This window comes from Agrobacterium sp. 22-223-1, from assembly GCF_053522385.1.
The window spans coordinates 401,081-484,525 of record NZ_JBNWCN010000003.1 but is presented as its reverse complement, the minus strand read 5'-3'; the positions used below and the strand labels follow the sequence as shown (position 1 = coordinate 484,525).

The window sequence follows — 83,445 nt, the reverse complement described above, 5'->3', positions numbered from 1 at the left end:
GATCTACACGCTGGTCATCCTGTCCGTCTGGCAGTTCGGTTCGCCGATGATCATCTTCCTCGCGGGTCTGAGACAAATCCCGCAGGACATGTATGAGGCCGCCGAAATCGACGGCGCGAGCAAGGTGCGGCAGTTCTTCCGCATTACCCTGCCGCTTTTGACGCCGGTGATCTTCTTCAACGCGGTGATCCAGACGATCGACGCCTTCAAGGCCTTCACCCCCGCCTTCATCATCTCCGAAGGCACCGGCGGGCCGATCAACTCGACGCTGTTCTACACGCTCTACCTCTACCAGGAGGCCTTCGGTTTCTTCCGCATGGGTTATGCCTCGGCGCTTGCCTGGATTTTGGTGATCATCATCTCGCTGTTCACGGCCTTCTCGTTCCTCAGCGCGAAATACTGGGTGCACTACGATGACTGATGCTGTTACCGCCCCCCGGCCGGGCCAGGGCCTGCAACGTTCGCCGCTGAAATCGGTGATGCTCCACACGGCGCTGATCATCGCGTCCTTCGCGATGCTCTATCCGATCCTGTGGATGATCTCGGGTTCCTTCCGGCCGCAGGACGAGCTGTTCGGCTCTTCCTCGCTCATCCCCTCGGCGGTGGATGTCGGCGGATATATTCGCGGCTGGACCGGGCTGCAGGTGAGCTTCGGACAGTTCTTCTGGAACTCCTTCTTCATCTCGGTGCTGGCCACCATAGGAAACGTGGTCGGTTGCTCGCTCGCCGCCTTCGCTTTTGCCCGGCTTCGCTTCGGGGGGCGCAATTTCTGGTTCGCACTGATGCTTGGCACCCTGATGCTGCCCTATCACGTCGTGCTCATCCCGCAATATATCTTGTTTCTGGAAATGGGCTGGGTGAACACCTCGCTGCCGCTGATCGTGCCGAAATACCTCGCAACGGACGCCTTCTTCATCTTCCTGATGGTGCAGTTCTTCCGCGGCATCCCGCGCGAGCTGGACGAGGCGGCTGTGATGGATGGCTGCTCGCCCTTCCGCATCTACTGGAAGATCATGCTGCCTTTGTCGCTGCCGGTGCTGGCGACGGCTGCCATCTTTTCCTTCATCTGGACATGGGACGATTTCTTCGGGCCGCTGATCTATCTGAACGACATCAACACCTACACCGTGCAGCTTGGCCTCAGATCCTTCGTGGATTCCACCGGCAGCTCGGACTGGACGTCGCTTTTCGCCATGTCCAACCTGTCGCTGGTGCCGGTCTTCCTGTTCTTCCTGTTTTTCCAACGGCTGCTGATCGAAGGCATCGCCACCACCGGAATGAAACGCTGAACGGAACCCGGATCGGGAACGCATTTTAAGACAATCAACACTGTCGCTGCCGCCCTGCATGCGGCGCGACAGTCGGGAGAAACAGCATGGCAAGCAGCATTACGCTCGAAAAAATCGTCAAGCGGTTCGGCGCCTTTCCGGTCGTTCACGGCATCGATCTCAAGATCGAGCCGGGCGAGTTCACCGTTTTCGTCGGCCCTTCGGGCTGTGGCAAATCCACGCTTCTGCGCATGATTGCAGGGCTTGAGGAAATCTCCGAAGGCGATCTTCGTATCGATGGCGAAAGGGTCAATGAAACCGCCGCCTCCAAGCGCGGCATCGCCATGGTCTTCCAATCCTATGCGCTTTATCCGCATATGAGCGTCTACAAGAACCTCGCCTTCGGTCTGGAGACGGCAGGCTACAAGAAACCGGAAGTTCAGGCGCGGGTGCAGAAAGCCGCCGATATCCTGCAGATCGGCCCGCTTTTGCAACGCAAGCCGAAGGCGCTTTCGGGCGGCCAGCGCCAGCGTGTCGCCATCGGCCGCGCCATCGTGCGCGAACCGAAAATCTTCCTGTTCGACGAGCCTTTGTCCAACCTCGATGCGGAACTGCGCGTGCAGATGCGCGTCGAAATCGCCAAGCTGCACCAGACGCTCGGCAGCACCATGATCTATGTGACGCACGACCAGGTGGAAGCCATGACCATGGCCGACAAGATCGTCGTTCTGCGCGACGGCCGCATCATGCAGGTCGGCCGCCCACTCGATCTTTACAATAATCCCGCCAACCAGTTCGTCGCCGGTTTCATCGGCTCGCCGAAGATGAATTTCCTCTCCGCCAAGGTGGCTTCAGGCGACAGTTCCAACCGCACCATCGAGGTAGCCGGTCAGCGCATCGTGCTGGAAAAACCGGTCGCCGCGCAACAGGGCGAACCGCTCACCTTCGGCGTGCGCCCGGAACATGTGAACCCGCAGGCGCAATCGGCCTCGCTGGGTGAGGCCTCCATCCAGCTCGTCGAACATCTCGGCGGCTCAACGGTGGTCTACACCGCGACCCCCGACGGCCAGCCCGCCACCGTGCTGCTGGACGGCCAGCGCCATATCCGCATCGGCGAGACCATTCCCTTTGCGTTCGATCTTTCGAAGACGCATCTGTTCGGGGCGGATGGGCGGCGGATATGACACTTGTATTTAGCGTCTAACGTAGATGACAAGAGAAAAGCCCCCTTCAGTCATATTGGCTTTGCAGGCCTTTTCGAGCGATTGCGTGCTTACGCGATGAAGAGGTTCTTTCGCGACCAAAGACTTCGGTAAGCTGCATCTCGAGCCGAGGGCACAGTGCGTCGATGATGATCGTGAAGAACAAAGGTGGACGCACGTGGCAAGGTCCGATTGCGTAACGAGGAAAATCTGTCCAGTGTGAAAGTTAAGACTGGAGAGACGAATGCTGAGATTATGGCAGCGCATCACATATTATCGTCATCGTAGTGAGCTTTGGGCGCTTAACAAGGCGCAGCAGATGCCGCTCGTGGCAGGCTTTCCAATCTCGTTGGTGGTCTCATTTTGGTGGTTTGTTATGGCAACGCCAGTGATGCTGCCGCATATAATATTGCAGGCTTACTCCAAGAGTGCTGCGACAATTTTCTTGTTGATCACTGGTCTTCCTCTACTTCTAGCGATCGTTTTAGCGATGCCTTGGTTTTTCAGCTGGCAAGGAATTGCGGCAGGTCTGATGTCGGGTCGATCTGAGGCAGCGAGGAAAAAGGAACAAGTCTTAATGTATGCAATTGACGCCTATAGGGCGAAGTGAGTTTAACGTCTGCGTGCCTGCTGGTTCTCGGCGATTTGGCAAAGATGGTAGGCGTCAATTTCGAGATTCTGGCCATCCCATTTAACGCTCGCACCATAATCTGCAATTGTCGCGGTTTTCCAGATGTCCTCCGATAGTAGTGGAGCCAGTAATCCTCCACCGGTGGCGATCCACCCTGTCAGATCAGCAGACGACTGGCCGCCGTCTGCCCATTCAACCGTGAGCAAGCCATGAGGTTTCGCTGTAATGCTTTTGACCCGTGGTATAATAACCTTCTCCCATTAACCGGTAAGAGTAGACATTGATCGGTCGAGATTATGACTTATCAAAAATTTCTCCAAGTATCACCGCATCTTCCGCGAACTGCCCGACATCGTCGCCTTTGACGAATTCGAGCATCGCGAAAGCCGGTTTTTTCCAGTCGCCTTCCGGCAATGCATCCACGCACGCCCGCCAATAATCCGCGCGTTCGTGAAGCGGCAGGCGGCTTGCGTCGGCGAGCCAGGCGAAGACATGCAGGTGGCAGATGCGTGGGCCGAGTGCGGATATTTCCGCGAGTGCGTCCTCCAGCGGCAGGCCGGGAGCGGGCTGCCAGTAGAAAAAGAGGTTGGGCATCGGCAAATCCTGCATGAGTTGCAGGGCCGAGGGCAGGGTGTCCGTCAGTGAGTTGGGGTGATATTCGAGGCCGATTGTCATGCCATGGTCGTGCGCCCGGCGGGCGATTGTCGCCAGCGCTTCCGTTGCCGCGCGGCGTTCGCCGGGGGAGTAATCGGCAGATGGGCGTTTGCGGCTGCCGGGCCAGATGCGGATATGGCCGGCGCCGAGCGCTTTTGCTGTTTCCAGCACGGCGGTCACATCTTCCGGCGCAAAATCCGGTGCAAAGATGTAGGAGCCGTAAGAGGAGACGGAGAGGCCGGCTTGCGCCGTCCGCGCCGCCACATCCCTTGCATTTTCGAGATCGCCGGGCGGTACATGGATATCCGCCCCCCATTCGATGGACCTGATGCCGTTTGCGGCGGCAAGCTCGATGACGGCCTGTGGCGACAGGGAGCGGAAGGTGACGGAGCAGAGGCCCGGCTCGAAAAATCTCATGCGATCAGTTCCAGATGTTCCGGCCGCACCTGCTGTTGCAGGGGTGCCGCGCGGCAGAAGCGTTCGATTTCGGCAATCGCCATGTCGCCGAGCCTTGCGCGTTCAAGCCCGGTGGCGCCGGCGATATGCGGCGTCAGGAACACGTTCGGCAGGTTGTAAAAGGGTGAATCCGGCGGCGGCACTTCCGGGTCGGTGACGTCGATGACGGCTTCGATGCGTCCGGTTTTCAGCTCGGCCAGCAGCGCGTTTTCATCCACCAGCGCGCCGCGTGCCGTATTGATCAGCGTCGCGCCGTCCTTCATGCGGGCAAGTGCTGCTGCGCCGATCATATGCTGCGTCTGCGGCAGGGAGGGTGCATGCAGGGAAATAACATCGCTCACCGCCATCAGCTCCTCGAGCGAGACGAGACGTACACCGAGCTTTTCCGCCTCCGCAGCACTGAGAAGCGGATCGAAAAGGATGAGGTTGAGATCGAAGGGCTGCAACAGATTGATGACGCGGCGTCCGATGCGCGATGCGCCGACGATGCCGACCGTCAGGCCGAGATTGCCGATGGCCTGCGCCTGCAATCGCTCGACAGGGGCGCGGTCGCGATGCTCCAGATAAAGGCGTCGGAAACCGAAGGTGCGCTTACCGGCCAGCAGGATCATGGCCAGCGAAAATTCGGCGACCGGCTGTGCATTCGCCTCCGCGGCGCTGCACACGGTAACGCCACGATCGAACACCGCTTGCGACAGGAAATATTTGACCGTGCCGGCGGCATGGGAAATCAGCCTGAGGCGCGGCATCAGCGCTAGTTCCCGCGCGCCGATATCCGGACAGCCCCAGCCGGTCAGAAGAATATCCGTCCGCGCCAGCTGCTCTTTCACTGCGGGATCGTGGAAATCGCAGATCCGCCCCGTGTCGAGAATATCGACACTCTGCGACAGCCTTTCGAGCGCCTGCGGTGTCAGCACATGCTGGGTTCGCTCCGGGTCCATGGCAAGGCTGAGACGCGGAAGCGGGCTCGTCATTGCGGCTCTCCCGTTGCCGCCATGCTGCTGACCGGAACGCCCCGTTCCGCAAACAGGCGGTCGAGCCCCTCCATATCCGGAAGTGCGGGAACTGTCGCCAACGCTGTTTCGCTTTCTGGCCCGGTCACCCCGACAAAGACCGCGCAGGCAAGCAGGGTTTCGCCCGCCGGAATCTCGCCCCGCAGTTGCGGCACCGTGGTCTTGGCGTTGATGAGATTGGTGTTGGGCAGAGCCTTCAGTGCCACGCCGTGGCGGATTATGCTGGAGCCGAGATCGACAATGGCGGATATGTCTGCGCCGCAATCGGCGGTCGCCCGGTTGGTCTCTTCGCGCACGGCATCGCGGTCGCCATCGTTGCGATTGATCGCGAAGCCGCCTTCGGTCACCGAAAGGGGGCGGGCGGAGGTGATCCGGTGCAGCCTGATATGCCAGCCGCCAGCCGCAACCAGCGTCGTTTCAACCGCCACATCCGGGAACGGCTTCCATGTCGCCCGCAGGCTTTCCCCGGCCAGCAGAACCTTCTCGTTGGTCTCGCGCACGCGGTAATGCAGGCCGTCTTCGGAGAAGGCCAGCATGTTGTCGAAACCGTTGGTCCTGAAACCGCGTTCGTCCACTTCGACGCCGAAACCGTAACGGGAGGAATAGGCGAATTTGGCATATTTCTCCGGCCCGCCGCGCATGGAGAGGTTTTCCTGGCCGCTGGAAAGCGCCGTGACGTTGCCCTTCGTTTGCATCATAACCATGCCGGGATGAATGAGCGGCTTTGGTTTTGCGGATGTTTCGGGCTGCTTTTCCTCTGCCTGCCAGAAGGGGTGGCTTTCCGGCAGGGCGAGCGGCAGGAAGGCTTTAAAGGCCCAATAGGGCGAGCCCGCCGAATTATAGCTTTCCGACATGATGAGCTGCGGATAGGCGTAGCCGATGGAAAGCACGCCGTCGCGGTCGGCAATCGGCTTTTTCGCCCACCAGCGCAGATGTTGCAGATAAAGCCCCTTGATCTCGCCCCAGGGCAACGCCTCCTCATCGGCAAAAGCGAGACCCGCCCAGAAGCCGCCGCAGGCGAAGCGGTAGGTCATGGAGCGGCCGAAGGCGAGCGTGCCGCCATCCTCATCGAACCAGCTGGCGAAATCGCCGGCGAAGAGGCGCGCTCGCTCCCGGTAGCGTGCGGCGTAGGCATCGTCAGGCTTGCTGAGTTTCGCGTAGATCAGGCCGTAAAAATGCATGGCGAAGGCGATGTAATGGTCGATGCGGCGGTAATTGCCATCGCGATACCAGCCGTCGGCGATATAGAATTCGTCCAGTTCCTTCTGGAATGTCTGGGTCAGGCTGCGGTCGAAATCGATGCCGAGATGATCCAGCGCCATATCGACCATCACCCGGAAGAACTTCCAGTTATTATCGGCGTAATTGCGCTCGCGCGCCGTCAGCAGATAACGGCGCACATTGTCTTTCTGTGCGTCGGATAGCGGTTCCCACAGGTGCTGCGGCGCAAGCCGCAGCGCGAATCCGAGGGCTGCAAGCTCTACCAGCCGCTGATCCCTTTGGCGCACGTCGCCCCAATATTCGGGATGGGAAGGATCGGTGCCGTTGGCTATTCCCCGTGCCAGAAGCGGCCAGTGGTCGAAATGATCGCCGCTCAGCGCAAGCGGTGCGATGCCCCAGAGCGGCCGGGCGAAACCTTCCAGATCGGCCGCCGCCCGGTCGAAATGCGCGGCGGTGCCGCTCAGCGTCACTCTTGCGCCGCCCGGTGAAAAATAGGGAAGAAGCGGCGTAAAACTCTCATCCAGCGCCCACCGGACATCGGCGCGGCTTTTGAGCGGATTGCCATGCAGTGGATTGAATCTGGCCATGGTGGGCTTACTCATGGTGTCATGCATCGCGTGCCGCCTTTCCCGTCTTTTTCGCCTCGCCGGCCGTCTGTCCTTCCACCAGCTGCACGCCAAGCTGCACCTGGCGGGCATTGGCGGAGGGTTCCGTCAGCCGGCGTCGCAGCAGCTCCACCGCCTCGCGGGCGATTTCGCGACGGTCGACGCGGATCGTGCTGAGACGGGGCGTGGAGAGTTCGGCAAAGGGCAGATCGTCGAAGCCGATAATGGAAAGATCGTCCGGCACGGCGAGGCCAAGCTCCTGCGCCGCCCCCAGCGCCCCGAGCGCAATCGCGTCATTCATGCAGAAAATGCCGGTGAGTTCAGGGTTTTTGGCCAATAGCTGGCGAACCGCATCGCCCGCCTGCCCGAAGCCGCTATCCGCCGTCGAAAGCAGGAACTCCTCATAGGTCGTTCCCTCTTCCTCGAGGATCGTGTGGCGGAAGCCGCGCATACGCTCCCTGATGGTGTGGCGATGATGCGGGCCGATATAGGCGACCTTGCGGTGACCGAGTTCCAGCAGCCGCCGCGCCGCCAGCGCACCGCCGTAAAAATTGGAGGGCGAGACGCAATCCAGCATCATCGAAGGATCGGCGCTGTTGACCAGAACCGGTTGCAGCACACCCTGCGTGATGCGGTGGATGATTTCGTCCTCGGGATCGAGGCCGATGGCGAGAAGGCCGTCCACCTCGCAGACCCGCTGGGTCAGCGCATCATCCACCTGTTTCTGGTGCAAAAGCCGGATATCGAGTTCGAAACCGTCCGTCTGGGCAAGGCTGCGCAGCATGTCGAAAATATCGTGATAAAAAGCGCCGATATCGCCGGTCGCCCTTTCGGCGGACATGAGTGCGAGGATTTTCTTACCCTCCAGCGGCACGCCGCCGGTCTGGTTTGCGACCGGTCGCAACGGATAGCCAAGCTCCGCCGCCACCCCCAGAACCTTGGTCTGGATCGACGCGCTGATACCTTTCTCTCCCGCAAGAACGCGCGAGACGGTGCTGATGGAAACGCCGGCGCGCTGGGCGATATCCGACTGGCGCGGGCGGCTGATGTCGGGCGTATCGTTCATATCGTCTCCTGCGCTTGCAAAAAAATCTAATATGATGCAAATATTGCAAACAAAGAAAATTTGCAAGAATTTAAGTAGTCAGTGAAAAATTTGCAAAACGCGGGAGGAGCAGATGCAAACTATCGACAGACGTGGATTTTTGGTGACGGCGGCGCTGGCCGGTCTCGGCGTGGCGGCGGGTGGTTTTCGCGCGGCCGCGGCTGAGACCCGGCTTCGCTGCGTATGGTGGGGATCGGCCGACCGCAGCAAGCGCACCAACGACGTGATCGCCCTTTACCAGAAGGCTAACCCGCAAACGGAGATCAGCGGCGAAATGATCGCCGGTTCCGATTACTGGACCAAGCTTGCGACATCGATGGCGGGGCGCAACGTCGCCGATATCTTCCAGCTCGAACCTTCCACCATTGCCGATTATTCCGGCCGTGGCGCCTGCATGGAGCTGGACCAGTTCGTCGGCAAGTCGCTCGATCTTTCCACCTTCGGCAAAAGCGAGGTCGATCTCTGCCGCATCGACGGCAAGCTTTACGGCGTCGGCCTTGGGCTGAATTCCTTCTGCATGATGTATGACGCCGATACGCTGAAGGAAGCCGGCGTTTCCGTGCCGCAGGAGCAGATCACCTGGAAGGCGCTCTCGGAACTGGCGCGCGATTTCAAGAAGAACGGTCCGGCAAAACGGAACTATTGGGCGGTGCCCTATGGCGCGCGTTATCATTATGTTTTCGATGTCTGGCTGCGCCAGCGCGGCAAGCTGCTGTTTCAGGACGGTACCATCGGCTTCAACAAGGAAGATGCGAAGGAATGGTTCGCCTATTGGGAGGACCTGCGCGAGAACAAGCTCTGCGTTTCCGCCGATATCCAGACGCGTGACGACAACACTATCGAATCCAACGCCCTGACGCTCGGCAATTCGGCTATCGGTTTTGCTTATTCCAACCAGCTTGTCGGTTATCAGAAACTCAACAAGCAAACGCTGTCCATCGGCATGCTGCCGGGCGAGGGGCCGGGCAAGCCGACCGGGCATTATTACCGGCCGGGCCTCATCTGGTCCATTTCGTCCACCTCGACCAATGCGGAAGCGGCGGCGAGATTCATCAATTTCTTCGTCAACGATCTGGAAGCCGGCAAGGTGCTCGGCGTCGAGCGTGGCGTACCGCCGGCCAAGGTCGTGCGCGAGGCCCTGTTGCCGAGCCTCAACGAGACCGAGCGCAAGACGGTGGATTATATCGAAAGCCTGTCGGGCAAGCTCGATACCTATCCGGAACCCGCGCCGATCGGCGCCAATGAGTTCGACCGTGGCGTGATGCGCCCCATTGCCGATTCGCTCGCCTTCGGCCGCGCCAGCGTGGATGAAGCGGCGCAAAACCTCGTCGACACCGGCACGCGGACCCTGCGCAAGCGCGGCTGACGACGAAACGGGCACCGCCACGCGGTATCGAGACCGTGTGGCGGTGCTCTTTTTTGTGAAGTGCCAGGGGTGAATGGCGCTTCACGCCTTTCAAAAGCGTCCGCATGAGAAACAGCACTGGACAAGTGCATGGCATTTAAGCCAGAAATTCTGATCTGGATCGATAAATCTGAAGATTAGAATATGGCGCCCAATTTCCTCCTCGTTGATGCTGAAAAAGAATTTGATGTCCTGAAAGCGGCGGCGTCGCTGATCCGCGTGCAGATATTGAAGTTGCTGCATGAGGCGAGCGGCCTCAACGTCAACGAAATTGCGCAGAGACTGGAGCTTCCCCAGTCCACCGTTTCCGCCGGCGTGGCCGTTCTTGAGGAAGCGGGGCTGCTGCGAACCGAAACGCGCAAGGCGCGCAAGGGCAACCAGAAAATCTGTTTCGCCACCTGTGACGAACTCATTGTTTCTTTCCGGAAACCCGAGGCGCCGGTCGCATCAAATTACATCGCGGTCGCTATGCCGCTCGGTCTTTACACCCAAAGTTCGGTAACCGCGCCCTGCGGCATCTGCTCGCCGGAGGGCATCATCGGCCTTCTCGATGTGCCCGATACATTCATGGATCCGGACCGTATGAAGGCGGCGCTGCTGTGGTTGACCTCCGGCTTCGTGGAATATCAATTTCCCAATAATGCCAAGATTCAGGGGCGAGAAGTCGAGGAAATCGAGTTTTCGATGGAGGTCAGCTCCGAAGTGCCGGGAACGCACAGCAACTGGCCGTCCGATATTACTCTATCCGTCAACGGCAGGGAAATCGGGGTCTGGACCTCACCCGGCGACTTCGGCGACAAGCGCGGTGCGTTTACGCCGGACTGGTGGAAGCTCTCCGGTTCCCAATATGGCATGCTCAAGACCTGGCGCATCACCGCGCAGGGAACCTATGTCGACGGAACCCGGATTTCGGATGTGACGCTGGCGGATATCGATCTGACCAGCCACCGCTCCATCCGCTTGCGCATCGAGGTCAAGGCCGATGCAAAACATCCGGGCGGGCTGAATATCTTTGGCCGCGGCTTCGGGAATTACGATCAGGACATCGTTCTGCGCCTGCGCACCGCAGGCTGATCCAGCCAATTTTCAAAAGTATGATTTTCGCGGTTGACAGGCGCGGATTCCCTCGGCAACTATATTATTAAATATGGTTTATATCATATTTTTAGATATAAATGCGCAGGGGAGGAGAGCCTTATGAAAGCGCGGGTTTCAGTCCACCGGGACTTCCGGATTGGGCGTATCGACGATCGTCTTTATTCCGCCTTCATCGAACATATGGGGCGTGCCATCTATGGCGGCATCTATGAGCCCGGCCATCCGCAGGCGGACGCGAACGGCTTCCGCAGGGACGTTCTGAAATTCGTGCAGGACCTGAAAATTCCGGCCATCCGTTATCCCGGCGGCAACTTCGTTTCCGCCTATCGCTGGGAAGACGGCATCGGGCCGCGCGACCAGCGCCCCATCCGTCTCGATCTCGCATGGCGCTCCAAGGAAACCAACCAGATCGGTATCAACGAATTCGCCGACTGGGCGCAGATGGCCGGCATCGAGATGATGCTCGCCGTCAATCTCGGTTCCCGTGGTCTGGATGACGCCCGCAATTTCCTCGAATATGTGAATTTTCCGGGCGGCACCACGCTCAGCGATATGCGCCGCAGCCACGGCGCGGAAAAACCCCACGGCGTGAAAATGTGGTGCCTCGGCAACGAAATGGACGGTCCCTGGCAGATCGGTCACAAGACGGCGGTGGAATATGGCCGTCTGGCCAATGAAACCGCCAAGGCCTTCAAGGGTTTCGATCCGACGATTGAAGCGATTGTCTGCGGCAGCTCCAATGACGGCATGCCGACCTATCCCGAATGGGAGCGCGAGGTGCTGGAGGAGTGCTATGAGAATGTCGACCACATCTCGCTGCACAAATATTTCGGCAATAACAGCCGCGACACGCTGAATTATTTCGGCAAGATCGAGGAAACCGGGCGCTATATCCAGACGATTGCCGGGGTCATCGATTACGTGAAGGCCAAGAAGCGCGCCAAAAACGAGGTCTCCATCTGCTTCGACGAATGGAACGTCTGGTATCATATCCGCGAAGAAGACGGCAAACGCATCAAGAGCTGGGACTGGCCGGAAGCGCCCGCACTTCTGGAAGAGACATACAACTTCGAAGATGCGCTTTTTGTCGCCGGTCTGCTCAATGAGTTCATCCGCCGTTCGGACCGCGTGCGCATTGCCTGCATCGCCCAGCTCGTCAATGTCATCGCCCCCATCCGGGCGGAAAAGAACGGGCCGGCCTGGCGGCAGACGATCTATTATCCCTATCAGTTCGCCTCGCTTTATGGCCGCGGCGTCGCGCTGAACGTCGCCGTCGATTGCCCGACTTACGATTGCAACGCGGCCGACGACGTCAAATATCTCGATGTTGCCGGTGTTTATGACGAGGCGGAAGGCGTCGTGACACTGTTCGTGCTCAACCGCCATCTGACAGAAGCGGCGGAGATCGATGTCAGCCTCACCGGCTATTCATCCGCCACTCTCAGCCTGCATCTTGCCATGGCGGGATATGATCTGCGCCTCGGCAACGGCCCGGATCAACCGGATCGCGTCGTGCCGGTGCCGGGCAGCGGCGTCGCCGTGGAGGACGGGGCGCTGAAGGGTTCGGTGCCTGCGCTGTCCTACCATGTGCTGCGGCTGAAGGTTCAGTGAGGCGGCCATGGGTGTCCGTCTCAATAATGTCGCCAAGTCCTTTGGATCTTTCGCGGCGATCCGGGATGTTTCGATGGAAATTCCAGCCGGCAGCTTTGCGGTCTTCGTGGGGCCTTCCGGCTGCGGAAAATCCACCCTGTTGCGCATGATCGCCGGCCTTGAGGAAACCAGCGGCGGGCGCATCGCCATCGATGAGCGTGATGTCACCGCGGTCGAACCGGCGGATCGCGGCGTTGCGATGGTGTTCCAGAACTATGCGCTCTATCCGCATCTGACGGTGTTCGAGAACATGGCGTTCAGCCTGCGTCTTGCCCGCCGGCCGAAGGCGGAGGTGACGGAGAGGGTGGGCGAGGCCGCGCGCATCCTCCAGCTTGAGGAGCATCTGCACAAACGGCCCTCGCAGCTTTCCGGCGGCCAGAGGCAACGCGTGGCCATCGGCCGCGCCATCGTGCGGCAGCCGAAAGTATTCCTGTTCGATGAGCCGCTGTCCAATCTGGACGCCGAACTGCGTGTGCAGATGCGGCTGGAACTGACCCGGCTTCATCGCAAGCTGGGCGCGACGATGATCTATGTCACGCATGACCAGGTGGAAGCCATGACGCTTGCGGACAGGATTTTCGTGCTGAAGGGCGGCATCGTGCAGCAGGCGGGGGCGCCGCTCACCCTTTACGACGATCCGGACAACCGCTTCGTGGCCGGTTTTATCGGATCGCCCGCGATGAATTTCCTGCGGGCCGATATCGTCTCCCAGGCGGATGGCATCGTGACGCTCGCGCCCGAGGGCGGGGCAGGGCATCTCAGGGCCCGGCTTGCCCAGTCCGTTTCCCCCGGCCAGCGGGTCGAGATCGGAATTCGGCCGGAGCATCTGACGATTACGGAAGAGGGCGCCCTGCCGGTCGTCGTCGAGGTCGCGGAGGAGCTTGGCGATCTTTCCTACCTCTATACCCGCACCGGATCCGGGAAGGAAATCATCGTGCAGCGGCAAGGCACGCGGGAAAGGCTGGATGGCCGGTCGGTATCGCTTACCGCCTCGCCCGACCATGTCCTTGTCTTCGACGATGACGGCAGACGGTTGCGATAGGCGCGAGGAGGCGTCTTTCGAAACAGCAAACCATCCCTCAACGGGATGTTCGATCAAACGGGAGGAGTGAACGATGCGACTGATCAAGACATTGCTTGTTGGTGCGGCTCTGGGTCTCAGCGCCCTGCCGGCTCTCGCGAAGCAGGATATCGTCTGGTGGGACTTTCTGTCGGGCGGTGACGGCGTGCGCATGAAGGCGTTGATCGATGCCTTCAACAAGGAACACCCCGACATCCAGATCAAGGGAACGACGCTCGAATGGGGCGTGCCCTTTTATACCAAGGTGCGCACGGCCTCCGCGGTGGGTGAGGGGCCGGATATCATGACCTATCACCTGTCACGCGCGCCGCTTGGCCTTGAAGAAAAAGTGCTGAGCGAAATCACCGAAAAGGATCTCGAGGATGCGGGGCTGAAGACCGGAGACTTCTTCAGCGCACCCGTGGATGCGGCCACCCAGAGCGGCAAACTTTACGCCGTGCCGTTCGATATCCATGCGCTTGTCCTTTATTACAACGCCGATCTTCTCAAAGGCTCGCTCTATCTCGATGCCGAGGGCAAGCTGACCGGCATCGAGACGATCGAGGATTTCGAGAAGGCGCTGGCCTGGGCGAAGGACAATGGCGTCCAGACGCCGATTACCTATCAATCGGGTGGCGAAGGCGGGGTGTGGCGCGTCTTTTATACGCTGCTGTCGCAACAGGGCGGCGAACTCGTCACTGAAAAAGAGGTTCTGGCCGGCGACAATGCCGAAAAGGCGGCAAAGGCCATCGAAACCCTGTCCAGATGGCGGGAAAACGGCTGGGCCCCCGAACAGGCGGAATATGAAGCCTCGGTGGCGCTCTTCTCCGCCGGTAAATCCGCGTTCCAGCTGAACGGCGTCTGGGAAGTTCCGACCTACAAGGATCTGGAAAAGAACGGCAAGCTCGGCTTCAAATGGAGTGCGGTGGAAGTGCCGCCCCTGATGGGCAAGCGCGCCACCTGGGCGGATTCCCATGCTTTCGCCATTCCGAATGAAGGTGACAAAACGGTCTCCGGCGAAAAACGCGCTGCGGTGATGAAGGTGATCGGCTGGATGGAGAAACACGCCATCAGCTGGGCCGATGCCGGGCATATTCCGGCTTACAAGTCCATCACCGAAAGCAGCGAATACAAAGCGATGCAGCCGAATGCCACCTATGCCTCCCTGGCGGAAGCGGCGGTGTTCGATCCGAAGACCACCATTACCGGGGTCGCTTCGCCCGCCTATGATGCGGCGCTCAACGTCATTGCCCCCGCCATTCAGGGCTTCATGAGCAGCACCGACGCCGTGGAGCAGATCAAGGATGAGCTGCAGGGCAAGCTCAGGTAATCGGCAGCCTGCCCTCCGGTTGAGGCCGGAGGGCAGAGTGCAATGCGCAAGCTCGCGGAGACATTCCATGGCTATGATTGAAAACCGGCGCAAGAAATCGCTGATCGCGCTGTCGATGGTGACGCCGTTCGTTCTGGTCTTCACCACCTTCTTTCTTTATCCGCTGATAGAGATGGTGCGCATCAGCTTCACCGATGCGCCGCTGATCGGTGAGGGAAACTGGGTCGGCCTGGAGAATTACGCGAAGCTGCTGAGCGACCGCCTGTTCGTCACCTCGCTCAAGAACAACGGCTATTTCGTGCTTCTGACCGTTGTGCCCACGACCGTCATCGCCCTGATGATCGCGCTCGCCGTCAGCCGCCTCTCGGGCGTGAAGCAGACGATTGCCATGAGCCTGTTTTTCCTGCCCTATGTGCTTCCGGTTTCGGTCGTCACGGAAATCTGGGCGTGGATGCTCGATCTGCAGTTCGGCATTCTCCAGCCGGTCATATCGCTGTTGGCGGGCAAACCCGTCGCCGTTTTCAAGAACCCCTACTGGGTCATGCCGATGGTCGCCGTCGTCACCATCTGGTGGACGAACGGCTTCAATGTGCTGCTCTTCATCGCCGGATTGCGGAATATACCGGCCGAGCTTTATGAGGCGGCGTCTCTGGATGGCGCGACGACCTGGCAGCGCTTCCGCCGCGTCACCTGGCCGCTTCTGTGGCCGGTCACGGCGCTGGTGCTGACGCTGCAACTGATCCTGCAACTGAAGATATTCGACCAGATCTATCTCTTAAGCGGCGGCGGGCCGTTCAATTCCAGCTTCGTGCTGCTCCTCAAGGTCTATCGCGAGGCCTTCCAGATGAACAATGGCGGTTATGCGTCTGCCGTCGCGACGGTGCTTTTCCTGCTGATCGTCATCGTTTCCGTTTTCCAGTTCCAGCTGCTGCGCATCCGGAGGAATTCATGAGCCCGATGAGAAAATTCGAGAACCTCGTTCTGACGCTGCTGACTTTTTCGGCGGCCCTCGTCTGGATTTTTCCGCTCTACTGGAGCTTCGTCACCTCGCTTCGCGCCGATGAGAACGTTGCCGGCAATATGTCGCTTTTGCCGGACGAGTTTCGCCTCGGCGCTTATTTCAATGCAATATTCAATACCCGGCTGATGACCTGGTATGTGAACTCCATCGGCACGGCGGTCATCGTCACGATCTCGGTGCTGTTCATTTCCATGCTCTGCGCCTATGCGCTGTCGCAGATACGCTTTCCGGGCAGGCGGCTGCTTTATGGCATCGTGCTGGCAAGCTTCATGGTGCCGGCGCAAACGCTGGTCGTCACCCAGTTCATCCTGATGAAGAACCTCAACCTTATCAACACCTGGGCGGGCATCATCCTGCCGCAGTTGATCACGCCCATCGTCATCATCGTCTACAAGCAGTTTTTCGACAGCGTGCCGAAAGAGATGCGCGAAGCCGTGGTGCTGGATGGCGGCGGCGAATACACGATCCTGTTCCGGGTCTATCTGCCGCTCAACTGGGGCATCACGACCGCCATGGCGATCGTGACCTTCATTACGGTATGGAACGCCTTCTTCTGGCCCTTCCTCGTGGTCACCTCCGAAAACATGATGACGATCCCGGTCGGTATCACCCAGGTCAACGATGCTTTCGGCGTCGCCTATGCGCGGCTGATGGCCGTCGCCATGCTGGCGGCCCTGCCGGTCATCATCGCCTATGTCATCTTCCAGCGGCGCGTGACGGAGGCGATCATGATTTCGTCGGGTGTGAAGGGGTGAGATGTTCCTCAGATGACGTGGGCATTGTGCAGGGCGGTCAGCACCTCGTTCTTGAGGTTTGCGAGCTGCGGAGACCGCCGGTCGCGCGGGCGCGGTACGTCCACCTCTATCCGCTGCTGGATACGGCCGTCATGGGCGCCCATCATGTAAATCCGGTCGCCGAGATAGAGCGCTTCGTCGATATCGTGGGTGACGAGCAGGAAGGAGATGCCGCGCTGTTCGACGAGCTTCAGCACCAGATCCTGCAATTTCATCCGTGTGAAAGCATCGACCGCGCTGAAGGGTTCATCGAGCAGCAGAATGCGCGGCTCGGTATAGAGCGCCCTTGCGATTGCCACACGTTGCGCCATGCCGCCCGAAAGGGCCTTCGGCAGCGCCCCGCCATGGCCGCTCAAACCGACATCGTCGATCAACCTTTCCACGCGCCCGACATCATATTTCCTCCCCGCCGCATAACCGATGTTTTCGGCAACCGTCAGCCAGGGCATCAGGCGGGGTTCCTGAAAGACGAATGCGATGGGCGGTGAGTTGGATGCCTGCTCCTCGTCCTGCTGAACCCTGACTGCGCCTGAAAAACGCCGGTCGAGGCCGGCGGCGATGCGCAGCAATGTGCTCTTGCCGCAGCCGCTGGGGCCGAGAAGAACCGCCGCCTCGCCATCGCCCAGCGTCAGCTGGATATCCTGAAGGATCACCGTGTCGCCGAAAGCCTTTTCGTGCACATCGACATTCAGCAAACTCATCGCAGGCGTCCTCCCTGCTGAAGCGGATAGGTGTCGCGCCAGCGCAGGCATCGGTCTTCGACGATCTTGAAGAGGCTGTCGGAAATCTTGCCCAGCACCGCAAGGCAGATGATGGCGATCATGACGAGATCGGGCCGGGAAAGCTCCCGCCCGTCGGAGAGCATGTAGCCGATACCTTCCGAGGCGGCCAAAAGCTCGGCCGCAACGACGCTCAGCCAGGCGAGCGACAGCCCGTAACGCAGGCCCGTGAAGAGATGCGGCAGCGAGGCGGGAATGAAAATCCGCCACACCAGCACGGGCAGCGGCTGGCGATACATCTCGCCCACCTCCACCAGCTTGCGGTCGACATTCCTGATGCCGGAAAAGAGGTTGAGATAGACCGGGAAAAATGCGCTTTTGGCGATAAGCACGATTTTCGAGGTTTCGCCGATGCCGAACCAGATCATTAGCAGCGGCACCCATGCAAGGCTCGGAACCGCCCGCAGCGCCTGAAACGTCGGCTCGAGATAACGTTCGGCCGCAATCACCAGACCGACGAGCGAACCGACGACGATGGCGAGCAGGGAGCCGATGACGAAGCCGACGAAGACGCGCGCGGTACTGGCCGCAACATTCGCCCACAGGGGACCTTCCGCAAGCCGCAGGAACGTATCGTAAAGTTCGGAAGGCGGCGGCAGCACATAGGGGCTGACCCAGCCGAGGCGAACGAAAAGCTCAAGCAGCAGCAGCGACCCGACGGGCACGATTGCGCCACGCAGGTCGAAACGGCCAAGGAAATTCCCCACCCTTTGCACAAGCGGCAATCGGGAAGGGAATTGTCCCGCAGTCTGTTTCACGCGCTGGAATTCGCGCGGATGGGAATTCATGCGCCAAGCGCCTTTTTCGCCGGTGCCGGATCGCTCAGCGAGGACAGGACATTGTCGACATTGACGCCGGGGCGCAGGACGTCGTCACCCAGAAGCGGCGTGACGATACGGATCGAGTTCAGCAATTCCTCGCCCGGAACGGGATTATTCCAGTCGCGCTTCTCGATTGTCAGCCTGGTGATCTTGGGATCGTTGCCGGTGACCTGCGTGACGAAATCGATGAATTCGCTTTTGTTTTCACGAATCCACTTCTGCGTCTGCACCCAGACGCCGAGAAGTCTGTCGACCGCTTTCGGGTATTTGGCCAGAAACTCCTCGGAGACGCTGAAGACGCTGCCGTCGCGCCAGCTGCGCTCGTCGAAAATCGCCCGGTCGCCGGCAAGCTCGGCCTGGGATGTGTGCGGATCGATGCCGACCCAGGCATCCACCTGACCCTGCTGAAGCGCGTTGAACCCTTCCGGATGTTGCAAGTTCACGACCTTCAGGTCGTCGATGGACAGCTTGTTCTGGTCAAGCGCGCGGACGAGGGTGAAATAGGGCGCGGTGCCCTTGGTGACCGCAATGGTCTTACCCTTGAGATCGGCGACGGTTTTGATGGGTGAATCCGGGCGCACCTGAATGATGGACGAACCGCCCCAGCTCGCGACATAGATCACCTTCAGCGGCACGCCGTTGGCGCGGGCGAGAAAGGCGGAAAGGGCGGCCGAGCCGGCAAAATCCGTCGAGCCGACCTTCAGGAATTCGAGCGAATTGTTGCTGCCGCGGGATTGCACCCAGGTGATCTTCGTGCCGACATCCTTGAAAGCCTCCTCGAGCCACCCCTTGTTCTTTATCAGCAGCGTATGGGAGGAGTAAAATCCCCAGTCCAGCTTCAGTTCGGCAGGAAATTCCGGGGAACTCTGGGCCAGCGCCTTGCCCGTGGCAAGCGGTGCGGCAAGAGCGCCGGCAATGCCGAATTTGAGGATCTGGCGGCGGGAATGTTCAGCCTTCATATTAATTCACCTAATTTATGTATTTTGTGTATTTAAAGGGTATGGGCGGGTGTTTTCGAGGTCAATCCGCCCTTCTGGAACCTCATGCCAAACTTTGCGAGCCGCGTGGAAAATCTCCCTACCGGGAGCGCGATCGGCGCGACGGCGCTTTATTCAGGTGAAAAAACGATTGGCCGGTCGGTGCAGGCCGAGATGGTCGCGCAATGTCGGCCCCTCATAGTCCTTGCGGAACAGCCCGCGTCTTTGCAGTTCCGGCACCACCTGCGTCGTGAAGTCGTCGAGGCCGGCAGGCAGGAAAGGGAAGGTGACATTGAAACCGTCCGAACCCTCCTCATGGAGCCATTGTTCCATCTCGTCGGCGATGGTCTTTGGCGTGCCGACGAAGGCAAGACCCGCATAACCGCCCAGCCGCTGGGCAAGCTGGCGCACCGTCAGGCCCTCGCTTCGGGCAAGCTCGATCACCCTTTCACGGCTGGATTTGCTGGCGTTCGTTTCCGGAATATCAGGCAGGGGGCCATCCGGATCAAAGCCGGAAACATCGTGGCCGAGCGCAATCGAGAGCGAGGCGATTGCGCTGTCATAATGGACGAGACTGTCGAGCCTGGCGCGTTTGGCCTTGGCCTCTTCGACGCTGTTGCCGACGAGAACGAAAGCGCCCGGCAGGATGACAATTCCCTCGCGCGAACGGCCAGCGGCGACAGTCCTGTCCTTGACGTCCTTATAAAAAGCCTTTCCCGCCGCAAGCGTGGGTGTTGCGGCAAAAACCACCTCTGCCGTCTCGGCGGCAAGCTGGCGTCCCGGTTCGGAAGCTCCGGCCTGCACGATGACGGGCCAACCCTGCACCGGGCGCGCGATATTGAGCGGCCCGCGCACGGAAAATTCAGGTCCCTTGTGGTCCAACACATGCATCTTTTCGGGATCGAAGAAGAGCCCGCTGTCGACATCCCGGATAAAGGCGTCGTCGGAAAAGGAATCCCAGAGCCCGGTGACGACATCGTAAAATTCCCGCGCGCGGCCATAGCGTTCGGCATGATCAGGCTGTTCCTCGCGGCCGAAGTTCCGGGCCGCGTCGGGGTTTGACGTGGTGACGATGTTCCAGCCGGCGCGACCGTTGCTGAGGTGATCGAGCGAGGCGAAACGCCGGGCGACGTGATAGGGCTCATCGAAGGTGGTGGAGGCGGTGGCGACCAGCCCGATGCGGGAGGTGACGGCGGCGAGCGCCGAAAGCAGGGTGAAGGGCTCGAAGGAGGTGACGGTGTGGCTGCGGCGCAGCGCCTCCGTGGGCATGTTCAGCACCGCCAGATGATCCGCCATGAAGAATGCATCGAACTTCGCGGCTTCGAGCTGTTGTGCGAAGCGCGCCAGATGGGCGAAATTGAAATTCGCATCCGGAAAGGCGCCCGGATAACGCCATGCACCCGTGTGGAGACTGACGGGCCGCATGAAGGCGCCGAGATGCAGTTTGCGATCATTTGCCATTGGGCTTCACTTTCGTCGATGTTTTGGCTTGCGCGGCGCGTTGCGGAGGGCTGCAGCCGCAGGCAGGTCTTTGCTCGTCGCGACGATATCCCCGCCGGGGGATTGGCGCGGCAAAGACTATTCCGATTATGATTTCCGAACCGAAAGATTTTTGCTGAAATTCTGCATTTGGCGATGATCCGGTCACCCGCGCCGGTCTCGTTTCCATCCCGTCGAGCGCAAGAATCGGCGGGCCGAGCTTCACTCCTTGCCGCTTGCGCGAAAATTTGCCGAAAACTGCGAATGATTAGAAGATTTTTGCTTTCCGGATTTCCGCTTCTGTGTTTCTTATAATGCTTAAATAGAATTTTTAACGCTCATTAATTCAGAAATAACATGATGGAAGATCGCAAAACCGACGCAGTGTCTGTGAATGCGGGCGGCTTGCCGGCGCTGGAGGCGAGGCTTGCGCAGGAACTCGCCCTGCTTGAGCGACCGGCAAAGCCGTGGGTGCCGCGCACCTCTCTCAACGGTTCCGAGGTGCTGGATGTCGCCGTCATCGGCGCCGGGCTCTGCGGGCTGACCGCGCTTGCGGCCCTTTCATTTGCCGGTATCGACAATATCCGCGCTTTCGACAGGGCGCCCAGCGGGCGGGAAGGCCCATGGGTGACCAGTGCGCGCATGGAGACATTGCGCACCCGCAAGGAGCTGGCCGGGCCGGCGCTCGGCGTACCCTCCCTGACATTCCGCGCATGGTTCGAGGCGCAGTTCGGCGCGCGCGCCTATGAGGAGATGGTGCTCATACCGCGTGAAGCCTGGATGGCTTACATGGTCTGGTATCGCAATGTGCTGACGCTGCCGGTGAGCAACGAAACCGAACTTGCCGGTCTCGTTCTGTGCGAGGATGGCCTGCTCGCTCTCGATTTTCTGGGGCCGGAAGGTCCAGCCAAGGTTCTGGCGCGCCGGGTGATCCTGGCGACGGGGCTCGATGGCCTCGGTGCGCCGCGCATGCCGGATGTGGCGAAAACGGTTCCCGCCCGCTTCGTGCGCCATAGCGGCGATGTATTCGATATGGGCGCTTGGCGTGGCAAACGTGTCGCGGTGGTCGGCGCCGGTGCTTCGGCGATGGACAATGCAGCCGCAGCACTGGAGGCGGGGGCGGCCCGCGTCGATCTTTTCATTCGCAGGACCGATATCCCCCGGGTCGAAAAATTCGGCGGTATCGCCAGCCTCGGCATGACCCATGGTTATATCGGCCTGCCCGATGCCGACCGCTGGGCCTTCATGGTCGAGGCGGAGCGCACACAGATTCCGCCGCCGCGCCACAGCGTCCTCAGGGTCTCGCGCCATGACAATGCGTTCTTCCATCTGGGCAGTCCCGTTCTCAGCCTGACGGAAGCGGGAGATGCGGTGGAAATCGAGACTCCGAAGGGGCGCTATTCGGCCGATCTCATCATTTTCGCCACTGGCTTCGATGTCGATTTCGCCCGGCGGCCGGAATTTACCGCCTTGAGCGGCCGCGTCCTGCTCTGGCGCGACGCCTATCAGCCGCCGGCCGGTGAGGAGAATGACGCGCTGGGGTCCTATCCCTATCTCGGGCCGGCTTTCGAGTTTCTGCCGAAACCGGGTCTGCCGGCCGCCGAGGCGGAGGCGATTTCCCGCATCCATTGCTTCGCCTATCCGGCTGTTCCCTCCCACGGGAAAATCACCAGCGGCATTCCGGCCGTCAGCCCGGGCGCTGAGCGTCTGGCGCAGGGCATCGCCAGGTCTTTCTTCGTCGAAGACCGCGCCCGTCATTTCGAGACTTTCATGAACCACGACGCCGCTGAAATCACCGGCGAGGAATGGCGCGATGCGGACGCGCAGGACAGGATCAAGGAGCATGCCAATGGCTGAAGCGGCGCTGAAACTGGAGATATTTTACGGCATTTCTTCGCCATGGGCCTATTTCGGCGCGCCACGGGCCGTGGAAGTCGCCCGCACACATGGCGCCGCAATCGTGTTGCGGCCCATCCGCATCATCGAGGCCAATGGCGGCATTCCGCTGCGCAGCCGCCCGGATGCCCGGCAAAGCTATCATGCCGTGGAACTGGACCGGTGGCGGCGTTATCTCGATATGCCGCTCAACCTGACGCCGAAGTTTTACCCCTGCGCCACCATCGAAAGGGCCGCACAGCTCGTCATCGCCGCGCAGAAGGCCGGGCTCGATGCGATCAGCCTGTCCTTCGCCATCCAGCGCGCCTTGTGGAGCGAAGAGCGCGACATTGCCGACCTCGACACACTGCGCACCATCGCACAGGCGGTCCTCGGCTCGGAAGGTGCTGCCCTCGTGCGCGATCCGCAGCCGGAAGACATCGTGGCGGAATGGCAGGGAAATCTGGCAGAGGCCGAACGTCTCGGGATTTTCGGCACGCCGACCTATGTGGTGAATGGCGAACTTTTCTGGGGGCAGGACCGTCTGGAATTCGTCAGCCGCGCCCTTGGGGCGCTCAAAGAGCAGCTTTCACAATCCGCAGTGAGGACATCCGCATGACCGATGCCGCAAAACTCCATAATGACGCCATCGTCATCGACGGTCTGCAAACCTGCCAGTGGAGCAGGTCGATATTCGAGGACATGCGCGCCGGCGGCCTCACCGCCGTCAATGTCTCCAGCGTGATCTGGGAAAACTTCCGCGAGGGCATCGGTTATGTCAGCGAATGGAAGCGTTTCCTGCGGGAAAACGACGACCTGATCCGTCCGGTGCGGACGGTCGCCGATATTCATGCGGCCAAGGCCGAGAACAGAACCGGCATCATCATCGGCTGGCAGAACACCTCGCCGCTCGAGGACAAGCTGGATTACGTCGAAATCTTCAAGGATCTCGGCGTCGGCATCATGCAGCTGACCTACAATACCCAGAACTATTCCGGCGCCGGATATCTCGAAGAAAACGACAGCGGCCTGACCGGCTTCGGCCGCGAGGTGCTGGCGGAGATGAACCGCGTCGGCGTGCTCTGCGATTTGAGCCATGTCGGCGACAGAACGACGGCCGATGTCATCGCCCGCTCGCAAGCGCCGGTCTGTATCTCGCATGTGCTGCCGCGGGCGCTGCGCGATGTGAAGCGCAACAAGCCGGATGAACTCTTCAAGGCCTGCGCGGAGAAGGGCGGCATCGTCGGCATCAGCCTTTTCGCGCCGGGACTTGCCGCTGGAAACGACGCCACGGTCGAGGATTATCTCGACGCCATGGCCTATGTCATCGATCTCGTCGGCGAGGATCATGTCGGCATCGGCACGGATTTTTCGCAGGAGCGACCGCGTCCCGGCCCCTGGCAGCTCTGGGCCAACCGCGACAAGGGCACGGCCCGCACGCTGACGGAATTCGCGACGGTCAAGATTTCCAAGCCGAAGGGCATCGAGCGCATCGGCGAGGTGCCCAATATCACCGCCCGCATGCTGGCGCGCGGCTGGAGCGAAACGCTCGTTCTCAAACTTCTCGGCCAGAACTGGCTGCGTGTGCTGGATGCCGCCTGGCGGCCCGTAAACTGACAATATCGAAAACAAACGGAGGCAACTGAAATGAAAAATGCTCATCAGCGCCGCAGGGCCGCTCTCGTCGTCGGCATCGTTGCCGCCGGAATCGCATCGCTCTCGGGCACCGTCTTCGCACAGGATGCGACGAAGGGCACCGTCAACATCGTCGGCTTCTCCGGCGTTTTTGCGGATAACTACCAGAAATTCATCATCGACGCCTTCAAGGCCAAACATCCGGGCATCGAGGTGAATTATCAGCAGAGCAAAAATTCGGCCGAAACGCTGGCGCTTCTCACCCTTCAGCGCGCCGAGCCGAAGGTCGATGTCGCCCTGATCGACGTTTCGGTGGCGATCAAGGCGAACAAGGAGGAGCTGTTCACCAAGCTTGATGCCGCAAAGGTGCCGAACCTTGCCGAACAGCCGGAATGGGCGCGCATCGATGGCGACCGCGCCGTTGCCTTCTCGCAGGACAATCTCGCCATTCTCTACAATACCGACGCGGTGAAGGAGCCGCCGACAAGCTGGGCCGATCTCGCCGATCCGAAATACAAGGGAAAGATCGCCGCCAAGCTTTCCGATACGCGCGGCGTCATTCTCCTGCCGATCCTCACCAAGCTGAAGGGCGGCGACTACAAGACCTCCATCGATCCGGCCATCGATTTCCTGAAGGAGGTCGCGCCGAGCGTCTCGACCTTCGAACCTGCGCCGGATTGCTATGCGGTGGTGCAGAGCGGCGAAGTCGATCTCTCCATCTGCTGGAACGGACGCGCGCAATATCTGCACGACACGCAGGGCGGCAAGATCGGGATCGCCCTGCCGAAGGAAGGCTCCATCGGCCAGACGAACACGATCGGTCTGGTCGAAGGCTCCGCCAATAGGCAAGCCGCCGAACTCTTCGTCAATTATGCGCTGAGCGCCGAGGCGCAGGCGACCTTCGCCGAAAAGAGCTTCTACGGTCCGGTCAACAGCAAGGTTGCGCTCAGCGAACCGGTCGCCGCCCGCATCTATGGCAGCAAGGAAGCCCAGGCCGCGCAGTCTTCCCTCGACTGGAACTTCGTGGCGGACAAATATTCGGCGTGGATACAGCGGATCAACCGCGAGGTCATCGCGGCGAATTGAGACAGGAAGCAGAGGACGCCATGGCCGATCATCATGTCGAGATCGACAATCTCGTGAAGACCTATCCGGGCGCCCTCAAGCCCTCCGTGGATCACGTCAGCCTTTCCCTGCCGCGCGGGGAAATGCTGGCGCTGCTGGGGCCTTCCGGCTGCGGCAAGACGACGATCCTGCGCATGATCGCCGGCCTCATTCCGGTAACCTCGGGCGAAATCCGGCTGGACGGTCGCGATATTTCCGCAACCCCGGTCCACAGGCGCAATATGGGCATGGTCTTTCAGGCCTATGCCCTGTTTCCGCATATGAATGTTGCCGAAAACATCGCCTTCGGGCTGGAAATGCGCGGCATCGCAAAGTCGGAGCGCAAGGAGCGGGTGGCGAAGGCGCTCGATCTGGTCAAGCTTTCCGGTTTCGGCGAAAGGCGCGTCTCCCAGCTTTCCGGCGGCCAGCAGCAGCGGGCGGCGATTGCCCGCTCTCTCGTCATCGAACCCGCTCTGCTGTTGTTCGATGAGCCGCTTTCCAATCTCGATGCCAAGCTGCGCGACGAGATGCGCGATGAAATCCGCGATATCCAGAACCGCACCGGCGTCACCAGCATTTTCGTCACCCACGATCAGGATGAGGCCCTTTCGATGGCCGACCGGCTCGCGGTCATGTCCGAAGGCCGGCTGGAGCAGATCGGCACGCCGCGCGAAATTTTCGACCGGCCGAAAACCGATTTCGTCGCTTCCTTCATCGGCGCCGGCTCGTTCCTTACGGGCACCGTGGTTGCGCCGGGCCGGGCTGAGATTCCCGGTCTCGGCTTCCTGCATTTCTCGGGCGCTGTCCCGGTCGGCCAGAAAGCGCGGTTTCTGGTCCGCCCGCATCGCTTTCTGCTTGGCGATGGCGTCAATGCTTTCTCCGGCATTGTCGAGCACGTCACCTATCGCGGGCAGATGCTGACGCTCGGCGTGCGTGCGGGCGATCATCGCCTGCAGGCCGATCTGCCCACCCATGCCGCCGCTCTGCCGGCAAAGGGCGAGCGCGTGACGCTGTCGGTTGCGCCGGAGGATGTGACGCTGATCGGGGAGGCGGCCTGATGGCGGCGGCAAGCCATGCTTCCGGCGGCGGCACGTCGCATCGCGGCGTTTTGCTTCTCCTGCTTCTGCCGGGCCTCGTCGCACTGCTGACGACGTTTCTGTTGCCGCTCATCTGGCTGGTGCGCGCCTCCTTCGCCTCCTCGTCCATGGCGGCCCTTCGCGGCGGCGACTGGACGCTCGAATCCTACAGAACCGTGCTGTTCGACCCGTTTTACTGGAAGATCGCCTGGAACACGCTTTATCTCGGGGTGAATGTCGCCATTTTCGCGGTCGTTCTTTCCTATCCCATCGCGCTTTTCCTCGCCCGCACCCAAAGCCGCTGGCGCGGCGTGCTGACAGCGCTTGCCGTCGCGCCGCTTCTCACCTCCTCGGTGGTGCGTACCTATGGCTGGATGGTCATTCTGGGGGATCGGGGCGTCATCAATACGGCGCTGCAATCTTCCGGGCTGACGGATGGTGTCATACGGCTCACCAATAATTATTTCGGCGCAACCGTCGCGCTGATCGAAATCCTGATGCCCTATGCGATCCTGGCGATGCTGAGCGGTTTCGGCCGGCTGAACACGCAGCTGGAGGAAGCCGCCGCGATGCTCGGCGCGAACCGCCTGCGGGTCTTCACCCGCATCGTGCTGCCGCTTTCGCTGCCCGGCGTTCTCACCGCAGCGCTTCTCGTCTTCGTGCTGGCGATTTCCTCCTTCGTCACGCCGCGCCTGATGGGCGGCGGACGTGTCTTCGTCATCGGCACGGAGGTTTATAACGAAGCGACTGTGACGCTGAACTGGCCGCTGGCGGCTGCCCTTTCGGTGCTGCTGCTCGTGCTGTTCGGCAGCGTGATCGTGATTTACCAGCGCGCCATGCGCGCGCTTGAGACGTGAGGCCGGCCATGGATGCGAAATTCGGACGCCTCGCCCACGCGCTTCTGCTGACACTGCTTTACCTGTTTCTTCTGGCGCCGATCATCGTCGTCCTGATTATTTCCTTCGATACGCGGCAATATCTGGCTTTTCCGCCGGAAAGCCTGTCCTTCGGCTCCTATGCCAAGGTTTTCGCCAATGCCAAATTCATCGGCGCCTTCTGGCGCAGCCTCGGTATCGGTCTGCTTGTCGGTTTCGTCTCGATCTTCGCGGGGCTGCTTCTGTCGCTGGCGCTCTCACGGCACGAATTCCGCGGCAAAGGGGCGATCAACTTCCTCATCCTCGCACCCTTCCTCGTGCCGCATATCGTGCTCGCCGTCGGCGTGATGCTGGTGCTCGGGCCGCTTGGCCTGCTGGATAGTTATACCGGCATTTTCCTCGCGCATCTCGGCATCACCACGCCCTATACGGTGCGCACCATCACCATGAGCCTGATGGCGGTGGATCGCCGTGTCGAGGAGGCGGCGCGCGTTCATGGCGCCTCGCCGGCCATGGTGCTGTGGCGCATCACGCTGCCGTTGGTCCGGCCCGGTCTCATCGCCGGTGCCGTCATCGCCTTCCTGATTTCTTTCGATGAGGCGACGATCTCGCTCTTCATCGTCTCGGTCAAATCCTCGACGCTGCCGACGGAAATCTATCATTATCTGGAATATTCCACCGATCCGCAGATTGCTGCTCTCTCCGTTATCCTCATCCTGATTTCGGTCATCGTCGTGGTGGCGGTCGAGCGGTTGATCGGGCTGCGCAAGGTGCTGTGACATGACGATGGTGAAAGCGGCAGCCGGTACATTGCAGGGCAGGCTGGAAAACGGAATTCACGCCTTTCTCGGTGTGCCCTATGCCGCGCCCGTCACGCCCGAACGCCGCTTCGAAGCGCCGCAGCCCGTGTCGCCATGGCAGGGCGCGCGGGACGCCACCCGGCTTGGCCCCGTCTGCCCGCAAATTCCCACTTACGGTCCGGTGGGCACCGCCGCGACCTCGAAACTGGCCTTCGGCGAGGATTTCCTCACCGTCAATATCCGCACGCCCGATCCGGCGGGCAGGGCGCCCGTGCTGTTCTGGATCCATGGCGGCGGCTACGCGGTCGGTTCCGCCAATGAACCGGTGCTGCAGAGCGGCGCTTTCGCGGCCAGCGGCATCGTTGAGGTCACGGTCAATTACCGCCTGGGTGCGCTCGGTTTCCTCCATCTTGAAGGCAGGCCCGACAATCGCGGTCTGCTCGATCTTGTCGCCGCACTGGAATGGGTGCGCGACAATATTGCCGCCTTCGGTGGCGACCCGGACCGGGTGACGCTGGCCGGGCGCTCGGCGGGCGGCTTTGCCGTCGCGGCGCTGATGGCCATGCCGGGCGCGCAGGGGCTTTTCCACCGGGCCATGCCGCAGAGCGGCGCAAGCACGGGCGTCGCCTCGATGGACGATGCCGCGAAACTGACGCGCCGGTTTCTGGCGGCCGCAAATGCGGATGAGGCTTCGCTTGCAGCTCTGCCCATGCACCGGCTGCTCGAAATTCAGCGCGATCTCTGCAACCAGTCCTATGAGCAGCATGATTTCGCCCGCGACGGCGCAGCCTCGATGCTCGGCGTGCCCTTCGTCCCGGTCATCGATGGGGTAAGCCTGCCGGAACATCCGGAAACTGCCGCCCGCGAAGGCCACATCACCGCCGTGCCGATGATGATCGGCTGCACGACGGGAGAATATGTGACCCATGCGACGGCGCAGCCGAAAATGGATTTCGCGCTTTGTGCGGAATTGCTGCATGAGCGGGTTCTGCCGCGTGGTCTCACCGGCTCCCTTATTGTCGAGCGTTATCGCAGGGCGCTGCCGAGCCACAGCCCGCGTGGCATCTGGCGCGCGGTTGCCGGCGATCTCGTCTTCCAGCTTCCGGCGATGCGTTTCGCCGGGCTGCATGCCCGTTTCAATCCGGTCTATAAATATCTCTACGGCCCGCTGGAGGCCGATGAGCTGGGCGCGCCGCACGGGGCGGAGGTCGGCTCGGTCTGGTATCGCGATGGTTCGAATGGCCGCGAACTGCCCGAGCGCCAGCGGGTGGCGGATGCGGGCTTTGCAAGAGCGATCCACGATCTGTGGGCCTCCTTCATAAAGGACGAACGGCCCCGTGCCCCGAATGGTGAGTGGCCGCTATATCGTGCCGAAAAACCAATGGTTCTGCGGGCGGGTCCGGCCGGGTTTGGCGCTACTCCCGATCCTTTCGACGGGCGCGAGGCGCTTTGGCTGCCGGCTGGCCATGAGGATTGCGGGCCGGTATAGCGCTTGGTGACGATGAGGCAGAAACACAGGTCTTGAAGACAGGCCTTGGGGCGGAGTGGAAAATGGCGTCTGACTATCTCGATACGCGGCAGCTCGAGGCTTTCGTGGCCGTGGTGTCTATCGGCAGCATCACCGGCGCAGCCAGGGCGCTGGGCAAGTCTCAACCCGTCGTGACACGTCTCATTCAGGACCTTGAGGGCGAAATCGGCTTTGCACTGTTGCATCGCAACGGCCCCCGCATCACGCCAACCGAAAAGGGCGTGGCCTTTTTTGCGCAGGCGGAATTGTTCCTTGGCGGTCTCAGAACGATCAGCGAAAGCGCAAGGCGCATCCACGCCGCGCGCCGCACCGCCATCGAGGTCGCCTCCATTCCGGCGATTGCCGCAAGCCTCCTGCCACGGGCGCTCGCCGCCCTGCCGGCCGACCGGTTTCCCGATCATGTGCATCTCCAGAGCATTTCTTCGGAAAATGTCGTGCAGGCGGTGATGGCAGGCACGGCGGATCTCGGCGCCGTCAGCCTTCCGCTCGACAATCCCGGTGTCGACATTCACTGGCTGGGGGAGGTGCCGTGCGTGGCCGTGGTGGCGGAAGATCATCCGCTCGCCCGGAAAGCGGTCATCTCCGCCGAAGACCTTGCCGGAAACCGGCTCATCGCTTCGGCAAACCCCTTCCGTCTGCGCATGCGGATCAACGATGTGCTTTCCAGCCTCGGCGTCGACCTTTCCTCCGTGATCGACAGCAATGCGACCTATGTTTCGCTTTCGCTGGCGCGCATGGGTCTCGGTGTCGCAATCGTCGAATCGATTACCCTCTGGGGCCTGCCGGTGGAGGGTGTCCGCGTCATACCGCTCTCGTTCCACATCCCGTTCCAGTGGGGCCTCGTGACGGCGGCCGGCCGGCCGGTCATCTTCGAGGTGGAGCAGCTTGTGGCCATGGCAAGACGGCTGGTGTCAGATATTCCCCAGGCGCTTGTTTACGATAAAATATCGCAAATTCAAAATTTTGATTGAATTTCCTGATGTAGTTTGTGCGTTCCGCCAGCCGCCAGCCGCCAGCCGCCAGCCGCCAGCCGCCAGCCGCCAGCCGCCAGCCGCCAGCCGCCAGCCGCCTATAGTATAGTGTTCCCAAATCCGGCCGGACTCGGCCCGGCCCAATCCGATCAGGTGCGGCCGACTATATCCGAGACTCCAGCGGACGCGCTTTGCGCGGCCGCTGGAGCATTTTTGAGTAAAAAGCGAAATCGCTTTCACGTTCGGACAATGCGTTAAAACAGAAGGTCAGTGCACTCCCCCGCGAACCCCCGTTCACGGGAAATGTTCTAGACCGCCAGCAGCTTCTCGTTGCCGATGCGGGTGGTTTCGACGGCGCCCTCGGTTTCGATCCGTTTTCCGGTGGCCGGATCGAAGAAATGAAGGTGGGCGGCGGGGAGATCGAGGTGGATGCGCTGGCCGGGTTTTACCGAAAGGTCCTCACCGATGGCGGCGGAGAAGGTCTCGCCGGCGATATCGGCATGGACGATGCGGCCCGAGCCCAGTTCTTCGACGAAATCCACGACTGCCGGCACGCCGGCGCCATCCGTGCTGACCACGCACTGTTCCGGGCGGATGCCGACGGTCACGTCGCGGCCGCGCAGTTCCAGCGCGGTTTCGGGGAAGAGCTTTACGGGCGTGCCATGCAGCATCACGGCGGGGGATTCCACCTCTACCCTCGTGTTGAACAGGTTCATGGCAGGCGAGCCGATGAAGGAGGCCACGAAGGTGCTGGCCGGGCGGTGATAGATATCCAGCGGATGGCCGACCTGCTCGACATTACCCTTGTTCATCACCACCAGCCGGTCGGCCAGCGTCATGGCCTCCACCTGATCGTGGGTGACGAAGATGGAGGTGGCGGAGAGGCGCTGGTGCAGTTTGCGGATTTCGGCGCGCATGGTCACACGCAGCTTGGCGTCGAGGTTGGAGAGCGGCTCGTCGAACAGAAACACCGCAGGTTCGCGGATGATGGCGCGGGCCATGGCGACGCGCTGGCGCTGGCCGCCGGAAAGGGCCGCGGGCTTGCGCTCCAGATAATCGGAAAGGCCGACGATCTTTGCGGTCTCCTCGATGCGGCGCTGGCGTTCGGCTTTGGGAACGCCGGCGACCTTCAGCGCATAGCCGATATTGCCGGCCACTGACATATGCGGGTAAAGCGCGTAGTTCTGGAACACCATGGCGCAGCCGCGTTCGCGCGGTTCCAGCGTGTTGACCACTCGCCCGCCAATGGCGATCTCGCCGGAGGTGATGTCCTCCAGACCGGCGATCATGCGCAGAAGCGTGGATTTGCCGCAGCCCGACGGGCCGAGGATGACGACGAATTCGCCGGAGTCGAAAGTGAGGTCCACGCCGTGCAGGGTGGGCGTCTTGCCATAGGATTTGCGGACCTGACGGATATCGATCTGAGCCATGATGGGAAAACCTTGTTGTTGAAAGCCGCGCTGTTACTTGTCGGACGAGACGAGGCCGCGGACGAACCAGCGTTGCAGGAAGGCCACGACGAGAAGCGGCGGCAGGATGATGATGAGGGAACCGGCCAGCGTGACGTTCCAGTCCGGCGTGCCGTCATCGGCGGGCAGAAGCGCGCGCAGCGACATCATCACCGTCTTGTAGGACGGGTCGGTGACCATCAGCAGCGGCCACAGATACTGGTTCCAGGCATAAACGAACATGATGGTGGTGAGCGCCAGCATGTTGGTGCGCGACAGCGGCAGCAGCATGTCCACGAAGAAACGCGCCGCACCCGAACCGTCCATGCGCGCGGCCTCCGCCAGCTCGTCCGGGATCGTCATGAAGAACTGCCGGTAGAGAAAGGTGCCGGTGGCGGTGGCGATCAGCGGCAGGGTAAGGCCGGCATAGGAGTTCAGCAGGTTCCATTCCAAGGTGACCTCGATGCCGAACAGGCCGAGGACGGAGCGGAACGGCTGGAAAAGATCGGCGGCGACGGAATAGGTCGGCACCACGCGCACTTCGAGCGGCAGCATCAGGGTGATGAACACCGTCCAGAAGAACAGGTGTCTGAGCGGCGAGCGGAAGAACACGATGGCGAAGGCGGTGAAGGCCGAGAGGGCCACTTTGCCGATGGTCACCAGCGTCGCCATGATCATGCTGTTGAGGAGGGCGTTGCCGAGATTGGCGCGTTGCCAGGCCGCTTGCGCATTGGTGAAGAATTCGCCCTGCGGCATGAAGTTGAAGGGAACGCTGTTGACCTGCTGGACCGACTGGCTGGCGCCGGAAATGACGACGATGAAGGGGCCGATGAGCAGGAAGAAGCCGGCCACCATGATCGCATAGGTCAGGGCGTCGGCATAGGGTGTGCGCTGGATCATCGCCGCCTCACTTGTAATGGACTTGCCGCTCGACGAAGCGGAACTGGATGAAGGTGAAGACCATGATGAGGCCGATGAGGACGAGGCTCTGCGCCGAGGCGCCGGAATAATTCAGCCCCTCGAAGGCCTCGCTGACGATGCGGTAGACCATCACTTCGGTGGCGTGGTTCGGGCCGCCCTCGGTGGTGGAGGCGACGATGCCGAACGTATCGGCGCCGACGAAACCCTCGGTCATCATGATGACGGTGAGGAAGAACAGGGTCGGTGCCAGCAGCGGCACCTGAATGTCGATGGCGCGGCGAATGGGCCCGGAACCGTCCATGGCGGCGGCCTCCGTCAGCGAACGCGGCACGGATTGCAGGCCGGCGAACAGGAAGATGAAGGTGTAACCCGCCCATTTCCAGATGAAGATGACGATGACGAGGATGAGCGCGTGCTCGCCGTATTTGGCCGGGTTCCAGATATCGGGCCACCAGGAATTCAGCGATGCGGCGATGCCGCGTTCCGGCGACAGGATGAAGCGGAAGGCCATGCCGGCGGCGGGACCGGCAATCGCATAGGGCAGGATATAAAGCACCCGGAAAAAGCCGGAGCCGGGAAGCTGGCGATCGACCGCAAGGGCGAGCACGAGGCCGATGAGGATCGCGAAAAACGGACCGGCGACCGCAAAGATCAGGCTGGTGAGGATCGACTGCCAATAAAGCGGATCGCCGAAGGTTTCGATGAAATTGGCTAAACCGACGAATTCCGCCTGGCCGCCGAAGGGCGGCTCCAGCGTGAATGCCCAGTTCAGCACCGCCGCGACCGGCCAATAGAAGAACAGAAGGATAAGCAGAAACTGCGGCAGGGCGAAGAGCACAGGCAGCCATGTGCTTTTGAAGACGGTACGCTTTTCCATTGGAGTCCGGCAGGGTTCGAGATTTCGGCGGGCCTGCCCGAACGACTGTCCGGACAGGCCTTTGACGGCGATGAAAGAACGCTTAGTTCAGCTTGGCGCCTTCATAGGTCTTTTCGAAGCGGCGCAGGCCGGTGTTGGCGCGCTCGACGGCCTTGTCGAGTTCGGCCTGGACGTCGGCGTTCTGCATGAAGATGGCTTCGAGCGAGGTCGAGAGTTCCTTGCGGATCTGCGTGAAGTTGCCGAGGCGGATGCCGCGGGTATATTCGGAAGGCGGCGTAAACGTCAGGCTTTCGATGGCCTTTTCACGGCCCTTATAGGGGGCCTTGTCGTAAAAGCCCTTGGCCTTCATGGCGTCGTAGCCGGTCTTGGTGACCGGGATGTAGCCGGTGACGGTGGACCACCACTCAACCATGTCAGGCTGGGCGATGAAGTTCAGGAACGCGGCAGCGCCCTTGTATTCGGCTTCCGGACGACCGGCCATGACCCACAGCGAAGCGCCGCCGACGAGCGAGTTCTGGCGTGCGGTGCCCTTCCAGACCGGCAGCATGGCGACGTCCCACTTGACACCTTCCGGCATGCCCTTGCCGACCGAGCCGTGGCTGGCGATCGAGCCGGTGAAAATCTGGCAGGTCTGCGAGGTGAAGGCGGGCAGGAGATCCATGCCGAGCTGCTTGGTCTTGACGACGAACAGCTTCTCGTCCTGCATCTTCTTGAAGAATTTCACGTGATCGACGAATTTCGTCTTGTTGACCGTGAGTTCGGCGTCGAGGCCCTGATAGCCGTTGCCCTTGGTGGCGATGGGCTGGTTATGGATGGCCGAGAACTGCTCCATGAACATCCAGGTGTCGAAGTTGAACGCCATCGGGCATTCGAAACCGGCGGCCTTGAGCTTCCTTGCGGCTTCCTCGACCTGTTCCCAGGTGTCCGGCTTGAAGGTGATGCCGGCCTTCTCGAACGCGCTGACATTGTAATACATGACGGCGGTGGAGGAATTGTAGGGGAAGGAGTTCAGCTCGCCGGCGGCCGTGGCGTAGTAATTGGCGATGCCGGGGAAATAATTGTTCCAGTCGATCTTGTAGCCATTGTCGGCCATCAGCTTCTTGGCGGGAACGAAAGCCTTGGACAGCATCATGTCCAGCGTGCCGGCGTCATAAATCTGGGTGATGGCGGGCTGCTTCTTGGCGCGATAGGCGGCAATGGTGTTCTGCAGGGTGGATTCGTAATCGTTTTGCGAGGTGCAGACGATTTCGAATTCGGCCTGGGATTCGTTGAACTTCTTGCAGGTGTCCTGCACGCGGTCGCCGAGATCGCCGGAAAGGCCGTGCCATAATTCGAACTTGGTCTTTTCTGCCTGGGCGGCCGTGGCGCCGAAGGCGGCGGCGATGGCGACGCCGGCCACGAAGGAAGTCAGAGCGGAAGATTTCATGAGTTGAGCCCCGTTGCTGGAATGATGGCCTGCTCGGCAAGGACTCCAAGTCCCCGGCACGAAGCCACGGAGGCTCTGCTAACAGCCGTCTTTGACGGATGGCTTACAGTTTGTTGAACGTTTTATGATGACTGGCCGCGCAGCCCATTCTGCGCGGCGAAAAAAGTGCGATAAATACGGAAAATCGGAATTTAGAATTATTTATCAGTATCTTCCTGTTTTTGGCCCGCCTCGCTACCTGCTGCTGAACAGCTTTCGCCAGTCAACCGCGACGTGCAGCCTCGATGGCGGCGACATCGATTTTCTTCATGTCCATCATCGCGTCGAAGGCGCGTTTGGCCTCCGCGCCGCCGGCGGCCATGGCGTCCATCAGCACGCGCGGCGTGATCTGCCAGGAAACGCCCCACTTGTCCTTGCACCAGCCGCAGGCGCTTTCCTCACCGCCATTGCCGACGATGGCGTTCCAGTAACGGTCGGTTTCTTCCTGATCTTCGGTCGATATCTGGAACGAGAAAGCCTCGCTCTGCTTGAAGACCGGCCCGCCATTGAGGCCGATGCAGGAAACGCCCGCCACGGTGAACTGCACCGTCAGCACGTCTCCCTTCTTGCCGGAGGGATAGTCGCTCGGCGCATGGTGAACGCCGGTTACCGCGCTATCCGGAAAGGTTTCGGCATAAAATCTGGCCGCGGCCTCGGCATCCTTGTCGTACCAGATACAGATCGTGTTCTTTTCCATTTGTGTGTTCCTCCCAAATTGAAATCGTCATCGAGCCGGCGCGGAAATTCGCCGGCCATTGCCGGTTCCCCATTCGGTATAGAATGCGACCATGCGCCGAACGTTCCCAAAAAAACGGCGGCGAGAAAAACCGGCAGGCAACACACTGTCACGGTATCTGCAACTTCAGATGACGAACATCAACTTTATCCTTAAATATTATTTAATAATGTAATCATAATATTCACGAATGATTTTGAATAGGAATCATCCCTTTCCATCGGAGAAACGCGCGTGAGTATTCTTGATCGTGGTGCCAATGCTTTTGCGGTTCTCGCCGCGCTTTCCAAATCCCAGGCCATAATCGAATTCGATCTTTCGGGAAAAATTCTCAACGCCAACGAGAATTTCTGCCGGGCGCTCGGTTATGAGCTTTCGGAAATCGTCGGCAGGCACCACAGCATGTTCGTGGAACCTGCGGTCGTGTCCTCGCAGGATTACAAGGCCTTCTGGTCCAAGCTTTCGGCCGGCCAGTTCGATCAGCGGCAATATAAGCGTATCGGCAAGGGCGGCCGGGAAGTCTGGATCGAGGCGTCGTACAATCCGGTGTTTCGTCGCGGCAAGCCGGTGAAGGTGGTCAAGATCGCCACCGATATTACCGACCGCAAGCTGAAGGCGGCGGAAGATGCGGGCAAGATCGACGCCCTGTCACGAGCGCAGGCCATCATCGAATTCTCCCCGAACGGCGAGGTTTTGACCGCAAACGAGAATTTTCTCGCCGCTCTCGGTTATTCGCTGGCGGAAGTGCAGGGCAGGCACCATTCCATGTTCTGCGAACCGGCTTATACGCAGTCGCCGCAATATAAGCAGTTCTGGGAAAGGCTGGCCGGCGGCGATCTCGTGGCGGATGAGTTCATGCGGCTCGGCAAGGGCGGCCGCAAGGTCTTCATTCAGGCGTCCTATAACCCGATCTTCGATCTTAACGGCAAGGTGTTCAAGGTCGTCAAATTCGCGACCGACGTGACCGGCCGCGTCGAAAACGTCGAAAAGCTGGCGCAGTGCCTCACCGATCTGGCCGAGGGCGATCTTGCCCAGAGCATCGACAAACCCTTCATCCCTTCGCTTGAAAGATTGCGCACGGATTTCAACGCGGCTTCGGAAAAGCTGAAAAGGGCCATGACGCTGGTGTCTGAAAATGCCGGCGCCATTTCGTCCGGTTCCAACGAGATCAGGTCCGCTGCCGACGATCTCGCCAGACGCACGGAGCAGCAGGCCGCCTCCATCGAGGAGACGGCAGCCGCGCTCGAAGAAATCACCACCGCCGTCAACGATTCGAGCCGCCGCGCCGAAGAGGCCGGCAAGATCGTCGCCCGCGCCCGTGACCATGCGGAACATTCTGGCCAGGTGGTGCGCGATGCGATCGGCGCCATGGACCAGATCGAAAAATCATCGCGGGAGATTTCCAACATTATCGGCGTGATCGACGAAATCGCCTTCCAGACCAATCTTCTGGCACTGAATGCAGGCGTGGAAGCCGCCCGCGCGGGTGAGGCGGGCAAGGGTTTTGCCGTGGTTGCGCAGGAGGTTCGCGAACTTGCGCAGCGTTCCGCAACGGCCGCCAAGGAAATCAAGAGCCTGATCAATGCATCCGGCGCGCAGGTGGAAAACGGCGTCGGCCTCGTCACCAGGGCGGGTTCGGCCCTGCAGGAAATCGCCGAGCAGGTGCGGGATATCAACACCAATGTCGTTGCGATTGTCGATGCCGCGCGCGAACAGTCCACGGCGCTTGCGGAAATCAATCAGGCGGTCAACACCGTCGATCAGGGCACCCAGCAGAACGCCGCCATGGTCGAGGAGCAGACCGCCGCAAGCCACAGCCTTGCGCGGGAAGCGGCGGCCCTGTTCGAGCTTCTCGGGCAATTCCGGTTCGAGGACGCTCCGCGCTCCTCCGCCTCTGCGCGCAGCGGCTTCGAGCAGCAATCCGCGCCGGTGAGTTCGCATCGCAGCGCATCCCGCCCGCTTGCGGCGCGCGGTTCCGCTGCTGTTGCCGTCAAGCATGAGGAGTGGCAGGACTTCTAGAGTGAGGCCTCAGTTGCTTTGAAGCCGGTGGTGAGCCCATATTCTCTCATCATCGGCACTGTGCCACTGTCGTCCGGTTTAAATTTCTCGAAGAAGGCAGCGTCGTCAGATGGGAAGGCAAGTCTAGCCAGTCACGCCGACGTCATCCTCGGGCCTGTCCCGAGGATCTGCAACGTATTGATTTTATTCGACGTGATTAGATCCTCGGCACAGGGCCGAGGATGACGCCGAGAGAATGTTGGTCCTCACGACTGACTTGAAAGGGGCTGCGGGCCGTCCGGAAATTAAACCGGACAGCAGTGGCACAGGGCGGAGGATGACGTCGAGAGAATGTTGACCCTCCATTACTGACCTGAAAGGGACTGCCCGCCGTCCTCGCCCCATCCGATGGTGCCAGTCCATTCGATGTTCGATACGTGATGACAAGCCGGAAAGCTGGGCATATCTTCCGGATTGGCCGATAATCGGCAGATCGCGTCTGGAGTTTTCGGGGACTTTCGCTTGGCAGGGATATCGACAAGCCGCATGGCTCTTGCCCTGTGTCTGCTGACCGCAGCCTTCGGCGCGGCGCAAGCCGAAGAGCCCGCCGGGGAAAAAGCCGCCTGCGCCTATACCCATGATGTCGCGCCGGACCTGTGCATCAATGCCGGCAGTTACAATAACGATCTTTGCCATGCCATCGAGGTGCTCGCCGCCCGCCATGCCGTTCCGCCGGATTATTTCGCCCGGCTGATCTGGCGGGAAAGCCTGTTCCGGCCCAATGCGGTCAGTCCGAAGGGGGCGGAGGGCATTGCCCAGTTCATGCCGGGAACGGCGCGGTTGCGCGGTCTCGAAGACAGTTTCAACATCATCGCCGCGCTTGAGGCGTCTTCCCGTTATCTCTCCGAATTGAACGTGCAGTTCGGCAATTTCGGCCTTGCCGCCGCAGCTTACAATGCGGGGGAGGCGGGCTTGCGGAACTTCATCGCCAACGGTCGCCTGCCCACCGAAACCCGCGATTATGTGTTCGCGATCACCGGTTATCCGGTGGAGATATGGAAGGACAATCCGCCGGAAAAGGCGGCACCGGCGCTGGATGACAACCGCTCCTTTCTCGATGCCTGCGTGCGTCTCGCCGACACCCGCACCATGAACGATCCCGTTCTCATTGCATCGGCCGACTGGGCGCCCTGGGGCGTGCAGCTTGCCGCGCATTATAATCCGGCCGTGGCGAACCGGCTTTTCACCCGGGCGATCCTGCAGCTTTCGGAGCCGCTGAATGCCGAGCGGGCTTTGATCGTGCGGCAGCGGGGCGGGAATTTCGGTTCGCGGCCGCGTTATGCCGCCCGTATCGGCCGGGAAACCAGAGCCGAAGCCAATGCACTTTGTGGGGATATCCGACGGGCGGGCGTTCCCTGCACCGTGTTCCGCAACAGGTAAAAGCGGCGCGCGCCGGACCGGTAAATCGTCTTCCCGCGACAGGGCTGATCATAAGAAGTTGATCGGCTTTGCGGCCGCTCCATCTTTCCGTGCAAAATAATCGTGCCTAGATTTGCCCCCGGACGCTGGCCGACAACTGGGGCCAGCGACGTTTTATAGGGAATGATCTGGAAATGAGATGGCTTGAAAGAGGATGTCTGGCGGCCGTGCTGGTCGTCGTTGCGGCGTGCACCAGCGCCGGCGAGACGGAGATTTCCCGCACTGTCGCAGGTTTCGTGGGCCAACCGCGCGAGGCCGCAATCGCCCGACTCGGCCGCCCGAACAAGGTCATCATCGAAAACGGCGAAACCGAATCCTACTGGCTGAAAGTCGATAGGGAGACCTATGCCGGTCTCAGCAACAGGCGCGAAGTCAAGACCGTCGACGGGCAGGCGCAGGTCTCGGAAACCGAGGGCATGAAGATCAAGGAACATCGCCGCGACTGCATCATAAAGATAACCGCGGATGCCGCCTCCATCGTCAGGACGAGCGAGATCATTGGCAATCCGGCCAATTGCGAAAACCTTCTCGACAGGCAGGCCTCCTGAGGACCTGCTGTCGCGGCCGCTCCGCTTGCCGAAGCCTCAAAGCTCCATCTTGATGGTCAGCATATATTCGGTGCCCTTCGCCCGGTCACGCGTGCGGGAGACTTCAAGCGTGACCTTATCCAGCTTGTGCCCAAGGGTTTCCTTGATGGTTCCTCCCGGCGTATCCTCGCGCCGGAACGAGGTGTCGCCGTAACCGACGCCGATTTTGCGGGTAATGGCGCTTTCCGTGTAGGTTCTTCCGAACATGGCGGAAGCCTGGCCGCTGCGCACCGTCGTTTCGAAGCCGCGGGATTCGAGGTCGCGATAGGCCGAGGCGGCAATCGAATTGTCCGAACTGCTATAGCTGCCTCCGGCGCTTATTCTGGCGAGCCGATGGCCGTCATGTTCCAGGGAAAAATTGCCGTCGGCCGAAGGTCCGAAACGACCGCCGTTCATGGCGTCCTTATAGGTGAAGCGGAAGCGGCCGCTGCGTGCGTCCACCTGATAATTATAGGAAGCGTCGCCGCTGCGGATCTGAATGCCCGGCGCCGGTTCGCTGCCGAGGATCGGCGAAACCTTGTCCGCGAACTGGAACAGGGGTTTGGTGACCTCTTCGAATTCCGACTTCGACAATGCCAGCGGCTTGCCATCCGGGTCGAACTTCCCAACCGCGAGGCACGGGCGCTGGTTGATGATGCTCTTCAGGGCAAAGACCGTGCAATTGTCGCTGGTCGTGCCGGCAATCGCGGCGTGGACGGAATTGCGCAGGGTGTAACTGCCACAGCAGGAGAAGGCCTCATTGTCGAGGCTCGCATCGCGCGTATAGCCCGTAAAGACAATGCCGCTTGCCCCGTTGGTAAGGCCTGCATTGGCGAAATGCGGCCCGCTTTGCAGCGGAAACAGCTTCAGCCGGCTCTGGTCAGCGAGCGTTTTCGGGTTGGAAGGCGATGGAAGCGGCATTCTTCTTCTCTCCTGAAACACGGGAACGGTGCGCTTTTTTTACCATCGTAAATTGAAGCCGCAACCCTTAACTGTACCCCGTGAGATATGCCGTTTCTGTGGATGAGAGCGACCGCTGTTGTTACTGTGAGCCTGTGCGCATATGTTGGAATACTCAATCTTGATTTCCGGGCAAGGCGGACAGGCGCATAATGACCTCCCAGTTGGATTTTTTCGCACCCGCGGCAGCGCGGCTTCCGCAGGCTGAAAGAGGGCGAAAAGCCGGTGGTCGCGAAACGGCCCAAAAGACCGGTACGGACGATGAGGCCCTTGCTGCACATCTTGAATCCACCGGTAATTATCGTGTCCTGCGCCGGCTGCAGCCGCGCGCGGTCGTCGATCGGCCGAGGCCGGAATTCGCCCGTCAGGGCGTGATCCTCGATACGGAAACGACGGGTCTCGACCATCGCACCGACGAGATCATCGAAATCGGCGTCATCGCCTTCACATTCGACGATAACGGCACACTCGGCGATGTCACCGGCATCTATGGCGGGTTGCGACAGCCGGGTATCGCCATTCCCGAAGAAATCACCCGCCTGACCGGTATTACCGACGAGATGGTCGCGGGACAGTCGATAGACATGGACCGGCTGACCTCCCTCATTGCCCATGCCGATCTGATCATCGCCCACAATGCCGGTTTCGACCGCCCCTTTTGCGAGGCCTTCTCGCCGATCTTCCGCGACAAGGCATGGGCCTGCTCCGTTTCGGAAATAGACTGGCGCGCGCGTGGTTTCGAGGGCAACAAGCTCGGTTATCTGATCGGGCAATCCGGCTATTTCCACGATGGCCATCGCGCCGTGGACGATTGTTTCGCCCTGTTGGAAGTGCTGGAGCAGACGCGCCCCGGCCAGAGCAGCACGCCCTTTGCCGAACTCCATGAGGCGAGCCGGCGCTCAAGGGTGCGCCTCTACGCGGAAAACAGCCCGTTCGACATGAAGGATCATCTGAAAAAGCGGGGTTATCGCTGGTCGGACGGTTCCGATGGCCGGCCGAAATCCTGGTGGGTAGAACTGCCGGAGGAAAAGCTCGAAGAGGAACTGCATTTCCTGCGGACCGAAATCTACCGCTGGGACGCCGATCCGACGGTCAAATATCTCACCGCTTTCGACCGGTTCAAGGCCGGGTGAAGCGCGGGGCATTTCGGGCTTTCAGATTGCATACAATTTCTGCAATGAATCGAAAACAATCGCTGTAAAATTGGGCAGGTCTGCGCAAGGCTTTACGAAGCGCAGAAAAATATCATTTTACATCAATGGCTAAGCCGATTGGCACGCCTCCTGCATGACAAGGACGTCGCAGGAGAGTGTTTATGAGCAAAGCCGCAGCAATCGACATCGCGTCCGTATCCAAGATTTACGGCAACACCACCGCCGTGCATGCGATAAGCCTCAAGATTCCGGCCGGGAGCTATTGCTGCCTGCTCGGCCCGTCGGGCTGCGGCAAGACCTCGACATTGCGGATGATTGCCGGCCACGAAAGCATCTCCAGCGGCGACGTCCGGCTAGGCAATACAGTCGTCACCGATCTGCCGCCCGCCCGGCGCGGTACGGCGATGATGTTCCAGTCCTATGCGCTGTTTCCGCACCTCGATCTCGTCGACAATGTCGCCTTCAGCCTCAAGATGAAGGGCATGGACAAGGAAACTCGCCGGGCGAAGGCGCTCGAAATGCTGCGGCTGATGCAGCTCGAACCCTATGCCAGCCGCCGTCCGGCCCAGCTTTCCGGCGGGCAGCAGCAGCGCGTGGCGCTGGCGCGTGCGCTGATTACCGATCCCGAGGCGCTGCTGCTGGACGAGCCGCTTTCGGCGCTCGATCCGTTTCTCAAGATCCGCATGCGCGCCGAGCTGAAGAAGCTGCAGACCTCGCTCGGCATCACCTTCGTCCACGTCACCCACAGCCAGGAAGAGGCCATGGCGCTGGCCGATATCATCGTCGTCATGAATGACGGCCGCATCGAACAGGCGGCCACGCCGCGCGAGGTGTTCGAGCGTCCCGCCACCGCCTTCGTTGCCCGCTTCATGGGTGACCACAATGTCATTCCCGGGCGTTTCCGGGAAAAAACGGACGATCTCGTCACGCTCGAAGTGGCGGGCGGCGGTATTTTCACCGCAAGCGGCGTCGCCCCGGATGACGGCGCGGTCGATATCGCCGTGCGCACCGACCGCGTCCGCGTCGGGGAGGCGCAGCAGCCGGGCCTCGGTTTCACCGGCATCGTCTCGAATGTCGAATATCGCGGCGCAAGTGTGAAGATCGCCGTAACCGGCGCGGGCATCGAGGATTTCAACGTCATCCTCAGCGATGCCGCCTTCTTCGAAAACCCGGTCAGGACCGGAGACGCCATACCGCTTTCATGGAATGCGGCCGATGCCATCGTGCTCGGCCGGGTAGAGAAGTGACCCCAAAAATAACCAGAGGAGAACTTTGAAATGACAGATACCACCAACAGCAAAAAGGGCCTGTCCCGCCGCGGCCTCCTGAAGGCGGGCGCTGCCGCCACGGGCGCGGCAATCGGCTCCGGCCTCATCACCGGCTTCCCGACCATCTGGGCGCAGAACCCGATCACCATTCGCCAGTTCGGCACCGGTGTGTCGAACCTCAACGCCATTGCCGAAAAGTGCAAGGCCGATCTCGGCATCACGCTCGAAATGACGGCGACGGATTCGGATGCCGCCGCTCAGCGCGCCGTCACCCAGCCGAATTCTTACGACATCGCCGATATCGAATACTGGATCCTGAAGAAGGTCTATCCGGCCGGCGTCATCCAGCCGATGGAAATCAAGAAGCTGAAATATTACGACAAGATCGTGCCGCTGTTCAAAAACGGCAAGCTGAAGCCGGACAGCGTCGTGGCGCAGGGCACGGCCCCGCACACCGTCGGTTTCGTCGAAAAGCCCGGCGACAAGACATTTGCGAAGGGCGAGACCGATTATTTCACCATGGTCCCGACCATCTATAATGCCGATACGCTCGGCATCCGCCCCGATCTCGTCGGCCGCGATATCTCCAGCTGGGCCGATATCATGGACCCGAAGTTCAAGGGCAAGACCTCCATTCTCAACATCCCCTCCATCGGCATCATGGATGCGGCGATGATCATGGAAGCCATGGGCAACATCAAATATGCCGACAAGGGCAACATGACCAAGGAGGAGATCGACAAGACCATCGACTTCCTCATCAAGGCGAAGAAGGACGGCCAGTTCCGCGCCTTCTGGAAGAGCTTCGACGAAAGCGTCAACCTCATGGCGTCGGGAGAAGTCATCATCCAGTCCATGTGGTCGCCCGCCGTCGCCGCGGTCCGTTCCAAGGGCATCGCCTGCAAATACCAGCCGCTGAAGGAAGGTTATCGCTCCTGGGGCGGCGGTCTTGGCCTTGCCAAGCACCTCTCGGGCGCGAAACTCGATGCGGCCTATGAATATATCAACTGGTACACCTCCGGCTGGGTCGGCGCTTACCTCAACCGTCAGGGTTATTATTCCGCCGCCATGGAAACGGCCAAGGAGCACATGACCGCCGACGAGTGGGGCTACTGGGTCGAAGGCAAGCCGGCGCAGGGCGATATTATCGCGCCCGACGGCAAGGTCATGGAAAAGGCCGGCGCGGTGCGCGATGGCGGCTCCTTCGAGGAGCGCATGGGCAAGGTCGCATGCTGGAACTCCGTCATGGACGAGGACCGCTACATGGTTCGTCGCTGGAACGAATTCATCGCGGCCTGATGTTTTTGAAGGACGAAGCCGGCGGTGAAGGCCGCCGGTTTTGAGAACGACAGAGCGTTCAAACCTCTCCGCCGTCATCCTCGGGCTTGTCCCGAGGATCCATGGTCACGCCGGGTTGTGGATCCTCGGGTCAAGCCCGAGGATGACGGGAGGGTGGAGGGAGCCTCGTAAATAGTCTTATCGGCGGCCAATGCCGGTGCATCTCTAAATCCAGCGAAAGGCTCCACCATGGTGACGGTCAGACTCATCGGCGTCAGCGACAAAAAGGACAGGCCGCCCCGCAGCTTCGCGCTGCCGCAAAAGCTCGTATCCTATGTGCAGGCCGCTCCGCTTTTGCTGATCCTCGGCTTTTTCCTGGCTCTGCCGATCCTCATGATCGCCGTCGTCAGCTTCTGGGACTATGACTTCGCCCAGATGTATCCCGATTTCGTGACCTTCAACTATCTGGAAACGCTCGGCTCGTGGGTCACCTGGCAGACCTATCTCAACACGCTGAAATATGCCGCCGTCGTCTGGGCCATCACGCTGTTCTGCGGTTTCTGGGTCGCCTATTTCCTCGCTTTTCACATTCGTACCACCACCATGCAGATGGTGCTCTTCCTCATCTGCACCGTGCCGTTCCTGACATCGAACATCATCCGCATGATCTCTTGGATACCCGTTCTCGGGCGCAACGGGCTGGTCAACAGCACGCTGGTTAGCGCCGGCATCGTGCCCGCGCCGATTGAGTGGCTGCTTTATTCGGATTTCGCCGTGGTGCTGGCCATGGTGCATCTTTATACGCTGTTCATGGTCACGCCGATCTTCAATACGCTGATGCGCATCGACAAATCGCTGATCGAGGCGGCGCGTGACGCCGGTGCAACGGGCTGGCAGACACTCTGGAACGTCATCATTCCCCTTGCCAAACCCGGCATGGCCATCGGCAGCATCTTTGTCGTGACGCTGGTGATGGCGGATTTTTCGACGGTTCAGGTCATGTCCGGCGGGCAAAGCGCTTCCGTGGCGTTGATGATGAAGAACCAGATGTCGCTGCTGCAATATCCGGCGGCCGCCGCAAACGCCGTCATTCTGCTCATTCTCGTTCTGCTGATGGTCGCGGGCATCCTGCGCATCGTTGATATCCGCAAGGAGCTCTAATCCCATGCATCAGGAAAAACGCGGCCGCGAATTCTACATCCTCGCCTTCTTTTTCGCCCTCTTCGTGCTGTTCCTTTACGGCCCGCTGTCGGCCATCCTCATCCTCGCTTTTCAGGGACCGAATGGCGGCCTGACTTTTCCGCTGAATGGCGTTTCGCTGCACTGGTTCGGTAATCTTTTCGAACAGCAGGCGGTGGGCGATTTCGGCGGCTCCTTCCGCCGTTCCCTCGGTCTCGGGCTGATGGTCATGGCCGTTACCGTGCTGGTCTCGCTGCTGGCGGGCCTTGCCTTCCGGCGCAAATTCATCGGTGCCACGCCGTTGTTCTATCTTTCGGTCGCGAGCCTCGTGGTGCCGTCGATCATCATTTCGCTCGGCATCGGCGTTCTGTTCCAGCAGCTCGGGCTGGAGCCGTCATGGTATACGTCCGCCTTCGGCGCGCATCTCACCTGGACGCTGCCCTTCGGCGTGCTTATCATGCTGGCCGTCTTCAACCGGTTTTCGCCGTCCTATGAGGAAGCCGCCCGGGATCTCGGTGCATCCTCCTGGCAGACCTTCGCCCATGTGGTGCTGCCAATGATCGCGCCCAGCCTGATCGGCGTCGGCCTCTTCGGCTTCACGCTTTCTTATGACGAGTTCGCCCGCACATTGATGACGTCAGGCACCTACAACACGCTGCCGCTGGAAATCTACGGCATGACCACCAATGTCACGACGCCGGTGCTTTATGCGCTCGGTGCTGTTACAACCCTGTTTTCCTTCCTGGTGATTGCGGCCACGCTCGGCCTGATCGTCACGCTCAATCGCCGCCATTCACGCGGATAAAGAAACGTAAAATGCGCATTCTCGTCATCAATCCCAACACCACGCAATCCATGACCGCGACCATCGCCGACGCCGCGACGCGGATAGCCGGCCGCGATACGGACATACTGGCCGTTACCTCGTCCATGGGGCCTGTCTCCATCGAAGGTTATTACGACGAGGTTTTCGCCGTGCCCGGCCTGCTGCTGGAGCTGGCAAAGGCGCCGGCGCTTGGAGCCGACGCGGCGGTCATCGCCTGTTTCGACGATACCGGGCTCGATGCGGCCCGGGCTCTCGCCGATATTCCCGTTATCGGCATCTGCGAGGCGGCGGTTTCCGCCACCGCCTTCATCGCCCAGAAATTCACCATCGTCACGACGATGGAACGCTCGCGGCTGCCGCTGGAACACCTTGTCCACCGTTATGGCATGTCCGCCCGCTGCAATGTGCGCGCCGCCGATATTCCGGTCCTGTCGCTGGAAGACCCCGCCTCGAACGCTCGTGAAAGGCTGCGCGAGGAAATCTCGCTGGCCCTGAAAGAGGACAGGGCGGAGGCGATCGTGCTCGGTTGCGCCGGCATGGCGGACCTTGCCGCCGAACTGCGCCATGAATTCGGCGTCCCGGTTGTCGATGGTGTCGCGGCGGCCGTCAAGCAGGCGGAATCGCTGGTGTCCATGGGGTTGTCCACTGCCAAGCGCGGCGCCTATGCCACGCCGCTCGCCAAGCCCTATCGAGGCTTGCTGGAGCCATTCCGGCCGGACAGGCTCTCCGGGGCATCGGCAGACGGCGGAGACGTTCTCATCGTCTCCGCCCATAAAACGACGAAGGCGAGCTGATAGGCCAGATCGCGCTGGACGTTTTGCAATGCCAGATCGCTCAGAACTATTCTGGGTCCGTTTCTTTGCAAGATGTTCAACCGCTCGGCCCTGGCGAGTATGGCCGTGACATGAGCGCGGCTGACCCCATAGGCGCGCGCCGTCGCCTTGCGGGAGAACACGCAACCCGTCCCATCGCACGCATCTGTCTTCGCGGCAGACAGTAGATCCAACAGGATCAGGAAACCCGGCGCATGCCCAAGGAACATCCGCATTTCCTCTGAGAGAAAAGGCAAATCCAGCGCGTGCCGCAGAAGCCAGCTCACACCGTCGATAAGCACGCCCGTTCCGATGGCTTCTTCCGCCGGCGTCTCCGTTGCCGGGAGGGTTTGCCACGGCGAGGCCGCGACGCGATAGGTGCTGGCAAGCGTCTCGATTGCCGAAATAATCCAGCCGTTTAGCGACCATGGCCGCTCGCGGTTATCGTCGCCGGGCGAGTGACGCTGCGCGGTATTTTCCAGTTCCAGCCAGTCGATCAGTGCGCGTGTCCTGCGGCTGGATGCCCAGCCGGGCGGAACGACGACTGCCTGAACCGCCGCCAGCGTAAATTGCCCGCCATGGACCGATGCGATGCCCACGGTGCACATGACGGTGGCGAATGCGCCGAAGTCTCCGAGCGCGCGAACGAGGCGCTGCTCCTGTTTGAAGGCGGTCGATATGTGGGTGCAAAGATAGGCGGCAGCATCACCAAAGGCATCGTCATTCAGGATTCGGTTCGCAAGTAGGCCCAGCCTCTCTCGAAGCATGTCCGGCCGAGGCCGGGCGAAGTCCCTTTTCGGGTGCGTCTTTGAAGCTGGGGCGCCTGCTTTTCCGGATACCTTTCTCCCGTGGTTTTTTGCTCTTCGCTACTTTATGGCGAATTCGAAAACGTGAGTTCTGTTCGCTGGCGACGGCCGCGCAGGGCAGTCGTGACAGCCGAAAGGTTCCGCTCCGGAAGATGCGTGCATTTTGTTGCACTCCCCCGAGGCCCTGTTGAGCGGTATTAAAAAATACTCTCATAAATTGAATGTTAAGGGACGCGTAAAAATGTGTTCCCTTTTGAGACGGTTTGCGGGAGTAACGCTGACAATAGCATTATATGCTGTTTTTATTGCATAATTTAATGAAGTGTCGGATGTGGAATCTTTCGTCCATTTGCCCTGAATGCAATCTTTGATGGTTGCTTTTTAGGTCTTGACGACGTTGCAGACGATGCGTCCGAAACCACCCGATATCCGAATGTTACTGCCATGTCTCTGGCACGGTCGGCAGCGATGCCGGGCGGCGCATGGAGCCCGTCATGCCTTTTATTCATCCCCAATTCTCCAGAGGAGGTTGAAATGATGCAACTTAAACATGTTGTTCTTGCCGGCCTTGCGGCCTTCGCAATGCAATTCGATATCCCGTCCATGGGCCAGCCGGCCCTTGCGAACGCTGCAACCCTCACCGCCGAGCAGACGGCGGCTTTCCAGTCGAAACTGGAGCAGGCGGAAGCGAGCCGCGAGCTGCTCGGCCGCCGATCCGTGTGCCTGATGGAACATCTGACGGCGCAACAGCAGCTCAGCGCCGACCGCGAGAAGGCGCTGGGGCAGGCCATGTACCTGCAGATCGAGCTGGAGCGGCAGGTGGTGCAGTCCGAAACCAGCGTGAAGGGCTATGAGGAGCTGGTTCAGTCCGAGAGCGAGAACGTCAGGGCGCGTCAGGCCACTTTCGAAAAAGCCCGGAGGGAAATGGACGAGCAGGCCAAGCGAGTAAAAATATGCAGCGGCGTCCTCTTCTTCCTGCCGGGAATTTGCCAGGCCGGTGACGCCGCGGTCAAAGCGCTGGGCTGGATGAATGATGCGGAGCGGGAATACCGCACCGCGCAGCCGCGTCTGGACAATGCCCGTGCGGCTCTTGAAGGCGTTCGCAACCAGCTCGAAAACAATCGCCGCCAGCTTGCGGCGGCACAGCAGAGCCACGCGGAAAACCAGAAGGCGGTGAAAACTCTGGAGGAGCAGATCACCAGGCTCAAGGCGGCGATCTCCACCATCAACGTCAAGGTCCAGGACTTCAACATTCAGGTCGGCAACTTCACCGGCGCTCTGAAGGAAGCGAGCGAGGTCAATCCTGACGACGCGAAAATACGTCAGGTTACGCGGCTGTCCGCCGAGATCGACGGCCTGACCAAAGACGTGCCGCAGTTCATTTCCTCCACCGAGGCCGGACTGCCGGAGGACGCGAAGAAACAATGCGGATCGTGAACGATCAACCCCATGACTCTCCGTAACCACCCATCAACAGGAGCATGAAAATGAACAATGTCGTGACTTTCGAAAGCCGGACCGCCCAGATCAACAGCGCAATCGATGCCGGCGTCGATGCGATCGTTTCGCAACCGAATTTCAGCCTTCCCAAGTCGGATACGGCGCTTGTCCGGTCTTATGTCGATAAGATCCAGGGAACCTATGATGTCGAGCGCGCCAAGCGCGACACCGACAACGCGATCGATCTGCTTTACATCGCCTATAACACCACGCCGCAGGAAAACGGCGATATTCGCGTCCGCATCAGCGCTATCATGAACAGGCTGATCACGTCCCAGCAGAAAAGCGAAATAGTCATGAAGAACGCGATGGAGGCGGCCACCCGCATCGGCCTGTCCATCGCCGATCTTTTCCCGGACTGGCTCGATGTCAGGGAAGAAAACGATCAGGCCGAAATCAAGGCATTTGTCTCCAACGATCTGATAAAGCTCGCAACGAATATCCGGGATAGGGCTCTCAGCGTTCGAGACGAGCTTCTTGCCCTCGCTGCAACCTATGACGCCATCATCAGGGACACGGCGCAAACCACGGATATGAGCGAAACGGCCTTGAGCAAACGCCTCGCCGATAAAGCCGTGATGGAACGGGAAATCCGGGAGGCGGACGCACGGCGGGAACAGCTTGAGTCGCTTGTCAACGATCTCAAGGAACAGGTTGCGGCATTCGAAAAGAAGGCCCGGGAATATGAGCAGCGGGCCAATACGGCCGAGCAGCGTGCTTTTGTCATGTCGATCGTCCGCGTCGGCGCGCAGATGATTTCAAGCGCAATTCCCGCCATCGCCATGGTGGCGGGCGGTCCTGCCTCCATGCTGGCCTCGTCGGTTGGCGGCGCGCTTTCGGGACAGTCCAAGGCCGGGCAGGATGCAGACGGGCAGGGGCAGGGCGGCGGCTCCCGCACCCCGTCAGGCGGCGGAAGCAAGGCCGATGCGGCCGCCAAGCAGAGCGAGCTTTCCGAAAAGAAAGCCGAGCTTCGCAAGAGCGAGGAAAAACGCGACGCTCTGAAGGGGGATGTCAAGTCGCTCGAGGACGCCAAGGCGAAGCTTGCGCAGGACGCGGAGAGCGCGGACCCCAAATCGAGCAAGGCCATCGAGCTTGCCGAACTCGACAAGCGTCTGGCTGCACGTGCCGCGGAACTCAAGGCGCAGGAAGAAAAGATCGCCGCTCAGCAAACGGTTATTTCCAGCCTGCAGGCTTCGCTCGATGCTTTGGACAAGGGGCTGGGCAAGCTCTCCGAAGAGCAGCAGCAACAGGCGGCCAGCCTGCGCGAAATCCAGATGCAGATGATCGACAAGGCGGAGGCCTATGAGAAGGAACGCCGAACCCAGGCGGCCGAGCTCATCAGGATCAACGCCCTGCTGAAGGGGAAGCAGGCCGAGGATGACAAGATCAAGCTTGCGGTGCAATCGCTCAACGTCAGCATTTCGGCGCTGAAACGCATGAAGGAAATCGTTGAAGAAATCGCCTTCTTCTTCAAGGGCTTCGCCGATTTCATGCAGGCGGTTGCAGATGATGCCCAGCATCAGATCACCGGCATTGAAAATGTCGCCGGGCAGGAGACGCTGCGAAAGAACCGCTTCGCGCAGCTCATCCGCTCCGTCGACGAGTTCTTCGTCAGGCAAACCGCCCAGTGGCACGCGGTGGTGATCGTCTCCGACCGCTTCAACCGCAGCTTTGCCGAAGGATGGTCGAAGCTCAACAAGTTGCAGGGCGGATATATCGACAGTGCCAATCTGCCGGCCTATCTGGCGGGTGTCGCGGAGAAGCTCTCGGCCATCGTCGCCGAACGCGAGGCCGCCGCGGACGCAAAAATCGCGTCGTTGCAGGCCTATCGTCAGGATCTGAGCAAAACTGCCTGATCCCCTGAGAGCCTGCCGCTCCTGTTCCGGCCCGACAGGAAGCGTCTCCATGATCCCGGCCGAACACGTCCCCTCGGGCATGGGATCATGGGCAATGTCCTGCCGGCGCAGATGCCGGCAGGACGGCCAACACCACCCAGACCTCAACACCCAGCAGATGTAATCAACGACGGGCACCCGGCTGTAACCCGTACCCCGTCATTTTCAACAAGGAGAAGACCATGCCAACAGTCAACAACTCTCCCGCCCTGGTGCCCCAGCTAACCCCCGCCTGGTGCTTTGCCGCCGTCGAACAGATGGTGCGGGCCTATTACGGACTTCCCGCGGCGACGCAATACGTCATTGCAAGGCGCAACACGGCAGCACTCGCCACCGTCGATCCCGAGGTTCGCGAGCGTTGGGAACTGGCGGAGGTTCTGGATCAAACCGGCGGCATCAATGAACAGGCCGGCGCCAATCAGAACAGCAATATCGTCCAGCTGGTTTCCAGCCAGTGGAACGCCTTCGATCACGAAACGACCGGCGGCCACTTCGTCAATGGCCTGACGGCCGATATCGTCAGACACGAGATCGATAACAACCGCGTCTTCGTAATCGGAACGGAGTACCACTATTACCTCGTCTATGGCTACACCGTGAATGGCAAGGATCTGGAACTTCATATCCTCGATCCATGGCCAGCCGGGCAGGGCGGTGCCAGAACGCGGCTCGGCCTGCAGGCGTTTTTGGCCATGCCGGCCCGCGTCGCCATCACCTTTGGCTAAGCCGCTAAGCCGAACACCGGCCGCATTTCCATCGATTGCCGGATTTATCCGGCGCCCAATCAACCACAGATCCCACCATGCTATCCTGCACGCCAACGTCCGGGAACAGGTGGTCCATGTCCAAAAGGAGATACACATGCCACTTCTTGGCAATTTCGTCGTCAAGCATATCCGGCCCTTCGGTGAAGCAGGCTATAATGCTTTCGGCAATGATCAAACCATCGAGTTCCTCTCAAGTCTCGGGCTCAGCGGCGGGGATATCGCCAGTATCTTCGCCGCCTGGCGTCTTGCGGCCCTGGCCGATCCCATGGGGCAGAGCAGCCTTCTCGTTGCCGCCGCGAATGGGCTGGCGCAGGCGCGATGGGAATATCTCTATGAGACCCAGATGAGCACTGTCCTGTTCCTCGACGATGTCCAGCTTGAATCCCTCAGCAACCTCGCGCCGGGCGCCAACCAAAACTTCTCATGGCGATCCCCAACCCCCATCGCCGCCGCGGTGACCATCCACAACGGCAGCAACCGGCATCACATCATCTGGGATGCGACGGGCTTTTCCGGCGGCACCGATGAAAATGGCTGGATTTCGCACTTCACCGCATTGTTGCCCACCGAGAGATAGGTCCTTCGCCGGATAATCGCCAAACGACGCCGGAACCTTATCGCAACGTTCCGGCGTCGATGCCGCCAGCCCCTTCATATCCCTGTCATAATGGTGTCTGATACCGAAACCGTTTTGAGGCTGATATGTGTTGACGACGAGCCGTTGCACGCAGGGAGTTCTTTGGTGAAATCGTCAACGCGAAGCATGGAGACCGAAGTGCACGGCCAGAGACACGGCACACCCGGTGAGGTTTTTGCGGCCTTCCTGAAGCTCGGCGTCACCTCCTTCGGCGGCCCCATCGCCCATCTCGGTTATTTTCGCGATGAGCTGGTCGTGCGGCGCAAATGGATCGACGAAGCCGGTTATGCCGATCTCGTGGCGCTGTGCCAGTTTCTTCCCGGCCCGGCCTCCAGCCAGGTGGGGTTTGCGCTTGGGCTGCTGCGGGCAGGCCCGCTCGGTGCGCTGGCGGCCTGGACGGCTTTTACCCTGCCATCCGCCATTCTCCTCTTTTTCTTCGCCATGGTCGCCGCCTCCATCGAAGGGCCGGTCGGCACCGGCCTCCTGCATGGGCTGAAAATCGTCGCCGTCGCCGTCGTGGCGCAGGCGGTCTGGGGCATGGCAAAGAGCCTTGCGCCGGATCGTGAGCGGGCCAGCATCGCGCTTGCCGGCATCATCTGCGTCGTGTTTGTCGCCGGCGCCTTCGGACAGATCCTGGCGCTTGCCGTCGGCGCGCTCGCGGGGCTTGTCTTCTGTCGCGCGGATGCCGCGCGGCAGGCCACCCATCTCGCCTTCCGGGTGCCGAAAAGCGCCGGATACATTGCGCTCGCTACCTTTGCCCTGCTTCTTGGCCTCCTGCCGCTGCTTGCGGCGGTCGCGGCGTCACAGGGCCTTTCCTTGTTCGATGCCTTTTATCGTGCGGGCGCGCTCGTCTTCGGCGGCGGCCATGTGGTGTTGCCGCTGCTGCAATCGGAAGTCGTCGCCACGGGCTGGGTTACGGAAGATGCCTTCATCGCCGGTTATGGCGCAACCCAGGCCGTGCCCGGCCCGCTTTTCACCTTTGCCGCCTATCTCGGTGCGGTGGTGGGGCCACAGCCCAACGGCGTTACAGGCGCGGCGATCGCCCTTGTCGCGATCTTCCTGCCCGGCATGTTGCTGCTCGTCGGCGCACTGCCCTTCTGGGAAGGGTTCCGCAAGCACCTTGTGGCGCAGGCCGCCATGCGCGGTGCAAATGCCGCCGTCGTCGGCATTCTGGGCGCCGCACTTTATGATCCGGTCTGGACAAGCGCCATCTTCACCCCGAAGGATTTCACGCTGGCGCTCACCGGCTTCATCCTGTTGACGATCTGGAAAACCCCGCCATGGGCCGTTGTGGTCCTCTGCGCGGCCGGCGGCGTTCTGCTCGCCCTGGCATAAGCCTTATCCCGCAGCGCCGATGCTCTCGAACATCCAGCCGGAAAAGGCCTGCATGGCGGGTGTCGGCGGTTTCGATTGCAGCCGGGTCAGCCAATAGCTCCCGAGCGAAATGGTAACCGGAAAAGGCTGGATGATCGCGCCGGAGGCCAGATGCCGCGAAAACATCGATGGCGGCGCCAGCGCCACGCCCAGCCCCTGCAGGGCCGCCTCCATCATGCCCAGAGACGTATCGAAAACAATGCCGGCATTCACCTGCGCCGCAGGCGTCACCCCTGCCGCCGCAAACCAGTTGCTCCATTCATCGGCCCTGTAGCTGCGCAGCAGCGTCGCTTCCATCAGATCAGCGGGCGTTTTCAGCGTCTCCGCCAGCTTCGGCGTGCAGAGCGGGGAGAGCGGCGCCTCGAATAACCGAAAGGCATCTGTGCCATGCCAGGAGCCCTGGCCGAAACGAATGGCAAAATCCAGCCCTTCAGCCGCCATATCCACCCGGTTATTGTTGGTGGAAACCCTGACATCGATGAAGGGATGCTGCTTCTGAAACGCCTTCAGCCGGGGCAGCAGCCAGCCCACGGCAAAGGTTCCCACAACACCCAGAAACAGCAATTCGCGCACCTGCCCGGCCTCGATCCGGTCGAGCGTCGTCGCCATCTGGTCGAAGGAGCTGGTTACCGTCGGCAGCAGGGCCTCGCCTTCGGCGGTAATCTTCAGCCCGCGCGGAAGCCGCTGGAAAAGCGAAACGCCAAGCCGCTTTTCCAGCCCTTTCACCTGCTGGCTCACAGCCGCCTGCGTCACACACAATTCGATGGCCGCGCGGGTGAAGCTCAGGTGCCGCGCCGATGCTTCAAAAGCCCGTAAGCCGTTCAGGGGAAGAAATTGCCGAACCATTCAAGACCTAGATTTTCTTGTGTCTCCTCCGAGATATCATGATTTGTTCGTGCAATGTAGGCCGGTTAAACGTCTTTCGCTGGGAACGGCCCACGGGCTGAAAATCCACCCAAGGTTTTGGAGAACGCGAAAGATGAAACTTAATCGCAGACATATCGCACTGGCCACTTTGCTTTCGACGGGCCTGTTTTCGCAGGCGCTCGCCGCCGATGATGCGAAGCTGAAAGCGATAACGGATGCCGCGATCAAACCGGTCATGGAGAAAAACGGCATTCCGGGTCTTGCCGTTGGTATCAGTGTCGACGGTGAAAGCCACGTCTTCACCTATGGCGTCATGTCCAAAAGCTCGGGCCAGCCGGTGACGGCGCAGACGCTTTTCGAACTCGGCTCTATCTCCAAGACTTTCACGGTCACCCTCAGCACCTATGCCGAAATGAATGGCCAGCTTTCGCTCTCCGGCAAAGTTGAAGATTATCTTCCCTCCATGAAGGGCAAGCCCTTCGGTGATGTCACACTGATGCAACTCGGTACCCACACCGCCGGCGGCTTTCCGTTGCAGGTGCCGGATAACGTCAAGACGGAACAGCAGTTGCTGGCCTATCTCAAGGCCTGGAAACCCTCATACAAGTCCGGAACACACAGAACTTATGCCAATCCCAGCATCGGCATGCTCGGATACATCACCGCAAAGGCCATGGGCCAAAGCTTCGATGACGCCATGAAAGATACTCTGTTCCCTGCGCTGGGCTTGAAGAACACCTTCACCGTGGTACCTGAGGCAAAGATGGCCGATTACGCGCAGGGCTATAAGCGAACCGGCGAACCCGCCCGCATGACACCGGCCGTTCTCTCCTCGGAAGCCTACGGCGTCAGATCGACAGCGGAGGACATGATCCGTTTCGTCAATGCGAATATGGGACTGGAAAAGCTGGACGGAAAAATCCAGCAGGCGCTCACCAACACCCATACGGGATATTTCAGCGTCGGCGCCATGACGCAGGACATGGTCTGGGAGCAATATGCCCATCCCGCACCGCTGAAGACATTGAGAGAGTTGAACTCCGGCGCCCTGCTCAAGACTGTTCCGGTATCTGAAATCTCACCACCCATGAAGCCGGGGCAGGATGTCTTCATCAACAAGACCGGCTCCACCAATGGTTTCGGCGCTTATGCGGCGTTCATACCCAAGCAGAAATTGGGCATCGTCATTCTGGCCAATAAAAACTATCCCAATGAGGAGCGGGTTTCTGCGGCATATGAGATTTTGGAGGCGTTGGGCGAAGGAATGAGGTGATGCTAAATGAGTATGTTGTTTTTTAGATTTTATGGTTGTGTTTTTTAAATATGACACGGATAGGTTGGCGCAAGCCTCATCTGCCAGATTTGGGTCGTAGATGTAGGAGAATTGCCATGACCACTATTGGATCGACAGCATATTATAGCTCCACTGGTCGCTACGGTGGGACTGAAAAGACGGATAACAGCACCGCCAGCACATATACGGCGTCACAGCAAGAAAGTGGAAGAAAGTCGGTGGCCGGGGGAGACAATTCTTCTGGCGTTTCGACGGTCACTCTTAAGCTCCAGGGAAAACTGGTCAGCTTGTACATGTTCGATTTATCGAATGCTAAGCCGATAGATATCGCTGCTCTGCCGCAGGATCAATACAATGAATTTATGCAAGCAAAAGAACAGCTTATCGAGACTAGTATGAGCAGTTTGGAAAGCGAGTATAGCACCCATGAAGCTCCTGATCTTTCCAACTATGCCGGCCTTAAACCCTATGCGAACGTGGTTATCGGTGGGAGTGTAGTTGCGACCATCGATAATCAAGGCGTCGTGACAAGCGACGACGCTTTAGGTAACCGGCTCCGTAACCTGTTGTCGGGTCTGGATGGCGTATCTGGGCCTGATTTTGCCCAAAAAATTGCGGAGCGGATCGCCAATCTCGTTGGGGGGCGAGTACAGAAAGCCCGCACAGCCCTGACACAAAGGGAGTTTAATTCGCTGCCGCCAATACCAGAAACCAAGGTGACGATTGATCATGTGGCTATGAAGGCTGACCTGCGTTATGCGGAAATCCAAGGCTGGAAGCAAGATTATGCGCGGTATGAGGACGGTCGCGTTAAGTATTTAAGGCAGATAATACAATAGATTTTACAGTTTCGATTGAGCGAAGATAAAAATACATTTGGAGTTATTTCGATGTCTACGATTGGATCAACAGAAGATTATACCTCCGGTCTTCGTTACAACGGAACGGAAAAAGCAACCGCCAAGGGTCGTGAGGCTCACGCTTCCTCTGCGGTATGGCAGGATAAAAAAAGCCAGATTGGCTCTGATAACCCTGATACCATCATTGACAGCAGGCCTTCAGCCGCGACACTCAATTTTCAGAAAAAGCTCTCAGCCCTAAGCCCTACTGCGGTTTCCTCCGTCTTGAAAGGGACGCCTGTTTGGGAAATGTCCGAAGACTTCTTTCAGAGAATCGTCAGCAGTCGTGAGATGCTGTTGGAAGCGGATTATACACGCTTTCCAGAAGCGCCTGATCTCTCGGATTATGGTGGGATCAAGCCCTATGCGACCGTAGTTGTCGGCGGTCAAATTGTGGCGACAATCGACAATCAGGGAGGCGTCTCCAGTGATGATGCTCTTGGCCGCAGGCTGCACGGCATCCTTGCTGGCGAGGTGGATGGAACGAATGGCCCCAACTTGGCACACGCTCGTGCTGATCAGATTGCAGAACTTTTGGGAGGCCGTGTCGTCAAATCCGAGACGGCGCTGACACAGGCAGAATTTTCTGCATTGCCCAAGATTGAACAGCCGAAGCCTTGGATTGACTACGATGCCATGCGCGCTGATCCTAAATATGGTCTTATTCAGGAAATGAAGCATAGGCGTGCAGAATATCTGGCCTCTCAGTAATCCGACGATACCTACAGTGGTCGAGAGCTGTTTGGTGAGGGGACCGCAGGTCCCCTCGATTGTCGCGGCGTAGCTTTGGTTAAGCTGCCAAAAGGCCCGTCAGATCGTACGACGGTCCGGCACCGTTTGCTGTAACGATATACTCCACGACGAAATGGCCGCCGAGGAAGAAATCCTCGATAATAGCGGCACTATTGAGCGTAGAATCGGCAGAATCGGCAATAGAATAGAACCATAGATCATCTCCGTTTTGCTGAAACGCCAGATCGTTAGCAGCATAGCTGACGACGAGAACATCTTGGGTATCATACGTTGCGTCAGTCCGCGCTGTGCCGCCGTTTGTAACGCCATCGTTAATGGTATCAAATCCTTGGCCGTTAAACCGATATTCATCGTTACCGGCATTGCCCCAGAGCCGATCGTTTCCAGTTTCACCGAGCATGATGTCGTTGCCTGCGTCACCAAAAAATTGATCGTCTCCTGATCCGCCCAGCATGACGTCGTTCCCGTTTCCGCCTACGAGGACGTCATTGTCTGCTCCGCCCTCCAACCGGTCGTTGCCGTCTCCTCCGTCCAACCAATCATCGCCGGCCTCACCGTAGAGATTGTCGTTGTCTGCTCCACCAGAGAGGCGATCGTTGCCATAGCCACCGTAGAGATAGTCGGTTCCAGCACCGCCCTCCAGATTGTCATTGCCGTTATAGCCACGGAGAAGGTCGTTGCCGGCGCCGCCGTCGATCCAGTCATTGTGTGCCGTACCGTAGACCGTATCGTTGCCGCCGAGCGCATAGACACTCCACCAAGCCTGATGTTCTGGCCAGTCGGCGGGAGGAGTTGACGGTTCATTTCTTAGATCGATAAGTTCTGCTACATTGGTTCCGTTGCGTGTAGGCATGTTACACTCCTTGGGTTGCCGGCGAACCATTTCGCCGGTTTCGGACGGGCGCGGCAGCTCTGCTTTCCAGGCCATAGTCTGCTGCGTCCGTATCTGCCTCGCGACAAACCCGTCGCGAATGTCGTTGTCATTCTTCCCGAAACGCACGCTGCATATGATCGCGCATGGGCTTGGTGAAGTATGAAATGACCTTGCGGTCTCCCGTTCGTATGAAGACATCGACAGGCATGCCGGGAACCAACTCGATGCCTTCGTTTCGCCGGATATCGCTGTCGCGTATGGCAATTCCTGCCTTATAAAAACTTGTGGCGGTAACTTGGTCCGTTTCCAAGTCGGCGGAGATGCGGATAACTGAGCCTGCGATCTCCGGCGTCGTATTACGGTTGAACGCCGTCAGCTGGAGCGTTGTTGATTGGCCGACAGCCAGCTGGTCAATATCCTGCGGTGCGATGCGTGCCTCCACAGTGAGCGTGCTTTCTTGCGGGACAATTTGCATTAGAGGTTCAGCAGCGGTGATCACGCCACCGACGGTATGAACCATAAGCTGATGGACCACCCCCGCAATTGGCGCTTTGATATCGAGATGCTTCAGTTCATTAAGAGCCGTGACCTCCTTTTCGCGGAGCTCGACCTGCTGGTTCTCAACGTCGCGAAGTTCCGTCGCTACTTCAGCATGCATTTGCTGATCGATCTGTAGCAATTGCACCTCTGTTTCGGAAATGCGGGTCCGTGCCGATGCTATCGATGCCACGAGCTGCCCGTACTCGCCGCGTAGACGTGCCACATTGCGATCGAGATTGTTCACACGGCTCAACGGAATAGCGCCCGATGCATACAGCCGGCGAAGGCCAGAGAGCTCCTGTTCTATGAGGTCTGTTTCTTCGGTTTTCGCATTCCGTTGTTCTTCAACGCCGACGATCTGCTGCTGAAGCTGTTTGATTTGCTCACGCAGCCGGGTCTTCTGGCCTTCTCGTGAGGTACGGCGATCCTCGAACAGCCGTCGTTCGCTGGCCATCAATGCATCTGCATCGGAAAGCGATAGCCGTGATAGAAGTTCTGGGGGAACAGCAACGAGCAGTTTTGCATCACGTTCTGCCTCCAGTCGCGCGTGACGGGCGTAAAGTTGGTTGAGCTTGTGGGAAGTGGTGATCAGGTTCGCCTGTGCTACGGTTGCATCGAGCCGTATCAAGACGTCACCTGTTTCAACTGTCTGCCCCTCCCTGACGAGAATCTGAGAGACGACGCCTCCAGACAGGTGCTGTACCTTCTTGGCATTGCCATCCACCATCAAGATTCCCGGGGCAATGACCGCACTAGACAGTTCGGTGTTCATTGCCCATCCGCCAACACCGCCGAACAGGAGAATGATGCCGGCTGTGCCGGCGAGAAGATGCCGGTGCAGAGAGCGTGCGAGGTCAGATTTTGTCTCGTTTGCCATGGCTACGTATCCTCTCCTGCGACAACTGCTAGAGCTGGCGCGGTCGCGAGACGCTGTCTTGGCGCTTGTTGCTGTAGTGATTTCAGGACTGAATCTCGTGGCCCGAAGGCGCGGACAGTACCCTGTTCCACGACAAGCAGAAAATCGATTTGCGACATGACGCTGTTACGGTGTGCCACCACAAGGACGATACCGCCACGGGCTTTAACGCCGGCAATGGCCTCGGTCAGTGCCCGGTCGCCGTCGACATCAAGATTGGAGTTTGGCTCGTCGAGGACGACCAGAAAAGGCTTGCCAAATAGGGCGCGAGCAAGAGCGATCCGTTGGCGCTGACCGGCTGAGAGGTTTGCCCCACCATCACCTACCTGCGTCTCGTAGCCGTTAAGCAAGGATACGATCATGTCGTGCACACCGGCGGCCTGGGCGGCGGCGATGATATCAGCATGATCGGCAAAGCGATCAAGTCGGGCTATGTTCTCCGCTATCGTGCCCGGGAAGAGGTCTGAGCTTTGTGGCATATATCCAATATGGCGACCACGGTCGTGAGCGGGCCATTGATCGAGCGCTGCCCCGTCAATGCAGACGCGACCGCGTGCTATAGGCCATGCGCCGGTGATGGCCCGAACTAGGGTAGACTTGCCGGATGCACTTGGCCCTATAATACCTACTACGCTTCCAGCCTCTGCTCTGAAACTTACATTTTGTATCGTCATACGCTGTCGCTCGCCTGGAGGTGCAGCGAACACGGCTTCTACTCGCAGCGTTTTCGTAGGTGCTGGCAGTGTTGTTCGTTCTGTTGGGGTGGTGGGGAAATTTGTCCACAATGCCTTGAGTCGCTGCCACGCCTGCTGAGCCGAGATCATATGACGCCAGACACCAATAATCTGTTCGATCGGCTGTAAGGCTCTGGCTGCGATAACGGAGCTTGCGATGATTGCACCTGCCGATAGCTCGCCCTGAATGACCAGCCATGCACCGAGCGCGAGAGTTGTCGACTGCACCATCTGCCGAAGTGCTTTTGATATGCCGGCAAAAAGAGCGGAGAGATCGGCGGTTTTACGCTGAATGGAACTGGCGTTGTCATGAGCGGCGTTCCAGCGGTCAGTCGCCTGATCCAGCATGCCCATGGCTGCGATGGCCTCAGCATTTCGATGCGCGGCTTCACCCACACGGTTCCGCTGGGTGAGTGCTGTGGCATTCTCTGCGGAGCGATGTTTCGTCAGCATGCTTGATAGCAGCGTTAACGTGATGAGCACGGCCATCGTTCCTGCGACTAGCCAGCCAATCAATGGATGAAGGAAGAAGCAGATAGCCAGGAACACCGGCGTCCATGGCAGATCGAACAATGCTGCCACCCCCGGTCCAGCTAAGAAGGCCTTGATCTGGTCGGCCTCCTGCGCGGGTTTAAGCACGTCATTGTTCGTCTTGATCAGTAAGGGTGAACCTGCAATCGCCGCGAACACCCGGTTTGAAATCTGCAAGTCGATTGTTGCGGCTATTCTGGCTAACATGCGCGCACGAAGAATATCGAGGCAGCCCGAGAAAGCATACAAACCAGCAAGCAAAATCAGTAGCGCCACCATTGTTGGGACGCTACGGCTTGGAATCACACGGTCATAGATTTCCAGCATAAACAACGGGCCCGCTAAACCGAGCAAATTGATGATGCCGGAAAACACCCAGAATCCGACCCATACGTGTCGCATAGTCAATTCTCCTTGGGCACTCGTCGACTTGTTAAAATGATGTTCAAGTGCTTTGCCCTAGGCAAAAATTCTTTCGCATTATTCAATTTATGATTGATTTATATAATAGAATAATACCTATGGTATACTAATCGAATTGATTGTAAAATAAAATTTTTACGACTAATGGTTTATTGCAGAAACATGTTTCTGACATTGGATGTGTTCTTGGACGCAGAGCGGTCAAAAAGATGCGTGGGACCGATTTCGTGAACGGGAAGTTTTATTTTCAATTTTTATTTTTCGAGGGTCTTTTTTAATTTAATAATTTCAATTAGTTAATCTTTTTTCGATGCGTCGGCTTTTCCGCTGTGTGGTTATTGAACACCCTCGTTTTCTTTGTTTCATCCCCGGCCTGTTTGCCTGCCCTATACTCTCCCTATTCCGCGATGGATTGTGGATGCGGGGCACTGATAAGTGTCTTTATTTCCCCAGGTGGCAATTTTCAGTGCCCTGTTGCAATGCCCATCGAGCTGAAAGGCTGATGGGAAAAGAGATGAAGCTCAAGACACGGTCGCAACTGCGTCGCGTGATAGGAAAGGCGTGTTCAAATGGGTCTCTATGAAATGTACGTTCTTGCAGCTCGTGCAGATACAGCCCTGATGAGGCGAAGGGTGGCGAAGATTATGAATCGTCGACGCAAAAAGCAATATTTACACAACCAGAAGAAGAATTTGGATTTGAAAACCGAGATGAAGAGGGAAGTACCCCTTCGACCTGGGAGGATTCCATAAACATATATTTATATAGATACATATGCAGATACATATAAAATATACGCTGCGTTGAATTCTATAGGAATATTTGAGGGCGGATGAAAATCTGTGACCAGAATCTTGCTTTTACGGCCTGCAATTTGCGGATTGCGGGACGATAACGTGTAAATATATGATTTTTATGTTGAAATTGTCGATCTTGCTGGAGAATGGTTGTGCGCGGAAACTATATGAGTGAGATGGAATTGATTGAAGCAGAGATCAGATTCGAGTGACGATCGATCATAATAACAATATCATGATATTGTTATTATGATCGATTGCCACCAAAACAAACCCACTCTTTCAATCAGTCCCCAGTCAGATTCCCGGTAAAATCCCTAGTTTCCGCACAAACCTGCATAAATCATCCGTCCAGGCAAAGCAATCCGCCAGGTAAACAAGTACATAAATTATATGTTTGCTCGGCCATCCATATGTATATATATGTTTAAACCAACTTCATTTTGCGACCGGCAGGAATCGCCCTCACCACGTCACAATGTGAAACAATATTCCATCCAAAAAGTATAAATATAAAAATATATGTATTGATTCGGGTGCTGCAGCAAAACCATTCCCCATCGACCCACCGCGCCGCAGGCGCATTTCTGAATGACGCCCTCGTCAGCACGGATTCAGGTTACTGATAAATCCGTCAAATCAAAAAAAACGAAAATATATAATTTGCAAAACGTAACCGACGAAACAATTCGCCTGCCTTCTACGAACACAAGAATATCGGAAAGCTTCAAAGCTTTTCCAGCTTGGCAAGAAAAAAACGATCACTCCAAAGATCCGTGGATTTAAGCTCAGCTGGACGAAGAAACCGTCGAACATCCCCGGCAGCCTCTTTCCAGTCGATACGTTTGATCGTTTCTGAAAGAGCCGCTTTCAGCCAGGCAGCATCTACATGGACAGTCTCATCTCCCGCCCATGGACCAGCCTGCATCAGCGCATTGCGCAAAAGGTCCAGATTCGGCGAGACGCTGCGGGACACATACCAGGAGAAGTCAAACCAATCACGCCCCTTGAGAAATCCGCGGCATAGCAGAGCGTGTATCTTGAGCGCAAAATTGGAAGGCAAATCCTGATGGCGGACCTCATAATCAGCCGGAAAATCAAGATAGGTAGTTGCCTCACCCGATCCCGCAGGCGGATTAACGTCAATCTCAAGCTTGATACGAATTGTCTTGGGTCTACCTCTTCCCGCAAATGACAGATCCAACTGGCTCGCGATGGAATCATCCTTGATAACAGCCTGCCGGATCGCCGTATCCATCCGCACCTTGGGATGTGCCTCCAATTCCAGCCCGAACTGGCTGACAACATCCGTCAGAACCTTGAGATAAGGAGACCAGTTGAAACCCGTGTCGGGAGCCCGCAGAAGAAAATCGAGGTCCTCGGAAAAACGCGGCAGGCCATGAAGAATGCGAAGGCTTGTACCCCCCTGAAAAAGAGCCACATCGAAAAAATCGCCCCGCCACAAAGCGTAGAGTACGACCTCCTGCAGTATCTCCTTGACGGCATTCTCTTCCTCTATTGCACTCTCCGCCGCGTATTGCCGAAGCTTGTCCCGGATAATCTCAATCATGCCCTGACCTCGAGATCATGCAGACGCCTGGAAGGCATCAGGGCGCCTTCCAGCGCCCGGAGAAAGGCATTCGCAGCCTTGTGCTTGTACACCGGCTTCAATGCCGTAAAATCCGTACGTCGCAATCCGAAAAGGGCATCTTCCTCGATCCTCATACCAATCGTCAGCCATTCAAGCCCGCTCCACTCCACCTTGCGAAGCGCTACCAGATCCATAAGCGCCCGAAGAGGCCGGGCAACGAACGCAATCGAGCCGTTGAGCGGGACACGGTCAACACTCGTCATGAACCGATAATCGTTGATCGCCAGAGGATGATAGCTGAAGGTCCCGAACCCGGGCGTCGAAAAATCCTGGCTTTTCCGTCCAGGTGAAACACTGGCCGTAACAAACACCGCCTCCGGAATCCATCCATGGAACGACAGTGCTGTTTCGAAAGAGATATAGCTGCCCGGCACGAGGTTTTGGGCGACGGCAAACGGATGAACCGGGTCACGTCGATAGCGTCGCGCCAGCACATAACAACCACGCTTCAGGCGGATGAGGGACCCGTCTTTCAAAGCGCGGTTGACAAGGCCATAACGGCGCGCGTCACTGCCGCCCAGCAACTCGGCGAGTTGCCGGTCATTCAGAAAACGATCAGCCAATCCGGCTGCAGAAATCTGGTCCACCAACGAAGACATAATTCTTGATACTTCCAATTTGTGAAAGTTTCAAGAATTTTTATAATTTTGCTACAGGTGCCGGAACCCGTTCGCGGTAGGACGCACCTGTTCGAGTATCGACTGTTTTATGGCAAGGACGGCAGGCGTATCGTCGGGTTCGACAACGAACGCGGCAAAGGCGATCATCGTCATCTTGACGGCGAAGAGCATCCCTACATGTTCACAACGACCGATGCCCTCCTGTCCGATTTTCGGAAGGAGATAATCACGAGGAGGCAGAAACCATGAGAGAAGCCTTGATTCAAATCAGAGCAGACAGCGAAACGGCCCTCGATGAGGCCTTTGACAGGGCAACGAACGCAATGCGCTCAGGTAATCCCTCAGAGCCCGCGGCAGTCTTCACCTTCTCGTCGCCTGCCCAGCTTTTTTCTGTCATCACACCCAAAAGGCGGGAGTTGATTGAACATCTCCAGAAGATCTGCCCATCCAGCATACGCGGACTTGCCCGATCCGTCGAACGTGACGTCAAGCGTGTGCACGAGGACGTGTCCGCGTTGTCGGACTGGGGTATCTTCGAACAAACCGAAGACGGAAAGGTTCACGTACCCTACGACGTGATCCACGCGAATTTCGACCTCAGAGCGGCAGCCTGATCAGACCACTGATTGCTGCACTCATCTCCACAAGACGGATAAAGGCGCGGCGGCTAACCTCTCGCCGAAGGGCACGAGATCAGAGCTATCGTAAAGCACAACGCCATAGGCAAACCGATCCTTACACGCTTCGGCCAAGGTCCGCAGTCCGGCAAAATCGCTCGATTTCACCGTCGCCGACGCCTTGACCTCGATCCCGACGATCATGCCATCGTCCCGTTCCAGGACGATATCCACCTCATGCATTTGTTGGTCACGAAAATGATACGGTGTCAGCCGCAGATCGGACGCAGTCATGAGCTTCAGGACCTCGGCGAACACGAAGCTCTCCAGAAGCGCACCAAATACACCGCGGTCCGCCTTCACCCGATCAAAGGTCAACCCACGCGCCGTAGCGAGGAGGCCGGAGTCGAGGAAATGCAGCTTCGGCGTTTTGGCGATCCGCTTCAGCACGTTCGTATACCAGGGCTGCAATGTCGAGACGAGAAAGACCTGCTCCAGTAGCGCGACATAGCGCTGTCCCGTTTTGTGGCTGACGTTAATGCTGGAGCCGAGCCGCGAATAATTAATCAATTGCCCTGAAAGCTCCGCAAGCAGTCGAACGAATTTTGGCAGCTCGGTCAGCTTCTCGATCTCGGCGATATCTCTGAGGTCGCGTGTCAGAACCGACGTCAGATAAGATCTGGCCCAATCCTGCCGTCGCCGTTCGCTCTCACGGCTGATCGCCTCGGGAAAACCTCCAAACAGCACAAGTTTGATAAGATCATCACCGACAATCGCCTCACGGTCCCCATGCAGTTTCCCTGCGAACAGGCGCTCAAGGAAATGCGGCGCCTGGCCTGTTATTTCCGCCCGAGCCAGAGGGAGCATCCGAATGGTTTCCATCCGGCCCGCCAGACTGTCCGCAACCCGCGGCAATGTAAGCACATTCGCAGACCCGGTCAGGAGGAAACGGCCGGGCCGATAGTCTTCGTCAACCGTCTTCTTGATTGCCAGCAACAGATCAGGCGCGCGCTGAATCTCATCGATGATGGCACGATCGAGACCGCGAATGAAACCAACCGGATCGGACCGCGCGGCATCAAGCACCGTCTGGTCATCGAGTGTGATATAGCTCCGCCCAGCCTCACCCATCTTCCGCACAAGGGTGGTCTTGCCCGCCCGGCGTGGCCCCACGATCAGGACCACCGGGGTGTCCGAAAGGGCCTCCACCACCCGATACTCAACCAGACGCTCAAACATACCCGTTTCCAATTCCTTGTCGATTGGAATTATCAACCATGACAATTGGAAGTCAATACCTCGCTGATTGGTAATGGAAGAGCTGAAATCAGCCATCCGTCACCTCAGATCGGCTCGAGGACAGCTTCAGCACATCGTAGAGGGCCGCTCGATAAAACCTCTCAAAGACACAGGCAGCCACAACTACCACCACGGGGAACGTCAGCCAAAGCGCAATGTAGGCAACGTCCGTCTTATCCAAGCCACCAGCATCCAGCGTTGAGACATAGCCGCTTGCAGAGATAAGGGCACGTGAACCTTGAACGCCTGTAATTTTGACGCTATATTGCGTCAATATCTTTGGCTAACCAAAGGAGGCGATCATGGCTCTCGCACAATATGCTGACAACGGGCTGTTCGCGCCAGGAAAAATCGCTGACGTTCTTCATACAACAAGCGACGATATCGCTCGCAGTGCCGGGTTGGGCAAAGATGCCGTACAACGCAAGGAACGCATCAAGTCGGACAAAACCCAACGGCGACTGCGCGAAATGATTGAAGTCATCAACAAGGTCGAGGCCCGTTTCGGCTCCGCGCTCATGGCATATGCATGGTATCGCTCACAGCCTCTCTCAGGCTTTTCTGGCCACACGGCAATGCAGCTTGTTCGAGACGGGCGCGCTCACGAAGTACTCGAATACATCGACGCAATCGACGCTGGCGTGCATGCCTGACCTGATGCACTACCAGGGTAAACTCTACCGGGCGCTTAATCCCGTTTACGCTCGTGAGCCGCTCTCCGGACGAGGGGCCGGGCTTTATGGCGGCAGATTCAATCCGAAAGGTATGCCTGCCCTCTACACGTCAGTGACAGTCCTCACGGCATTGAAGGAAGCAAATCAGGCGGGCAGCCTACAGCCCACAACTCTCGTCTCCTGCGATGCGGACATTACACCGCTGTTTGACACGCGCGATGTTCCCCTGCTTCATGATCGTGGTATTGACGCTCAAACTCTCGGCACCCCGACCTGGCGAGACGACATGAATGTCTTCGGTGAAGCACCCACACAAGGTCTTGCCCGGGTTCTGAAAAACGAGGGCTTTTGCGGTTTGATCGTCAGAAGCTTTGCTCCGGGGGCGACTGATACCGACCTCAACGTCGTTCTCTGGACATGGGGAGACACTCTCCCGCATCAGCTGATCCTGATCGATGATGAGCAGCGCTTGTCACGCTGAACACGCCTGGAAACCGGTGTTGCAATCTCCGCAGCCAGCAAGAATGAGCCTGAAGCGCCCATTATAATGGGTCAATTAATTGGAAACCCGCCGTAAATGACCCGTTACAATGGGTCAATATATCCGACCTGACGCCCGCACTGCGAGACGGCGAACACCAGGTCCGGCTTGCCACGGTATTCGATTGCAGGAGCGAAAATGGCAACGCGGAGACGAGCCTGGCGCCACCTGGCGCATTTCCGGAAGCGACCGATCTTCCGCTTTCGGCCCAATGGAGACATCTGAGGTGGGTCTCTAGTTAGTCGGACCGCATCGCGCTAAAACTATGCTACGATAACGGGAACTCCCGAGGATCGCATGCTAGTTGGTTTAAAGTCAGGCTTTACAGTCGATCCTCTACGTCGAAGTTGGGACGGGACAGCCGCTCGTCCTTTGGTATGGACTGCGTGGTATCCCGCTGATGTAGGATCAGTCGCGGATGTCCCTTTGGAAACGTCGTGGTTCAGAAGAGAAGCCGTCATTGTCAATGCGCCAGCATCCCGCGCCTATGATTCTTTTCCGCTAGTCCTCCTTTCGCATGGGACAGGAGCCACAGCGGCCGCTCTTGAGTGGCTTGGCTTTCGGCTGGCTCAGCGAGGCTACATCGCATTGGCGATTGATCATCACGGCAACACAGGGTCAGAACCGTACCGCGCCGAAGGGTTTCTCTGCATGTGGGAGCGAGCCGCTGACTTGAAGGCCATTCTTGACCAGTCTAGTTGGCGGAGCGAGTTAGGAGTTGAGATCAATAATCAGATATTTGCGGCGGGCTTTTCCGCCGGAGCCTACACCGCTCTGTTGTTGGCCGGTGCGCGCGTTGCGTTCTCACAGTTCGAGCCGGACAACCCGTCGAAAAGCCCTGTCAGAGGGCCACGAGAGTTTCCGAGCCTCGCCGATGAACTCCCAAACCTTTATGGAAATCCGGTTTTCCGGGCGTCCTGGGATCGACGCCGCGCGGACTTCTCGGAGGCTAGAGTCCGTTCGGCGCTCGGCATTGCGCCGGGACGTTCTGTCTTAGGCTTCTCACAAGACAGTCTTCGGCACATCAGGATACCGGTTCAATTGATAGGTGGGGACGAAGACACGATCGCTCCACCCAGGCAATGCTGCCAATGGCCGTCCGAACACATACCGCTCTGTAAGACCGAGGTTCTAAGCGGCGGCGTTGGCCACTACACGTTCTTGCCCGAAGGTTCTGAAACCGGGCTGACCGCTGCCCCGGAACTTTTCGCCGATCCAAAAGGACTTTCAAGAACTGCTATCCATGACATCGTAGCGAGAAAGGCAGCTGACTTTTTTCGCAAGCGTCCCAAAGTAGATGGGATGGTTGCCGCCCTCCCCAGACGGCATCGCAATGTGCCAAAAAGGTGGTGTTGAGGCCACGAAACGGAGAGAGCGGCAAATGAAGGATACAATGATCAGGGTTGATCTGGCAAAGAATATCATCGTGCTTCATGGAACATCGATGACGGGCGAACTGCGATTTCGGAAGAAGCTGTCGCGCGGTCAGTTCGTTCAATTCATGCAGCGTCAGCCGGCAGCCGTTGTTGTTCTGGAAGCTTGTGGCAGTGCACACTACTGGGCACGGGAATTAACGGCCTATGGCCACGAGGTGAAGCTGATTGCACGCAATATGTTCGCCCGTTTGTCAAACGCCAGAAGAACGATATGGCCGACGCTGAAGCGATCGCAATTGCGGCACGCCAGCCGGAAATGCGGTTTGTAGAACCCAAAACGCGGGATCAGCAAGCAAGGGCTGTTCTGTTCCGGGGACGAGAGCGTCTTGTTCATCAGCGCACCGAACTGGTGAATGCCCTGCGAGCCATGCTCTACGAATTTGGACAAATCGTTCCGCAAGGTATCGGCCATATTAAGCGCATTGATGCGATCATCCGCGATGAAGCGATAGACTTGCCGGATATCGTGCGGGAGGAATGCCGGGATTTACTCGCGCAGATCGACGAAAAGACGACCCGCATCGAGGACAAGACGGTACAACTGACCAATGCCTCCAGAGATAGTGCCGCTGCACAGCGCCTTCAGACCATGCCCGGTGTCGGTCCAATGATCGCGCTGGCGATTGAAGCATTCGCACCGGCAATGACGACATTCCGGTCCGGCCGTGATTTTGCCGCGTGGCTCGGACTGGTACCACGGCAATTCTCTTCTGGCGGGAAGGAGCGGCTCGGCCGCGTGTCGAAGGCGGGACAAGCTGACATACGCAGGCTTTTGATCATCGGCGCAATGTCGCATGTAAGAGTGGCAAGCCGTAAACCGGCGGCACCAGGTTCATGGCTTGCTCGATTGCTGGCGCGCAAGCCGAAAATGCTCGTGGCTGTCGCGCTGGCAAACAAGATGGCGCGGAGAATCTGGGCCATGCTGACGAAACAGGAAGCTTACCGGGAACAAGCGTTGTCAGCGGCGGCATGATCCATGCGAGCTGAATACGCTGATGCTGGTGAAGAGGTGTGAGAAGTCGATGACCTGAATGGGCGCAATGATCGAACCGATCTGGATCCGGAAAACCAGTTAGGACTATGAGCTTTACAGCTCGGAAAGTAGATTTGGACCTGATCCGCAGATCACCATACCGGCCAGCGGTCTTTCGAAATGCCGCAATTAAAGGCCTGACAGAAGACCGCACTCGATCACACGTTCAGATGGACAAAAACTTCTTGCATAACGGGCGGCAACCACAGAAGTTCTCTTGCAGGGCGTTCCCCCACGGCTTCATGTGGCCTAAGCGGACTTATGGGTTCTGAAGCAGCACCAGACGACGCGCGATCAGCGCGCGCCGTCTGGTACATGTAGCGGTCACTTAGGGCCGCAGCCGCTTCGGTGTCCGGCTGAGCAATGTGACCTCCCTTATGCTGGCGGCGTTGAGAAGGCGCATCATGATGCGACCAAGCCCAACCCCCATACCCCCGTGGGGCGGGCAGCCAAACCGAAAGAAATCAAAATAGTCGGATAGGCCGTCTAGCTTCAATCCGCGTTGCTCTGCCTGCGCAACAAGGCGGTCGCGGCGATGCTCCCGTTGCGCACCAGTCGTGATTTCAAGGCCACGCCAGAGGAGATCGAAGCCCTTCGTAATGTCAGGGCAACCCTCATGGCGCATATGATAGAAGGCCCGGCTGCTCGCCGGGTAGTCGGTTATAAACAAGAACTCATGCCCCGTTTGTGCCGCAATATGTTCGCAGAGGATTCGCTCACCTTCAGCGTCAAGGTCGTCCTGTCGCGTCGGTACGTGACCGAGCTGGTCAAGGATTTCGCGTGCCTCGGCAAAAGTCACCTGGGGAAACGGTAATGTAGGTGTATTCACCTTTACGCCGAAACGAGCCTCGATATCGGGGCCATGAACCTCCGCGACCACTTGGATGGAATGAGCCAGCCAGTGTTGTTCAAAGTCAATCAGTTCATGGTGGTCTTTGATCCAGCTGATTTCCATGTCGATGGAGGTGAACTCGGTTTCGTGCCGAGATGTGAAGGAGGGCTCAGCACGGAAGACCGGACCGATCTCAAATACCTTTTCCATGCCACCGGCAATAGCCATTTGCTTGTAGAATTGCGGCGACTGAGCGAGGAAGGCCGTGGTGTCGAAGTATTTGACGGAGAATACTTCAGCTCCCGACTCGCTTGCAGTCCCCATCAGCTTGGGCGAGTGAATCTCGCGGAAGCCGTACTGCTTCCAGAACTCGCGCATCGCCTCTTCCAAGGTCGTCTGTACAGCAAATACCAGTTGCTGCTCCGGATAGCGCAAACTTACCTGCCTGTGGTCCAGCCATTTTTCGAGGCCGGAATCGCGCGCAATGGGTATTAGGCTATCGGCCAGCCCACACACTTCAGCGCCGTCGAGCATGACTTCCAGGCCACCGAGTTTTACTGCCGGGGCAGCAACGACCGTACCGGTGGCCATGAGTGCGCTTTCGGGTGTCAGTGCGTCGAGTGCTGTGGTGAGAGCTTTATTGTCCTTGTTCTGAGTAAGCTGAACCTTGCCTGTTCCATCACGCAGGATAATGAAACGCATGTGTTTCTGATCGCGAATGGCATCGACGAATCCGTGCAGCTTGACACGCTGCCCGATGCTAAGGGGCAGTTCTGAAATCGGGCAATCGTGCGAAAGGAAGGGATGCGACATGACTTTCTCCAGGAAAAAACCGATACGGAGAAGCCAAACCTACAGCCCTTCCGAAACCGGCAGGGCTATGGTGATTAATGAGCTACGCTAAACCGCGCACACACCATCCATGACCCCGGAGGGGGCATTATTATTGACGGTCATGTTGTGTCGCGTACTCATAGGGCGATTTAGCCGCAATGACAGACTTTTGTAAACCGTCAATCGTAAATCACCATACCACCTTGTGTGACGAACTATCTGCCTCGATGACAGTCGGCTTTTCGGCGGTTGCGAACGATATCCGGATTCGGCGCTGAGCGGCAGACGCCTCTTGGCCCGAAGCGGTTTTCCGGCGGCTCGGGAATAGATACCGCCCGCCTTTGCACCAATGGGAGCCACGCCGCGATCGAGCTCTTCGTTTGTTCGGCAACCTCAATCTGCAAAAGGCCGCTTTGTTGTCTTCTGAATGATCGTAGCTCGGTCACGTATAGAGCTGCAGGACCACAAATCTTCGACCCTCGGCCTAATAAGATCACAAACGCGAAGCTTACTGTCGAGGGCAAGGTTGAAGAGGGCCAGCTCTCGGATCGCTCCACTCAATTCCAGACGGACTCGGATTGAACAGACGTTCTTCGGCTGAAGTGGACGCTTTTGGCCGGCTAAAATGCCTCTATTCCAAGGATAGCGTGCATGCAGTGTGGCGGTGTCCATGACCAAATCTCCGCCACGCCCCCTGCCTCATCGCACCATGGGCACGAACCGGCCTATATCATCATTCGTCGATATTGGACCGAAGCCGTGCGGGGCACAAAAATTCGCTCGAATGACTATTTTTACGCGTTATGGTAGCGGTACGCGATGCAGGTTAGGGAGGTCGGCTGTGCTGAGAAGTTTATTTCTGTTGGCTGGTATAGTTTCAGCTGTTCCAGCGTTTGGACATTGCTTGACCCCAAAGGAAACCAAGCAGGGCGTGCTCCTCACCAGAGAGCAACCATTTTTCTCCGTTTTCTACAAACCGACGCAATCAGGGTTAGCCGAGCAGCGCCTGATGGCACGGCACGCTTCACTAGAGCCGATATCGGCGGAATATCTGCACCCCTTGCTCGTCACCAAACGGATCAGCGCGAAGGGCTTGCAAGAGCTGACCTACTCGGATGCGACGACGCTCGATGATTTACCATTAAAGGGAAATTGGCGATCCGGTACAACGCTGTTCCTAAATGGTCAGAAAACGGTTGCGGGCACGACCACCATCACCTTCGAAAAATGGGCCGAGGAAACAATTGGATTATGCTCGTATCCGGTTTGGGTGGTGAAAAGCCGCGTGGAGCTGCAAGGACTGTCTCCGATAATCTTTGAACAATATTACTCTGCCAACCTGAACCTCGTGCTTCGCTCGATCAGACTCGACCCGTCGGGACATCCCATTAGTGAAGTCCGATTTGACCGGTTTCAGATTGGTTGGAGTAACTGACACCTGGTGGCCGTAGGACAGGACTGCTTCGCCGGATATCTGAGACATTCGCCTACACAATCTTGTCGATTTAGGAATTATCACCAAAGCCTGCTTTCTGCACAACGGTGGGGCCAGCTTCGACGCGTGGGCCCAACGTGCTCGACTACCGTGATGGCCGCACACGGGGTCGCCGCAGTCGACCTTGTGACGACCCGTGCTGGCGCATTTTCTGCAAGCGGCCGCGTGGGTGTCCGACGTGAGAAAACCTGAAGTGACAAAAGGTTTTCAAAGTCGTATGGATTTTGGTGTTTTTGCTCGGCTTTGTTCATTTTAAATTTGCGGAGTGCCCGTGAGGAAGACCGATTTAGCTCGCAGAGCGTTCAAAATTTACAAAGGCGACAAGACATATTTGCTCTTGCCCTATCTTCTTGTCCTTGCAAGCGCCTTCAGCCTACCGGCAATGTGTTTGACGTATTTGTACGAGGAGGTTTATCGAGGGTTCTTTATTCTCATTCCGGTATATGTCTACTTCGCTTTCCCCGTCTGGCTGGGGTGCGTCGTTAGCTTTTTTTTGATGATGAATGCTTTCGCCATTTTCTTTGGCATGAGGACCTTCTTCGTCAGAGACGAGGCAACTTTCGAAGATATGATATACGCGATGTTTGGGTTTCGTTTAAAAGCCGACGCCGGCGGAAAATGAACCAGCGCAACAAGTGGGGCGGCCTATTTTTTGCTCCATAGCCTATACCTCCAAAGCTGGAATGGCGTTCCTCATCCCTCTGCCACCAACTTGATAAAATTCCAGTTTGGCGGGTATGGCCGACCATGTGACGCTCACGAACTTTACCGCCTTGGTGACTGGGTCCTGACTGCTCCTCCGCCGGTCGTGGTGTAACAAGAAATACGATTGCGTTAGATGTCCGCTTCTGGCGCTTCTGCGCCATGAAGATAGCCTAGTGAGTCGGAGATGAGTTATCCTCAACCTCCATACGAGGGGTCCAAGGGGTAGGTTATGCATCCAGCCATTCAAAAAGCCGATGTCGAAGATGCGGGAATACTTTCGGTACTGGCGACCGAGGTGTGGCTGGACACCTACGCGACGGAGGGTGTTTCCCCGGCCTTCGCGGCGCATCTGCTGGAGGAGTATTCCCCTGGAGCGTTCACGGAAGCCTTGTCGAATAGAAGCATCCATATGTTCGTGTACACGGCCGGAAACTTCGTCAAAGGCTATCTCAAGCTGACCACCGAACCGACGGCGCTCGATCTGCGATATGGCACGGTAGAGCTGGCGACGCTGTATGTGCGTCGGCATCACAAGCGACAGGGTATCGGTACGGAGCTTCTGCGCCACGCGATGGATGTAGCCGCTGCGGGCGGACACCGGAGCATGTATCTCACTGTACACCACGCCAACCGAGATGCGTTGGCCTTCTATGGGTCTCAAGGCTTCCACCAAGCTGGCGACTTCTTGTTCGAGTTCGAAGGCATCCAGGTGCCGAATATTGTTCTCGCCACTGATCTAGCGCGGCACGGATGACAGCAATTGGCGGATACTGTTGATTTAGTTGGGCGGTTTTTCACTCGGGTATCAGGCCGTCTTCGGCCGGATGCGGCCAAGTTCATCGAGTGTCTTCAGCCGCTGTCCGGGTATGCCTCCGTACTCCGCGGACGACCTTCGTCCACGAGCGTCCTCGACAATCACTGAGAACCGATTTTCCAAGCGTTTTACGTGATAACGAGCAATGACCTCGCGGACGTCGGAAATTGAAGCTCCATGTTTCTCGAAAAACGCGGGAGTTGCCTCGACATAGAGAGCAATTGCTTTGCGAAGAGTGTCTGAAGGTTGACCCCCGGTGATCTGCCCAGTTAAAAAATCAACGGATATATGGCCTTCGGCGCTTTGGGCCACTTCGGCAAAAATTTCTGTTGGAAAATAGCCAATAAGAAACCCCTGTCCGCTCGCGAGCGAGTCAGCGATGTTGTGGGCGATGGCACATAGCTCGGAATGCTTCATTCCAATGAGACTATTTGCATCACGATATGCCGGCAAGCCACTTTCCGATGTTTGAACTGCCAACCCTTTGTTTTCTTTTTAGTTTGCAATTGATCGGCTTACTCGGCTGTGCTTCACGTTGCGTGGCTTCGAGAGGAGAGCATCGCGATGATGGGCATTCAAGATGAACCTGCGCAGTTGTTCTACGATTTCTGCCTAGACGATCATGTTCCCGGCGATCACATGCTGCGTGGCATCGATCGCTTCCTGGACCTCGGTGATATCAGAGAGAAGCTCAAGCCCTTCTACCGTTCGATCGGTCGGCCTTCCATCGATCCGGAACTGATGATGCGGATGCTGCTCGTCGGCTATTGCATGGGCATCCGGTCGGAGCGGCGTCTTTGCGATGAGGTCCACCTCAATCTTGCCTATCGCTGGTTCTCCCGTCTTGGCCTCAATGGCACCTCAGGAAGCTCGCTAAATTGCGACCTCCATTAGCCGATCCATGCCCGGCGACGGCATAAATCACCTGATGGTGCCGCACGAGGCACCCATAATTAACGATCAAAGCTCCGGAAACGAGGCAATCAGGCAGGACTTTCATCACTAGCGCCGTTCAACGCTTCATATGTCCGACTAAATCAACAATATCGGCGCACCGCGGTCTTCAAGCACTGGTCGATATCGCCTGCCATGATCCTCGAAAAGGAAAATCGGGCGGATCAAGTCTCCAAGTTTCGCCGTTCTGAAACTGAATTTCGCGGCGACCGTGTTTCAACCCATCGGCAACCAGACCCCGCGATTTCTCAATACACGCGCCGCTCGTGATGACGGCATCTAGCCAACGATTAAAACGTTCATACTCACCTGGGCTCCCGAAGCCGTGAATTTCGACTAACTCGACGCTCTGGACTGATTGCGTCATGCTCAAAATCCTTTTCGTTGTCCCGATTTCAAAGAGATAGCGTGGTGCCTCACCCTCTCCATGGTCGACCATTGCGCATGTGGTCACCCTGAACCGTCGTTTTCGCTCCGCACGACTTTCTTCGGCGGGCTGACCTCCAACACAAATGCGTTGAAGCTTATTGTTCGACCCCATACACACTGCTCGCGCAAGTACTCGATGATTACGATAGCCGGTCCCTTATTTAGGGAGTGTGTATCGTTATGCATGGAAGCTGACAAAGGAACGCAGATGTCGATCACTATAGAGAAAATAATCCCCGCTGCGCGTATGCGCCAGTTCCATCAGATGGTTGATCGGTGGCTTGAGGAGGGTCCGATCAAGCTTGCGACCAATGCCACGATAACCGCAATGGACAATGCCGGAATCCCGAAAGCTGAACAGGCAGCGATCATCGAGGATCGGGACATCATCATGAAACACAACATGCGCCTCGGTGTAATCAGCGAAGTATTCGCACCAGCCATCGAGAAAGCGGTGAATTCGTTTCGGTCGGGAAGTGAAGCTCAGGATGAGATCGCCCGGTTGATTGTGACTGCAATTGGCATCCGTCAGGACGATGATAGTGAACGGGTCACATTCACGTTCACCACTCAAAGCGAGGCAGATGCATTCGATAAATCTATCTGAAAGCATCGCTGCGAGCGGTTTCTGGTCCCATTGTTCGGCAGGCACCTCGCCAATGGTAATGTCATGGAGATATGCACATTTATGCTGACACGACGTGATCTTGTGGCCGTGGGAGTTATTCTTGCAACTCCTGGATGGTCGCGGATGGCTACTGCATCACGCTACCCTGCGCGCTGTTACAGATAGTGCTCGGTAGGATCACGCCTCCTCGCCAATGGCCGGTCGTGAAATTCCCCAACGCGATCTTCTATGGACTTCGCGGTGGGATTACTTGGCGCCACACTTTTATAAACAACTTTCAGAAAACATCATAATATTCTGATATCTTTTAATAATACATCATTGATATTTTCGAAAAAGCACCATCCCCTGGTGCGCTGTCCTGATGCACCGGCATCACAGCATCATTCGACCCTCAACTTTTCTTTGCCGGTCCTGCGTTGACGCCAGTCAGCCAACGCGGCAACCTCGTCCCATGACCCCGACCAACAGTTTCATTGCCGAGCTCATCCGCGACGCCAACAGGCTCGATCACCTCCATGGCTGGCAGAAGCGGCGTATGCTGGAACGGGCCGTCACCACAATCCGCGACATGCGCGAAACAATCGGAATTCCATCCGGTCCTGGCCGTGACAGTCTCCTCGACATCCACACCGTTGCCCTGTCAATCGAACGCGGATGGCGCAGCGATCGCCCTGCTGCAGGCAGCCGCCATGATACGCGACCTGCATATCGTCCTCGACAGCGAAACCGAAATCAGCCTCGTCAAGCCAGCCGGTTGAGGGTCGGCGCCATCGTCGGACGGCCAAATGCAAAATCATACCGGCAATATTCAGCCCGCAAATATCAGGATTTCATTAACCATACCGGACCACCCTTCCCTCACAGCAACGATGGAGGTTGGTTATGGCCTACGACTGGAATCGCAGTGAACGCGACGGCAGGTTCGATGAACTGGCGGCAGCCCTGATATTCTTCACCGTCGTCAGCCTGCTTCTGGCATCCGCTTATCTTGTGACGAGCCTCGCCGCATAGGCAGGGTGTGTTTCGCTGGTTGACCATAGCAGGGCGCGGAAGGCCCGGTGACGATACTGTGCGTCACCACAGACCGCTGCCGCGCCCTCTCAGCCCGCTCCAGCGCCGCTCACACGGCAATCCTGTCCCGTTCCTCCTGAAACCGCCTCTCGCGCGTCTTCGGCCTCAGCAGGCGGATACGCGACTGCGGCTCGATCACAGACCAGTGCGGCTGGATCAGCTCACGCAGCATCTTGCGCAGTTCCGGCCATGGGGTCTCTTCATTGCGAAGCTCCGGATCATACATCACCAGCATGCAGTGAAGCTTGGCGGCAATGTCGTGGATGTAATAGGGCTGCAGCGAAATCAGCACACGCCCGGCAATACCCTCGAACCGGGCAAGGTCCTGCGCCTTCGCAAGACTGGCGCTGTAACCGATGCGACGGTCAGCCGCATTCCATACCCGTCTCAGTCTCAGCAACTCCAGACGCGCGCTTTCTGCAGCTCCAGCACCGATGCGCGGCGCCAGTTCCCTGATCTCCCCGAAAGAGGACACCGTCCCGACCGACGGACCACCATCGTCAACTACAATCACGACAGCAGGACGACCGCCGGTCTCTTCCAGCAGTCGCGCCTCAAGTTCCCGGCATTCCCGCTCGGCGGCAAGGCGCTGCTGATACATGTCATACCAGTCCGGCCACAGCTCCTTGGCATGCACCGGTCCGGCAATCGTGCGCGAGGGAAGATCGTTGAGCAGCATCGGCAGGATCCGTGCGGCCAGCGGCAGAAGATTGCGCCGGTTGATCACGCTTGGCAGGTTGTCGACAAACGTCTCGTTGGGGAATGCATTTGCGCACGAAATTTTAGGTAAAGTTCTGCTATTCTCAGAATCAGCCATGATCCAAGCTCCTGATAGCTAGATTGTGGTCAGGTCAAGGACGGTGTGCCTAGCACCTCCTTGGCCGTTGCAATTTACAATCGCGAGTCTGACTTCGCGCCAAGATTATGTCAAGGTGTTAATGTTAACAGCAGATCAAGTCCGTATGGCTAGGGCGGCACTGAAGTGGGGCGTACGGGATCTTGCGAACCGCGCCAACGTAACGCCCGCAACTGTGACGCGGATAGAGGCTGGAAAACCGAGCTACTCTTCGACTCTTCGCGCGATTCGAAATGCATTCGAAGAAGCCGGCCTAGTTTTCATTGACGAGAACGGCGGCGGTGTCGGCGTCCGTTTCGCCAAACCGGCGTCAGAGACAGGCGTTTGAACCGCTCCTTTTGACGCTTCGATGATATAACCGCAGAGACCTCGCTCGCGCGACCACAAGCACCGCGATACATATCCGGGTCAGCCCGCCAGACAACGGATATCGACAGCAAGCGATCGACGATTGATCTGGCAGCACCCGAGACTGAAACATGACCATGACAGACAATCTCCGCGGCCACATTCTCCTTCTCTCCGGGCATCCCGGCTCCGGCAAGTCCACAATCGCCGAAACGCTTGCACACCTGCCCGGCGTGCCAAAGGTGCATTTCCACAGCGATGATCTGTGGGGTTACATCAAGCATGGCCGCATCGACCCCTGGCTTCCGCAATCCCATCAGCAGAACCGGATGATCATGCAGATCGCCGCCGACGTTGCCGGTCGCTACGCCGAGGCAGGTTATTTCGTCATCCTCGATGGCGTCGTGCGACCGGACTGGCTGCCGGCCTTCACGGCGCTTTCGCGCCCGCTGCATTACATCGTGCTGCGCACGACAGTGAAGGAGGCGATTGAACGCTGTCAGGCACGCGGTGGCGACAGCCTCGGCGATCCGCTTGTCGTCGCCGATCTTCATGCGCAGTTTGCCGATCTCGGCGTCTTTGAACATCACGTCCTGTCAGTATCGGACAAGGACAAACAGGCTGCCCTGCACTCGGTCATCAATGCGCTGCAATCGACGCGTTTCCGTCTGGATGCATCGATCGATGGCGACCGATAACGCGGAAATGGGTGAAGCACGCGTGTCTGCACCGACAATCCACCTCCTGCGTCACGGCGAAACTGTCCGGAACTGCCTTGGCCGGTTTCAGGGGCAGTCCCCTGACGACCGGTTGCCAGGGCAAACGGAAACCGTTATAAGGATTTTTAAATTTCCTTATAACGGCTGCGCCGATGATCGCGATCCCGATTATAAGGAAAATAACAAAACCTTATAACGACACACGTCGCCGCAAGGATTGCATGCCTTGAAACAGATTGACCTCGCATACAGGACAATGTTCGCGGAACTGGCGCAGCGATCGTTCGATGCGCAGTTCTCTACCGACTTCCCTCATAATGGACGGTTCGTGAATGTCCCCGTTAAAGGCAAGGGTTACTGGTACTTCGAGTATCCGACCCCCGATGGTGACAGGCGGCGCTATGTGGGACCGGAAGCAGACGCGGAAATAACCGCGAGGGTACACGCCCACAGGGAAGTCAAGGACGACCTCAGGGAACGGCGTCGCCTTGTTAACGCCCTTACACGAACTGGTGGCATGGCGGCGCCTGAACGTTTTGCCGGCGAAGTAACAAAAGCTCTTGCAGACGCCGGATTGTTTCGCCTTCGAGCGCTTATCATAGGCTCGGTTGCGTTCAGCTGCTATTCAGGGCTGCTAGGTGTTCGCCTTCCGAATGCCGCGCTCCAGACGGGCGACGCCGACTACGCCCAGGATTTTGCAATAAGCCCAGAGGTCGGGGACAGCCTGCCACCAATCCTGGACGTCTTGCATACCGTGGATCCGTCCTTCCGGGCGGTGCCACATCAGGCGGACAAGGCGCGTGTGGTCGCCTTCGTGAACTCGGACAACTATCGCGTGGAGTTCCTGACGGGGAACCGCGGATCAAATGACCATACGGGCAAGCCGTCACCCATGCCTGCTCCCGGCGGCGCGTCGGCGGAAAACCTTCGCTTTCTGGACTATCTGATCTACGAACCCGTCAGAACGGTGCTGCTGTACAGGGAAGGCGTCAGCGTCAACGTCCCCGCTCCAGAGCGCTATGCCGTTCACAAGTTGATTGTCGCGTCTCGCAGACGCAACGATGCCCTGGGCAGGGCAAAGCGTGACAAGGATCTTCAACAGGCATCCCTGTTGTCAGAGGCACTGGTGGAAACACGGCAAGGGTATTCGCTCGCCGACGCCTGGAACGAGGCGTGGGAACGCGGTCCTGCATGGCAGGAAGCGATCATTTCAGGACTCGCCATAATGCCTGAGAAAGCCAGATTGCCCTTGGCAGTCGCGCTCGGCGTTTCCGCCGCTGATCTGGGCAAAAGATGATGGCAACCCCGGTGCAGATGCCCGAACTTCCCGCTCCGCAGGACGGGTTCTACCGGCTTCATAGCGGCAATTGCAAACTCGTCACCGGTTGACCATCCAAAACTGCACCTGTTCAGTAGCGGACCGTTATTCCGCCGGCAAAACGGACTGCGAACCTCGCACAAAACGGCTGCCGCGGCGCTGACGCCGAAACCGGTTTGACCTTTGATCGACACGGAGAAACCCATGCCGAAACTTCAGGACATCTATCTCGCTTACCTCGACTGCCTCAACCGTCAGGCCTTCGATGAACTCGGCACCTTCGTCGACGACACTGTCGAACACAACGGACGACCATTCGGCCTTTCAGGCTATCGCGACATGCTGGTGAATGACTTTACCGACATTCCCGACCTGCGGTTTGAGGCAGAGATCCTTGTCAGCGACGCGACCCGGATCGGCGCCCGGCTTTTGTTCGATTGCACGCCCAAGGCCACCTTCATGGGCCTCCCGGTTAATGGCAGGAAGGTTCAGTTCTGCGAGCACGTTTTCTACGAGTTCGGGCACAACAAAATCCGCAGGGTCTGGTCGGTGATCGACAAGGCCGCGATCGAACGCCAGCTTGGCTGATCACCTGCAAACGCTCAGTCGCTTTCCTTCGCGTTTTCCCCGTTGAGCAAATCCTCAAGCAGTTGACGATCGGCATCCCTCAGCGTCATCTGCGGCAACTGACGCCGCAGCAGGTCCCGCAGCATCCGCACGTCCGGTTCCGCGGTTGTTTTCCGAAGTTCGCCGGTCACCCACGTGCCCAGCAGCATTTTCCGCCGTACCTCAAGCCGCCGTTCCCGTGCGGCAAGCCGTGCCATCAGCGAGCGCTTGCGCGCCTCCAGTTCCTCGATGCGACGGGCAACCGGTTTACACGCCAGACTTGGCCTGTACCAGTCCATTCCGGTGGCGGCTTGGTCGTCCATGCCCGTGGTCCCTGACCGTCGTTTCGTTTCCCCGAACCTGCCCGCATCCATCACCATCTCCATTGCTCTCAGTGTCGCAGGCCCGATGGTAGCGGGGATCGTTTTGCAGCGCATTCTGGTGAATTCACCATAGAGCCAGCCATCCACTGTCCCGCTAGACTGAATTCGACAAGGGCGCACTTACGAGTTGCCGCCCTGGCGGCAGGCAAGACATCGAAGGACCGGGGCGGAAACGGGTTTTTCTGCCGGCGCGTTTTATCGGGAGACCGGCATGGCGATCTATCGTTGCAGTGTAAAACCGGTCGGCCGCAGTGCCGGCAAAAGTGCCGTCGCCGCCATCGCCTATCGCACCGCCAGCAAAATCCTCAACCAGCGTGACGGCATTATCCATGACTTCACCGCAAAGACCGGTGTCGTCCATACGGAAATCATTCTGCCCGATGGTATCGATGCCCCATGGCCGTCCTATCAAACGATTGCCGACGCGACCGGCAAGAGCGTCAAGACTATTCAGCGCGCCGTCCATGAACCTGAGGTCAAAGGATGGTTCGACGTCCAGCGCGGAAATGGCGTCGGGTACAACACGGAATATCGTCCCTCTGCAGAGTCGATTTTACGCGCATCGGACGCCC

Annotated in this window: 80 protein-coding genes and 2 pseudogenes (1 of these 82 running past the window's edge); 55 read left to right on the top strand and 27 right to left on the bottom strand. The window is 58.6% G+C overall.

What is annotated here, in order from left to right; translation table 11 throughout:
• The 4 genes from ACQZ60_RS17585 to ACQZ60_RS17570 all read left to right on the top strand — a co-directional run.
• Window positions 1-421 (top strand): carbohydrate ABC transporter permease (locus ACQZ60_RS17585; protein ID WP_448735764.1); only part of this gene is annotated, 421 nt, incomplete at its 5' end.
• Window positions 414-1,289 carry a carbohydrate ABC transporter permease gene (locus tag ACQZ60_RS17580; RefSeq protein WP_448735763.1) on the top strand — a complete coding sequence of 292 codons (876 nt, stop codon included), beginning with the start codon at window positions 414-416 and terminating at the stop codon, window positions 1,287-1,289. The genes ACQZ60_RS17585 and ACQZ60_RS17580, both read left to right, overlap by 8 nt.
• Before the next feature lie 86 nt (window positions 1,290-1,375).
• Window positions 1,376-2,452, top strand: coding sequence for an ABC transporter ATP-binding protein (locus ACQZ60_RS17575; protein WP_003520178.1), 1,077 nt, complete (start codon window positions 1,376-1,378; stop codon window positions 2,450-2,452).
• 262 nt (window positions 2,453-2,714) lie between these two features.
• Window positions 2,715-3,080 carry a hypothetical protein gene (locus ACQZ60_RS17570; protein WP_020809241.1) on the top strand — a complete coding sequence of 122 codons (366 nt, stop codon included), beginning with the start codon at window positions 2,715-2,717 and terminating at the stop codon, window positions 3,078-3,080.
• Window positions 3,081-3,395: 315 nt separating this feature from the next.
• Here the strand turns inward: ACQZ60_RS17570 and ACQZ60_RS17565 are convergent, their stop codons facing one another.
• From ACQZ60_RS17565 to ACQZ60_RS17550, 4 genes are read right to left on the bottom strand one after another with little or no spacing between them, the layout of a single operon-like run.
• Entirely contained in the window at window positions 3,396-4,172 is a 777-nt protein-coding gene (locus ACQZ60_RS17565) for a sugar phosphate isomerase/epimerase family protein (protein ID WP_448735762.1), read from the bottom strand.
• Window positions 4,169-5,185: a hydroxyacid dehydrogenase gene (locus ACQZ60_RS17560; RefSeq protein ID WP_448735761.1), complete on the bottom strand. Its 1,017-nt coding sequence runs from the start codon at window positions 5,183-5,185 to the stop codon at window positions 4,169-4,171. The genes ACQZ60_RS17565 and ACQZ60_RS17560 overlap by 4 nt, the downstream gene beginning before the upstream one ends.
• Window positions 5,182-7,059, bottom strand: a complete 1,878-nt coding sequence (locus ACQZ60_RS17555; RefSeq protein ID WP_448735760.1) for a DUF2264 domain-containing protein — start codon at window positions 7,057-7,059, stop codon at window positions 5,182-5,184. Before ACQZ60_RS17555 ends, ACQZ60_RS17560 begins: the two co-directional genes overlap by 4 nt.
• Window positions 7,052-8,116, bottom strand: a complete 1,065-nt coding sequence (locus tag ACQZ60_RS17550; protein ID WP_269829771.1) for a LacI family DNA-binding transcriptional regulator — start codon at window positions 8,114-8,116, stop codon at window positions 7,052-7,054. The genes ACQZ60_RS17555 and ACQZ60_RS17550 overlap by 8 nt, the downstream gene beginning before the upstream one ends.
• A 112-nt stretch (window positions 8,117-8,228) precedes the next feature.
• On the opposite strand from ACQZ60_RS17550, the gene ACQZ60_RS17545 reads away from it, so the two are divergent.
• The 7 genes from ACQZ60_RS17545 to ACQZ60_RS17515 all read left to right on the top strand — a co-directional run bounded on the left by ACQZ60_RS17545 (window position 8,229) and on the right by ACQZ60_RS17515 (window position 16,474).
• Window positions 8,229-9,521 carry an ABC transporter substrate-binding protein gene (locus ACQZ60_RS17545; protein ID WP_448735759.1) on the top strand — a complete coding sequence of 431 codons (1,293 nt, stop codon included), beginning with the start codon at window positions 8,229-8,231 and terminating at the stop codon, window positions 9,519-9,521.
• Window positions 9,522-9,704: 183 nt separating this feature from the next.
• Window positions 9,705-10,634, top strand: a complete 930-nt coding sequence (locus tag ACQZ60_RS17540; RefSeq protein ID WP_003520170.1) for an ArsR/SmtB family transcription factor — start codon at window positions 9,705-9,707, stop codon at window positions 10,632-10,634.
• A 123-nt stretch (window positions 10,635-10,757) separates the two neighbouring features.
• A complete protein-coding gene (gene arfA, locus ACQZ60_RS17535) occupies window positions 10,758-12,269 on the top strand; it encodes an arabinosylfuranosidase ArfA (RefSeq protein ID WP_174039807.1) in 1,512 nt (503 codons plus the stop codon).
• Window positions 12,270-12,276: 7 nt separating this feature from the next.
• A complete protein-coding gene (locus ACQZ60_RS17530) occupies window positions 12,277-13,350 on the top strand; it encodes an ABC transporter ATP-binding protein (RefSeq protein WP_003520168.1) in 1,074 nt (357 codons plus the stop codon).
• Window positions 13,351-13,423: 73 nt separating this feature from the next.
• Window positions 13,424-14,698, top strand: coding sequence for an extracellular solute-binding protein (locus tag ACQZ60_RS17525; RefSeq protein WP_448735758.1), 1,275 nt, complete (start codon window positions 13,424-13,426; stop codon window positions 14,696-14,698).
• Between the two features lie 67 nt (window positions 14,699-14,765).
• Window positions 14,766-15,650 (top strand): carbohydrate ABC transporter permease, encoded by an 885-nt coding sequence (locus ACQZ60_RS17520; RefSeq protein ID WP_425646502.1) that lies wholly within the window; start codon window positions 14,766-14,768, stop codon window positions 15,648-15,650.
• A complete protein-coding gene (locus tag ACQZ60_RS17515) occupies window positions 15,647-16,474 on the top strand; it encodes a carbohydrate ABC transporter permease (protein ID WP_059757170.1) in 828 nt (275 codons plus the stop codon). Before ACQZ60_RS17520 ends, ACQZ60_RS17515 begins: the two co-directional genes overlap by 4 nt.
• An 8-nt stretch (window positions 16,475-16,482) precedes the next feature.
• On the opposite strand, the gene ACQZ60_RS17510 is transcribed toward ACQZ60_RS17515, so the two are convergent.
• The 4 genes from ACQZ60_RS17510 to ACQZ60_RS17495 form a co-directional block, all read right to left on the bottom strand.
• The gene (locus tag ACQZ60_RS17510; RefSeq protein WP_020811698.1) at window positions 16,483-17,214 is read right to left on the bottom strand and encodes an ABC transporter ATP-binding protein; all 732 of its coding nucleotides are present in this window, start codon (window positions 17,212-17,214) and stop codon (window positions 16,483-16,485) included.
• Window positions 17,211-18,080 carry an ABC transporter permease gene (locus ACQZ60_RS17505; RefSeq protein ID WP_448735757.1) on the bottom strand — a complete coding sequence of 290 codons (870 nt, stop codon included), beginning with the start codon at window positions 18,078-18,080 and terminating at the stop codon, window positions 17,211-17,213. Before ACQZ60_RS17505 ends, ACQZ60_RS17510 begins: the two co-directional genes overlap by 4 nt.
• On the bottom strand, window positions 18,077-19,072 hold the full coding sequence (locus tag ACQZ60_RS17500; RefSeq protein ID WP_174057622.1) for an aliphatic sulfonate ABC transporter substrate-binding protein: 996 nt from the start codon (window positions 19,070-19,072) through the stop codon (window positions 18,077-18,079). The genes ACQZ60_RS17505 and ACQZ60_RS17500 overlap by 4 nt, the downstream gene beginning before the upstream one ends.
• 153 nt (window positions 19,073-19,225) lie before the next feature.
• On the bottom strand, window positions 19,226-20,551 hold the full coding sequence (locus tag ACQZ60_RS17495; RefSeq protein ID WP_448735756.1) for an LLM class flavin-dependent oxidoreductase: 1,326 nt from the start codon (window positions 20,549-20,551) through the stop codon (window positions 19,226-19,228).
• 375 nt (window positions 20,552-20,926) lie between these two features.
• Here ACQZ60_RS17495 and ACQZ60_RS17490 point away from each other — a divergent pair, with 375 nt between their 5' ends.
• The 9 genes from ACQZ60_RS17490 to ACQZ60_RS17450 all read left to right on the top strand — a co-directional run bounded on the left by ACQZ60_RS17490 (window position 20,927) and on the right by ACQZ60_RS17450 (window position 30,433).
• Complete coding sequence (locus ACQZ60_RS17490; protein WP_448735755.1) at window positions 20,927-22,426, top strand: FAD/NAD(P)-binding protein; 1,500 nt, start codon at window positions 20,927-20,929, stop codon at window positions 22,424-22,426.
• Window positions 22,419-23,063: a 2-hydroxychromene-2-carboxylate isomerase gene (locus ACQZ60_RS17485; RefSeq protein WP_020811703.1), complete on the top strand. Its 645-nt coding sequence runs from the start codon at window positions 22,419-22,421 to the stop codon at window positions 23,061-23,063. The genes ACQZ60_RS17490 and ACQZ60_RS17485 overlap by 8 nt, the downstream gene beginning before the upstream one ends.
• The gene (locus ACQZ60_RS17480) at window positions 23,060-24,061 is read left to right on the top strand and encodes a dipeptidase (RefSeq protein WP_020811704.1); all 1,002 of its coding nucleotides are present in this window, start codon (window positions 23,060-23,062) and stop codon (window positions 24,059-24,061) included. Before ACQZ60_RS17485 ends, ACQZ60_RS17480 begins: the two co-directional genes overlap by 4 nt.
• 30 nt (window positions 24,062-24,091) lie before the next feature.
• Window positions 24,092-25,165 carry an ABC transporter substrate-binding protein gene (locus ACQZ60_RS17475; RefSeq protein WP_135399564.1) on the top strand — a complete coding sequence of 358 codons (1,074 nt, stop codon included), beginning with the start codon at window positions 24,092-24,094 and terminating at the stop codon, window positions 25,163-25,165.
• Between the two features lie 20 nt (window positions 25,166-25,185).
• The gene (locus ACQZ60_RS17470; protein WP_142780287.1) at window positions 25,186-26,241 is read left to right on the top strand and encodes an ABC transporter ATP-binding protein; all 1,056 of its coding nucleotides are present in this window, start codon (window positions 25,186-25,188) and stop codon (window positions 26,239-26,241) included.
• Complete coding sequence (locus ACQZ60_RS17465; RefSeq protein WP_059757192.1) at window positions 26,241-27,116, top strand: ABC transporter permease; 876 nt, start codon at window positions 26,241-26,243, stop codon at window positions 27,114-27,116. Before ACQZ60_RS17470 ends, ACQZ60_RS17465 begins: the two co-directional genes overlap by 1 nt.
• A gap of 8 nt (window positions 27,117-27,124) precedes the next feature.
• Complete coding sequence (locus tag ACQZ60_RS17460) at window positions 27,125-27,913, top strand: ABC transporter permease (protein WP_059757194.1); 789 nt, start codon at window positions 27,125-27,127, stop codon at window positions 27,911-27,913.
• A gap of 1 nt (window position 27,914) precedes the next feature.
• Entirely contained in the window at window positions 27,915-29,423 is a 1,509-nt protein-coding gene (locus ACQZ60_RS17455; RefSeq protein WP_448735754.1) for a carboxylesterase/lipase family protein, read from the top strand.
• A 62-nt stretch (window positions 29,424-29,485) separates the two neighbouring features.
• The gene (locus ACQZ60_RS17450; RefSeq protein ID WP_448735753.1) at window positions 29,486-30,433 is read left to right on the top strand and encodes a LysR family transcriptional regulator; all 948 of its coding nucleotides are present in this window, start codon (window positions 29,486-29,488) and stop codon (window positions 30,431-30,433) included.
• A 308-nt stretch (window positions 30,434-30,741) separates the two neighbouring features.
• Here ACQZ60_RS17450 and ACQZ60_RS17445 read toward each other — a convergent pair whose 3' ends face one another.
• The 5 genes from ACQZ60_RS17445 to ACQZ60_RS17425 form a co-directional block, all read right to left on the bottom strand.
• Entirely contained in the window at window positions 30,742-31,863 is a 1,122-nt protein-coding gene (locus ACQZ60_RS17445; protein ID WP_003520204.1) for a sn-glycerol-3-phosphate import ATP-binding protein UgpC, read from the bottom strand.
• Between the two features lie 33 nt (window positions 31,864-31,896).
• Window positions 31,897-32,781 (bottom strand): ABC transporter permease subunit, encoded by an 885-nt coding sequence (locus ACQZ60_RS17440; protein WP_448735752.1) that lies wholly within the window; start codon window positions 32,779-32,781, stop codon window positions 31,897-31,899.
• Window positions 32,782-32,788: 7 nt separating this feature from the next.
• A complete protein-coding gene (locus tag ACQZ60_RS17435) occupies window positions 32,789-33,679 on the bottom strand; it encodes a carbohydrate ABC transporter permease (protein WP_020811712.1) in 891 nt (296 codons plus the stop codon).
• 82 nt (window positions 33,680-33,761) lie between these two features.
• A complete protein-coding gene (locus ACQZ60_RS17430) occupies window positions 33,762-35,105 on the bottom strand; it encodes an extracellular solute-binding protein (RefSeq protein WP_448735751.1) in 1,344 nt (447 codons plus the stop codon).
• A gap of 262 nt (window positions 35,106-35,367) precedes the next feature.
• Window positions 35,368-35,841 (bottom strand): VOC family protein, encoded by a 474-nt coding sequence (locus ACQZ60_RS17425; protein WP_004432877.1) that lies wholly within the window; start codon window positions 35,839-35,841, stop codon window positions 35,368-35,370.
• A gap of 273 nt (window positions 35,842-36,114) precedes the next feature.
• Between ACQZ60_RS17425 and ACQZ60_RS17420 the strand changes: the two genes are divergently transcribed.
• From ACQZ60_RS17420 to ACQZ60_RS17410, 3 genes are all read left to right on the top strand, one after another.
• Window positions 36,115-37,899, top strand: coding sequence for a methyl-accepting chemotaxis protein (locus tag ACQZ60_RS17420; protein ID WP_174023460.1), 1,785 nt, complete (start codon window positions 36,115-36,117; stop codon window positions 37,897-37,899).
• Window positions 37,900-38,424: 525 nt separating this feature from the next.
• Window positions 38,425-39,318 (top strand): lytic transglycosylase domain-containing protein, encoded by an 894-nt coding sequence (locus ACQZ60_RS17415; RefSeq protein WP_304983375.1) that lies wholly within the window; start codon window positions 38,425-38,427, stop codon window positions 39,316-39,318.
• Window positions 39,319-39,491: 173 nt separating this feature from the next.
• Window positions 39,492-39,905, top strand: coding sequence for a hypothetical protein (locus tag ACQZ60_RS17410; RefSeq protein ID WP_174057609.1), 414 nt, complete (start codon window positions 39,492-39,494; stop codon window positions 39,903-39,905).
• Between the two features lie 36 nt (window positions 39,906-39,941).
• On the opposite strand, the gene ACQZ60_RS17405 is transcribed toward ACQZ60_RS17410, so the two are convergent.
• Window positions 39,942-40,844 carry a hypothetical protein gene (locus ACQZ60_RS17405; protein ID WP_004432885.1) on the bottom strand — a complete coding sequence of 301 codons (903 nt, stop codon included), beginning with the start codon at window positions 40,842-40,844 and terminating at the stop codon, window positions 39,942-39,944.
• Window positions 40,845-41,035: 191 nt separating this feature from the next.
• Between ACQZ60_RS17405 and ACQZ60_RS17400 the strand changes: the two genes are divergently transcribed.
• The 6 genes from ACQZ60_RS17400 (at window position 41,036) to ACQZ60_RS17375 (ending at window position 47,382) form a co-directional block, all read left to right on the top strand.
• Complete coding sequence (locus ACQZ60_RS17400) at window positions 41,036-42,016, top strand: 3'-5' exonuclease (RefSeq protein ID WP_448735750.1); 981 nt, start codon at window positions 41,036-41,038, stop codon at window positions 42,014-42,016.
• 182 nt (window positions 42,017-42,198) lie between these two features.
• Window positions 42,199-43,284 carry an ABC transporter ATP-binding protein gene (locus ACQZ60_RS17395; RefSeq protein WP_448735749.1) on the top strand — a complete coding sequence of 362 codons (1,086 nt, stop codon included), beginning with the start codon at window positions 42,199-42,201 and terminating at the stop codon, window positions 43,282-43,284.
• A gap of 30 nt (window positions 43,285-43,314) precedes the next feature.
• Window positions 43,315-44,604, top strand: coding sequence for an ABC transporter substrate-binding protein (locus ACQZ60_RS17390; protein WP_059758747.1), 1,290 nt, complete (start codon window positions 43,315-43,317; stop codon window positions 44,602-44,604).
• Window positions 44,605-44,832: 228 nt separating this feature from the next.
• Window positions 44,833-45,744, top strand: a complete 912-nt coding sequence (locus ACQZ60_RS17385) for an ABC transporter permease (RefSeq protein ID WP_020811720.1) — start codon at window positions 44,833-44,835, stop codon at window positions 45,742-45,744.
• A 4-nt stretch (window positions 45,745-45,748) separates the two neighbouring features.
• On the top strand, window positions 45,749-46,567 hold the full coding sequence (locus tag ACQZ60_RS17380) for an ABC transporter permease (RefSeq protein WP_059758750.1): 819 nt from the start codon (window positions 45,749-45,751) through the stop codon (window positions 46,565-46,567).
• Window positions 46,568-46,578: 11 nt separating this feature from the next.
• Window positions 46,579-47,382 (top strand): aspartate/glutamate racemase family protein, encoded by an 804-nt coding sequence (locus ACQZ60_RS17375; protein WP_448735748.1) that lies wholly within the window; start codon window positions 46,579-46,581, stop codon window positions 47,380-47,382.
• Here ACQZ60_RS17375 and ACQZ60_RS17370 read toward each other — a convergent pair.
• Complete coding sequence (locus ACQZ60_RS17370) at window positions 47,274-48,167, bottom strand: hypothetical protein (protein WP_448735747.1); 894 nt, start codon at window positions 48,165-48,167, stop codon at window positions 47,274-47,276. The two genes, ACQZ60_RS17375 and ACQZ60_RS17370, sit on opposite strands and share 109 nt — an antisense overlap.
• A 573-nt stretch (window positions 48,168-48,740) precedes the next feature.
• Here ACQZ60_RS17370 and ACQZ60_RS17365 point away from each other — a divergent pair.
• From ACQZ60_RS17365 to chrA, 5 genes are all read left to right on the top strand, one after another.
• Complete coding sequence (locus ACQZ60_RS17365; RefSeq protein WP_448735746.1) at window positions 48,741-49,643, top strand: hypothetical protein; 903 nt, start codon at window positions 48,741-48,743, stop codon at window positions 49,641-49,643.
• Between the two features lie 50 nt (window positions 49,644-49,693).
• The gene (locus ACQZ60_RS17360) at window positions 49,694-51,562 is read left to right on the top strand and encodes a tyrosyl-tRNA deacylase (protein ID WP_448735745.1); all 1,869 of its coding nucleotides are present in this window, start codon (window positions 49,694-49,696) and stop codon (window positions 51,560-51,562) included.
• A gap of 221 nt (window positions 51,563-51,783) precedes the next feature.
• Window positions 51,784-52,326: a hypothetical protein gene (locus tag ACQZ60_RS17355; RefSeq protein ID WP_448735744.1), complete on the top strand. Its 543-nt coding sequence runs from the start codon at window positions 51,784-51,786 to the stop codon at window positions 52,324-52,326.
• A 136-nt stretch (window positions 52,327-52,462) separates the two neighbouring features.
• A complete protein-coding gene (locus tag ACQZ60_RS17350; RefSeq protein ID WP_448735743.1) occupies window positions 52,463-52,945 on the top strand; it encodes a hypothetical protein in 483 nt (160 codons plus the stop codon).
• 186 nt (window positions 52,946-53,131) lie between these two features.
• Entirely contained in the window at window positions 53,132-54,340 is a 1,209-nt protein-coding gene (gene chrA / locus ACQZ60_RS17345; protein WP_448735772.1) for a chromate efflux transporter, read from the top strand.
• Window positions 54,341-54,343: 3 nt separating this feature from the next.
• Here the strand turns inward: chrA and ACQZ60_RS17340 are convergent, their stop codons facing one another.
• Window positions 54,344-55,225, bottom strand: coding sequence for a LysR substrate-binding domain-containing protein (locus tag ACQZ60_RS17340; RefSeq protein WP_035261879.1), 882 nt, complete (start codon window positions 55,223-55,225; stop codon window positions 54,344-54,346).
• Window positions 55,226-55,358: 133 nt separating this feature from the next.
• Between ACQZ60_RS17340 and ampC the strand changes: the two genes are divergently transcribed.
• From ampC to ACQZ60_RS17325, 3 genes are all read left to right on the top strand, one after another.
• Window positions 55,359-56,519: a class C beta-lactamase gene (gene ampC / locus ACQZ60_RS17335; protein ID WP_035261877.1), complete on the top strand. Its 1,161-nt coding sequence runs from the start codon at window positions 55,359-55,361 to the stop codon at window positions 56,517-56,519.
• Between the two features lie 116 nt (window positions 56,520-56,635).
• Window positions 56,636-57,379: a hypothetical protein gene (locus ACQZ60_RS17330; RefSeq protein WP_051671874.1), complete on the top strand. Its 744-nt coding sequence runs from the start codon at window positions 56,636-56,638 to the stop codon at window positions 57,377-57,379.
• Window positions 57,380-57,394: 15 nt separating this feature from the next.
• Window positions 57,395-58,150: a hypothetical protein gene (locus ACQZ60_RS17325; protein ID WP_157078393.1), complete on the top strand. Its 756-nt coding sequence runs from the start codon at window positions 57,395-57,397 to the stop codon at window positions 58,148-58,150.
• A 79-nt stretch (window positions 58,151-58,229) separates the two neighbouring features.
• Here ACQZ60_RS17325 and ACQZ60_RS17320 read toward each other — a convergent pair whose 3' ends face one another.
• The 5 genes from ACQZ60_RS17320 to ACQZ60_RS17300 form a co-directional block, all read right to left on the bottom strand.
• Window positions 58,230-59,045 carry a calcium-binding protein gene (locus ACQZ60_RS17320; protein ID WP_197416753.1) on the bottom strand — a complete coding sequence of 272 codons (816 nt, stop codon included), beginning with the start codon at window positions 59,043-59,045 and terminating at the stop codon, window positions 58,230-58,232.
• Between the two features lie 127 nt (window positions 59,046-59,172).
• Window positions 59,173-60,483, bottom strand: a complete 1,311-nt coding sequence (locus tag ACQZ60_RS17315) for an HlyD family type I secretion periplasmic adaptor subunit (protein WP_448735742.1) — start codon at window positions 60,481-60,483, stop codon at window positions 59,173-59,175.
• 2 nt (window positions 60,484-60,485) lie between these two features.
• On the bottom strand, window positions 60,486-62,189 hold the full coding sequence (locus tag ACQZ60_RS17310) for a type I secretion system permease/ATPase (RefSeq protein ID WP_051671871.1): 1,704 nt from the start codon (window positions 62,187-62,189) through the stop codon (window positions 60,486-60,488).
• 1,545 nt (window positions 62,190-63,734) lie between these two features.
• Window positions 63,735-64,577: a nucleotidyl transferase AbiEii/AbiGii toxin family protein gene (locus ACQZ60_RS17305; RefSeq protein WP_111791545.1), complete on the bottom strand. Its 843-nt coding sequence runs from the start codon at window positions 64,575-64,577 to the stop codon at window positions 63,735-63,737.
• Window positions 64,574-65,257, bottom strand: a complete 684-nt coding sequence (locus ACQZ60_RS17300; RefSeq protein ID WP_111793299.1) for a type IV toxin-antitoxin system AbiEi family antitoxin domain-containing protein — start codon at window positions 65,255-65,257, stop codon at window positions 64,574-64,576. The genes ACQZ60_RS17305 and ACQZ60_RS17300 overlap by 4 nt, the downstream gene beginning before the upstream one ends.
• Window positions 65,258-65,278: 21 nt before the next feature.
• On the opposite strand from ACQZ60_RS17300, the gene ACQZ60_RS17295 reads away from it, so the two are divergent.
• The gene (locus tag ACQZ60_RS17295) at window positions 65,279-65,527 is read left to right on the top strand and encodes a toxin-antitoxin system TumE family protein (protein WP_448735741.1); all 249 of its coding nucleotides are present in this window, start codon (window positions 65,279-65,281) and stop codon (window positions 65,525-65,527) included.
• The gene (locus ACQZ60_RS17290; protein ID WP_448735740.1) at window positions 65,524-65,892 is read left to right on the top strand and encodes an HVO_A0114 family putative DNA-binding protein; all 369 of its coding nucleotides are present in this window, start codon (window positions 65,524-65,526) and stop codon (window positions 65,890-65,892) included. The genes ACQZ60_RS17295 and ACQZ60_RS17290 overlap by 4 nt, the downstream gene beginning before the upstream one ends.
• 21 nt (window positions 65,893-65,913) lie before the next feature.
• Here ACQZ60_RS17290 and ACQZ60_RS17285 read toward each other — a convergent pair whose 3' ends face one another.
• A complete protein-coding gene (locus tag ACQZ60_RS17285; protein ID WP_448735771.1) occupies window positions 65,914-67,134 on the bottom strand; it encodes an ATP-binding protein in 1,221 nt (406 codons plus the stop codon).
• Between the two features lie 362 nt (window positions 67,135-67,496).
• Here ACQZ60_RS17285 and ACQZ60_RS17280 point away from each other — a divergent pair, with 362 nt between their 5' ends.
• The 4 genes and pseudogenes from ACQZ60_RS17280 to ACQZ60_RS17265 all read left to right on the top strand — a co-directional run bounded on the left by ACQZ60_RS17280 (window position 67,497) and on the right by ACQZ60_RS17265 (window position 70,818).
• Window positions 67,497-67,847, top strand: coding sequence for an MbcA/ParS/Xre antitoxin family protein (locus ACQZ60_RS17280; protein ID WP_004444362.1), 351 nt, complete (start codon window positions 67,497-67,499; stop codon window positions 67,845-67,847).
• A gap of 4 nt (window positions 67,848-67,851) precedes the next feature.
• The gene (locus ACQZ60_RS17275) at window positions 67,852-68,349 is read left to right on the top strand and encodes an RES family NAD+ phosphorylase (protein WP_448735770.1); all 498 of its coding nucleotides are present in this window, start codon (window positions 67,852-67,854) and stop codon (window positions 68,347-68,349) included.
• Window positions 68,350-68,706: 357 nt separating this feature from the next.
• Complete coding sequence (locus ACQZ60_RS17270) at window positions 68,707-69,765, top strand: alpha/beta hydrolase family protein (protein ID WP_448735739.1); 1,059 nt, start codon at window positions 68,707-68,709, stop codon at window positions 69,763-69,765.
• Window positions 69,766-69,790: 25 nt separating this feature from the next.
• Window positions 69,791-70,818, top strand: a pseudogene (locus ACQZ60_RS17265) (IS110 family RNA-guided transposase).
• Window positions 70,819-71,206: 388 nt separating this feature from the next.
• On the opposite strand, the gene aspS reads toward ACQZ60_RS17265, so the two are convergent.
• Window positions 71,207-72,523 (bottom strand): aspartate--tRNA(Asn) ligase, encoded by a 1,317-nt coding sequence (aspS, locus tag ACQZ60_RS17260; RefSeq protein ID WP_448735738.1) that lies wholly within the window; start codon window positions 72,521-72,523, stop codon window positions 71,207-71,209.
• Between the two features lie 805 nt (window positions 72,524-73,328).
• Here aspS and ACQZ60_RS17255 point away from each other — a divergent pair.
• The 3 genes from ACQZ60_RS17255 to ACQZ60_RS17245 all read left to right on the top strand — a co-directional run bounded on the left by ACQZ60_RS17255 (window position 73,329) and on the right by ACQZ60_RS17245 (window position 75,498).
• Entirely contained in the window at window positions 73,329-73,979 is a 651-nt protein-coding gene (locus ACQZ60_RS17255; protein ID WP_448735737.1) for a hypothetical protein, read from the top strand.
• A 331-nt stretch (window positions 73,980-74,310) separates the two neighbouring features.
• Window positions 74,311-74,661, top strand: a complete 351-nt coding sequence (locus ACQZ60_RS17250; protein WP_448735736.1) for a hypothetical protein — start codon at window positions 74,311-74,313, stop codon at window positions 74,659-74,661.
• Between the two features lie 312 nt (window positions 74,662-74,973).
• A complete protein-coding gene (locus tag ACQZ60_RS17245) occupies window positions 74,974-75,498 on the top strand; it encodes an N-acetyltransferase family protein (protein WP_448735735.1) in 525 nt (174 codons plus the stop codon).
• Between the two features lie 51 nt (window positions 75,499-75,549).
• On the opposite strand, the gene ACQZ60_RS17240 is transcribed toward ACQZ60_RS17245, so the two are convergent.
• Window positions 75,550-76,038 (bottom strand): hypothetical protein, encoded by a 489-nt coding sequence (locus ACQZ60_RS17240; RefSeq protein WP_448735734.1) that lies wholly within the window; start codon window positions 76,036-76,038, stop codon window positions 75,550-75,552.
• An 84-nt stretch (window positions 76,039-76,122) separates the two neighbouring features.
• Between ACQZ60_RS17240 and ACQZ60_RS17235 the strand changes: the two are divergent.
• Window positions 76,123-76,416: pseudogene (locus tag ACQZ60_RS17235) on the top strand (transposase); the annotation flags it as partial.
• 205 nt (window positions 76,417-76,621) lie between these two features.
• Here ACQZ60_RS17235 and ACQZ60_RS17230 read toward each other — a convergent pair.
• A complete protein-coding gene (locus ACQZ60_RS17230; RefSeq protein WP_448735733.1) occupies window positions 76,622-76,879 on the bottom strand; it encodes a hypothetical protein in 258 nt (85 codons plus the stop codon).
• A 246-nt stretch (window positions 76,880-77,125) separates the two neighbouring features.
• Between ACQZ60_RS17230 and ACQZ60_RS17225 the strand changes: the two genes are divergently transcribed.
• The 3 genes from ACQZ60_RS17225 to ACQZ60_RS17215 all read left to right on the top strand — a co-directional run bounded on the left by ACQZ60_RS17225 (window position 77,126) and on the right by ACQZ60_RS17215 (window position 78,583).
• On the top strand, window positions 77,126-77,548 hold the full coding sequence (locus tag ACQZ60_RS17225) for a hypothetical protein (RefSeq protein ID WP_448735732.1): 423 nt from the start codon (window positions 77,126-77,128) through the stop codon (window positions 77,546-77,548).
• Window positions 77,549-78,087: 539 nt separating this feature from the next.
• On the top strand, window positions 78,088-78,330 hold the full coding sequence (locus tag ACQZ60_RS17220; protein WP_448735731.1) for a hypothetical protein: 243 nt from the start codon (window positions 78,088-78,090) through the stop codon (window positions 78,328-78,330).
• 124 nt (window positions 78,331-78,454) lie between these two features.
• A complete protein-coding gene (locus ACQZ60_RS17215; protein WP_448735730.1) occupies window positions 78,455-78,583 on the top strand; it encodes a hypothetical protein in 129 nt (42 codons plus the stop codon).
• 109 nt (window positions 78,584-78,692) lie between these two features.
• On the opposite strand, the gene ACQZ60_RS17210 is transcribed toward ACQZ60_RS17215, so the two are convergent.
• Complete coding sequence (locus tag ACQZ60_RS17210; protein ID WP_448735729.1) at window positions 78,693-79,460, bottom strand: hypothetical protein; 768 nt, start codon at window positions 79,458-79,460, stop codon at window positions 78,693-78,695.
• A 518-nt stretch (window positions 79,461-79,978) separates the two neighbouring features.
• On the opposite strand from ACQZ60_RS17210, the gene ACQZ60_RS17205 reads away from it, so the two are divergent.
• The 4 genes from ACQZ60_RS17205 to ACQZ60_RS17190 all read left to right on the top strand — a co-directional run bounded on the left by ACQZ60_RS17205 (window position 79,979) and on the right by ACQZ60_RS17190 (window position 82,472).
• Window positions 79,979-80,545, top strand: a complete 567-nt coding sequence (locus tag ACQZ60_RS17205; protein ID WP_448735728.1) for an AAA family ATPase — start codon at window positions 79,979-79,981, stop codon at window positions 80,543-80,545.
• A complete protein-coding gene (locus ACQZ60_RS17200; RefSeq protein WP_448735727.1) occupies window positions 80,532-80,762 on the top strand; it encodes a hypothetical protein in 231 nt (76 codons plus the stop codon). The genes ACQZ60_RS17205 and ACQZ60_RS17200 overlap by 14 nt, the downstream gene beginning before the upstream one ends.
• Before the next feature lie 30 nt (window positions 80,763-80,792).
• Entirely contained in the window at window positions 80,793-81,863 is a 1,071-nt protein-coding gene (locus ACQZ60_RS17195; RefSeq protein ID WP_448735726.1) for a nucleotidyltransferase family protein, read from the top strand.
• A gap of 225 nt (window positions 81,864-82,088) precedes the next feature.
• A complete protein-coding gene (locus ACQZ60_RS17190; protein WP_448735725.1) occupies window positions 82,089-82,472 on the top strand; it encodes an ester cyclase in 384 nt (127 codons plus the stop codon).
• Window positions 82,473-82,486: 14 nt separating this feature from the next.
• On the opposite strand, the gene ACQZ60_RS17185 is transcribed toward ACQZ60_RS17190, so the two are convergent.
• Window positions 82,487-82,813 carry a mobilization protein gene (locus ACQZ60_RS17185; RefSeq protein ID WP_448735724.1) on the bottom strand — a complete coding sequence of 109 codons (327 nt, stop codon included), beginning with the start codon at window positions 82,811-82,813 and terminating at the stop codon, window positions 82,487-82,489.
• 271 nt (window positions 82,814-83,084) lie between these two features.
• On the opposite strand from ACQZ60_RS17185, the gene ACQZ60_RS17180 reads away from it, so the two are divergent.
• On the top strand, window positions 83,085-83,445 hold the beginning of the coding sequence (locus tag ACQZ60_RS17180) for a MobA/MobL family protein (RefSeq protein WP_448735723.1). The gene runs 446 nt beyond the window's last position; 361 of the gene's 807 nt are visible here — the first part of the coding sequence; it begins with the start codon at window positions 83,085-83,087; its stop codon lies off the right edge, out of view.

Coding starts and splice junctions, on each gene's coding strand:
- ACQZ60_RS17515 (WP_059757170.1), top strand. CDS start 15,647: ATGAGCCCGATGAGAAAATTCGAGAACCTCGTTCTGACGCTGCTGACT.
- ACQZ60_RS17330 (WP_051671874.1), top strand. CDS start 56,636: ATGACCACTATTGGATCGACAGCATATTATAGCTCCACTGGTCGCTAC.
- ACQZ60_RS17445 (WP_003520204.1), bottom strand. CDS start 31,863: ATGGCTCAGATCGATATCCGTCAGGTCCGCAAATCCTATGGCAAGACG.
- ACQZ60_RS17200 (WP_448735727.1), top strand. CDS start 80,532: ATGGCGACCGATAACGCGGAAATGGGTGAAGCACGCGTGTCTGCACCG.
- ACQZ60_RS17545 (WP_448735759.1), top strand. CDS start 8,229: ATGCAAACTATCGACAGACGTGGATTTTTGGTGACGGCGGCGCTGGCC.
- ACQZ60_RS17415 (WP_304983375.1), top strand. CDS start 38,425: ATGGCTCTTGCCCTGTGTCTGCTGACCGCAGCCTTCGGCGCGGCGCAA.
- ACQZ60_RS17385 (WP_020811720.1), top strand. CDS start 44,833: ATGGTGACGGTCAGACTCATCGGCGTCAGCGACAAAAAGGACAGGCCG.
- ACQZ60_RS17575 (WP_003520178.1), top strand. CDS start 1,376: ATGGCAAGCAGCATTACGCTCGAAAAAATCGTCAAGCGGTTCGGCGCC.
- ACQZ60_RS17475 (WP_135399564.1), top strand. CDS start 24,092: ATGAAAAATGCTCATCAGCGCCGCAGGGCCGCTCTCGTCGTCGGCATC.
- ACQZ60_RS17230 (WP_448735733.1), bottom strand. CDS start 76,879: ATGACGCAATCAGTCCAGAGCGTCGAGTTAGTCGAAATTCACGGCTTC.
- ACQZ60_RS17495 (WP_448735756.1), bottom strand. CDS start 20,551: ATGGCAAATGATCGCAAACTGCATCTCGGCGCCTTCATGCGGCCCGTC.
- ACQZ60_RS17365 (WP_448735746.1), top strand. CDS start 48,741: ATGATGCAACTTAAACATGTTGTTCTTGCCGGCCTTGCGGCCTTCGCA.
- ACQZ60_RS17375 (WP_448735748.1), top strand. CDS start 46,579: ATGCGCATTCTCGTCATCAATCCCAACACCACGCAATCCATGACCGCG.
- ACQZ60_RS17565 (WP_448735762.1), bottom strand. CDS start 4,172: ATGAGATTTTTCGAGCCGGGCCTCTGCTCCGTCACCTTCCGCTCCCTG.
- ACQZ60_RS17320 (WP_197416753.1), bottom strand. CDS start 59,045: ATGCCTACACGCAACGGAACCAATGTAGCAGAACTTATCGATCTAAGA.
- ACQZ60_RS17425 (WP_004432877.1), bottom strand. CDS start 35,841: ATGGAAAAGAACACGATCTGTATCTGGTACGACAAGGATGCCGAGGCC.
- ACQZ60_RS17395 (WP_448735749.1), top strand. CDS start 42,199: ATGAGCAAAGCCGCAGCAATCGACATCGCGTCCGTATCCAAGATTTAC.
- ACQZ60_RS17350 (WP_448735743.1), top strand. CDS start 52,463: ATGCCACTTCTTGGCAATTTCGTCGTCAAGCATATCCGGCCCTTCGGT.
- ACQZ60_RS17505 (WP_448735757.1), bottom strand. CDS start 18,080: ATGAATTCCCATCCGCGCGAATTCCAGCGCGTGAAACAGACTGCGGGA.
- ACQZ60_RS17370 (WP_448735747.1), bottom strand. CDS start 48,167: ATGCTTCGAGAGAGGCTGGGCCTACTTGCGAACCGAATCCTGAATGAC.
- ACQZ60_RS17480 (WP_020811704.1), top strand. CDS start 23,060: ATGACCGATGCCGCAAAACTCCATAATGACGCCATCGTCATCGACGGT.
- ACQZ60_RS17430 (WP_448735751.1), bottom strand. CDS start 35,105: ATGAAATCTTCCGCTCTGACTTCCTTCGTGGCCGGCGTCGCCATCGCC.
- ACQZ60_RS17270 (WP_448735739.1), top strand. CDS start 68,707: ATGCTAGTTGGTTTAAAGTCAGGCTTTACAGTCGATCCTCTACGTCGA.
- ACQZ60_RS17340 (WP_035261879.1), bottom strand. CDS start 55,225: ATGGTTCGGCAATTTCTTCCCCTGAACGGCTTACGGGCTTTTGAAGCA.
- ACQZ60_RS17255 (WP_448735737.1), top strand. CDS start 73,329: ATGACTATTTTTACGCGTTATGGTAGCGGTACGCGATGCAGGTTAGGG.
- ACQZ60_RS17490 (WP_448735755.1), top strand. CDS start 20,927: ATGATGGAAGATCGCAAAACCGACGCAGTGTCTGTGAATGCGGGCGGC.
- ACQZ60_RS17290 (WP_448735740.1), top strand. CDS start 65,524: ATGAGAGAAGCCTTGATTCAAATCAGAGCAGACAGCGAAACGGCCCTC.
- ACQZ60_RS17205 (WP_448735728.1), top strand. CDS start 79,979: ATGACCATGACAGACAATCTCCGCGGCCACATTCTCCTTCTCTCCGGG.
- ACQZ60_RS17315 (WP_448735742.1), bottom strand. CDS start 60,483: ATGGCAAACGAGACAAAATCTGACCTCGCACGCTCTCTGCACCGGCAT.
- ACQZ60_RS17210 (WP_448735729.1), bottom strand. CDS start 79,460: ATGGCTGATTCTGAGAATAGCAGAACTTTACCTAAAATTTCGTGCGCA.
- ACQZ60_RS17460 (WP_059757194.1), top strand. CDS start 27,125: ATGGATGCGAAATTCGGACGCCTCGCCCACGCGCTTCTGCTGACACTG.
- ACQZ60_RS17400 (WP_448735750.1), top strand. CDS start 41,036: ATGACCTCCCAGTTGGATTTTTTCGCACCCGCGGCAGCGCGGCTTCCG.
- ACQZ60_RS17360 (WP_448735745.1), top strand. CDS start 49,694: ATGAACAATGTCGTGACTTTCGAAAGCCGGACCGCCCAGATCAACAGC.
- ACQZ60_RS17380 (WP_059758750.1), top strand. CDS start 45,749: ATGCATCAGGAAAAACGCGGCCGCGAATTCTACATCCTCGCCTTCTTT.
- ACQZ60_RS17530 (WP_003520168.1), top strand. CDS start 12,277: ATGGGTGTCCGTCTCAATAATGTCGCCAAGTCCTTTGGATCTTTCGCG.
- ACQZ60_RS17435 (WP_020811712.1), bottom strand. CDS start 33,679: ATGGAAAAGCGTACCGTCTTCAAAAGCACATGGCTGCCTGTGCTCTTC.
- ACQZ60_RS17440 (WP_448735752.1), bottom strand. CDS start 32,781: ATGATCCAGCGCACACCCTATGCCGACGCCCTGACCTATGCGATCATG.
- ACQZ60_RS17245 (WP_448735735.1), top strand. CDS start 74,974: ATGCATCCAGCCATTCAAAAAGCCGATGTCGAAGATGCGGGAATACTT.
- chrA (WP_448735772.1), top strand. CDS start 53,132: ATGGAGACCGAAGTGCACGGCCAGAGACACGGCACACCCGGTGAGGTT.
- ACQZ60_RS17580 (WP_448735763.1), top strand. CDS start 414: ATGACTGATGCTGTTACCGCCCCCCGGCCGGGCCAGGGCCTGCAACGT.
- ACQZ60_RS17465 (WP_059757192.1), top strand. CDS start 26,241: ATGGCGGCGGCAAGCCATGCTTCCGGCGGCGGCACGTCGCATCGCGGC.
- ACQZ60_RS17525 (WP_448735758.1), top strand. CDS start 13,424: ATGCGACTGATCAAGACATTGCTTGTTGGTGCGGCTCTGGGTCTCAGC.
- ACQZ60_RS17355 (WP_448735744.1), top strand. CDS start 51,784: ATGCCAACAGTCAACAACTCTCCCGCCCTGGTGCCCCAGCTAACCCCC.
- ACQZ60_RS17450 (WP_448735753.1), top strand. CDS start 29,486: ATGGCGTCTGACTATCTCGATACGCGGCAGCTCGAGGCTTTCGTGGCC.
- ACQZ60_RS17510 (WP_020811698.1), bottom strand. CDS start 17,214: ATGAGTTTGCTGAATGTCGATGTGCACGAAAAGGCTTTCGGCGACACG.
- ACQZ60_RS17500 (WP_174057622.1), bottom strand. CDS start 19,072: ATGAAGGCTGAACATTCCCGCCGCCAGATCCTCAAATTCGGCATTGCC.
- ACQZ60_RS17185 (WP_448735724.1), bottom strand. CDS start 82,813: ATGGACGACCAAGCCGCCACCGGAATGGACTGGTACAGGCCAAGTCTG.
- ACQZ60_RS17405 (WP_004432885.1), bottom strand. CDS start 40,844: ATGCCGCTTCCATCGCCTTCCAACCCGAAAACGCTCGCTGACCAGAGC.
- ACQZ60_RS17570 (WP_020809241.1), top strand. CDS start 2,715: ATGCTGAGATTATGGCAGCGCATCACATATTATCGTCATCGTAGTGAG.
- ACQZ60_RS17275 (WP_448735770.1), top strand. CDS start 67,852: ATGCACTACCAGGGTAAACTCTACCGGGCGCTTAATCCCGTTTACGCT.
- ACQZ60_RS17470 (WP_142780287.1), top strand. CDS start 25,186: ATGGCCGATCATCATGTCGAGATCGACAATCTCGTGAAGACCTATCCG.
- ACQZ60_RS17390 (WP_059758747.1), top strand. CDS start 43,315: ATGACAGATACCACCAACAGCAAAAAGGGCCTGTCCCGCCGCGGCCTC.
- ACQZ60_RS17285 (WP_448735771.1), bottom strand. CDS start 67,134: ATGTTTGAGCGTCTGGTTGAGTATCGGGTGGTGGAGGCCCTTTCGGAC.
- ACQZ60_RS17225 (WP_448735732.1), top strand. CDS start 77,126: ATGGAAGCTGACAAAGGAACGCAGATGTCGATCACTATAGAGAAAATA.
- aspS (WP_448735738.1), bottom strand. CDS start 72,523: ATGTCGCATCCCTTCCTTTCGCACGATTGCCCGATTTCAGAACTGCCC.
- ACQZ60_RS17560 (WP_448735761.1), bottom strand. CDS start 5,185: ATGACGAGCCCGCTTCCGCGTCTCAGCCTTGCCATGGACCCGGAGCGA.
- ACQZ60_RS17555 (WP_448735760.1), bottom strand. CDS start 7,059: ATGCATGACACCATGAGTAAGCCCACCATGGCCAGATTCAATCCACTG.
- ACQZ60_RS17280 (WP_004444362.1), top strand. CDS start 67,497: ATGGCTCTCGCACAATATGCTGACAACGGGCTGTTCGCGCCAGGAAAA.
- ACQZ60_RS17455 (WP_448735754.1), top strand. CDS start 27,915: ATGACGATGGTGAAAGCGGCAGCCGGTACATTGCAGGGCAGGCTGGAA.
- ACQZ60_RS17305 (WP_111791545.1), bottom strand. CDS start 64,577: ATGATTGAGATTATCCGGGACAAGCTTCGGCAATACGCGGCGGAGAGT.
- ACQZ60_RS17410 (WP_174057609.1), top strand. CDS start 39,492: ATGAGATGGCTTGAAAGAGGATGTCTGGCGGCCGTGCTGGTCGTCGTT.
- arfA (WP_174039807.1), top strand. CDS start 10,758: ATGAAAGCGCGGGTTTCAGTCCACCGGGACTTCCGGATTGGGCGTATC.
- ACQZ60_RS17550 (WP_269829771.1), bottom strand. CDS start 8,116: ATGAACGATACGCCCGACATCAGCCGCCCGCGCCAGTCGGATATCGCC.
- ACQZ60_RS17220 (WP_448735731.1), top strand. CDS start 78,088: ATGGCTGGCAGAAGCGGCGTATGCTGGAACGGGCCGTCACCACAATCC.
- ACQZ60_RS17190 (WP_448735725.1), top strand. CDS start 82,089: ATGCCGAAACTTCAGGACATCTATCTCGCTTACCTCGACTGCCTCAAC.
- ACQZ60_RS17310 (WP_051671871.1), bottom strand. CDS start 62,189: ATGCGACACGTATGGGTCGGATTCTGGGTGTTTTCCGGCATCATCAAT.
- ACQZ60_RS17520 (WP_425646502.1), top strand. CDS start 14,766: ATGGCTATGATTGAAAACCGGCGCAAGAAATCGCTGATCGCGCTGTCG.
- ACQZ60_RS17215 (WP_448735730.1), top strand. CDS start 78,455: ATGGCCTACGACTGGAATCGCAGTGAACGCGACGGCAGGTTCGATGAA.
- ACQZ60_RS17300 (WP_111793299.1), bottom strand. CDS start 65,257: ATGTCTTCGTTGGTGGACCAGATTTCTGCAGCCGGATTGGCTGATCGT.
- ACQZ60_RS17485 (WP_020811703.1), top strand. CDS start 22,419: ATGGCTGAAGCGGCGCTGAAACTGGAGATATTTTACGGCATTTCTTCG.
- ampC (WP_035261877.1), top strand. CDS start 55,359: ATGAAACTTAATCGCAGACATATCGCACTGGCCACTTTGCTTTCGACG.
- ACQZ60_RS17540 (WP_003520170.1), top strand. CDS start 9,705: ATGGCGCCCAATTTCCTCCTCGTTGATGCTGAAAAAGAATTTGATGTC.